The sequence below is a fragment of the Coleofasciculus sp. B1-GNL1-01 genome, assembly GCF_040220235.1.
Taxonomy (GTDB): Bacteria; Cyanobacteriota; Cyanobacteriia; order Cyanobacteriales; family Coleofasciculaceae; genus Coleofasciculus.
In genome coordinates this window covers 57,672-153,438 of the sequence record NZ_JAVJTO010000063.1, presented here as the reverse complement: position 1 = coordinate 153,438, position 95,767 = coordinate 57,672, and the positions used below count along the sequence as shown (strand labels likewise).

General features: G+C 46.1%; 67 protein-coding genes and 1 pseudogene (1 of these 68 running past the window's edge). 46 read left to right on the top strand and 22 right to left on the bottom strand.

Features of this window, described 5'->3' with window-relative positions:
* Window positions 1-25 precede the first annotated feature (25 nt).
* Window positions 26-544 (top strand): Uma2 family endonuclease, encoded by a 519-nt coding sequence (locus tag RID53_RS16035; RefSeq protein WP_446389050.1) that lies wholly within the window; start codon window positions 26-28, stop codon window positions 542-544.
* 228 nt (window positions 545-772) lie between these two features.
* Window positions 773-2,911, top strand: a complete 2,139-nt coding sequence (locus RID53_RS16030; RefSeq protein ID WP_446389049.1) for an EF-hand domain-containing protein — start codon at window positions 773-775, stop codon at window positions 2,909-2,911.
* Between the two features lie 390 nt (window positions 2,912-3,301).
* Here RID53_RS16030 and RID53_RS16025 read toward each other — a convergent pair whose 3' ends face one another.
* Window positions 3,302-7,849 (bottom strand): NACHT and WD40 repeat domain-containing protein, encoded by a 4,548-nt coding sequence (locus tag RID53_RS16025; RefSeq protein ID WP_446389048.1) that lies wholly within the window; start codon window positions 7,847-7,849, stop codon window positions 3,302-3,304.
* A 188-nt stretch (window positions 7,850-8,037) separates the two neighbouring features.
* On the opposite strand from RID53_RS16025, the gene ndhO reads away from it, so the two are divergent.
* The 5 genes from ndhO (at window position 8,038) to RID53_RS16000 (ending at window position 11,812) form a co-directional block, all read left to right on the top strand.
* A complete protein-coding gene (gene ndhO / locus RID53_RS16020) occupies window positions 8,038-8,256 on the top strand; it encodes an NAD(P)H-quinone oxidoreductase subunit O (RefSeq protein ID WP_446389047.1) in 219 nt (72 codons plus the stop codon).
* 141 nt (window positions 8,257-8,397) lie between these two features.
* Entirely contained in the window at window positions 8,398-9,366 is a 969-nt protein-coding gene (gene mdh, locus RID53_RS16015; protein WP_446389046.1) for a malate dehydrogenase, read from the top strand.
* A 213-nt stretch (window positions 9,367-9,579) separates the two neighbouring features.
* On the top strand, window positions 9,580-10,140 hold the full coding sequence (locus tag RID53_RS16010; protein WP_446389045.1) for a Uma2 family endonuclease: 561 nt from the start codon (window positions 9,580-9,582) through the stop codon (window positions 10,138-10,140).
* 251 nt (window positions 10,141-10,391) lie between these two features.
* Window positions 10,392-11,168, top strand: a complete 777-nt coding sequence (locus RID53_RS16005; protein ID WP_446389044.1) for a hypothetical protein — start codon at window positions 10,392-10,394, stop codon at window positions 11,166-11,168.
* A complete protein-coding gene (locus RID53_RS16000) occupies window positions 11,165-11,812 on the top strand; it encodes a hypothetical protein (protein ID WP_446389043.1) in 648 nt (215 codons plus the stop codon). Before RID53_RS16005 ends, RID53_RS16000 begins: the two co-directional genes overlap by 4 nt.
* A 244-nt stretch (window positions 11,813-12,056) precedes the next feature.
* On the opposite strand, the gene xseB is transcribed toward RID53_RS16000, so the two are convergent.
* Window positions 12,057-12,320: an exodeoxyribonuclease VII small subunit gene (xseB, locus tag RID53_RS15995; protein WP_446389042.1), complete on the bottom strand. Its 264-nt coding sequence runs from the start codon at window positions 12,318-12,320 to the stop codon at window positions 12,057-12,059.
* Window positions 12,321-12,452: 132 nt separating this feature from the next.
* Here xseB and RID53_RS15990 point away from each other — a divergent pair, with 132 nt between their 5' ends.
* From RID53_RS15990 to RID53_RS15965, 6 genes are all read left to right on the top strand, one after another.
* The gene (locus tag RID53_RS15990; RefSeq protein ID WP_446389041.1) at window positions 12,453-12,773 is read left to right on the top strand and encodes a 2Fe-2S iron-sulfur cluster-binding protein; all 321 of its coding nucleotides are present in this window, start codon (window positions 12,453-12,455) and stop codon (window positions 12,771-12,773) included.
* Window positions 12,774-12,803: 30 nt separating this feature from the next.
* Window positions 12,804-12,998 (top strand): hypothetical protein, encoded by a 195-nt coding sequence (locus tag RID53_RS15985; protein WP_446336492.1) that lies wholly within the window; start codon window positions 12,804-12,806, stop codon window positions 12,996-12,998.
* Window positions 12,998-14,056 carry a DUF3326 domain-containing protein gene (locus tag RID53_RS15980; protein WP_446389054.1) on the top strand — a complete coding sequence of 353 codons (1,059 nt, stop codon included), beginning with the start codon at window positions 12,998-13,000 and terminating at the stop codon, window positions 14,054-14,056. The genes RID53_RS15985 and RID53_RS15980 overlap by 1 nt, the downstream gene beginning before the upstream one ends.
* Window positions 14,056-14,649 (top strand): CPBP family intramembrane glutamic endopeptidase, encoded by a 594-nt coding sequence (locus tag RID53_RS15975; protein ID WP_446389040.1) that lies wholly within the window; start codon window positions 14,056-14,058, stop codon window positions 14,647-14,649. The genes RID53_RS15980 and RID53_RS15975 overlap by 1 nt, the downstream gene beginning before the upstream one ends.
* 165 nt (window positions 14,650-14,814) lie before the next feature.
* Window positions 14,815-15,081 (top strand): ribbon-helix-helix domain-containing protein, encoded by a 267-nt coding sequence (locus RID53_RS15970; RefSeq protein WP_446389039.1) that lies wholly within the window; start codon window positions 14,815-14,817, stop codon window positions 15,079-15,081.
* A complete protein-coding gene (locus tag RID53_RS15965; protein ID WP_006100885.1) occupies window positions 15,078-15,365 on the top strand; it encodes a type II toxin-antitoxin system RelE/ParE family toxin in 288 nt (95 codons plus the stop codon). The genes RID53_RS15970 and RID53_RS15965 overlap by 4 nt, the downstream gene beginning before the upstream one ends.
* A gap of 178 nt (window positions 15,366-15,543) precedes the next feature.
* Here the strand turns inward: RID53_RS15965 and purN are convergent, their stop codons facing one another.
* On the bottom strand, window positions 15,544-16,203 hold the full coding sequence (gene purN / locus RID53_RS15960; RefSeq protein WP_446389038.1) for a phosphoribosylglycinamide formyltransferase: 660 nt from the start codon (window positions 16,201-16,203) through the stop codon (window positions 15,544-15,546).
* A 127-nt stretch (window positions 16,204-16,330) separates the two neighbouring features.
* Here purN and RID53_RS15955 point away from each other — a divergent pair, with 127 nt between their 5' ends.
* Window positions 16,331-19,735, top strand: a complete 3,405-nt coding sequence (locus tag RID53_RS15955; protein WP_446389037.1) for a UvrD-helicase domain-containing protein — start codon at window positions 16,331-16,333, stop codon at window positions 19,733-19,735.
* A gap of 307 nt (window positions 19,736-20,042) precedes the next feature.
* On the opposite strand, the gene RID53_RS15950 is transcribed toward RID53_RS15955, so the two are convergent.
* A complete protein-coding gene (locus RID53_RS15950; protein ID WP_446389036.1) occupies window positions 20,043-20,687 on the bottom strand; it encodes a TetR/AcrR family transcriptional regulator in 645 nt (214 codons plus the stop codon).
* Window positions 20,688-21,156: 469 nt separating this feature from the next.
* Between RID53_RS15950 and RID53_RS15945 the strand changes: the two genes are divergently transcribed.
* The 5 genes from RID53_RS15945 (at window position 21,157) to RID53_RS15925 (ending at window position 30,159) form a co-directional block, all read left to right on the top strand.
* Window positions 21,157-22,530: an efflux RND transporter periplasmic adaptor subunit gene (locus RID53_RS15945; RefSeq protein WP_446389035.1), complete on the top strand. Its 1,374-nt coding sequence runs from the start codon at window positions 21,157-21,159 to the stop codon at window positions 22,528-22,530.
* 53 nt (window positions 22,531-22,583) lie between these two features.
* On the top strand, window positions 22,584-25,751 hold the full coding sequence (locus RID53_RS15940) for an efflux RND transporter permease subunit (RefSeq protein WP_446389034.1): 3,168 nt from the start codon (window positions 22,584-22,586) through the stop codon (window positions 25,749-25,751).
* Between the two features lie 38 nt (window positions 25,752-25,789).
* Window positions 25,790-27,775: an FAD-dependent oxidoreductase gene (locus RID53_RS15935; RefSeq protein ID WP_446389033.1), complete on the top strand. Its 1,986-nt coding sequence runs from the start codon at window positions 25,790-25,792 to the stop codon at window positions 27,773-27,775.
* 168 nt (window positions 27,776-27,943) lie between these two features.
* Complete coding sequence (locus tag RID53_RS15930) at window positions 27,944-29,575, top strand: glutaredoxin domain-containing protein (protein ID WP_446389032.1); 1,632 nt, start codon at window positions 27,944-27,946, stop codon at window positions 29,573-29,575.
* A 410-nt stretch (window positions 29,576-29,985) separates the two neighbouring features.
* Complete coding sequence (locus tag RID53_RS15925; RefSeq protein WP_446389031.1) at window positions 29,986-30,159, top strand: hypothetical protein; 174 nt, start codon at window positions 29,986-29,988, stop codon at window positions 30,157-30,159.
* 85 nt (window positions 30,160-30,244) lie between these two features.
* Here the strand turns inward: RID53_RS15925 and RID53_RS15920 are convergent, their stop codons facing one another.
* Window positions 30,245-31,171: a DMT family transporter gene (locus RID53_RS15920; protein WP_446389030.1), complete on the bottom strand. Its 927-nt coding sequence runs from the start codon at window positions 31,169-31,171 to the stop codon at window positions 30,245-30,247.
* A 414-nt stretch (window positions 31,172-31,585) separates the two neighbouring features.
* Here RID53_RS15920 and RID53_RS15915 point away from each other — a divergent pair, with 414 nt between their 5' ends.
* Window positions 31,586-35,335 carry an nSTAND1 domain-containing NTPase gene (locus RID53_RS15915; RefSeq protein WP_446389029.1) on the top strand — a complete coding sequence of 1,250 codons (3,750 nt, stop codon included), beginning with the start codon at window positions 31,586-31,588 and terminating at the stop codon, window positions 35,333-35,335.
* A 238-nt stretch (window positions 35,336-35,573) separates the two neighbouring features.
* Here RID53_RS15915 and RID53_RS15910 read toward each other — a convergent pair whose 3' ends face one another.
* Window positions 35,574-36,782 (bottom strand): LL-diaminopimelate aminotransferase, encoded by a 1,209-nt coding sequence (locus RID53_RS15910; protein ID WP_446389028.1) that lies wholly within the window; start codon window positions 36,780-36,782, stop codon window positions 35,574-35,576.
* 175 nt (window positions 36,783-36,957) lie between these two features.
* Here RID53_RS15910 and RID53_RS15905 point away from each other — a divergent pair, with 175 nt between their 5' ends.
* On the top strand, window positions 36,958-37,107 hold the full coding sequence (locus RID53_RS15905) for a hypothetical protein (RefSeq protein WP_446389027.1): 150 nt from the start codon (window positions 36,958-36,960) through the stop codon (window positions 37,105-37,107).
* Complete coding sequence (locus RID53_RS15900; protein WP_446389026.1) at window positions 37,100-37,225, top strand: hypothetical protein; 126 nt, start codon at window positions 37,100-37,102, stop codon at window positions 37,223-37,225. Before RID53_RS15905 ends, RID53_RS15900 begins: the two co-directional genes overlap by 8 nt.
* Here the strand turns inward: RID53_RS15900 and RID53_RS15895 are convergent.
* Together RID53_RS15895 and smc are read right to left on the bottom strand one after the other, a co-directional pair.
* The gene (locus RID53_RS15895; RefSeq protein WP_446389025.1) at window positions 37,222-38,217 is read right to left on the bottom strand and encodes a PRC-barrel domain-containing protein; all 996 of its coding nucleotides are present in this window, start codon (window positions 38,215-38,217) and stop codon (window positions 37,222-37,224) included. The two genes, RID53_RS15900 and RID53_RS15895, sit on opposite strands and share 4 nt — an antisense overlap.
* A gap of 81 nt (window positions 38,218-38,298) precedes the next feature.
* Window positions 38,299-42,150: a chromosome segregation protein SMC gene (gene smc / locus RID53_RS15890; RefSeq protein WP_446389024.1), complete on the bottom strand. Its 3,852-nt coding sequence runs from the start codon at window positions 42,148-42,150 to the stop codon at window positions 38,299-38,301.
* A 555-nt stretch (window positions 42,151-42,705) separates the two neighbouring features.
* On the opposite strand from smc, the gene RID53_RS15885 reads away from it, so the two are divergent.
* The 8 genes from RID53_RS15885 to gatB all read left to right on the top strand — a co-directional run bounded on the left by RID53_RS15885 (window position 42,706) and on the right by gatB (window position 52,084).
* Window positions 42,706-43,878 carry a HetZ-related protein 2 gene (locus RID53_RS15885; RefSeq protein WP_446389023.1) on the top strand — a complete coding sequence of 391 codons (1,173 nt, stop codon included), beginning with the start codon at window positions 42,706-42,708 and terminating at the stop codon, window positions 43,876-43,878.
* 166 nt (window positions 43,879-44,044) lie between these two features.
* A complete protein-coding gene (locus RID53_RS15880; RefSeq protein WP_446389022.1) occupies window positions 44,045-45,613 on the top strand; it encodes a hypothetical protein in 1,569 nt (522 codons plus the stop codon).
* A gap of 202 nt (window positions 45,614-45,815) precedes the next feature.
* Window positions 45,816-46,439, top strand: a complete 624-nt coding sequence (locus RID53_RS15875) for a (2Fe-2S) ferredoxin domain-containing protein (protein ID WP_446389021.1) — start codon at window positions 45,816-45,818, stop codon at window positions 46,437-46,439.
* Between the two features lie 95 nt (window positions 46,440-46,534).
* Window positions 46,535-47,587, top strand: a complete 1,053-nt coding sequence (locus tag RID53_RS15870) for an S-layer homology domain-containing protein (RefSeq protein ID WP_446389020.1) — start codon at window positions 46,535-46,537, stop codon at window positions 47,585-47,587.
* Between the two features lie 277 nt (window positions 47,588-47,864).
* On the top strand, window positions 47,865-48,725 hold the full coding sequence (locus RID53_RS15865; protein ID WP_446389019.1) for a tryptophan 2,3-dioxygenase family protein: 861 nt from the start codon (window positions 47,865-47,867) through the stop codon (window positions 48,723-48,725).
* 259 nt (window positions 48,726-48,984) lie between these two features.
* Window positions 48,985-49,323: a hydrogenase maturation nickel metallochaperone HypA/HybF gene (locus RID53_RS15860; RefSeq protein WP_446389018.1), complete on the top strand. Its 339-nt coding sequence runs from the start codon at window positions 48,985-48,987 to the stop codon at window positions 49,321-49,323.
* The gene (hypB, locus tag RID53_RS15855; RefSeq protein WP_446389017.1) at window positions 49,314-50,252 is read left to right on the top strand and encodes a hydrogenase nickel incorporation protein HypB; all 939 of its coding nucleotides are present in this window, start codon (window positions 49,314-49,316) and stop codon (window positions 50,250-50,252) included. Before RID53_RS15860 ends, hypB begins: the two co-directional genes overlap by 10 nt.
* Window positions 50,253-50,599: 347 nt before the next feature.
* Entirely contained in the window at window positions 50,600-52,084 is a 1,485-nt protein-coding gene (gene gatB / locus RID53_RS15850; protein WP_446389016.1) for an Asp-tRNA(Asn)/Glu-tRNA(Gln) amidotransferase subunit GatB, read from the top strand.
* 480 nt (window positions 52,085-52,564) lie between these two features.
* Here gatB and RID53_RS15845 read toward each other — a convergent pair whose 3' ends face one another.
* Window positions 52,565-53,212, bottom strand: coding sequence for a M23 family metallopeptidase (locus tag RID53_RS15845; protein ID WP_446389015.1), 648 nt, complete (start codon window positions 53,210-53,212; stop codon window positions 52,565-52,567).
* 373 nt (window positions 53,213-53,585) lie between these two features.
* On the opposite strand from RID53_RS15845, the gene RID53_RS15840 reads away from it, so the two are divergent.
* From RID53_RS15840 to RID53_RS15810, 7 genes are all read left to right on the top strand, one after another.
* On the top strand, window positions 53,586-54,059 hold the full coding sequence (locus RID53_RS15840; protein ID WP_446389014.1) for a hypothetical protein: 474 nt from the start codon (window positions 53,586-53,588) through the stop codon (window positions 54,057-54,059).
* Between the two features lie 42 nt (window positions 54,060-54,101).
* On the top strand, window positions 54,102-55,214 hold the full coding sequence (gene cbiD, locus RID53_RS15835) for a cobalt-precorrin-5B (C(1))-methyltransferase CbiD (RefSeq protein WP_446389013.1): 1,113 nt from the start codon (window positions 54,102-54,104) through the stop codon (window positions 55,212-55,214).
* A gap of 126 nt (window positions 55,215-55,340) precedes the next feature.
* The gene (gene guaA / locus RID53_RS15830) at window positions 55,341-56,969 is read left to right on the top strand and encodes a glutamine-hydrolyzing GMP synthase (RefSeq protein WP_446389012.1); all 1,629 of its coding nucleotides are present in this window, start codon (window positions 55,341-55,343) and stop codon (window positions 56,967-56,969) included.
* Between the two features lie 613 nt (window positions 56,970-57,582).
* Complete coding sequence (locus RID53_RS15825) at window positions 57,583-58,104, top strand: TM2 domain-containing protein (protein ID WP_446389011.1); 522 nt, start codon at window positions 57,583-57,585, stop codon at window positions 58,102-58,104.
* A 22-nt stretch (window positions 58,105-58,126) separates the two neighbouring features.
* A complete protein-coding gene (locus tag RID53_RS15820) occupies window positions 58,127-58,531 on the top strand; it encodes a ribosomal maturation YjgA family protein (RefSeq protein ID WP_446389010.1) in 405 nt (134 codons plus the stop codon).
* Between the two features lie 82 nt (window positions 58,532-58,613).
* Window positions 58,614-58,985, top strand: a complete 372-nt coding sequence (locus tag RID53_RS15815; protein WP_071777275.1) for a hypothetical protein — start codon at window positions 58,614-58,616, stop codon at window positions 58,983-58,985.
* A gap of 907 nt (window positions 58,986-59,892) precedes the next feature.
* Window positions 59,893-63,255 carry a tetratricopeptide repeat protein gene (locus RID53_RS15810; RefSeq protein ID WP_446389009.1) on the top strand — a complete coding sequence of 1,121 codons (3,363 nt, stop codon included), beginning with the start codon at window positions 59,893-59,895 and terminating at the stop codon, window positions 63,253-63,255.
* Window positions 63,256-63,593: 338 nt separating this feature from the next.
* Here the strand turns inward: RID53_RS15810 and RID53_RS15805 are convergent, their stop codons facing one another.
* The 3 genes from RID53_RS15805 to RID53_RS15795 all read right to left on the bottom strand — a co-directional run bounded on the left by RID53_RS15805 (window position 63,594) and on the right by RID53_RS15795 (window position 71,221).
* Window positions 63,594-69,380, bottom strand: coding sequence for an AAA family ATPase (locus tag RID53_RS15805; RefSeq protein WP_446389008.1), 5,787 nt, complete (start codon window positions 69,378-69,380; stop codon window positions 63,594-63,596).
* A gap of 122 nt (window positions 69,381-69,502) precedes the next feature.
* Window positions 69,503-70,915, bottom strand: a complete 1,413-nt coding sequence (locus RID53_RS15800; RefSeq protein WP_446389007.1) for an adenylate/guanylate cyclase domain-containing protein — start codon at window positions 70,913-70,915, stop codon at window positions 69,503-69,505.
* Window positions 70,916-71,035: 120 nt separating this feature from the next.
* On the bottom strand, window positions 71,036-71,221 hold the full coding sequence (locus tag RID53_RS15795) for a hypothetical protein (protein WP_446389006.1): 186 nt from the start codon (window positions 71,219-71,221) through the stop codon (window positions 71,036-71,038).
* 213 nt (window positions 71,222-71,434) lie between these two features.
* On the opposite strand from RID53_RS15795, the gene RID53_RS15790 reads away from it, so the two are divergent.
* Window positions 71,435-72,724, top strand: coding sequence for a DUF389 domain-containing protein (locus RID53_RS15790; RefSeq protein WP_446389005.1), 1,290 nt, complete (start codon window positions 71,435-71,437; stop codon window positions 72,722-72,724).
* Window positions 72,708-73,511, top strand: coding sequence for a hypothetical protein (locus RID53_RS15785; RefSeq protein WP_446389004.1), 804 nt, complete (start codon window positions 72,708-72,710; stop codon window positions 73,509-73,511). The genes RID53_RS15790 and RID53_RS15785 overlap by 17 nt, the downstream gene beginning before the upstream one ends.
* Before the next feature lie 340 nt (window positions 73,512-73,851).
* Here RID53_RS15785 and RID53_RS15780 read toward each other — a convergent pair whose 3' ends face one another.
* Both RID53_RS15780 and RID53_RS15775 read right to left on the bottom strand, forming a co-directional pair.
* Entirely contained in the window at window positions 73,852-75,141 is a 1,290-nt protein-coding gene (locus RID53_RS15780) for a serine/threonine protein kinase (RefSeq protein WP_446389003.1), read from the bottom strand.
* A gap of 104 nt (window positions 75,142-75,245) precedes the next feature.
* Window positions 75,246-77,702 carry an ankyrin repeat domain-containing protein gene (locus RID53_RS15775; protein ID WP_446389002.1) on the bottom strand — a complete coding sequence of 819 codons (2,457 nt, stop codon included), beginning with the start codon at window positions 77,700-77,702 and terminating at the stop codon, window positions 75,246-75,248.
* 219 nt (window positions 77,703-77,921) lie between these two features.
* Between RID53_RS15775 and RID53_RS15770 the strand changes: the two genes are divergently transcribed.
* Entirely contained in the window at window positions 77,922-78,092 is a 171-nt protein-coding gene (locus RID53_RS15770) for a hypothetical protein (protein WP_446389001.1), read from the top strand.
* Between the two features lie 17 nt (window positions 78,093-78,109).
* Here the strand turns inward: RID53_RS15770 and RID53_RS15765 are convergent, their stop codons facing one another.
* Entirely contained in the window at window positions 78,110-80,671 is a 2,562-nt protein-coding gene (locus RID53_RS15765) for a trypsin-like peptidase domain-containing protein (protein WP_446389000.1), read from the bottom strand.
* A 3-nt stretch (window positions 80,672-80,674) separates the two neighbouring features.
* Entirely contained in the window at window positions 80,675-80,995 is a 321-nt protein-coding gene (locus RID53_RS15760) for a CU044_2847 family protein (protein WP_446388999.1), read from the bottom strand.
* Between the two features lie 363 nt (window positions 80,996-81,358).
* On the opposite strand from RID53_RS15760, the gene RID53_RS15755 reads away from it, so the two are divergent.
* Window positions 81,359-83,692, top strand: coding sequence for an ATP-dependent helicase (locus RID53_RS15755; RefSeq protein WP_446388998.1), 2,334 nt, complete (start codon window positions 81,359-81,361; stop codon window positions 83,690-83,692).
* Window positions 83,693-84,165: 473 nt separating this feature from the next.
* Here RID53_RS15755 and ftsH read toward each other — a convergent pair whose 3' ends face one another.
* Window positions 84,166-86,193, bottom strand: a complete 2,028-nt coding sequence (gene ftsH / locus RID53_RS15750) for an ATP-dependent zinc metalloprotease FtsH (protein ID WP_446388997.1) — start codon at window positions 86,191-86,193, stop codon at window positions 84,166-84,168.
* A 247-nt stretch (window positions 86,194-86,440) separates the two neighbouring features.
* Here ftsH and RID53_RS15745 point away from each other — a divergent pair, with 247 nt between their 5' ends.
* The 3 genes from RID53_RS15745 to ureC all read left to right on the top strand — a co-directional run bounded on the left by RID53_RS15745 (window position 86,441) and on the right by ureC (window position 89,587).
* Window positions 86,441-86,986: an NADPH-dependent FMN reductase gene (locus RID53_RS15745; protein ID WP_446388996.1), complete on the top strand. Its 546-nt coding sequence runs from the start codon at window positions 86,441-86,443 to the stop codon at window positions 86,984-86,986.
* 399 nt (window positions 86,987-87,385) lie between these two features.
* Complete coding sequence (locus RID53_RS15740) at window positions 87,386-87,667, top strand: DUF1830 domain-containing protein (protein ID WP_446388995.1); 282 nt, start codon at window positions 87,386-87,388, stop codon at window positions 87,665-87,667.
* Between the two features lie 201 nt (window positions 87,668-87,868).
* The gene (ureC, locus tag RID53_RS15735; RefSeq protein WP_446388994.1) at window positions 87,869-89,587 is read left to right on the top strand and encodes an urease subunit alpha; all 1,719 of its coding nucleotides are present in this window, start codon (window positions 87,869-87,871) and stop codon (window positions 89,585-89,587) included.
* 265 nt (window positions 89,588-89,852) lie between these two features.
* On the opposite strand, the gene RID53_RS15730 is transcribed toward ureC, so the two are convergent.
* From RID53_RS15730 to RID53_RS15715, 4 genes are all read right to left on the bottom strand, one after another.
* The gene (locus tag RID53_RS15730) at window positions 89,853-90,413 is read right to left on the bottom strand and encodes a hypothetical protein (RefSeq protein ID WP_446388993.1); all 561 of its coding nucleotides are present in this window, start codon (window positions 90,411-90,413) and stop codon (window positions 89,853-89,855) included.
* Complete coding sequence (locus tag RID53_RS15725) at window positions 90,403-91,767, bottom strand: AAA family ATPase (RefSeq protein ID WP_446388992.1); 1,365 nt, start codon at window positions 91,765-91,767, stop codon at window positions 90,403-90,405. Before RID53_RS15725 ends, RID53_RS15730 begins: the two co-directional genes overlap by 11 nt.
* Before the next feature lie 26 nt (window positions 91,768-91,793).
* Window positions 91,794-92,777 carry a glycosyltransferase family 2 protein gene (locus RID53_RS15720; protein WP_446388991.1) on the bottom strand — a complete coding sequence of 328 codons (984 nt, stop codon included), beginning with the start codon at window positions 92,775-92,777 and terminating at the stop codon, window positions 91,794-91,796.
* 99 nt (window positions 92,778-92,876) lie between these two features.
* Window positions 92,877-93,848, bottom strand: a complete 972-nt coding sequence (locus tag RID53_RS15715; RefSeq protein ID WP_446388990.1) for an aromatic ring-hydroxylating dioxygenase subunit alpha — start codon at window positions 93,846-93,848, stop codon at window positions 92,877-92,879.
* Window positions 93,849-93,891: 43 nt separating this feature from the next.
* Between RID53_RS15715 and RID53_RS15710 the strand changes: the two are divergent.
* Together RID53_RS15710 and menB are read left to right on the top strand one after the other, a co-directional pair.
* A pseudogene (locus tag RID53_RS15710) lies at window positions 93,892-94,410 on the top strand (aldo/keto reductase); the annotation flags it as partial.
* A gap of 9 nt (window positions 94,411-94,419) precedes the next feature.
* On the top strand, window positions 94,420-95,253 hold the full coding sequence (gene menB, locus RID53_RS15705; protein WP_446389053.1) for a 1,4-dihydroxy-2-naphthoyl-CoA synthase: 834 nt from the start codon (window positions 94,420-94,422) through the stop codon (window positions 95,251-95,253).
* A 273-nt stretch (window positions 95,254-95,526) separates the two neighbouring features.
* On the opposite strand, the gene RID53_RS15700 is transcribed toward menB, so the two are convergent.
* Window positions 95,527-95,767 carry the 3' portion of a hypothetical protein gene (locus RID53_RS15700; RefSeq protein ID WP_446388989.1) on the bottom strand. 68 nt of this gene lie beyond the right edge of the window, so 241 of the gene's 309 nt are visible here — the last part of the coding sequence; its start codon lies off the right edge, out of view; it ends in the stop codon at window positions 95,527-95,529.

Genomic DNA, 95,767 nt, shown 5'->3' with positions numbered 1-95,767 from the left:
ACATCCCATGTGATGGCGTACATCAATGACCCACACCATACAAGGCACTAAAAAAAAAGAGTACGGCGGCTTAAGCCGCAATGTCGCTTTTCCGCCCCGGCTTGAAAGACCGGGGCGGAAAAGCTCCTGTAGTTTACGTGTGGTTAAACCTGCACGCGAATCGAGTTATGAACCGGATGTCGTCGTTTTAGATAAAGTGGGTGTGGCGAATGACGAACCTCGCTGGGACAATGAATCTATCATTATATTGGGAACTTCTATCCGTTTGGTTATAGAAGTGGTTTCCACGAATTGGAGTGATGATTATGCCCTGAAGTTGGAAGATTATGAGGCGATGGGTATTCCTGAGTATTGGATTGTAGATTATCTGGGATTAGGGGGTAGGCGTTATATTGGTAATCCCAAGCAACCGACGTTTTCGATGTATCAACTTGTTGATGGTGTGTACCAGGTGACGCAGTTTCGGGGAAATGAGCGGATTGTGTCAGCAAGTTTTCCAGAGTTAAATTTGACAGCTAATCAAATCTTTAATGCTGGGGTGTGAGCGTGTTTAAGTTTCAACCCAACCTACTGGCTGCGTCACACCACTACAATTTGGCTACACCTTCTAAAGTCGGGTAGGCATTGACCGAAATACGTTAGAGTAGCTAACAATTTTATTGGATTTGACGCTCTTTTTTAACATTCGCCAGCAAAGCCCCCTATTTACAGGCTGATTATGGTACTATACTCTTTGTCTAGCTAAGTATAAGTCAGGTCGTCAGCAAATAGTATGCAAATATCGGAACGCCAAATGCACCGATTTCGATGGCTGCTGACCATTGGTTGGTTGTTACTAATTCTTTCGTTGTTCTATGACCCTTTCTCTCCTGGATTAACCACTCCTGACAATACAATTAGTCCTTTAAGAATTGACCCCGCTATTTGTGTAAATGTTCAGGGAACTTGTATAGAAGAGAGTCCTTATGCCTTGGGAGCGCCTATTTTCTGGGGCATTATCGTCCCCACCAGTATTTTCATTTTGTTAGTATTTGGACATGAATTATGGCGTCGGATATGTCCCTTGTCATTCCTGTCCCAAATTCCTCGCGCTTTGGGATGGCAACGGAAACAACGACGAGTTCACCCTCAAACTGGGAAAGTACGCTATCAGGGAGTAAAAGTGACTCAAAATTCCTGGTTAGGTCGGAATCATTTGCATCTCCAATTTGGACTGTTTTATCTAGGATTATGTAGCAGAATTTTGTTCGTCAATTCCGATCGCACAGCCTTGGCAATTTTTTTATTAACAACCATTATCGGGGCAATTGTAGTGGGCTACCTCTATGAGGGTAAATCCTGGTGTCAGTATTTCTGTCCCATGGCTCCGGTGCAAAAAATTTATGCTGAACCTAGAGGATTGTTGACGAGAACAGCTCATGAGGAAGATCGCCAAAAGATTACGCAATCGATGTGTCGCACCCTAAACAAAAAAGGCGAAGAACAGAGTGCTTGTGTGGCTTGTCAGAGTCCCTGTATTGATATTGATGCGGAGCGTTCCTACTGGGAAACGATTATGCAGCCGCAACAGCAGTGGCTCTACTATGGTTATGTCGGATTGGTCTTGGGTTACTTCATTTATTATTATCTTTATGCCGGGAATTGGGACTACTATTTCTCTGGCGTTTGGGCGCATCAAGAAAATCAGCTAGCTACATTAATGAGTCCAGGATTTTATCTGGGAAATCAGCCCATTCCCCTGCCTAAGTTAGTCGCTGTTCCGCTGACATTAGCCGCATTTGCATTTGCCGGATCTAGCATAGGAATTAGTATAGAAAAACGCTATAATGCGGTTCAGCGACGCCAGCAGCAACCCCTAAGTCAAGAACTAATCCGTCACCGGATGTTTACCCTTTGCACGTTCTTTGTCTTTAACCTATTCTTTGTCTTTGCCGGACGAAATTTTATCCGGTTGTTACCTGCACCGATACAGTATTTATTTCCACTACTTATTGCTATCTGTAGTACGCTATGGCTCTACCGAACATGGCAACGCAATCCCCACCGCTACCGCCAAGAAAGTCTAGCCAGCCGACTGCGGCGACAGCTCAGTAAATTAAACTTAGATATATCACGTTTTTTAGAAGGGCGATCGCTTGATTCTCTGAATGCCGATGAAGTGTATGTTTTAGCTAAGGTTTTGCCAAATTTTACCAAAGAAAAACGGCTTCAGGCTTATAAAGGAATTTTGACAGAAGCTCTTAATGAAGGGTATGCTAACGTTTCCAGCAGTTTGAATAGTCTTCAACCAATGCGGCGGGAACTCGATATTTCTGAGGCGGAACATCAGGAGATTTTAACAGAGCTTGGAGTTGAAGATCCTAATCTGCTTGATCCGCAAAACCCTAGGAGTCGTGAAGATTGGTGGCGTCAAGAAAGTTATCGTGAAGCCATCTTGACGCTCATTCTGGAGTTTTCCCAGCATCATCCAGAGCAACACTTAGTCACCGAGTTAGCTGAAGTGATTAATGGCAAAAAGCCGATGACTGATTTGGAGACGTTACTCAAGCAATTATCGAAACGTGAATCAAAAAGCATTGAGCAGGCTCGCCAAGATTACGGGGTTACCACAACGGAGGAAGCCGAGATTATTAAACAAACTGATCCGCATCAGTTGTGGCGGATGATGAGCCATAGCTTTGATTCATTCAAACATTTAGACGAAGACGATCGCCTAATGGCATATTTTCGGCTTTTGGACAAGGATGAGTCAGGTTACATTAGTGGCGAAGAATTAGAAGTTTGTTTGCGAGAGATTAATTCCCAAGTTACTCACGCTGAAATTGAGGCAATGCTGAAGCTAGCCGACACCAACCGCGATCGCCAAATTAGTTATGAGGAGTTTAGGGAAGTTTTGCATCTTCTAGACTAGCTATGATAAATTACTAGAAAGTAATCTCTATTTAGTCTTTAGTCGCAACAGGTTAACTATAGCGTTGGGTTACTCTTTGAGAAGGATTTACTGACGTTTAAAGAACTCAAGCTACTGGACTGGACTGACATAGCTAAAATTGTGGTATGGATTTGATGGTTAAATCGGGCGCACGTCAGTGCGCCCCTACGGTTTCTGGATGTAATTTAAATTCATTAAATTAGGTTGATCACGCCATTACATATAGCAGTAGACACATCGATTAGGACTTTCGGCACCATTGTAGAGACGTTCCGGCGGAACGTCTGGAACCAAATGATCTGTCCTAACCGCTATGGCGGTTGCTATTCTCTCATCGCTGTGATTATGGGGAAGGAATTTAATGTTTTTCTATGATGCTCTATGTTCTACTGCGCCTAAAGTTTTAAGTGCGGTTTTCTCAGCTTCGGTTAAACCTGTAACACCCGTGATATTCATGTTCACATAGGGCTTGTTTACTAAAGTTTTTATACACTTGCCCGATTTCACATCCCAAACTTTAATTGTTTCGTCATAACTACCACTGGCTAAGATTTCACCGTCAGGACTCAGTGCTACCGACTGTACGCGATTTGTATGACCCTGTAAGGTTCTGAGACATTCTCCACTGTGAATATTCCATAGTTTTATGGTTTGATCGCTACTTCCACTAGCTAGTATTGTACTGTCAACATTAATGGCTACTGAAGACACCTTATCAGTATGCCCTTGGAGCGTTTTGAGACATTTTCCTGTCGTGGTATCCCATAGCTTTATTGTCTGGTCGCTACTTGCACTGGCAAGAATTTTACCGTTAGAACAAATAGCCAATGACCATACGGCATGATTATGCCCTTGAAAGGTATTTATGCATTTACCTGTTTTTATATCCCATGATTTAATTATACCATCAATATCGCAGCTAAATACAGTTGTATCGTCACGACTAATTAACACTGACCTAACTCCATTTGTATGCTCCTGTAAGATGTTCACACAATCTCCTGTAAGAATATTCCATAACTTAATTCTTTTGTCATTACCCCCAGTTACCAAAATCTTACTATTACGACTAATTGCGATTGAAAACACTGGGCTATTATCTGTTTGCAATGTTTTTAAGCACTTCCCCATAGAAACATCCCAAATTTTTGCTGTTTTATCCCCACTACCACTCGCTAAAATTTTACCGTCAGTGGTAAGAGTGACTGAATCAATCCAATCTGTATGATCAGATAAAGTTTGCAAACATTCTCCAGTGCGAAGATTCCAGAGCTTCACTGTTGAATCTTCATTACCACTAACAAGAGTTGTATTATCAGAACTGATGGCTACAGAATTTATCCAATGCTTATGTCCCTGTAATGTCTTCAGACATTTCTCCGTGTGAATATCCCAAATTTTTAATGTCTGGTCATGGCTACTACTAATTACACTTTTGCTATCAGGACTGAACGCTAATGAAAGTATTTCGCGGGTATGCCCGGGCAAATTTTTTGTGCATTGTCCAGTTTCGATATTCCAGATTTTAACTAGGGTATCGCCTCCACCACTTGCTAATGTTTTACCATCTGGACTAATGGCAACTGACCGAACTCGACTTGTATGTTGTTGCAAAGTTTTAAAACATTTACCTGTATTTATATTCCATAGCTTGACAGTTTCGTCATCATTTCCACTCGCTAAAATTGCACCGTCTAAACTAATAGCTATGGACTGTACATGGCTAGTATGTCCCTGCAAATTTTTCAAGCATTTACCCGTGGTAATGTCCCATAATTTAACCGTATGATCAGAACCGCCGCTAGCTAAAATTTTACTGTCACAATTTATAGCTATTGACCATATTCTACCAAGGTGTCCTTTTAAAGTGTTTAAGCATTCTCCAGTTGATGCATTCCATAATTTTACTGTCTGATCATCACCTCCACTGGCAAGGATCATCCCATCTAAACTTATAGCTACTGTTCTTATCCGATTTGAATGTCCATGTAAAGTTTTCAAGCATTTTCCACTGTTTGTATCCCATAGCTTTACTGTCATATCATGACTAGCACTAGCTAGGATTTTCCCATCAGGGCTAAAAGCAACTGAACTTACCCAATCAGTATGTCCTTGAAAAATTAATATTTGTTGACCATTAGCAACTTGCCACAAGCGAATTTTTCCATTAGCCTCGCCTGTCGCAAAAACTTGACCGTTAGGGCTATATGCTACTGATAAGACAAAACCAAATACTTTTGTAAAAACAGAATTAGCCAGATTTGCATTAGTACAATTAACATGGCGTAGGCTGGCATTGCTAAAGTCAGCGCCTTTAATAACTGCGCGACTGAGATCTTTACCTTCTAACCCCGCCTGATCAACCTTCACCATTAGGGTCGCTGCGTTCCCCCCAACATATCCCACTTCATCTTCACTTTTACCCCGTGTTGCTTCCAGAATTTCCAGAAGCGACGATTTTTTTGACCTCTCCCCCAGCCCCTCTCCTGCAAGGAGAGGGGAGCAAGATTCCTCGGTTACTTTACTCTTAACCGCAGTTGGAGAAGCTAAATCAAGCATCGGTATCATTAAATCCATTACCGCTTTTGTCAACGGTGCTTGTCCTAATGTCTGGCGTAATTGCGCTAGTGACTCACTCTTAAATCCTTTTGACGGCGCAATTTGCATGATTTTTCCTGCCTTATCTATCTGGCAATTAAAATAGGATGACCAGGTATAATTCTCAGGTGTAGCACTGTCATCAATATAAGATTGTGCTTGAGCCAATTTGGTAAAATCAGCCGCCAATACCCCCAACTCGGCGGCAAATTTATAGGCGACAAAAAACTCCAATAGCGAACGATGCGCTGGAGTATAATCGCCATCCGCATTCCGAACCAGCATCGATTGCCCCATCATGTCATAATGCCAATGGTCTAAATCCTTTTCCTCCCGAACTACTGAACCAAATAACCGACGAATGCGATCGGGAAATTGCCGATAATTGAGACTCATCTGATCTGTTGATAACATCTCCCACGCCAACTCACACAGAAAATAAAGCTTATCAGCTAACGATGTAAACGTGCGTTCAGCTTTAATATCCCGTTCCATCTTGCGCTTTACCGCATACAGATAAATCCTGGACATATCCACAGGTTTACCTGCTTCAATATCTGGCAATGCTTCTAAGATCAAATCCGTCATAACTGGACGACGGGCTAAATCCAATAACTGAGGATTTTCCATCACCTTTTCAACTGTGGCAGGTTGAGCTTGAAACGATAAAACCTGACGGATTTGGTCATCCTCAAACTTCTCCAATTCCAACACCTCAAACTGAGGCGTTTCCCCGGTCAAATTCGCAGTCGAGGCTTGCAATTCCGCATTCAGCAACGCTCGTCCTTCTTTTGCTTCGGGAAAATGTTCAGTGCGACAGGTTAAAATAACTTTGCTTCCGGGTACAACTACTTTCGCCAATTCCCAGAAGTTGTTAATCATTTGCTGGCGATCAACCTTGGCTGCCATTTCGTCAAAGCCATCGAAAATTAGCAGCAATTTCCCCATGCGATTGAGTTGATCAAAGACTTTGCTATTCAGGCGAATATTATGCTGACTAAAAAAGAAACCCGCGAGAACATTCTCCACATCAACAGCTTTGGCATAGTCGCGCAGGGTAATCACTAAGGGTAAGCGAGGACGAGAAACACCGCGTTTTTTTGCTTCCTGATACCGTTGCAATGCTATCCAAGCATAGTGGAAGGCAAACCAGGTTTTGCCTGTACCAAATTCTCCTAAAATTGAAATATGCTCTTTTGTTGGGTCATCTAACCAAAGGTCAATATACCCATCAATCCAGCCATCGCGTTCATCGTAACGACTCACGGCAATCTGACGCTGAGTCATCGGATCAATCTCTGCTTTGCTGCAAGCTAACGGCACATACTTTTGATCAATCCCGCGCCATTTTACCTCTGTTTCTAACCAGTCCAAATAGTCCCGGAAATCTGCGTATTCATCTAATAATTCATCAAAGGTATAACAAAATAAATCACGATTTTCCCGCGTTTCTACCGCATCACGGGCGGCGCGACTGATGCGACGTTGGGTGACTAACCAACCTTCATCGGTTCGTTGAGTATCCACTGATTCTCGCAAGGCGGTGACATCCCGAATTCCCGCTTCTCCCTCAATTCCCCTGACCAAAATCCGGTCATATCCGCGTCGGGCGGGAATGTTGACAATCCATTCAAAATGTGTATCATCCCAGATTTGATAGGGTTCAAAGTCATAACCCAGGGTTTCAAACCAACCCTTCATCTGCTGGGCTAAACCAAACGCCCGACAGGAGATTTCGGTGGATGATTCCTCGGCTGATAATAGAGATTCCTGTGCCGCCAACCGCGCTATCTCGGTACGAATTCCGGTTAAGGTGGGGAGTCTATCCAACCGTTCATGCAGGGTTCTCATCGATTTGTGTAATGAGTCGATTTTCTGGTTGGTGAGAACGTCTGCTGGAGTGCGCGATCGCTTGGCGACTTGAATGAATACGGTAGCAAAGGCGGCAAATTCGCGCTTGGGGTCAATTCTTAATTCTCGGATTTCATCCCCTAAGGCGTATCCGTCGAGAAAGGCTTCCCCTTGTTGCAGGAGAATGGAGGGGTCATTGCGATCGAAGGCTTGGCGAAAAGCCTGTTGAATCTCTTTTTGGCGGAACAGTTCGAGAATTGGCTGGGGTTTACTGATACCATATTCGACAAAGGCGTATTGATAAATGCTGGTAAAGTCAGGATGGGGATGTTCGGGATCGAGATTAAATTTTTTCAGGAGTTTGATGACGGTTTCGTCCCGTTCCAGCTTATTTTTGAGTAGGGGGGCGGCTGGACGTGCGATCGCGCTGATTGCAGCGATGATTGGGTCGAGGTTGATGGGGTTCACGGCGCTGGATTTTTATGGGGGGGTGCGGGTTTAACTATTATTTTAAATAGGGTTAATGGTGGCTGTGTTCAGTTTATGGCGCTAAAGCGCAACTACAAGCGCAACTACAAGCGCAACTACACTCAGAGGTTAATTATGAGGGATAATGGCTGGAAAGCGTTTACTCATATCGATATTAGGGATAAGTAATGGCAGGCAAACTCAAAAAAGGCGCATTAGTGCGCGTAAATCGCGAAACGTTGGATAATAGTGTGGAAGCTACAGCCAGTGATACTCGCTTTCCTCCTTATATTTTTGAAAGTGATGGGGAAGTGGTCGATATCCGGGGTGACTATGCCTTTGTCAAGTTTTATGTACCCACCCCGAACATTTGGTTTCGTCTCGACCAACTCGAAGTCACTAGCTAAAGTAGTAGCGTGACACGCCTAATTTGATCCATTAGCCTGGTCAAAAATCCAGGCTTGCGCCCAAAAAAAGCTGTAAAATTGCGCCATGTTAGCTGTGCCACGTTAGTTGTATCGTCGCGATCGCAGAATCGATCTATAGCCATGGCATCTTCCTCGAATTTACCTATCGCTTGCAATGATCACCGCGTCACCGTGATTGGCGCGGGTCACGTCGGTAGCACCTTGGCGCACCGGATTGCCCAACGCAATTTGGCAAATGTGGTACTTTTAGATATTGTTCCCGGTATTCCCCAAGGCATTGCCCTGGATTTAATGCAGGCACAGGGGATGGATTGTCACAACCGCGAGATTCTTGGCACCAATGACTATATGGATACCACCGGATCGGATGTGGTGATCATCACGGCGGGTTTACCCCGTAAACCGGGGATGAGTCGAGATGATTTACTTAAAATTAATGCCAAGATTGCGGTTGAGGTGGCGGAAAAAGCGATCGCGCGATCGCCGGATGCCTTGTATATTATTGTCACAAATCCTCTGGATGTGATGACCTACTTGGTCTGGCAAATATTAGGATTACCCGCGTCACGGGTGATGGGAATGGCGGGAATGCTGGATTCTGCCCGTTTCCAAACCTTTATTGCGATGGAATTAGGGGTATCGATTGCGGATGTCAGTGGGTTAGTCTTAGGGGGTCATGGCGATTTAATGGTACCCTTACCCCGCTACTCCACAGTGCGAGGGATTCCGATTACTGAACTGATGGATGAGGAAACAGTTGATCGTTTAGTGGATCGAACTCGTCATGGTGGCGCAGAAATTGTGAATCTGATGAAAACTGGGGGGGCGTATTCCGCGCCTGCATCCTCGACTTGCGCGATGGTGGAAGCCATTTTACATAATCAGTCGCGACTTTTGCCCGTGTCATCCTACCTAGATGGGGAGTATGGTTTAAAAGATATTTTCATTGGTGTCCCAACGCGGTTAGGATGTCGAGGTGTGGAAAAAGTTGTGGAACTTAACCTCACGGATACCGAACTCGCCGCCCTGCATACGTCAGCCGAATCGGTTCGTAAAAATATTAAGCGGGCGCAGGAAATGTTGGCTTAATTGTCATTTGTCATTTGTCATTCGTCATTTGTCATTCGTCAAAACACTGATTTCACGGATTTATTGGAGAGATGGGAGTAGGGGGATGAAGGATTAGTCACACGGATTACACTGACAGGTTAGTTATCTATTAACAAAGGATGAAGATGTATACGGAATTAATATCATTTGTCCTTTGTTAAGGATGACTGAAAATACGGATGATTGATAACTATGGCATACGCGATCGCGAATTCCCAGGATTCTCAGGTTGAGTCTCCAATTTTCTCTGTCCAAGACTATTTGCTGAATCCCCCTGACCATACAGAATGGGTAGATGGTCAGTTGGTGGAGAAGCAAGGGATGACAGCCAAACATGGTCGAATTCAAGCACGATTAGCTCGATATTGGGGAAATTATAAAGAGGAGCAGAGTCTAGGCGGAGATGTTTACACGGAAACGCCATGTTGGACAGGAGAACGAGGGCGTCGCCCTGATGTATCTTACCTCACTCCGGAACTGGTGGAACAATTTGGGGAATTTACAGTTTTATCCCAAAGTTTTCCCTTAATTGCTGAGATTATTTCACCGACAGATGGGGCGGAAGAGGTTTTTAGTAAGGTCAAAGAGTATCTGCGATCGGGGTGTCAGGAACTTTGGTTAGTGTTTCCTGAGAGTCAATGGGTTTTGGTGATTACACAACAGCAACAAGTTTTATTTAATCAGGGTGATATTGTCAGGACACAGCAGGTGTTAGATGGGTTTGGTGTGGCGATTGATGATTTGTTGGCGTGAGTAGCGATTGTTCAAATTAGCACTAGACCTGTTCATCAAATAGAGAGAATTCCTATATGTAGTAGGTGGGATCGCTAATTGAGGACATAAACCCCTAGATAGAGTATTGTCAGCTAATTAGCAGATAAGTCTAATTCGTCACGCTTATTGATCAGGATATACCAATCTTGCTATGCTTAACTTATGAGAAAAATAACTAAACCTATGATTTAGTTATTATTTAAGTTTTTAATTTAAGGTATTATGATATTATGCAAGATGGATCAATTCAACTTATTGTTGAAAATAAAAATCACATTCAGATTATATCTTGGATTCTAGAAGCGGCTAATTATCCTCTAGATAAGATTAAAATAAATGCAGTTGCTAAAAGTAACCTCAAAACTTTCTTGCAAGGATTACCTCCCGGTATTACAAGAAGTTGTGCTGTTTTAGTTAACTGTGATGCAGCAAGTATTCCAGAGGCTTTAGACAAGGCTCACAGACGGTTAGGATATCCTTCTGTACGAGTCTTTTGTGCTATTCCAGAAGTTGAGGCTTGGCTGTTCGCCGATGAGATTACAGCTATAGAAAACGCCAAAACTCAATGGGGAATTGAAGTCTCACCTGCACTGCCGTTACCCGAAGACATTAAAAGTCCAAAAAGTCATGCAGAACTAGCTTTTGGCAAGACTATTAGTTCTTGGCAATTTGTGAAAAATATCAATATTGATAGAGCGGAGGCAAGATCACCTTCACTGCGGAACTTTTTACAAGGTCTTGATCGCTTATTAGCTGCACAACCAACACCTCATTTTGAAAGTGTTTCCCGTAATATTAGTCGGGATGTTTTTGCTGGGCTTATTCGTGAAATCATTCCGGCAACTACGGTCATTTGGAAAACGGCAACAGGAGAGATGTTTACAGCAGAAGAACTCCGAAAGCAAATTGAAGAAGGTACAGAAATTGGGCAGCAATATGCATCGGATGTACTTAGAGTAGCACGAGATTTTATGAAGCGAAAAGCGAATCGGAGAGAATCTGAATGATCGTATTTGTCCCCGCTTATGACGCATCGACTCAAGCAAATATCGCTATTGCCAAGCTAATTATAACAGAGGATTGTGTCACACTTTTTGAAAAGAAAGCAACACGTAAAGAACTTATCGCCGTATTGTCTAAAGCTGATGTTTTGCCTGTCTTTGCCATGTGTCATGGTGTTCGTAATGCCTTGAAAGGTCACAATGGTGATGTGGCTTTGTCCTGTGGTGATGTACAACTGCTAAGTCAACGTACCGTTTATGCTTTTGCTTGTCATACGGCAAATGAACTCGGTAGATCAGCGGCAGACATAGGAGCTATTTGGTGGGGATATTCGGACACAATTTCATGTGCTATTGATTCATCGTCCGTGATTCCAATTTTTACTGAAATTTTTATCTTCATTCGAGATAATTTTCAGGGAGCAAGATCTTCACAAGATAGGCAGAGGGTTATTGAGCAGCTTAAGCAGATGTGTGAGCAAGCAGAAGCTCAGGTAGATAAAATTGATGCTCAAACTGAGATTACTGATATTACAGAAGTGTATATGACACTGCGTCATATATGGGACAGATTACGAATTTGGGTTCCTGGAATTCAAGTTCCAGAACAACATCCTGATGCATCAAGCCCTTCTCTCCCTTGGGGGTGATTAGACATTTTTTTGCATCAACTAATCATAAATAAACCTTAATAATTAATACAATTAAAAGCGATAATTTCTAATCACCATCTGCAAGATATAACAAATTTCAAGGATTATCAATCTTGCCCACCCTACATGAAATCTGTAGGGGCGCAAGGCTTGCGCCCTTGATAATGTACATCACCCAACTGTAAAACGCTAGATTGAACAAGGTAATTTGTTATCGAACAGATGGGTAAAAAGTTAGAGATCAAGTCGGGGAATCTGACTCATCTGTTAATGTCTCAATCAACAAATCCATTTGCTGTTGTCGCTGTTGCAAAAACGCTTCACATTGACGCAAATACTCGACAGCCGAGGCAAATTGGTCAAATACCTCGGCTAATTCCAGTTCCCCTCGCTCGATTTGCTCGATAATCGTTTCCACCTGAGCCACTGTCGCCTCATAGTTCCAGGAAGGCGGGAGGGAGGGGTCAGCCGGGTGGGTACGAGAGGATGCGATCGGATCAACCATGAAAATCTAGAGTGTCGGTCTCGTAATAAACTTTAGGATAGCCTGGAATCCGACAACAAACGTTAAAATAATCCCGGTCAATATTTTTTCCCGAACCGGGAAAGTTAACCTGGAAAGCCGCTAAGAGGTACAATGTCCAAGACTTACACCGTCGAAATCAATCACCAAGGTACAACCCACACGATAGAAGTCCCAGAGGACAAAAAAATTCTTCAGGCTGCGGAGGAACAAGGGATAGATTTACCCAATTCCTGCAATGCTGGCGTTTGTACAACCTGTGCCGCTAAAATCATTGAGGGTTCTGTTGATCAAAGCGAAGGGATGGGACTTGGACCGGAATTGCAAGAGGAAGGGTATGTCTTGCTTTGTATCGCCTTACCGCGCTCTAACCTGAAAGTTGAATCCGGTAAGGAAGACGAGGTGTATGATCGGCAATTCGGTCAACCGTCTTAATCATTCATTGTAATTTACCCCACAAAGAAAATGACAACTCACTTCATTACTGCTGAAATTGACCTCCAGGAGTCACCCAAACAACTCCATCAAGCCATTGAGACAGAACTGCAAAAACAGGGAGAACCCCTGCGTTGGGCGGTTACATCTGTGGATACTCAGGAGCAAAAGGCTCAGGTTGAAGCAATTGTCACCAAGACTAATTCTCAACCGTCCACCCCTTAATTATTGTGCGTCCATACACCGTTGTTTTAATCATTCCCACAGGAATTGGCGCATCCATTGGTGGCTATGCGGGAGACGCTTTACCCGTCGCCAGAGCGATCGCTCAAGTCTGCGATCGCCTAATTACTCACCCCAATGTCCTCAATGGCGCTCAACTCTATTGGAATTTACCCAACGCCCTCTATGTCGAAGGCTATGGGCTTGACAAATTTGCCGCTGGATGCTGGGGATTACAACCTGTGCATCAAAATCGGGTGGGATTAATTCTCGACCAGGGGATTGAACCGGATCTGCGTTTGCGCCATCTGCAAGCGGCTGATGCCACCAGAGCCACCCTGGGACTGAATCTGACCGACTACGTAATCACCGACGCACCCCTGAATGTGGAACTGCGGACAGCGCCATCGGGGGCGAGTTGGGGTACGATTGGCAATCCCGATAGTTTGTTGCGATCGGCTGAAGTGCTGATTCAACAGGCAAAGGCTGACGCGATCGCAGTAGTGGCTCGTTTTCCCGATGATCTCGGAAGCGAAGCCCTAGAAGCATACCGACAGGGACAAGGAGTCGATCCTTTGGCAGGTGCAGAAGCCGTGATTAGTCACCTGATTGTGCGAACCTTCCAAATCCCCTGCGCCCACGCCCCAGCTTTAATGCCTCTTCCCCTAGAACCCACCTTGTCGCCGCGATCGGCAGCCGAGGAATTAGGCTATACATTTCTACCCTGTGTGCTGGTGGGATTAAGTCGCGCTCCGCAATTTCAGGTGACACCGCGTCAACCGGGAGCAATTTGGGCAGAGGATGTGGATGCGGTAGTGATTCCTGCTAGTGCCTGTGGTGGTAGTGCCTTGTTAAGCTTAAGTCAGTTACGGACTCAAATTATTGCCGTTGAGGATAACCAAACCTCAATGCAAGTGCCTCCAGAACCTTTGGCAATCAAAGCGGTGCGAGTACACTCGTATTTAGAGGCACTGGGTAGGTTAGTGATCCATCGCGCTGGAATTAGTGCCGATGCTCTGAGTCCCTCCCTGTCGTCTATGCATAACTTATCTATATATTAGTGACTAAACAGCTTCCCGATAACCCTGACTTTGACTCCCTCACCCGCACCCAAGTATTAGTTGCCATGGGGATAACGGCGGTTGTTTTACTCGTCGTGGCTAAACTCTGGCTGAGATTTGGGTCGGTGACACTGTTATCCCTAGACTTTACTGTAGAAGGATTACTCATCGGATTAGGTATAGGCGTGGGAATTACCGCGATGAGCAGCGTAGTCTATCGCCTCTGGTCAGGCTACCGTAAAAGTGCTGACGTTTACCTCAACTTGGTTTTAAAGCCGTTGGTATTACCGGATTTGATTTGGTTGGGGTTACTTCCAGGTATGAGTGAAGAGTTGTTATTTCGGGGAGTGATGTTACCCGCCATTGGTTTGAATGCCGTGGGTGTGATTATTTCTAGCTTGGTATTTGGCGTTTTACATTTGAGTGGTTCCCAACAGTGGCCCTATGTGGTTTGGGCAACGATTGTGGGAGTGTTACTGGGGATTAGTGCTGTCGGTACAGGGAATTTGCTGGTTCCGATTGTGGCTCATGTGGCGACCAATTGGCTGTCTAGTTTCCTCTGGAAGTTAGGACATCGAGAGGTTGAAGCGTAGATCCTTGGATAGATCCCCGACTTTTTGAAGCCATTTTAATTTTTCGATTAGCTTTGATAAGAGAGCGCGGGAGTTGGAGGAGAGAATTGCTGAGAATTTAGCACAAATTTTGAATTTTTGAGCAGTTAGTACAATAAAGTTAATGATTTTAGGGGGTTGGAGAGGATGAATATTACATTTAAACCAGAAGAGGAGCAGTTGATTCAAGAAAGGCTCAAAAGTGGCAAGTATGGAAGCGCTTATGAGGTGATTGTTGAGGCGTTGCGATTACTTGAAGAACGCGATAATCAGTATCAAAAATGGCTGCAAGAAACGCGGGGGAAAGTAGCGGTTGGTATTGCACAACTTGATAGAGGAGAAGGAATTGATGGGGAGGTGGTGATTGCTAGGTTGCGGGAGAAGCTTCACAAAGCGGGTGAAAATCAAGAATGAGCCGTTACATTATTTCTCCAGAAGCGAGTCAGGATTTAGATGAGATTTCTGATTATTTTTTGAGTCGGAGTCTAGCGGCTGGTGAACGGTTTGTAAATGGGTTTGAGCAGAAATGTAAGAACTTGGTGAAGTTTCCTAATATAGGGCGTTCTTATGCTGACATTGAACCGTCGTTACGGGGTGTTCCTCTCTTAGGTTACATCATTCTTTATCGAGTGATTGAGGATGGCGTGGAAATTGTGCGGGTGGTGAGTGGGTATCGGGATTTAGAATCGTTGTTTTAAGTGTACCCAAGTTCACTCTCAGGACTTACGCAATTGTCACAGGTAATCGTTTTCCCCTTCCTTTTAGTCTAAACTCCAGTTAGCTGGTAGGGGCGGGTTTCCCAATAATCGGGTTTTGCTAATACGATGGCAATAAACCCGCTCCGATCAAGGTTTATAGTAGGCGATGCTAGGATTTTTAGCGCTGAAGCGCAACTACGAGCTGGGCGATCGCTTGGGGTAAAATACGATGTTCCTGGACTTGAATTCGGGCGTGTAGCGTCTCTGGTGTGTCGTCAGGAAGCACGGGAACGGCGGCTTGAATTAAAATGGGTCCACTATCGACTTCTGGGCTAACTAAGTGAACGGTACATCCGGTAATTTTCACCCCAGCGGCTAAGGCTTCTTCTTCGGCGTGAATGCCTTTGAAACTGGGTAGTAGACTAGGATGAAGGTTGAGGATGCGATCGCGAAATGCATCAATCAAGACTGGCGTGACAATTCTCATCCAACCTGCCATAACCACGAGTTCAACTTGATACTGTCTCAATGTCTCAACAATTTGAGCATCGAGGGCTTCCCGTTTTTTGTAATCCCGGTGATTATGGAGAACGGTGGGAATACCGAATTTTTCGGCTCTGGCGAGGGCTTTGATCCCAGGATTATTGTAGATCATCACTTGAATTTGAGCATGGAGTTGCCCATCTGCGATCGCTTGGGCGATGGCTTCAAAGTTGCTACCACTTCCCGATACCATAATTCCTAGTTTGACAGGAGGCGTTTCTGGGGCAGGTTTGGGAGTAACTGCTGGGGAAATGAGACTAGGGGTTGTATTCGGCGCTGGGGTATGGCTGGTCATAGAGAACTACAGGAATTACCAACAGTATCATAATTGTCGGGTGGCTTCTCCCCGATACAGTCTTGCCTCAAGATAAGATACCCTGTACTAACATAGCCAAACTCTTACCCTTCTGCCTCAGCTAGCCATGACTCAATCAACTGACTTTCTGACGCACCTCAATCCCTCTCAACGTCGCGCCGTCGAACATTTCTGCGGTCCCTTGCTGGTTGTGGCGGGGGCGGGTTCGGGTAAGACGAGGGCGTTAACCTACCGCATCGCCAATCTGATTCTCACCCATAAAGTCGATCCCGAAAACATTTTAGCGGTTACCTTTACCAATAAAGCCGCACGGGAGATGAAATCCCGGATTGAAACCCTATTCGCCCAGCAACTCGCCGCCCAAACACGGGGTCAGCGTTTGGAGTTACTTCCAGAACTTGAACAAACCCAATTGCGATCGCGTGTCTATAAAAAATACATTAAACCCTTGTGGATTGGTACGTTTCATAGCCTGTTTGCCCGGATTCTCCGCTATGACATCAATAAATATACCGATGAAAAAGGACGCCAATGGAAGCGTAATTTTTCCATCTTTGACGAATCCGATGCCCAAACGCTGGTTAAAACCATCGTCACCAAACAATTAAACCTAGACGATAAAAAATTTAACCCCCGAACCATTCGCTACGCGATTAGCAATGCCAAAAACTTAGGCTTATCGCCCCAAGCCTTTGAAAAAGAACAATCGAATTATAGAGGTCGAGTTACGGCTGAAGTTTATCATCATTATCAAGACCAGTTAGCGGCGAATAACGCTCTGGACTTCGATGATCTAATTTTAGTCCCCGTAAAACTCTTCCAACAAAACGAATCCGTCCTGGGATATTGGCACAATCAATTTCGCCATATTCTCGTGGATGAGTATCAAGATACCAACCGGATTCAGTACGAACTGGTACACCTATTAACCACAAACGGCGAACCAGAAAAAACCCAATGGGATTGGCGCGATCGCTCCGTATTCGTCGTCGGTGATGCCGATCAGTGTTTTCCACCCGGAACTAAGGTTTTGACCCCCGCCGGAGAGAAACCCATTGAAACCTTGAACGTGGGAGACCAAGTTCTATCACCAACCGGACAAAAACAACTTTACCCGCATCAAATCACTCATATCCAAAAAGGATACTTTTGTGGAACTCTCTGGTCAATTCGGGCAGGTGAACAGGTATTACGGGGAACACCTCATCATATTGTTCTTGCCAGAATGACACCCATTGAAGGACATTATTATGTATATCTGATGTACCGAGCCGATCGCGGCTATCGCATCGGCATCACTAAAAGTTCACGTCACAATGATTATCGATGCGATGAACTCGGCTTTAAAGTTCGTATTGCCCAAGAAAATGGGGATAAGCTTTGGGTACTGAAAACCACGACGTCTTATGAAGAAGCGGCTTACTATGAAGCCTATTATGCGGCTAAATATGGGTTGCCAACGCTAGTATTTCATGGTAAAGGTCGGCGCATGCGCCTGAATGATGAGTGGATTTTTCGCCTATACCAAGAAATTGATACCATCACCAACGCTCACCGATTAATGCAGGATCTCTGGCTGCATCCCGACTTTCCCCACTACCGTCCTCAGAATGGTTTGCGCCGACAGACATTGAATCTGGTTATGTTTGGTACACCTCGATTAGACAATAAAAAATCGGCGAGTTATCACCGCATTCAATGGTGTTCTAATCGTCGTGATATTGCAACCAACTTAGAAGCGGCTGGCTTTTCCATTCGTTCTGGGAAAAATAGCCGGGGGTATCGAGTTGAAACCGCGAGAGTTTCCTACAAAGAAGCGGTAACTATGGCGCATTCTATTGCAGATGCAGGTCAACTGGAAATTCAACGCAAAGCCTTAATTAGTGGCACAAGTTATTATTTTATGCCTTTATCTCATCTCCACCCCGGAATGAAAGTGCTAGTCGAGGTGGATGATACCTTAACAGAGGTGGAAATTGAGCAAGTTTGGCAAGATGAGTATGAGGGAGACGTGTATGACCTAGAAGTCGATGTGGCTCATACTTATATAGCGAATCGTATGCTAGTCCATAACTCAATTTATTCCTTTAGGATGGCAGATTTCACCATCTTATTGGGATTTCAGCAAGACTTTGGTGATGGGTTGCCTGATGAAACGACCCGCACCATGGTTAAATTAGAGGAAAACTATCGCTCGCGCGAAAATATTCTCCAAGCCGCTAACTATTTAATTGAACAAAATACCCAGAGAATTGACAAAATCCTAAAGCCCACACGCGGTTTTGGGGAAGCCATTTACTGTCATCACGCCGAGGATGAGTTAGAAGAGGCTCATTTTGTTGTTCAACAAATTCTGAAACTGAATCAACAAAACCCAGAACTAGGCTGGGGCAGTTTTGCTATTCTTTATCGGACGAATGCCCAATCTCGTCCGTTAGAAGATGCGCTGCGCGGTCGAGTGCGTTATGTGATTATCGGGGGATTGAAGTTCTACGATCGCAAAGAGGTTAAAGATGCCTTAGCCTATCTAAGAACGATTGCCAATCCCAGTGATACTGTCAGTTTATTGCGAATTATCAATACACCACGACGGGGTATTGGTAAAGCCACAATTGATAATTTAGTGCTGGCGGCTCAAGAATTGGGAACTCCCCTCTGGGAAATTATCCGGGATGAAACCTCGGTCAATACAATTGCGGGACGTTCGGCTAAAGCGGTTAATCGGTTTGCCCAATTGATTAAGCAGTGCCAAGAGAATACAGAAAACTTAGAAGCCGCAGAAATTATTAAGTTTATCATGGAGGAATCGGGATATATTGATGACCTAAAAAACCAAGGCACAGACGAAGCGGAAAACCGATTGGAAAATATCAATGAACTCTATAATGCTGTCGTTCAATTTCAGGAAGAAAATGATGATACCAGCCTAGAAGGATTTCTGGCAAATGCGTCTCTGGCGTCTGATTTAGATAATTTGGAAGATGGACAACAAGCGGTATCGTTAATGACGCTGCACTCGGCTAAAGGATTAGAATTTCCGGTTGTGTTTCTGGTGGGTTTAGAACAGGGACTTTTCCCTCATAACCGGACGATAGATGACCCGGTTGCTTTAGAAGAAGAACGCCGTCTCTGTTATGTAGGAATTACTCGCGCCCAAGAACAACTCTTTCTTGCCCACGCCCGGGAACGTCGCCTCTATGGGTATCGTGAACCAGCGGTTCGGTCTCAGTTTTTAGATGAGTTACCTGAAGACTTAATTAGCAGTACCTTGGTGAAAGTGAAACAGCAAACGCCTTCTGCCTCAACTGTAAATCCGTCAAAATCCTCGAGTTCAACGGCAAACTCGAAAGAGTGGAAAAAAGGTGATTTACTGCGTCATGACACCTTTGGCGTCGGAGAAGTGACCCATGTTTTTGGTTCGGGAAATAAAGTGAGTATTGCGGTTAAATTCCCCAGTTTAGGGCAGAAAATTCTTGACCCGAAGCGAACCAATATACAACGGGTGAATTAGTGCTTTATTTCTCGTTGGGTTAGAGTAGGGTTACAGCATTGCCGTAAGCTATTTGGCATTTAAACCTTAATGTCAGTCAAGAATTGCGTAATCCTTGTAGTGCGTTTAGCGAAGCCATGCCGCAGGCTTTGCATCTTGCTCGCTACTAATACCAAGCTGCGTTCAAAGATAGCAGATAGAGTAGATGGGGTGAGAGGGTGAGGGGGTGAGAGGGAGATGGGGAGATTGGTGAAAAAGAAAGTTCTACATTAGACTGCAACTGGGTCTTCAAGAAGAATCCTATACCTCAGCTTCTAATTTTTTGAATTTAGATCCTCCTATGAGTAGAATCAGCGCGTATTCCTGGCGTCAAAAAATGAACCAACCGTGAAACAGTCAGGTGAATATGTTTAGGTGAATCACCTTGGAGAAGAGCATTGGGTTTTCCCGCCTCAGTCGCCACTCGAATTAATGCGGCGATCGCCAGATCGAATTTCCAGGAGAGTTCGGTTCGAGACTGATCAGGTAGCGATCGCTGGAGTGTGTCGAGAAAAACTTGATGACTTGCTTGAAATTCCTGCCGTGCGATCGTTTGAATGGGTTCAGGTTCAGTGCGACAACGCCCCATAAACTGAGCGCGGTTCATGCCGTGTTCTTTGCAACTTAGCACAATTTGCAGGGGAGGCGTGAGTAAGGCTTCCAGAATCGCTTCAACGCTGGGTGGATCATTCTGGGCTTGGCAATGGGCAAGTCGTTCGAGTTGAGCCGCGACAACGGGTTTGGCTATTCGAGATACAACAGCACGAAATAATTCTTCTTTCGAGCCAAAGTGATAGTGAACCGCCGCCAAGTTGACTCCTGCTTCACGAATGACACAGCGAAGCGAAGTCCCCGCAAAGCCCTGATTGGCGAATAACCGTTCTGCCACATTGAGAATCTGTTCTTTTGTATCGGTCTGAATGGGGGGATTCATAGTCTGTCCGGTTAAATATTGACTCGGTGAAAACAAGGCAGAAGGCAGAGGGCAGAGGACAGAAGGGAAAGAGCCAGGTAGAAGCCAATGACGGACATGATATCATATTCGACTAAACCTATGACTCGATCTAGCCTAAAGGACTATTTTTCCTAGAAGTCCCGTTCAATAAGGGCTAGAGCAGATTTTTTATCCTTACTCTTGCAATTGTTTCAAACATACGTTTTAATATTATCAAACGAACGTTTGAATCAAAGGTACTGGCTTGTTCCCTCTCAAGGTTAGCCCCCTATGTTGAACCCTAAGTCAGTGTGGGCTGATAAGAAACCCTGAAGGCATTCTAGTTGAGCCAATCATCAGCCATTTACAAGTCTTAGTGGAGACAGCCACGGCTAGCAACGGTTATTTAGATATATTGGGCTTAATTAAAACAAACGTTTGAATGATTTATAGACCTATGTTAGATACTATGACTTCACACTTCCTATCGCCTGACCCATCTGCGGCTGACTCTTCTGGCTCATTTAATACCTGGAGACGGTTTCGCCGTCAGCATCCCCGTTTGCTCGTCATATTAGGAGCGACAGGCGTGTTATTGCTGGCTGGGATATCAATTGCCACTTGGCGTCTAACGAATCAAGCACCGCAAACCGTGGAATCTAGGGCGTCGCAGATTTTACCCGTAGAAACACTCACGGTTCAACCTGTCGATAGCTATCAGGTATCCCGCACCTATACCGGGGAAATTGCGGCACTACGAGCCAGCGATTTGGGCTTTGAGCGTAGTGGGGAACTCGTCCAAGTCTTAGTCAAAGAAGGCGATCGCGTGGCAACCGGACAACCCCTGGCTCGCCTTGATACCCGTAATCTACAAACCCAGCGTCAACAGCTTAACGCCGAAAAAGCCCGCGCTCAAGCTCAACTGGTGGAACTCAAAGCCGGTCCTCGCCCAGAAGATATTAATGCCGCCCGCGCCGCCGTGCGCGATTTAGAAGAGCAACTCAAACTGCAACAAGTGCAGCGCCAGCGGCGGGAGTTTTTGTATCGTGAGGGGGCAATCTCGAAAGAAGAACTCGATGAATATACCTATGGCGCCCAAGCATTAGAGGCGCGGTTAGAACAAGCCCGCAGTAACCTCGAAGAATTGCTCAATGGCACCCGTTGGGAACAAATTGCCGCTCAACAAGCCGCCGTGCATCAGCTTGATGCCAGAATTGCCGATTTAGACATAACCATCGCCAAAAGTACCCTTAAAGCACCGTTTGCCGGAATTGTGGCAACCCGCCACGTTGATGAAGGGACAGTGGTGAGAGCGGGACAGTCGGTGATTAATTTGGTCGAAAATGCCGCTCCCGAAGCTCGTATCGGTATGCCCAAAGGGATGGCGAACTCGTTACCAATCGGGAGTTCTCAAACCGTACAGATTGGTTCTGAGAGGTACACGGCGACGGTTTCCTCCATCTTGCCAAAAGTCAACCCAGACACTCGCACTCAAGTCGTCGTGTTGGATTTAGAGCGTTCGGCGATTTCTCAGATTAATCCGGGACAAACCGTGCGGGTGGATTTAATTGAAACCATTCCCACACAGGGATATTGGCTACCCACAGAAGCGCTCAGTCAAGGAATTCGGGGACTATGGATCTGTTATGTATTAACTCAATCTGAGAATACAGAGCCAGGACTCTACGAAATCCAACAGCAATCCGTCGAGATTCTGCATCAACAGAGCGATCGCGTGTTAGTCCGAGGCACATTGCAAGCTGGCGATCGCATTGTGGCTAATGGGACTCATCGACTCGTACCTGGGCAAAAGGTTCGTCCCATCGGTGTTATCCAGGGTTGAGGAGAAAATTTCCCTATTCCCTATTCCCTGTTCCCTGTTCCCTAATTACCAACATGGTTCGCCCATTTTATCGCAATATTCGCTTACTCATTCTCACGATTATCATGATTATTGCCTGGGGCATCTCGTCCTTTCAATCCCTACCCCGGCAAGAAGATCCAGAACTCATTTCGCGCACCGCCGTGGTTAAAACTGCCTATCCTGGTGCCAATGCTCAACGGGTTGAAGCCTTGGTTACGGAAGTCTTAGAAACGGAACTGTCGGAAATTGAAGAAATTAAAACCCTAGAATCCAACTCTCGGGTCGGATTTTCCACGGTATCCGTTGAGCTAGTCGATCAAGTCACCAATACCCAGCCAATTTGGTCGAAGGTGCGAGACGAACTCGATGATGCCTCTGCCCAGTTTCCTGCGGGGGCGGGAGTTCCAGAGTTAGATGAGGCGAAAATCAAAGCTTACACGATTATCGCCTCTATCACCTGGAACCAATCTGATGAACCCAACTATGCTGTCTTGCGCCGCTATGCCGAAGCATTAGCCGTACTTATGCGGGGCGTTGAAGGGACTCAAGAGGTGGAACTCTTCGGTGATCCGAATGAAGAAATTGTTGTGGAAGTCAATGCACCTGATTTGGTAGCAGTGGGACTTTCGCCTCAGCAGTTGGCAAATCAGGTTAATTTAAGTGACGCCAAAGTAACTGCTGGTCAACTTCGTAGCCCTGAACAAAATCTGACGATTGAGGTGGAAAGTGAGTTAGAGACGCTGGAGCAAATCCGTCAAATTCCGATTCAAACCAGCACTAATGGTCAGTTTACCCGTCTGAGTGATATCGCCCAAGTCAATCGCGGTATTCGGCAACCCCCCACTGACTTAGCCTTGGTTAGTGGCAAGCCAGCCGTTGTGCTGGGTATCCTGATGAAGTCTGGATTACGAATTGACCACTGGGCAACGGATGTTCGCCAGCAACTGGACGCATTTAGCGATCGCTTACCTCAAGGAATTCGTCTAGACCTAATTTTTGACCAAAGTGAATATGTGGAGCAGCGAATTGGCAGCCTGCTGTCTAACCTGATATTTGGTGCCCTGCTGGTTGTCGCCGTGGCGCTGGTGGGTATGGGTTGGCGCTCAGCCCTCGTTGTCGGAGCAGCGCTACCGCTTACTGTGTTTGCCGTGTTTGGCTGGATGACTGTCGTTGGGGTTCCGATTCAGCAGATGTCGGTGACGGGGCTGATCATTGCCTTGGGATTGCTGATTGATAATGCTGTAGTGGTTGTCGATGAAATTCAGGTTGAGATGCAAGCCGGGGAAAACCCCCTCTCAGCCGTCACCAAAGCCGTTAACTACTTGAAGGTGCCTTTGCTGGCGTCCACCGTAACCACCGTACTCACGTTTCTACCGATTTACCTATTACCGGGTCCAGCCGGGGAATTTGTGGGTTCGATTGCCCTGAGTGTAATTCTATCCTTGATTTCCTCACTGGCGCTCTCGCTGACGATCATTGCTGCTTTAGCTGGGCGCATGTTAGCTCACAGTCGGGCAAAAGCCGCCCAATTTGAACACCAACGTCAGTCTCAACGAAATGTATTCCAATCGATGCTACTGGTTCTGATGCAGCCGGGAGCCTGGTGGAATGAAGGACTTTCCTCACCACGATTGGGGCGTGTCTATCGCTGGACATTAAATCGGATCACGGCTAAACCGTTACTGGGGATTGCGCTGACGATGCTGGTGCCTCTGATCGGATTGATCACGGCTAGAACGCTGGATGAGCAGTTTTTCCCCCTCGTTGATCGCGATCAATTTCAAATTGAAGTCGAATTTGCTCCCCAAACCGCGATCGCTCACACCCAAACCCAGATGCTCCAAGCCAGGGAGATTATCCTGGCACATACCAATGTAGAAGACGTTCACTGGTTTATTGGCGAAAGTGCGCCTAAATTCTATTACAACTTTACCGGATCACGGCAGAATCAGTCCCATTATGCTCAGGCGATGGTGCAACTGAATTCAGCCCAAGGAGCGCAATCGTTAATTCACCAACTGCAACAGGAATTAGATCGAGAATTTCCTTCAGCTCGTATCCTCGTCCAACAGCTTCAACAGGGACCTCCCTACAATGCTCCGGTTGAGATGCGAATCTATGGAGCCTCTTTGCAGGAGTTGAGGCGGTTGGGGATGGAAGTGCGGCGAATTTTAGCGGAAGTCCCGGATGTGATTCATGTCCGCGATGATTTGAGTGAAGCCCTGCCTAAACTAGGTCTTTATGTGGATGACGAACAGGCAAAACAGGCGGGTTTAAATAATACCGCGATCGCGCAACAACTGGAAGCGTATTTGGAGGGCGCGGTTGGGGGTTCGATTCTGGAGGCGACGGAAAGTCTACCTGTGCGGGTACGGTTAACGAATACCGATCGCGCTGATTTAAGTCAAATTGCCTCGTTGGATTTGCGTCCAGAACAGGCAAATGACCGGGATTTTCGTCCCACCTCTGCTCTAGGTGAGTTTAACCTGCTGCCGGAGTTGGCAAACATTGCCCGTCGGGAGGAACAGCGAGTGAACACGGTGCAAGCGTTTATCACGGCGGGTGTCTTACCAGCAACTGTCCTGAGTGACTTGCAACACCAATTAAAAGCTAGGAACGTTGAACTACCACCAGGATACCGATACGAGTTTGGCGGTGAATATGCCGAACGCAACCAGGCGGTTGGGAATTTGCTGTTGTATGTTCCCTTATTGGTACTGGTAATGATGACAGCGCTGGTGTTGTCCCTAGGTTCATTTCGACAGGCTGGAATTATCGCGGTTGTAGCGATGGGTTCCATCGGCATGGCGCAGTTTTCCCTCTGGGCATTCGGTTCGCTGATGGGCTTCATGGCGATTGTCGGCACGATGGGTTTGGTCGGAATTGCGATTAATGGGGCGATTATCGTGCTGTCTGCCTTTAATGAAGATGAACGGGCGAGTCAGGGCGATCGCCAAGCGGTTGTAGAGGTGGTGATTAAAGCCACGCGCCACGTCCTAACGACCACAATTACCACAATGGTTGGATTTATTCCCTTACTGATTAGTGGCGGTTCCTTCTGGCAACCCTTAGCCATTGCGATCGCGGGGGGGATCGGGGGTTCACCCATCCTAGCATTGTACTTCACTCCGGCGGCTTATTTGTTGCTACATCGACGTGAACACCAATCAAAGCCAAGGACTCTATCTCTACAAAATTAATCAATACGAATGACAAATAACAAATCAGGAGATTTCTCATGTCACAAACTATAGATGTTCTAGTTGTAGGCGCTGGTCCAACGGGAATGACTGTCGCCATTGAACTTGCCCGACGCAACATCAGGGTGCGAATCATTGAACGTCGCACTGAGCCATCCACGCGCAGTAAGGCACTGGTCGTTCATGCCCGCACATTGGAGTTCATGGATATTCTCGGTGTTGCTGACGAGATGGTTCGTCGCGGCTATACCTCACCCGGCATTGACTTCAGCGCCAACGCCAAAACTCCACTGCGAGCCAATATGTACGGGCTGGACACGCGGTTTCCCTATATCCTGATTCTGCCCCAAGCTGATACAGAAGCGATTATGGAACGCCGCCTGAATGAACTGGGTGTGGAAATTGAGCGTGGGCGTACACTGACCAACTTTACCGAAACGGAGGATGGCGTGCGCGGTACGGTTGAATGTGCCGAGGGAGGAACCGTCGAAATTGAAACCCACTACCTCGTTGGTGCGGATGGAGCGCATAGCACCGTGCGAAAAACGCTTAATCTGCCCTTTGAAGGATCGTCCTATGACTGGACTGCCTTTCTCGGTGATGTTCACCTGGACGGACATGCTGCTGAAGGAGGAACCGAGCAACATTCCAACGATCGCGGGCTTGCCTTTATCGTCCCCTTTAAAGACGGTTCCCACCGAATTGTCACCATTGATAGTAAGTATCAGAGCGATCGCAAAACACGAGAGTTGAAGCTCGAAGAGTTACAAGAGTCGATTAGCGCGATTCTGGAAAAACCTGTGCAGTTGAGTGAACCCAAATGGCTGACGCGCTGGGGTTCTTCGTTGCGCCTTGCCTCTTGTTATCATGTTGGTCGTGTCTTCCTCGGCGGTGACGCGACCCATACCCACAGTCCGGCTGGCGGTCAGGGGATGAATACGGGCATTCAAGATGCCTTTAATCTCGGTTGGAAGTTGGCGTTCTTTGTCAAGGGCGTAGCACCGCAGGCACTACTAGAAACCTACAATCAGGAGCGGCACACAGTTGGCAAGCGTGTGTTATGGACGAGCGATATTCTGTTGCGTAGTCTACTGTTGCGCCAACCCTTGTGGCGATATCTGCGTAAAGCGCTGTTTCGCATATTCATTCCCCTGCCGCCGATACAGCGAAACCTTGCCCTGAATCTGTCGGGCTTGGGCATTCGCTATGAGTCGGGAAACGGGGAAATGACTGGCGCACGGATACCGGATATGGAACTGATGAGTGCTGAAAATGAACGAGTGCGCCTTTATGAACTCCTAAGCTTTCCTGGCTACACGCTTCTCCTGTTCATCGATCCCAACCAAGCACAAGAGGCACGAGAGGCGATCGCCCAGATTGTGGAACAGGCTGACGAGATGCTGAAGCCTCATGTCATTCTCAACAACGGTTTGCCAGAGTTTCATGATTTTAACGCCAACATGCTGGTTGATTATCGCGGTGATTTCGAGACGAAGCTTGGTTCGCAAACGGGTCGCGTGATTCTGGTGCGTCCAGATGCTTATGTTGCCTGCGATCTTACCACTCTCAATGCTGATGCCTTTAAACAGCAATTGCCGCAGTGGAAAACGACGACAATCGAAAAAAGCGATCTCAGGACTGAGAAACAAAATCAGGACACAAGCACAACCCAACCGACTCGATGGAAACAAATTTTAGTTTGGGTATTACAAATTGCCGCTGCGATCGCCTTCTTTCTGGCAGGTGGTTCAAAGTTTGCAGGAGTCGAAAAGATGGTGTCCCTATTTGCTGACATTGGTTGGGGTCAATGGTTCCGCTACTTAACGGGCGTATTGGAAGTGATCGGTGCCGGGCTGATTTTGCTGCCACGCACGGCATTTTTAGGTGGCTTGCTGCTGGCTTGCATTATGCTCGGTGGCGTCTTTACCCATCTGTTCCTGGTTGGCGGTAGCCCAGTACCCGCCATTGTTCTGTTCTGCATTACTGCTGGCGTAGCTTGGCTACGGCGACCCCAAATCCAGTAAATCATGCATTGTGTCTGTGCGATCGCCTGAGCATCGTCTGTCGATCACCTAGAACACTGACCAACTGATGAATATCACCATGCTGGCAGCACGCCCTCCCCCATGCGCCGCTGCTCCGATCTGCTCTGAAAAAAAGACTACCACAATTCAAATTACTGGAGAATTATCATGAGCAATGCTCAAATTACCCTATTCACTAAGCCAAATTGCAACTATTGCGCCAGGGCAAAAGCCGTCCTGAAACAAAGGGGCATTCATGACTATCAAGAGTACGACATTAAAGCCAACTCACGCCATGCGGATGCCGCCGTTTACTTCAGTGGTAGCGCCACCGTGCCGCAAATTTTTATTGGTGACTACCATATTAACGGTGCAGAGGACTTAGAGCGTTTACAGGCTAGCGGACAACTAGACGATCTGCTCAATGCCGCAGGTTCCACCCTGCCCTTGGACTCAATTTCCGATGAAACCCTGCACCAAGGGGCAGAAGATTGGGTGCTGCGTGACGTCATTCCTCAAAGTGATGGTTTTCGGAGCGATGATCCAGAAACGTGGCCAATTCTGCACTTTTATAAGCAATTCTTTGGCTTTTGGCCCAATACGTTTGCTTATCTATACCATTGGACTCAAGCTTACAAGCTGTTTGTCTATTGCCATAATTTTTCGGCTGTAGGCTACGGCAAACAGGGACTCGGACCGATTAATATGTTCTCGGTTGGTTATGCAACATCCAATGCCCACGGTTGCTCTTACTGCCAAGTTCATAGTGCGGCAACAGGCGGTGAAAATTCGCTCAAAATTGTACAGCAATTTAAGCAAGCCCGGGATGGAGAAAAGACTGAAAATAATCCCTTTGGATCATTAGAATTAGCGATCGCGGATCTGGCAGCCGAGGCGACGCGCAACCAAGTCACGGATTCTCAGATCAGCCAGCTCCAAACCCTAGCAGGCGATCCGAAAACCACCCAGACTTATATAGAAGGTGTAGAAATGATGGTATCCGCCTTCGGGTTTCTCAATGTTTTCAATGATCTCACAGGGCTAGAGCTAGAAGGGCAATGGGCAGAGCAGGCTAGCACTCAAAGCGGTATTGAGGCAGGGCGACACACCGCTCAGTTGGCAAACCCTTCTAATCTGGATTATCAGCTACCCAGCGGAGGACCCTCAATCGAGCAGATGCTCGCTAAATACGATGGGGAAATTGAGGATTTGACCGCCTATACTGAGCGTGAATTTGGGGTGTTTCCCAATTGGATGCAACGTTGGCCCCAACCCCTACGAAAACGCCATGCCTATTTGTATGGGGAGTTAATGGGCGATCGCGATCATACGCTCCTGAGTGCAGAACTCAAGCACCTCATGGCAAGGGTATCTGCTATTGCCAAAGATCATGCTTATCTAGCCGCCATTGAAGGCTTTATGGCTCACCATCAGACAACAAACAAAGCCCAATCAGTGGAGCGAATTCGCCATTGTTTTGCCGTAGCCACAGGGCAGGAAACTCGCCCAGACTTATTTGATCAGCGGGAGCAAGCAGCGTTGCAACTCGCCTGGATTTCAGCACAGACGCCACTAACAACGCCTCGGCGGTTTGTGCAATCGGCAGTAGAGCTTTATTCAGCCGAGGAATTAGTTCATCTGATTGTCGTTTGCGCGGTTGCCTCAATGGTGCAGCGTTTTGTGGCGGTGGCGCAACCCGATCTGGAGACAGAGGTGACTCAGTTTATCCAGGAGCATGAGCTTGCCTCTGACACGCTAATTCTGCGCTATCCGTTGCTGAACTCAAAGGTGGCGATGTAGGTAGGGTTTACTGAATAACGTTTTGTGGTGAGGGGGTGAGGGGGTGATGGGGTGATGGGGAGATAGGGAAGATGGGGAAGCTGGGGAAGATGGGAGACAAAATTTCTATAGCCCATTACCCTATTGCCTATTGCCTATTCCCTGTTCCCTGTTCCCTGTTCCCTAATCTCAACCGTTCACTTTAATTGTGTCCACCTACTTAGAGACTAAGCAAAATATCTACACAAGCGCCCAGAGAAACGGTCAATCCAGTTATGGCAAGTGGGAAAAGAGTTGAATTAATAGAGGGGCGGTGCAAAGCAAAGCCACATCAATGACGGTAATGGTTGCGGTGCGAATCCAAGAGGTGTTCATAATGCCCCTTCCTTTAAACCACGATAGGTTTGAGATGAACTATTGCATCCTAAGCGATGACGCCCGTAATGATCCAGAGATTTCCGTCACAGGATAATTGTGATATTGAACATCAAATCGTGCGATCGCGTCCGGTTAAAGTTTTCTCTGAAAACCAGTCCTGGCGTAGGATGAAGCAGTTGATGAGCCTGATTTATCACCCAGAAGTTACCGTAATGAAACTTAATTAAGCCAAGGGCGACCCAAGCCAATTATCCGGACTGGCGTTGTGAATGAATGCAAGCGGGTTGCCCCTACAGGAAGACCAACGGTGTTTCAAGGTAATCGACGCCCTAATGCGATCGCAATTGAACCTGACACGACTAACATTGCTCCCAATAACCCTAAACCTGTCCACTGTTCTGGTGCAACCCATCTAGGGATAAAGCGTGAAGCAATCCAAACTGAACTTAATGTCACCAACGGCGTCAGCGCCAAGACCGCACTCACCCGCGAGGCTTGCCAATGTTCCAAGGCTTCTGCAAACGCCCCATACGCAATCAGGGTATTTAACCCACAAAAGAGGAGTAAACTCAGGTGTAACGGACTCAAACTGAGAAGGGATTGCGGTGTGGTTAGCGGCGTGAATAATACAGCACAGCCGCCATAAATCACCAGCATTATCGTCGTCGAGGGTAATTTATGCAAAAGCTGTTTCTGTGCCAAAGCGTAAATCGCCCAAGTTACAGCAGCTAAGACAATAATCATATTACCCAATAGATAGGTCGAGCGTGAGGTGAGGACGACTTGAAATCGATCATGGAAAAATAGAGTAAATCCTAACACCAGAATACCCACACCAATCCATTGACGCAGAGTATAGCGTTCTTTAAACACAACTAAAGCACCCAAACCTAAAAACATGGGGGCTAACTGAATCAGCACTTGGGCATTTGTGGGAGACGTTTGCCCTAACCCTTGCAAAAATAGCAGGTAATTACCTCCTAAAAAAAGAGTCGCGATCGCTAATAGTCCCAGAGACGCTGACCGCAGTTGCTGTAATGACGGAAACTCTTGTCTTGTTGCTAAAAAAAGCGCCAGCAATCCAAAAGCCATAAGAAAACGAAACCAGGTGATTGTATAAACATCCAACACCTGAAGAGTTATGGTTAGCGCTAGGGGGAGAATCCCCCACATCAATACAGTAATTAAAGATAGCACTAATCCCAAGCGCCAGCGACCCGAAGTTTGATGGAGTGACATGAATAACGTAAAAAAAGTAAAATAACTCAGCACCTCATACAGAACAGCAACTCTTGTTTACCTATCTTTACATAGTTGAGTGTTTTCAGCCCGACCTACTTAGAGCTTGCTGCACAAAGCCAAAATCCTTAGATATCAATACTTTGAGCTTTATTTACAGAGGGTTTTCTTCAAGGAAATGGGGTAGCATCCTTCATAAGTATGGCATCACCTTGCTCAGGGAAAATGTACCATAGCTCCTCTAGCTCCCCTAGCTTCCCCAGCTTCCCCCGCTCCCCCGCTCCCCCTCACCACAACACTTATTCAGCAGCCCCTAAGTAACTCCCCTAATTGTCCTGACTAGGAGCAAAATCTCTGAATCAGTTAAATACGCCCGGAAAACGGGATGCTGCTGACAGGGATTGACGACTCCTTATGAATCGACAGGCTTTGATCGTTGGGATTAATACTTACGATACTCAGCACCTGAAAAACTTGACATCACCAGCAAAAGATGCTGAGGCGATCGCGCAACTCCTGATTGATCGTGGTAATGTCCAAGTCAGGCGGATTCCGGCTTTTAACACTCCTGTTGATTCAACCACCCCGATTCGAGTTACCCTGACTCAACTTGAAGCCGCACTCGTCCAACTCTTGTTACCAGAAGGAAACACAATTCCCGATACGGTTCTGCTGTATTTCTCTGGCTATGGACTCTGCAAACACCAAGATAGACCAACCAGTTTTTTAGCCACCAGCGATATTAACCCTAATCGCGGTAACTGGGGATTATCTCTGTCATGGCTGCGTGATTTGTTGCAACAAAGTCCAGTTCGAGAGCAAATTATTTGGTTAGATTGCTATTGTAACGATGAAGGAGTTGACCTCACCCAAGCTGATCCGGGATATCGGGGTCAGGGATACAGTCGTTGTTTTATCGCCACCTGTCAGTCACAAAGGGATGGGGAGAGGGGAAAATGGGGAGACAAGGATAACCTGCAAACACGACAACTGAATCCGACTGAATCGGATAAATATAGTCAGTTGGCGTCCATTCTATTATTAGGACTCGATTCCAGAAACCATCTCCCTGGCTGGGTGACGAACTATACCCTGACCGATTTGATTCATCAATTGTCCCCACCCCTAATTTTTGCTAACGCCGGAAATCCGATTTTGTTAATCCGTAACCGTGAAACTAATCCAGAATCATTACCCGCTTTACCCCCCAGCGCACCTGAACGATTTTGTCCTTATAAAGGTTTAGCCTATTTTGACTACAAAAATGAAGACCCCCAGTATTTTTATGGGCGAGAGACGTTAACAGATGAACTCCTCGAACATATCCGCACCAACAATTTTTTGGCGGTAATTGGAACCTGTGGTAGTGGCAAATCTTCGCTAATTCGCGCCGGACTTTTGCATCAACTTCAACGGGGTCAACGCTTATCAGGAACTCAGGAATGGCTAACTTTAATTTTTCAACCCGGTGAACATCCTCTCCAGAATTTAGCCCGATCCTTTATCAATCCCCATAACCCAGAACGCGACTATCAGTTTGCCCAAACCATGAAACTGCTCCAAATGGGGGCGGTAGGATTAGGAATTGTGGTGCGGACAATGGCTGAAGAGCAGCGGTTAGTGCTGGTAGTCGATCAATTTGAACAGGTGTTTACTTGTTGTCAGGATGAAACCGAACGACAACAGTTTTTTGATTGTTTGTTGGGTGGACTAGAACGTACCAATAATCAACTTTGTCTGGTTATCGGGATGCGAACGGATTTTTTAAGTCATTGTGCAAATTATCCAGAATTGGTACAAAAGATTCAGGCGCTGATGGTGACAGTAACGCCAATGACCAGGGAAGGATTGAAAACCGCTATTATTAAACCCGCCCAGCAAGTGGGTGTAGAGATTGAGTCAGATTTAGTTACTCAACTACTCTTAGATGTAGAGGATGCTGCCAGTTTGCCGTTACTCCAGTTTATGTTAACTCAACTGTGGCAACGACGTCCAGTGGATCGGTTAATGGTAGCCGAATATTATCGTTGGGGTAAGCTGCAAGGAGCGATCGAAAAACACGCCAACCGCGTTTATCAATCGTTGTCGGCTAATGAGAAACAAATTGCCAAAGGCATTTTTTTTGCGTTAATCCAATTAAATGAAAACGGTCAAGTTACGGCGCGACAAGTAGACCCGTCTGAGTTGATCCTGAGTTTTCAAGTAAAATCTAGAAACCGATTCAAATCTGTAGAGACGTGCCATGGCACGTCTCCTACTAGGTCTGGGAACACAGAATCAGGGAAACAAGAGGAAAAGGTTAGCACAGCGGGACACAGTTCAGTCGTTAACTCAAAACCATCCCCTCGAAAGTCGCGAAGGGGCAACACTCAACCCTCAGTTAGGGTTGGTTTTGCACCGACGTTACTATCAATAGCGAAACGAAAGTTACTAAACCCGTTCCTACACAATCAAAACTATGCCCTCGAAGGTCGTGAAGGGTCAACACTCAACACTTCTTCACCAACAAATGCGGTAAACAATTTCATTGGCGATCGCCATTCCACGAAAGCGGTAACAGCCGTAATGCAAAAATTAATCGATGCTGGCTTAATCGTTACTCACTCCGGAAAATGGAACCAAACCTTGGTAACGATTGCTCACGAAGCCCTAATTCAGCATTGGTCAAAACTCCAGCAATGGGTCGAAGAAAAACGCCACGGGATGAGACTCCAGCGCCAAATTGAAGCGGCGGCGATTGAGTGGCAAACTCAAGGAAAACCGAACCGAATTTTATCGGACTTAACCCTAACTGAGGCAGAGTATTATCGAGATCATCTCCATTTATCTACATTAGGACAAGACCTAATTCAGCAGAGTCTCCAGCACAAACGAAGGCGACGGGGATTGGCTGGGGGAGGATTAATTTTCGCGATCGCGCTATTGAGTCTGACCACAGGGATGGGAATGAGCCGATGGTATAAAACGGCACAGATGGCTCAACGGGAACACTTGTATAAAAATGCCGCTACTGTCCAAAATTTGCTCCCGGTGGAACCAATTAAGGGATTATTACTAGCAATTGAAACAACGGGTCAAAGTTATGCTAAATTTCAGCACGTCGATCAGCGGATTGCGTCTAGTCTTTGGCAGGCAATTGAGGTAGCTAGAGAACGCGATCGCTTAGACCACGAATCAGCGGTTAATGCGGTCGCTTTTCATCCTGATAATCAAATCTTGGTCAGTGGAACGGAGGATGGTTTAGTTCATCTGTGGACGCGACAGGATAATTTAATTCGTCAATCCTTACCCGGACATAAAGATGAGGTGACAGGAGTCGCTTTTAGTCCCCAGGGACAGGTGATTGCTAGTAGTAGCCAGGATGGTAAAATTCGCTTGTGGACGGTTCCAGGTCAACCTCTGGGTCAGCCGTTTTTTGGACAAGATTGGATCACCTCAATAGCTTGGAGTCCAGACGGTCAATTTCTGGTTAGTGGCGGTAAAGATGGAACCGTTCAGGTGTGGAATCGCCAAGGTAATCCCATCAGTCAACCGTTCATGGGACATCAGGGAGTCGTTTTTACAGTGGCGTTTAGTCCGGATGGAGAAACCATTGCTAGTGGTAGTGGGGATGGTACAATTCGCGTATGGAATCGTCAGGGTCAACCCTTGGGTCAACCGTTTCGGGGACATGAGGGTGTGGTTTTTGACCTGGCGTTTAGTCCCAATGGTGAGAGGATTGTCAGTGGGGGACGAGATGGGACAGTACGCTTATGGAATCGTCAAGGTGAGTTGATCGGTGAACCTTGGCGAGGACATCAGGGAGTCGTTTTTGCGGTGGCGTTTAGTCCGGATGGGAAAACGATCGCCAGTGGTAGTGGGAATGGTACAATTCGCTTATGGAATTCTCAGGGTCAGTTACGGGGTAAACCGTTACGGGGACATCAAGGTGCGGTGCGATCGTTGGCGTTTAGTCCGGATGGTGAGAGACTTGCCAGTGGTAGCCAGGATAAAACAGTACGCTTGTGGGATGTGCGGATTTTACCAGAACCGCAAGATTGGCAAACTGGGCTGCGGGTGGCGTGCGATCGCCTCGAAAATCATCCCGTTTTTGAACGTCCGCATCCGGGAACTACCCTATCTCGTGATATTTGTCAAGCTAAAGGCTCAAGAACTCGCCGTTAAGCAGAGAGTAGCTCCACCGTTACTTATGGCTGGCTGCAAAAATCCGAAACCCATATCAAGCAATGCTTTGAGCCATATTGACAGTGGATAAAGTGCAAGGAAATGGGGTAGCATCCTTCATAAGTATGGCATCACCTGGCTCAGGGCAAATGTACCCTTGCTCCCCCAGCTCCCCCAGCTTCCCCAGCTCCCCCAGCTCCCCCAGCTCCCCCTCACCACAACACTTATTCAGCAAACCCTACTTATGCTTATGCGATCGCAAAAATCCCGCTATTCGCTGCACGGCTGTTTCTAACACCTCAGGTTCATGCACCAAAGCAAAGCGGACATATCCTTCCCCAGCTTTGCCAAACCCTGCCCCTGGTGATGCCGCCACTCCGGTTTCCTCAACTAACTGGGTGCAAAATTGAATCGAATTGTGATCCCAAGGTTGGGGTAATTTTGCCCAGACATACATCGTCGCTTGGGGAAGTGACACCTGCCAACCGATACGATTTAACGCCTGCACAAACGCATCCCGCCGTTTCTGAAACGTAGTCACCATCGCTTGCACACCATCTTGATTTCCCTGTAGTGCCGCGATCGCACCATTTAAAATTCCGCGATACTGGTTAAAATCCACCACCGCCTTGATTTGGCGCAGTGCCTTAATCAGTTGAGCATTTCCAATCGCATACCCAATGCGAAAGCCGCCCATATTATAGGATTTAGAAAAGGTAAAAAATTCAATCGAGATGTCTTTATCGGGATCAGCTTGTAAAACTGAGGGCGCTAGGGCTTTAAGATTGGCGGGTGCTGTACCATCTGGGGAAAATACCAAATCAGCATAGGGGAAATCGTGAACCAGAACCACGTCATGCTGACGACAAAAAGCCACCGCTTTCTGGAAAAACGATAACGGTGCGATCGCGCTGGTGGGATTATGAGGATAGTTCAGCACCATCATCCTAGCTTGGGCAAGCACAGAGGCAGGAATCTCTTCAAAAACAGGTAAAAACTGATTTTCTGCCAACAGCGGCATGGCATAGATTTGACCCCCTGCCAAATACACCCCACCGACATGAGACGGATACCCTGGATCAAGCAACAAGGCAAAATCACCAGGGTTGAGAATCGCTAAGGGTAAATGTGCCGTTCCCTCTTGAGAACCAATCAGAGGCAGAACCTCCGTTTCTGGGTCAACCGGAACACCAAATCGTTGAGTATACACCTTAGCTACAGCCTGACGAAACCCTTGCGTCCCATGAAACAGCAAGTAACCATGAGTGCTAGGGTCATGCAGCGAGGTTTCAATCGCAGCAACGACGTGATCAGATGCTGATAAATCAGAGGAACCTAATGACAGGTCAATAATATCTTGACCCAAGGCTTTAGCTTTTGCCTTCGCCTGATCCATATCAGCAAACACATTGGCTTGCAGGGGTTGTAAACGTTGAGCAAACTGCATGATTTAGTTAGTTGACTTCGGGAAGCCGAGGTGTAGGGGCGGGTTTGACAGCATTGGTGTCAACTTAAGCTTAAAACGAAAGTAATACCTTGACTCTACCCCACCCTAACCCTCCCCTTATCAAGGGGAGGGAACCGGGAGGAAACAGGGGGTAAGGAGGGAACGAAGAACTCAAATGGCTTTAATTTCCCCCCTTAGCCAGCTATGCATTACTCACATCGAGTCTGAAAATGCTGTAGCAGCCATCGCCAGCATCAATGGGACTTCAGCAACTTGGCTTAACCGATGTAACTTGTTCCCAGGAGAGTTTTTAGCGGTTGGTTAAAGGCGGTGCGATCGCCACAAATCTAGTTGAGCTATGGCACTCTCCCCCAGACAAGTTTTGGGTAGTTCGACTGAGTGTTCACGCCGAAGTCCGAACCGATGAATTGCCGATAAGCTAATAACCCGCCTCTTCCTCATATTCTGGGGTTTTCGTCTTTTCGGGAATATTAAGGGGCGGCGCTTGATAGGGTTCAGGCTCTACTTTATCCTCCCAAGCATCCCCTTCTACCTCATAATCCGCGTACTCATCTTTGTGCGGCGGCTCATAAGGTTCAGGTTCTGCATAAAGGGGTTCTTCATACCGACGCGCTGATTGCGAGGAATCTTCCCATTCATCCCCCCAATTATCCTCTTCCAGTTGGGCTTCGGCATAAATTGGCTCTGCCCGTTGTTGGCGTATCGGCTCCGGTTCTGGTTCTTGCCAATCCTCATCCCACCGTTCCTCGACGGGTGTCGCCGTCTGGATGGGTTGAGAAATGGGAGTGCGAACGGGTATTCCTGTCCCCAATTGATTTTCTGGTCGGGTGGTGGGGGCGTAGTAGCCTTCCTCTTCTTCCCGTTCCCAAGGCGGATTACCAATCCCCATCCGCTCTAGAATACCCACGGTTAGCTGAATCAGCCGTTCTTGAGCACCTTCAAAGACAATGAGGCGGTCTGGACCACTGCTGACAATTTCCTCAATCGGTAATTCATAAGTACTAATCACCTGATCCGGGATTTGGGGTAATCCCAAGGAGGCAATAATCAAAGACGCCACCTTGCCATCTTCTACGCTAAACTTGAACCCTCGAACCCGACCTAAGAGTTCCCCGGTTTCGGTAATCACTTCGCTATTGATCAGCGTACTGTAGGCATCAACGTCAACATCCTCAACCACATCCTCATCCTCAACCAGGATGACATCACCCACTTGTTGAATGCTACTGAGGAGCATATACTGTGGCATTCCAGCCAGCGAGAGCAGGTTGTCTCGTAACCCTAATGCCACAACTTCGCGCCGATCAATATCTACGAGCAGCTCCTTGACGACTCCGAGGCGCTTACCGTTATTGCGAGTAATCACCTGAGTATTTAAAAAATCGGAGCGCTGACGAATTAGTTCAGTTGTCATTATGTCTTGCAATCCTGAATCTCGACTCCTGCTGGAATAGTTATCAATAGTATCAAGGCTAATAATCACATATAATCTACATCAGTCCCGTTTGGCAGACCCTAATTTCAATCCTAGGACTTGAGTATACGCTCCTCTCGCTTGGGTAACACCAATGGTGCGCTCGGCAGATTCAATCATAGGTCGGCGCAAACTAACAACGATAAATTGGGCAAGTTTAGCCTGTTGTTTGATCATTCTAGCTAATCGCTCGACATTTGCCCCATCGAGAAACATGTCAACTTCGTCAAAGGCATAGAATGGTGACGGTCGATACCGTTGTAGGGCGAAAATAAAACTCAGGGCGGTGAGAGATTTTTCGCCGCCGGACATTGATGCCAATCGTTGGACTGGCTTGCCCTTGGGGTGAGCCACCAAGTTCAGTCCGCCGTTAAAGGGATCATCGGCGTCATCCAGTTGCAGATGCCCGTCGCCCTCAGAGAGTTCGGCAAAAATGGCTTGGAAGTTTTGATTAATCGCGTCAAAGGATTCTTTGAATGCTCTCAATCGTAGGGTGGTAAAGTTTTCAATTCGCAGCAATAGCTCCGTTCGCTCTGCTTCTAGGGTTGCCAGTTTTTCTGACAGTTCCTGTAGGCGGGCTTGGGTGTGATCGTATTCTTCCAAGGCTAACATATTCACGGGTTCCATTGCCTCAAGTCGTTTTTGACCATTGCGGATATCCCGTTGCAGCTTCTCCAATTGAACGGTGATTTGGGCAATTGTGTAGGGGCGGGTTTCACCACTATCGTTTTCTTGGCTCCCAGATGGAACTAAACCCGCCTCGCTATCCTGTTGATTAACTCCCTCATCTTCCAGAGGTTCCGCCGGAGTCAGACGTTCCACCGGAACGTCTCTACTATCTTCCTTATCTTCCTTATCTTCCTTATCTCCTGTCTTTACCATCAGGGGAACCTCTGGCAACGGCTCAGGTAATTCAGCCTGTTGAATGTCCAGTTGAGTTTTTAGGGTAGCCAGTTTTTCCTGCCTTGTCACCTGGGTTTCCTGGAGTTTTTGCCGTTGCCAAGACAGCTTTTGCTGGTTTAGGTGCTGGTTTCGCAGGATAGCCTCGACGCGATCGCGTTCTTGTTTGGCTTCCCCTAACCGTTCCTCTAGCTGGGTTAATCGGGCTTGGGTTTGTCCAATTTGAATATCTATTGCCTGAAGCTGACGATTAATCTCGGTTTGCTGGTCTTGGATCGATTGCTGTTGGGTTTGATATTCGGCAATCCGTTGATAACTTGTCGCCAGCTTCTCATTCGTTCGCTGCTGCTGATTCTCTAAGGCTTGCAGTTGTCTTTCCGCCTCTCGCAATGCCTGTTCGCGATCGCCTAATACGGCTTCCTGGGTTTTAATTTGACTCTGAATCTGTTGCCATTCCTGGGGGGTTTGCTCGGCTTCCAGTTGCGCCAGTTGTTCACGTAAGGCTTGAAGTTGGTGTTCTTGGGCGGGAAGATCCTGATTTAATTGCTGCAACCGTTCCGCCGCCGTCTGGACTTCCTGGGTATTTTTAGCTAGGAGCGATCGCACTTGAGTTTGTTGTTCCGTTAGCCCTTGGATGTCTTTGCGGGATTGCTCTAGGCGTAATTGGGTTTGGGAGCGGGTTTCCCTGGCATCTGTGAGGGTTTGCGTCAATTGTTTAGCCGTCACTGATTCCCGTTCCAGCCATTCGTCACAGCGCTTTAACATGGCTTCAATATCTTGGAGACGAGATCTCAACGCCATCATCTCTGCTGATTCACTGGTATCACTGATCCCAAAATGTAATCCAGACCGATAACTACTACTTCCTCCGGTCATCGCCCCACTACTTTCTAAAAGTTCCCCGTCCAATGTGACAATTCGGCATTGACCTAAATAGGGACGCGCCGTACTCAGGGTTTCAAACACTACGGTTGAGCCAAACACATAGGCAAAAATGGTTTGGTATCGAGGCTCACAATCGATTAAATGTACGGCGTAGTCAATAAACCCTTGAGCATGGCGCAGTGCCACAATCGGGGAAAATCGAGGCGGCTTAATTTTATTTAAGGGTAAAAATGTCGCTCTCCCTGCACGTTTTTGTTTGAGCAGTTCGATCCCCACCGCCGCTACTGCATCATCTTCGACCACGACATGCCCCAAACGCCCACCTGCGGCGGTTTCCAGGGCAAGTTGGTAGTGGGGTTCGACGCGACCGAGTTGGGCGACTAAACCATGAACGCCGGGGATATCCGCCTGAAGAACAATTTTAGTCGCATAAGTGCCTTGGGCTTCTTGCTGTGCCTGTGCTTGGGCTTCTAACTTATCCAGTTGACGCTGTTTATCCCGTTGTTCGGACAGGAGGCGGGTTTGGGTTTGCCGTTGGGTTTGTAACTCTTGTTCCGTAGCGGCTAAGGTTTGGGCAAGGGTTTGAATCTGTTGCGAGACGGCGTTTAATTGCCCCTCTAATTCTGCCGCTTGGGTCTGTTTGCTGGCAAGTTCGGGGGCGATGCGTTCTAAAAGCTGGGTTTGTTCGTCAATTTGGCGGCTAAGTTGGTTATGCCGTTCTTGGAGTTGGGCTTGTTCAGTGCGCTGGGGATTCAGGGTTTGCAGCCGAGTTTCAATTTGGCGGGTGAGGGTGTTTTGGTGCTGCACCCAAGCCTCTGAAGCTGAGGCGATCGCATCCGCTTGTTCTCGGCTGGCGTTCAGGGCGGTTTGAGCCGCATCCCGTTCTTGGCGGCGTGAGGCGATAATTTGGGTGTCGAGATGGTGGCGTTCAGCCTGAAGCTGTTGCAGGCGTTGTTCCTGTTGCTGAATCTCGTTTTGGGTGTTTTGTTGGTTCGCCTCGGTATCCGCTAGGTTTTGGATCAGTTCCTGTTGGCGGCGTTGTAACTGGCGGCGTTCGGCGTCTTGGCTGGCTAGGGTGGCGGATACGGCGACTTGTTCTTCTTCACCCAAGGCTTTGACACGGGCGTTGAGGGTTTCGAGTTGTTTTGTCCCTTGACGAATATCTGATTCTATGGTATGCAATTGCTGGGTTAATTGGCGTTCATCCTGTTCTCCTTTCTCCATCAGAGAGGTAAGATGCGCCACCTGTTGTTGAAGCGATCGCCATTTGAGGACGAGTTCCCATTGTTGTTTTTCCTGGAGTTCCGCCCGCAGCTTTTTGTATTTCTCTGCTTTAATCCGATCCGCCGCCAAGCGATCGCGTTGCGTGATCAGTTCTTTTTCAATAATCCGACAGCGATCTTCCCGTTCTTTCACCTCATTCAGGGTATCTTTCGTCTGGGTAATTTTGCGGTCAAAGGCGGCGACTCCGGCTAATTCATCAATAATCTCCCGCCGTTCTCGCGAGTTCATGGAGATGATGCTGGTAACATCCCCTTGTAACACCACATTATAGCCTTCGGGATAGACTCGCAGGCGGTTGAGCTGTTCGTGCAGTTGAGTCAGCGTGCAGGATTCACCGTTAATATAGTAGGTCGAGGTGTAGGTGTTTTGCTTAGTCACCCGCAGCCGCCTTGTCACAGTCCATTCTGTTGATTGGGGAGTTGAGGGTTGGGAGTTGGGATTGTCTTCCTCTGATTCCTCTGTTTCCTCTGCCTCGGCTTCCTCATCTGCATCTGATTCCGAGTTTTCCGGTATCTCTTCTACCACTAGAATATCGGGTGCGTCAGATAGGTCAAATGTCACCGTAACCCTAGCTTCAACCGTACTCCGTCGTTCTTTATTATGATTAACCAGATCAGGTAGACGTTCAGCCCGCATTCCCTTGGAACTGGATAGCCCTAGACAAAAGAGGAGAGCATCGAGGATATTGGATTTTCCTGACCCATTAGGTCCGGAAACCACAGTAAATCCGGGCAACATCGGAATTTGAGTCGTGCCGCCGAAGGATTTAAAATTAGTGAGTTCCAGGCGCTTAACATGCACCATAGGTGTAGGTCAGTTCAGGTTCGTTGTGTGGTACGAGTGTATCAAAATAATAATGTTGATCAGGTTAACAGATATTATCCTGTTCCAGAGATCGCGATAGGATGAAACAAGATCAACCCCATGAGGGTGGAATGAACAGGGTGATTGTGTCCACAGGGCTTTAAAGCTGTTGTTTTTCTGGTCATTGTTGTAGGGGTTGTGCCATCTGCTGCTTCCTTCGGTTTGATTGAGTGGCGCGTGAGGGTCACTGATCGATAAATGCTAGCCTGATCTGGAGAGTTTTAACCTATACCTGATCGATACCAACGGTTGCCCCGCATTGAGTTCACAAAATGCAATCGTTAAGCCGGGAGAACACATTTTTAGGGGCTTGTGATCCAAAACACGTTCAAGGTAGATCCGAGTCTCATCGAGGGCGTACTCTGGGTCAAAATACTGATGTGACTGTCTTGTAAGCAACACAGGAGGGCGATCACTTCTATTTCAGGATAGAAATGATGAAATTAGAACAGCAGAGTCTATCAAAACAGTCAGTGCAACGAAAGGGGAGTTGTTATGCAAACATTAAAACAGGGGTTAGAGGAGTGCCATCTGATGGAAAGGTTGGCAGATCAACTCGAACAAGAGTGGCAACAGCGTTTAGCCAATGACTATCCAGGCTATTGCCCAGCGATCAGAACCAGCATTGTCCACTGGTTACTGGGAGAAAACAGGGAACGGTTAAACCACTTACTACCCGACAAACTCAAGATTGTCTGCCAAGCGATGGACTATCGCTATCGGATTTTACGCCAGCGCTATTTGGGGGTTACTCCAGAGCAAGCCTATCGCAATTTGACCAGTCGGTTAGCGAGTTTAATGACGTTACGGAATAAAATCCGGACGTGGGTGTCTCTGAGTCGCGATCGCCAACGCGCTGTGGTGGATGTCTTACAAGAAGTGATTCAGGAATTATTAAACAGCGATCGCTATATCCAAGGGCAGATTGGTTGGATTGCTCAATGTAGTGAAGATATTCATTTACGTGACGCCCTCTTACTCACCACCCTTGAAGAATATTGTATGCGTCCGATCCGCAATCAGCCGTTGGTTGTCTATCGATTTGTCAATTTTCTCAAGCGATCGGGACGCGGTGGAATGACGCATCTACCTGGCGGGGAAAATGTGCGATTTGTCTCTGAGTCGATTACCTCCGATGATACTGATGCTCCGGTGAGTTTATTAGATAATCAAGCGATCGCGGATTATCAAGAGACTCAAGTCTGGCAAGAGCAACAAGCGCTGCGTCTATCAGTACGCCAAGAATTTGAAACCTACCTCGACCAAAACGTTGGTGCCCAAGCCGCCCAATGGTTACGGCTGTATCTGCAAGGGAAATCTCAAGAGGAGATCGCTAAGACGTTAGGCTTGCCGATCCAAAAGGTTTATCGCTTGCGAGAAAAAATCAGTTACCATGCCATTCGCGTCTTTTCCCTGAAAGTTAAGCCGGAATTAGTTGCCAGTTGGCTAGAGGTATCCTTAAAAGAGCATAACTTAGGGTTAACCCCCATACAGTGGCAAGATTATTGGCAAAGTCTCACCGACCAACAGCGCCAGCTACTCCAACAATTGAGAACTGGTAAAACGCTAGATGTCATTGCCAAGGATCTAAATTGGAAGTATAACCAGGCACTGGGCGAATGGAGTAAGCTCTACTTAGCCGCTCAAGACATCCGTAGCTCTTCCTAGAACATTGATCGTTTGCCAATTCCGTGTCTTCCCTAACCAAAGTTGTTAAAAATTGAAGTAGGGTTAACAGCTAACCTTTTTGCCAATCCCAAACCGGAAAGTCTATATCTTATGACTCCTGGGGCATCTGAACCGATTGATACTCAGGCTGGAGAAATTAATTATTATGTTACCCTCACCACAGGACCCAGAACGAGCGGACACTCCTGTTCAGTCTAAATCATCCTCTCAAGCGTCAGAACTCTCTGGCGTGGATACTGAGCAAATGTTTCGGCTGATTGATAGTATTCTGCCTTTTGAAGCCTGTCTATTTCATCAATTCTTGCCCCTGTCTCTGGAAGGCAAGTACCTTAAGCTGGGTATAGTGGATACCCACGACTCCACGGCTCTTGATTATGTCCGTCGCATTCTGGCGTTTATGAACTGTTCCCTCAAAGTCGAACAGATTAGCGCCAACACTCATACAGCGATGTTGTCTGCTTATTTAAATCAAGGTCATCGTGAAACAGCACCGAAAAGGCAACGCTCTGAGCGCCAACAGTCCATTCCTCGGTCGGAACAAGCAACGCTAATTATTGATGATGCCAGTTTAGCTGAAGATGAGGCGAATCCGCCTGAGCCACCAACCCCTTCTCCTCAAGCGGCGGCACAGAAACACAACTTTACCCCAGGAGGGTCTCAACCGCAACCAAGTGATGCTGACCATTTAACGGAGGATGAAACAACTGAACCCCAGCCATCAACCTCTAATGCAGCGACAACTGATAATCCTCCACCGACAGCCTCTCAATTTCCAACCAGCCATGAGGTGAGCCACACTGAAAATGAGGCGGTGCAGCCTGAGGAATCAGAAGCGGCGGCGAAAACCAATAATAATTCTCCTGCTAGCGAATCTCAACCAACACTGATTATCGATGATATCCGTCAACTCCAGGACGAATTAAACCAATCCTCTGATGTGCCTAACCCAGAGGATAGCCAGCCATCGGCGGCAACGCCTCAACCGATGCCACAATCGTCTAATCATTCCCCAGCCCAACCACCGCATCCTTCTGGCAAAACGGTATCGGCTCAGACGGCGCTGACGCCAGTTTTCCAAAGGTCACTCCCGACTAAGGCTCTTCTACCTTTGGATGTAAACCCTCTCTATTTATCTCGTCCGATCGCATTTTTGGCAACCTTAGCCCCCCATCAAATTGTAGAAGAGTTGTTAGGGCGTCTGTTGCAGGGGGGAATTGGTCGGCTGTATTTTCAGCGACAATCTGAGCGGGGTCGCGTTGTTTTGCGCCAGGATAGCTCTTCCCAGTCTGTCTTGGATAAATTAAGCGTATCTGTTTTTGAAGATATCATTATTGAGCTTAAGCGCTTAGTTGACCTGCCGTTGCAGCCCATTACCCAGCCCAAACAGATCGAAAGTGAGCGACTTTACCAGCAAGAATCCCTCCTATTGTGTTTGCGGCTAGTACCCGGTATTCATGGGGAAGAGGCAACGCTACAACTCTTGCGAGGAGCGCCTTTAAACTTCTATCAACAACAAAAGGTGGAACGATTGGGTCAGGATGCGATTAAACTCGCTGGACAACTCCAACACAAGCTCAATGAAATCCGCGATCGCTCTTATCGCTATTCCCTTCCTCCGGTGGAAACCCTACCAACCCTGAACCAACTCTTACACCATCTCGACAGACAACTCGAAACCCTGATGCACAATCCCATGGATCAGCAGGAAAATTGACGTGTTGAGTCTGTAGGGGCGGATTTCGGGACTTTTGTTTTGCGATTGATAGTAAGCTCCTCCTGCTCCCTCTGCTTCCCCTGCTCCCTCTGCTCCCTCTGCTCCCCCAATTTGTAACGGCGTATGAAGAACTCTTACGAAAAATAGATGACATGTTTTATCAATTAGCGCTACGGTTAGGGGGAGACATTGGAGTACTTTCATGGGTAAATCAGATAAAAAGAAACAAGTCAGCCCCTTCAAGCTAGAGGGACAGTTTGTCAAATTTCTGGGTAAAGCTGGCAAAAAACCCAAGCTGCTGTGGATCAATACAGAAGCAGGTGAACGGTATATCAAGCTGGCTAAACCCTTACGGGAATCTCTACCTGAAATCCTCAAACCCGGAGATCCGATAGAAGTCTGTGGCAAACAGAAGTACAAACCCAAACGTGGGGAATTGAAACTCAAAGCCGAGCGGGTGACATTGAAAACCCCGTCAGCATCCCAGCAATATGAGAAACTTTTGCAACCGTCTCCCAAGAAAACCAAAGCCAGCGTCATGATGTGTAAAAAGTCATCCTGTCGCAAGCGCGGTGCGGCAAAAGTCCATCAAGCCATGAATGACACCTTGCGCGATCGCAATCTTGATGACCAAGTAGCGATTAAAGACACAGGCTGTATGAAGCAGTGTAAAAAAGGTCCCTGCATGGTAGTGATGCCAGACAAAGCCCGGTACAATAAGGTGGCTCCCGAAGACGTACCGACGCTAGTGGATAAGCACTTTGGCAGTAAACTAAAGCCAGAGGCATGTTTATCCCAACGCTCTACCGTCAATTGTGGAGGCTAACACTGGGGATTGGGGGGTCAAACATTGAAAAAACTGACCAAAATTCTCCGATTTCCCTTGCCGATTAGTGTTGTCGCGAATAAGCCAGGTGCATAATGAGAAATCTACCGCCACCCGATTCGGATTCCTCTCGACTAGGTTTGGAGGAATGGATTGGTATAATTATCGCCATTGCCACTATCGGTGGGATTTTGATTGGAGTTTTGGGTCAACGGCAAAAGGGATTTAACCTGAAGCAGTGGGTTGGCTCACTCACCTCTGAACCAACAACGGAAGCACCAGAAGAGGCAAAAGTGACTTCTCCGATAGCTGAGGAGATTCCCACTCGCGAAAGCGTCAGCAGCGCTCCTTTGGCAACAGATTCCCCTTCACCCTCTCCAGCCGAAGCTACTGTACCCGAATCCCCAGAGGAAGAGGAGGCGTTTCCGGAAATAGCGAGAGCCGTTCCTCTTGCTCCGATTGTCTCAGCTTCCAGAACAGAAACAGAAGCAGAAACACCCACGGAAACCCCGGAAGCAACACCAACACCAACCCCAACGGAAACGCCTGATGTAGCCGTGAAGTTTGCCGATGTTCCAGATGACTATTGGGCAAGTCCTTATATTACCGCTCTAGTGCAGCGAGATATTATGAGCGGCTTTCCAGAAGATAATACGTTTAAACCGAATAGTTCGATCACTCGGGCAGAATTTGCGGCGTTGCTAAGAAGCGCTTTTGAGCAACAACCCACCTTAGAGACACCCAACTTTAAGGATGTATCCTCAGACTTTTGGGCATGGTCGGCGATTCAGGAAACCAGCAAAACCAATTTTTTGCGTGGCTATCCTAATAATACCTTTCAACCCAAGCAACCGATTCCTAAAGTACAAGTTTTAGTGGCACTAGCGAGTGGCTTGGGGTTAGAAGCAAATCAATCTCCTCAGGAGGTGTTACAAACCTATCAGGATTCAAATCAGATTCCAGAGTATGCGCGTGAAAAAGTCAGTGCGGCGACAGAAGCGGGTATTGTGGTGAATTATCCGAATACTGAGTCTCTAAATCCGACTCAAGATGCAACTCGCGCTGAGGTAGCGGCGATGGTTTATCAGGCGTTAGTTGAAGCTGGGAAAGCAGATGCCGTAACCTCTGAGTATGTGGTTAATCCTTGATAGAGAATGGCAGATAGGAAAATGAAAAAAGACTGATTTCTTGACACCCAGCTTATTATTTGTCTGGAAAGGCATTTATGTTAGGATTTTGTTTGGAAAGACTAATTGTTAGGACTTACGCAAAAGCTCTATATGTAGGGTGTGTTAGCGAAGCGTAACGCACCTTAATCAGTACTATCAGAGCCTGTTTTTCAGAGTGACAATTGTCCTAAGGGCAAGGCAGTGCCGTGTCCTTACAGGTGTTCTAGCTCTAGCGCGATCGCACTCTATCTCGACTATGCCTGAATCTGATCATACTCAACCCTTACCTCCCCTTGATCCCAGTTTAGATGTTACTCAAAATCACTATTGGACGTATCATAATCTAGAGGCGCTACTCAGTTGCAAGCATCCGCTCACCGCGTCCCAAGACGAAGACTTATTTATTGCCGTTCATCAAATTTGTGAACTCGCGTTCCATCAAATGATTCTGGATATGGAGCGAGTTTTAGCGGCATTAGCGCAAGCCATTACTGATAATACTGATCCGATTATCGGAGATACTAGCGAAGCCTGTTACTTTTTCCCCCGAATTCTGCGCCTTTATGACGTTGTATTGACAACCATGCCCATTCTCAAGACAATGCGGGCATTTGCCGAGTTTCGGACAACTATTGGTCCAACCAGTGGGTTTCAGTCGTTCCAGTTTCGCCATTTAGAAATTATGAGCGGGGTGCGAAACTATTGGCAAGGAGGAACTAAAGACACCCAGGGCAATCCTCACATTGCAGAAACCGAGTTTGACCGCCGCTATGGGAGTGATATCGCCCAATGGTTTGAGCGCTATCATAATCATAATCTCGCCTATTATTACGACACCCTACTACAACGAAGTCCTGGAAACACGACAGCGGAACAGATTTCCTATCTCTTTAATCACCCTCATGCCAATCCAATTTTAAAGAATATGCGAACTTACGATAATTTACAAATCCGCTTTCATCAATTCCATCTATCACTGGCGGTACAACAACTTAAACTTGTGGGTGTAGAGGTCGGAACTGGGGGAACATCATTCCGGGATTATTTGGCAAAATACCATAAACAGCAAGCGCCACTATTTCCTGGATTAACTCAATTTGAACCGGAAACACTGTAAATAGGGTTTGTTGAATAAGGGTTGTAGTGAGGATAGGAAACAGGGAACAGGGAACAGGAAATGGTTGTAGAAAGCCTTTATTACCCCCCTTTTGACGAGGCGATTGAAATCGCTGCTACACAAACAAAGTCCGCCTGCGCGGACTGGCTTATAACGGGGGTAGCTAACCCAGATTTGGTATGACAAATGACATACGCTCTTACCTAAAAACGAGATAAAATTAAATCGGATATCCTCTGTAATGTAACGGAATAGACCATTGCACGAACTGGGAATCACACAAAATATCGTTGATATCGTTGCCGAACACGCTAAAGGGGCAAAAGTGCGACGAGTCTGCCTAGAAATTGGTCAGTTAGCGGCGATAATGCCCGATGCGGTACTATTTTGTTTTGATGTTTGCAGCAAAGACACTCCCTTAGAAGGGGCAACCCTGGATATTATTGAAATTCCGGGTATTGGTCGCTGTCGTCACTGTGATGCCCAAATTCCCCTCGATCAACCTTTTGGTCTCTGTGAATGCGGTAGTGTAGAACTGGATATAATATCGGGTCAAGAACTGAAAATTAAGGAAATGGAGGTCGAACCATGTGTGTAACCTGCGGCTGTTCTGATGGCGCTGACATGACTTTTACCAACCCGGAAACGGGGGAGGTTGTTGCCATGGCTAACTCCAATCATGACCAGAGTCATACCCATACTCTACCCGATGGGACTGCGATCGCGCACTCCTCCTCATCTAGCCACTCCCATACTCACACCTTACCCGATGGTCGAGTCATCACCCACACTCACACTCACGACTCGTCGGAAAATCACCATGATCAAGCCTCTCAAGTTCACGCCCAGGTTCACGGTACAAAAATCTCTCTGGAAGAGAATATCCTGGCAAAAAATAACCTAATTGCTGCCCAAAATCGGGGATGGTTTAGAGGGCGTAATATTTTGGCGCTAAATCTCGTGAGTTCTCCGGGGGCGGGTAAAACAACGTTATTGACTCGCACGATTCAGGATTTACAGGCACAATTACCGATTAATGTAATTGAAGGGGATCAAGCGACGGCGAATGATGCCCAGAAAATTCAAGCAACCGGGTGTAAGGTTGTCCAAATTAATACTGGAACCGGGTGTCATCTAGAAGCAGCGATGGTGGAACGGGGTTGTACTCAACTGAATCCTCCCCTCAATTCTGTGGTGATGATTGAGAATGTGGGAAATCTGGTTTGTCCCGCTTTATTTGATTTGGGGGAACAGGCAAAGGTGGCGATTTTATCGGTAACTGAGGGCGATGATAAGCCGATTAAATATCCTCATATCTTCCGTGCTAGCCAAGTGATGATTCTGACGAAAATTGACCTGTTGCCTTATGTAGACTTTGATGTGGAACGCTGTATTGAGTATGCACGAACCGTGAATCCTCAGATGCAGGTATTTCAGGTTTCGGCAAAAACAGGCGTTGGGCTAGAGAGTTGGTATGAATGGTTAACCTCTCAGTTTCAACCCGTGCAACCTATGGAGTCAATGTAATTGAACAAGGAGGCGGGTGGGCAATGCCCACCCAAGCCATCTGCCACCGTTAACTTTAATTGTCCCCACCTACTTACAAGCCGAATCTAATTCATCAAATAAGGTGTGTCAGTCCACTACACAAAATGGAAAACCTGCCCGGAGTTCAAACTCTTCTTGATTTAGGTCAACTTTATTAACAATGGTCTAAAACTTTTATTCAGTCAGCTAAAGCTGACTTTCGCTTTTAGTCTTGGGTTTGAACCCGAGGCGGTTGGTGAGATTGGCACGCTTCGTGCCTACTACGAACGACCAACCCCCACGCTAAAATAGACCAAAACTCTTACAACGACAGCAACGAAACACCTATGACCACCGCAGCACCTGCAAAAACGAAGTACGAAGCCATAATCGGTCTAGAAACCCACTGTCAACTCAACACCGCCACCAAAATATTCTCCTACTCCTCCACAGAATTTGGTACTCCCCCCAACACCAACATTGACCCGATATGCATGGGACTCCCCGGCGTGCTACCGGTTCTCAACCAAAAAGTCCTGGAATCCGCCGTCAAAGCCGGATTAGCCCTCAACTGCCAAATCGCCCCCTATAGTAAATTTGACCGCAAACAGTACTTTTATCCCGACCTCCCCAAAAATTATCAAATCTCTCAATATGACCTCCCCATCGCCGAACATGGCTGGTTAGAAATCGAACTCATCGATGACGATGGAAACCCCATCGATAAAAAAATCGGCATCACCCGCCTGCACATGGAAGAAGACGCTGGAAAGCTCGTCCATGCGGGAAGTGATAGACTTTCCGGTTCCACCTACTCCCTCGTCGATTTCAACCGTGCAGGTGTCCCCCTCCTGGAAATTGTCTCAGAACCCGACTTGCGTTCTGGCAAAGAAGCCGCAGAATATGCCCAAGAATTGCGCCGGATTATGCGTTACCTGGGTATCAGCGATGGCAATATGCAGGAAGGTTCCTTGCGCTGTGATGTGAATATCTCCGTGCGTCCTGTCGGTCAAAAAGAGTTTGGTGTGAAAGTTGAGATCAAAAACATGAACTCCTTTAGCGCCATTCAAAAAGCCATTGACTACGAAATCGAACGACAAATTGAAGCTATTGAAACTGGGGAACCGATTGTCCAAGAAACCCGCCTCTGGGAAGAAGGAAGTCAACGCACGATTAGTATGCGCGTCAAAGAAGGGTCTAGCGATTACCGCTACTTCCCCGAACCCGACTTACCCCCAATTGAAGTTTCTAAAGAACAATTAGAACAATGGCGCAGTGAGCTTCCCGAACTTCCCGCCCAGAAACGGCATCATTATGAAGAGAAATTCGGGCTTTCGGCTTATGATACCCGTGTCTTAACTGAAGATAAACTGGTGGCGGAATACTTTGAAGCTGCCGTATCTGCAAATGCCAATCCCAAACAAGTGGCAAACTGGGTAATGGGAGATATTGCTGCTTATCTGAATACTGAGAAACTCGCGATTACAGAAATTGCGCTGAAACCGTTAGTGTTGGCAGAACTAATTCAGTTGATTGAAGATGATACGATTAGCGGCAAAATCGCTAAAGAAATCCTCCCGGAACTGCTATCGAAAGGCGGTTCAGCCAAGGAAATAGCTGAAAGTCGCGGACTGATTCAAATCTCGGATGTCAGCCAACTCGAAGCCATCATTGATGAAGTGATTGCTGCGAATCCCAAGAAATTGGAACAGTATCGCAATGGTAAAACCAAGCTGCAAGGTTTTTTTGTCGGACAGGTGATGAAGGAAACCAATGGACGGGCAAATCCAAAATTAACGAATCAGCTTTTAGGTAAAAAGTTGAAGGGGTAAATTTTGGGTCAGGGCGGGTTTTGTTGCTAGGTTATTGGTGAGTATCTACATTGATAGGCTAAACCCGCCCCTACAGCAATTTCTGTTACACACAGTCTAGAATCTATCGTCGGGGCGATTCATGAATCGTCTCTACTGGTATTACCCAGACTTCGCACTTCAACTTGAAGCACAAAAAACTACATACCTGTATAAAGGCAAAAAATCCGAAAAATTAAACTCTTGAATATCTTTTAAAGAAACAGTAATTGAGGAGTATATACTCTCCTTGCGAAGATTTACAGCAGTTTGCTCTGCTAGGCGGTACATTGTCGATCCCCCTAAATCCCCCTTAAAAAGGGGGACTTTGATCTACTGTACTTTATATGCGAGCTAAAGATGAAATAGTTACGAGTGGGTTACATTAGGGAATTCAGCTTTTGAAGGCAGATATCAGCGAATTGCCCGAACAGTTAAAGTCCACTACAGCAATAACGCTCCTTATTTTGATGCTGTTTGCCGTCGGTACATTTCCCGGAGAACTAAGGCGGGGTCGATATAGTTGTCGGCGTACTTTAATCCCCAATGCAAATGAGGACCCGTGGTGCGCCCGGTCATTCCTACACGACCAATTCGGGCGCCAGTGGGTATCTGTTGACCTTTCCAGATTTGAATCCCGCCACTGCGATCGCTCAAATACATACCTTGGTTATCTGTTTCCACATGACCTTTGAGGTGACAGTAGATATGCTTCCACTCACCGGATTGGATGGTGATAGAGGTGCCACAGGCGGTATTATCGGACAGGGATACCACCTGACCTGCCCACCAGTTGCGAATGTAACTGCCTTCGGGTGCGGCGATGTCTAAGCCGCGATGAAATTCTGTACCTGATCCACGGGGAGAACGACGGTAGCCGTAGGGAGAGGTATAAGCCTGAAAATTCTCAACGGGAAACGAACCTCCTTGCCAATAGGTGTTGGTGTTGGTCGTTATCTGAGTAGGAATAACCTCTGAGGCGGTAACTCGGTGTTGGGTGATGACTCCCCAGAGGATAAAACTGATTAAACTTAGTCCAGCGAACAGGAGAAACCGTTTTACGGTTGTCTTGTGTTTATTGTGTCCTCGGCGTGGAAATACTCCTGACATTTCCTCACTCCTCGATGGGATGAATTTTCCAAGTGGTTAGCTTCGCTACCTTAACATGAATGGTACTGACTGGCATGGTGGTGGGTTGAGCGAAGTCGAAACCCACCCTAGGGTATATCAATGGTTTCGGCGATCTTAAAAGGCTTCAGTTAGCTGCCATTCACCTTAACATTTCCCAGCCTGAGATAGGTAGATCAGCATCGACTTTTTTCGTAGAACATGGGACTATTTGCTGAGGCAGATGCCTCATGGAAAAAGCTATGATGGATTTTGGCGTGGTAACGATTCCGACATCCAGTGAGACGCCTGAAAATTTTGATGGTGATTTCTACCTTCTCTCGATGTCTTTCATCCTTTATATTTCATACTTCAGATGACAGCGACGGTCAAAATTCAGCCTTCTGGCTTCTGCGTTCGGTATCCTAAAACCTCCTGGCGAGTCACATTCGTTGAGGAAGCGTCCGGGAAGTTCCGGTTTTCACTGATTGGATCTGATTTTAAGTTTGAACCCAGAGATCGCTACCGCTACCCTTCTCATGATGATGCTAAACGCGCTGCTGTTTGCTTTCTAGAGTTGATGAAACGGTTAGCTCGTTCCCGGATGCGCTTAAGCGTGCTAGCTGAGATTGGTCTTTTGAAATTCCCCCAACAACAGCATCGGGGTTATAAAGTGTGGTTGGTAGTAGACCGCGCCCGTTATTCCTGGGAAGCCACTCGACGAGATGGTCTTTGTATTCGATCGCAACGCTGGTACAAGCGACCGGAAACCGCGTTATCTAAAGCACAGCAGCATATTGACTGCGAGTATGCCAAGTCTCAGATTCGGGATGTTATTGGCTGGGTTTAGCGTCTTATTTAAGGCTCCAAGTGCAGAATCTAATGATCTACCATGTCAATAAGATCTGGATATACTCTACCCGTCTTTGCTTGTGCTTCCGCTATTGCGGCGTTGCAGTGGTTGCGCCAAGCTAAACCCCTAGATACCGTATCTGTAGATTTAATTGAACCTCAAGAAACGGCAGAAATTCCGATTGAGCAAGTCGCCGGAATTCACCCAGGAATGGCGTTGGCAATTACCCGCAGTGATCCGGGGGATAACATTGATCTAACCCGAAATACTCCGATTTGGGCAGTTGTGGAATGGGGACAATCTGAGCAAAGCGAACGGGTACAGATAGTCGGCGGTGAAGGAATTGGGCGACAATTAAATGCCGCAGGAAAAGCGGCAATTTATGGCTATGCTGAGACGTTATTAGAAAAGAATCTCAGTCGCTTACTTGCTCCCGATGAGAAAATTCAGGTGACAATTATTTTACCCGAAGGACGCAAACTGGCAGAACGGACATCGAATGCTGCATTTGGTGTGCTAGAAGGATTATCATTGTTGGGAACGACAGGTATTTCTCAACCGTTAAGCGCTCCTGATCAACTGCAAGCTTATCGCGAACAACTGCAAATTAAAGCCCTCTGTTTTGATTGTTTAGTCTTCTGTGTGGGAGAAAATGGGTTAAGTTTGGCGCGACAGATGGGAATTAATCCCGAACAATTAGTTAAAACGGCAAATTGGCTCGGTCCCTTATTAGTGGCGGCGGGATTGCAGGAAATCCCCGGACTTTTATTATTCGGGTATCATGGTAAGCTGATTAAGTTAGCGGGAGGCATTTTTCACACCCATCATCACTTAGCCGATGGACGCTTAGAAATTCTCACCGCTCATGGCGCTCAAGTGGGATTACCCACGCCGATTTTACAGGCAGTTTTTACCAGTCCCACCACCGAAGCCGCGCTAACCTATTTGCGGCAATTGGATGCTAAGGAGGGGAGTGATTGGGTGAATCAGATTTATAGGGCGATCGCGTCTACGATAGATAAACGTAGCCAAGACTATATTTATAAGCATAGCCAGCAAGAAGTACGAGTCGGTTCCCTGTTATTTGATCGCAACCGCCAAGTCATCGTCACTAGCCCCACGGGAGCCACATTACTGTCGCAATTATGTTAAGTTGGTAAGAATATCTATAAAGCTTGGCTCCATCGGTTAAACCAATAGATTCTCGCTGATCAGTAGCAGACTTGCTCAGCGAGATATATCCTTATCTTACTCAAATTGCGCTTACAGGACAAAGCAGTGACTAGACCAACAGGAAACGCATCTCAACCAGTAGAGATATTACCCACAACCACTCTACAAAACCAGTTACATCGCCAGATGATTGTGATTCTGGATTTTGGCTCTCAATATTCAGAACTCATCGCTCGTCGTATCCGCGAAACTCAGGTTTATTCGGAAGTTATCTCCTATCGCACCAGCGCTGAAAAACTCCGACAACTGAGTCCCAAAGGAATTATTCTATCGGGAGGTCCGAATTCCGTCTACGATGAGGCGGCGCCTCAGTGTGATCCCGAAATTTTGCATCTAGGTATCCCTATCTTGGGGGTTTGCTATGGGATGCAGTTAATGGTACAGCAACTAGGTGGGAAAGTAACTCGCTCTCAACGGGGAGAGTATGGCAAAGCCTCGCTGCATATCGATGATCCCACGGACTTGTTGACGAACGTGGAAGAAAACTCAACTATGTGGATGAGTCATGCAGATTCCTGTCAGGAATTGCCAGACGGCTTTGAAGTCCTAGCCCATACCGATAATACTCCTTGCGCCGCGATCGCGGATCACCAGAAGCAGCTCTATGGGGTGCAGTTTCACCCGGAAGTCGTGCATTCGGTTGGGGGTATCGCGTTAATTCGCAATTTTGTTTATCACATCTGCGACTGCGAACCCACTTGGACGACGGAAGCCTTTGTCGAGGAAGCCATTCGCGAAATTCGCGCCAAGGTGGGAGATAAACGAGTATTGCTGGCTCTGTCTGGAGGTGTGGATTCCTCAACCCTAGCCTTCTTATTACATAAGGCGATTGGCGACCAATTGACCTGTATGTTTATTGACCAAGGCTTCATGCGAAAACTGGAGCCAGAACGGTTGCTGAAGCTGTTTCAGGATGAATTTCATATTCCTGTAGAATATGTTAACGCCCGCGATCGCTTCCTAGCTCGTCTGGAAGGGGTGACTGATCCCGAAGAAAAGCGTCGCCGGATTGGTCATGAGTTTATTCGTGTCTTTGAAGAACAATCCAAAATCCTGGGTCCTTTTGACTATTTGGCTCAGGGTACGCTTTACCCCGATGTGATTGAGTCGGCGGATACTAATGTTGATCCCAAAACCGGGGAACGGGTGGCGGTGAAAATTAAGAGTCATCATAATGTCGGGGGTTTACCTAAAGACTTGCGTTTTAAGCTGGTTGAACCCTTACGGAAACTCTTCAAAGATGAAGTTCGCAAAGTGGGACGTTCCATTGGTTTACCCGAAGAAATTGTTCGACGTCATCCCTTCCCCGGACCCGGATTAGCGATTCGGATTATTGGCGAAGTCACCGCAGAACGACTGAATATTCTGCGCGATGCGGATTTGATTGTTCGCCAGGAAATTAATCGCCACGGACTTTATAAAGAACTTTGGCAAGCGTTTGCTGTTTTACTCCCGATTCGCAGTGTTGGGGTAATGGGGGATCAGCGCACGTATGCCTATCCGATTGTACTGCGTTTGGTCAGTAGTGAAGATGGGATGACGGCGGATTGGTCGCGAGTTCCTTACGATTTACTCGAACTCATTTCTAATCGGATTGTGAATGAAGTTAAGGGCGTGAATCGGGTGGCTTACGATATTACCTCTAAGCCACCGGGAACCATTGAGTGGGAATAGGGATTTAGGGAAGCTGGGGGAGTTAATCAGTTATCAGTGAGCAGTTAAGTAGGTGGGGACAATTAAAGTTAACGGTGGAGATCGTCATTCGTCATTCGTCATTCGTCGTTTAAACTTTAATATCAATAACGGCGAAAACCTTGTAGTGCGAGCATCTTGCTCGCTACTAATACCCAATTTAAATGCATGACAGCTTATCTGTTATCAGGAGATGGGGGAGATGAGGGAGATGGGTAAGTGAACTGAAAACTCTACCTTAACTGTTCCCTGTTCCCTGTGACACACCGAGCGTGTTACCGAGCGTGTTACTGAGCGAAGCGTTCGACTGAGCGCTCACGCCGAAGTCCGAAGTAAGTCGAGGTAAGTCGAGGTGTTCCCTCTCCTCACCACAACACTTGTTCAGCAACCCCGATATAGTGAAACCCGTCCCTACATTTGTCAATACTTAAAACGTTTCGCTCAAAGTTTGGCGATAATGAAAGAAAGCGTGTAAAGAACCACAGGACAACTTACAGTGGCTGGCTTTACGTTAATCACGCTGGAGTTTAAGCCGATGCAGCCTGTGACCGGGAAAGAGCGCTTTAGCTAAACCAAACCAAGAGGAGGATTGGCAATGGAGATAAATAGACGTGAGGGGAGTTATTTGTTGTGGTTCGGCTTTCTGTTTGGATTTGCCGGATTGCACCGTTTCTACAATGGTAAGATTGGCACAGGTTTGTTGTGGTTTTGTACGGGGGGATTATTTGGGGTTGGTCAATTCATTGACCTGTTTCTAATTCCCGGCATGGTAGAAGAACATTATCTCAAATATGGGAAGCGCGATCGCATCGCTGGAGAAGCAACGGTTTCTGGTTCACCCACATTAGTCCAGCCTTATCATGCTCCTGCTACTTTAAACCATGACTCCTTTGTTGTTCAATTAGTGAAAGCGGCTGAAGCGAGAGGCGGTAAATTGTCCGTGACTCAGGGGGTTGTCGATACGGGACGAGGGTTTGCGGAAGTAGAAGCGACGTTGAACGATTTGGTCAAGTCCGGGTATGTGAATATTGACAATGACCCCGATACAGGCGTTGTCGTTTATGCGTTTCCAGAATTAGAGTTGAGTGCTAATCCTGAGTTAAAGCCATGGGTGTAGAGAGGTTGACCACTATCCTATTTTGAAATATCGCATTATCCTGCTCATCAGCATTATCCTCATTGCTCCTTTGGGGTATGCGGTGCGGTTTTACGCACCTGCACCGGAATGGCTGAATGACCGACTGGGTAGCTTTGCTTATGAGATTTTCTGGATTCTCTTGGTTGGACTTTTCTTTCCCCAAGCGTCTCCCCTGTGGACAGCGGTAGGCGTCTGTATAGTTACTTGTCTGCTGGAGGTTCTGCAACTATGGCAACCTCCATTTTTGCAAGCCATTCGAGCCACGTTACTGGGTCGGGTTATCTTGGGGAATACCTTTACCTGGTCAGATTTCCCCGCTTATTTTATCGGCAGTTTCCTGGGTTGGACCTGGATGCGATCGGCTTGGGTCTACTCACGTCGGTCACATCGCCAAAGTAAATCATAACTCAATAACTCAATACGTCACCGCTTCAAGGCTGGACAGTGTACAATCTGGCTGTATCGGACTTATATGCTGGGAGTGCTTTGTGTATTATCTTCACGAACCGCCTTATTTATTGTTAGTGATGGGTTTATTGGCTGGGATTACCTGTGGTGCGGCGTTTGAAGCCACACTGAAACAAAAGGTACAGGAATGGTCAAAAAACCGTTCCTCTCGCAGTCTGGCTCAAATGCAAGGATTGCCATTATTCATCCCATTCCTAGGAATTTCCGCCGGAATTTGTGTATTTCTGGCGGCTGGGCTAGAAATTTTTAGCTTTCCCACATTCCTGGCTTACACCATTTCCCTACCCCTAACTCTATTCATTGGCTGGTTAGTGTGGTATCAGTTGGGTAAACTTTTAGGACAGCTAGAACGAGGTGGCTCAAAAGCCATAGACCTCGACGCCTGGGAATAGTCCGGCTCTCGTTCCCAGACGCGCCATGGCGCGTCTCTACACCCCCACCATTGGTGTCAACTTAAGCTCTTGCCAGAACGCAATACCTTGAGTTTTCTTTACGTTGACACCAATGCACGTCTGCACGGGCAAATTGAGTTCAAAAGCGCCATTAAATCAAGGGCGGGTTTTGTTGTTCAGTTATTGTTAAGCCACCCAATTTAGTCTCTAAACCCGCCCCTACAATAGATGGATATTTTTTACATTAGTGCCGTAGGGTGGGTTAGGCGGCATTTAATAGAAGCGAATAACCATTCAATTAAGTGTCCAACCTAACCCACCGATGTTCAGGTGAGGAATTTTTAAAAGTTTGTAGTTTGTCGTAAGGGATGCGAGCCTATCTTTGCTTAAATTACAGATTCCTTGAACAAATTGAGTTCAAAAGCGCCATTAAATAAAGGGCGGGTTTTGTTGTTCAGTTATCGTTAAGCCACCCAATTTAGTCCCTAAACCCGCCCCTACATTCTTGCTCCCCTCTCCCCAGAGTGGGAGAGGGGTTGGGGGTGAGGGGTTTCTTTAACTGAAAACGCATAACCTCAGTGCGCCCTTTATTTAATGATGTGCGCCCTTTATTTAATGACGTGCGCCCTTTTTTAAGCCATTTTTTGCCGGATGATTAGTTATTCGCCTCAGAACATCGGTGGGTTACGGCGGACAGATGATTAAATGGTTTCTGTTTCAGTTTGAAAGCCCGCCTAACCCACCCTACGCGGTTGATAATTGTTTCCAGGATAAACATCAGGACACACGTTGGCAATTAGGGCGCACGTCGGTGCGCCCCTACGTGGATTTTGTTTTATCATTTCTAGAGATAAACTGAATGAATCATCTCGACTTTGTACTGGATTGAACAAGGGAGACGACTAGGATGCTAAACCGGGATACTCGACCTACTCTACTCTTCATGGTAGAACTATCTCTAGACCAGCGCAGCGGAAGTAACTCTCCAGTTAAAAAAGGTGCAAAATCTTACGGTATAAGCTTTCTGCCCTCCTGCCTTCTGCCTTCTGCCTCCTGCCTTCTTGCACTAGCTACCTTATCCCTATCTATCCCTACAATCGCCCTGAGTCAATCACCGCCTCCGTCTCCTATCCCTCATCCTCCATCCCTTATCGCCAATGAAGCCGATGACTTAGCCGAAGCCGAACGACTCAAGCAACAGGTTGAACAACTTTACCATCAAGGTCAATATAGTGAAGCGATTCCCTTAGCCGAACGGATGCTAACCCTTTATCAGAACCTCTATGGAGAGGAACATCCTGATATTGCTGATAGTTTAACGTATTTAGGAATTCTGTATCGAAGTCAAGGACGCTACTCGGAAGCTGAACCCTTGTTTCGCCAAGTCTTAGTGATGATAAAACGTCTCTATGGAGAGGAACATCCTGATATCGCCACTAGCTTAAATAATCTGGCATTACTCTACCAAAATCAAGGACGCTACTCGGAAGCTGAACCCTTGTTTCGCCAAGCTTTAGCAATGAGAAAAAGACTCTTAGGAGAGGAACATCCTCAGATTGCCACTAGCTTGAATCATCTAGCATTACTCTACCAAAATCAAGGACGCTACTCGGAAGCCGAACCCCTCTTTCGCCAAGCTTTAGAGATGAGAAAACGCCTCCTGGGACAGAATCATCCTGATGTGGCAACCTCCCTAAATAATCTGGCATTATTGTACCAAAATCAAGGACGCTACAGTGAAGCCGAACCTCTCTATCGCCAAGCCTTAGAGATGAGAAAACGCCTCCTGGGACAGAATCATCCTGATGTGGCAACTTCCCTGAATAATCTGGCATTATTGTACCAAAATCAAGGACGCTACAGTGAAGCTGAACCCCTCTTTCGTCAAGCTTTAGAGATGAAAAAACGCCTCCTAGGAGAGGATCATCCTTGGGTGGCAACCTCCCTGAATAATCTGGCATTATTGTACCAAAATCAAGGACGCTACTCGGAAGCTGAACCTTTGTTTCGCCAAGCTTTAGCGATGAGAAAACGCCTCTTGGGACAGAATCATCCTGATGTAGCAACTTCCCTGAATAATCTGGCAGCATTGTACCGAAATCAAGGACGCTACAGTGAAGCCGAACCTCTCTATCGCCAAGCCTTAGAGATGAGAAAACGTCTCCTGGGACAAGAACATCCTGATGTAGCACAATCCCTACATAATCTGGCAGTATTGTACGATACTCAAGGACGCTACAGTGAAGCCGAATCTCTCTATCGCCAAGCCTTAGAGATGTTTAAACGTCTCCTGGGACAGGATCATCCTGATGTGGCAACTTCCCTGGCTAGTCTAGCAGCATTGTACCGAAATCAAGGACGCTACTCTGAAGCTGAATCTCTCTATCGCCAAGCCTTAGAGATGTTTAAACGTCTCCTGGGACAGGATCATCCTGATGTGGCAACTTCCCTGAATAATCTGGCATTATTGTACCGAAATCAAGGACGCTACACAGAAGCCGAACCCCTATTTCGCCAATCTTTAGAGATAATAAAACGCCTCATGGGGGAGGATCATCCTCGTGTCGCCATGAGCTTATATAATCTAGCTGTTCTCTACTCTCAACTCGGTGACATTGATAATACCCTCACTGTCCTCCAAGAAGGATTAAATATCGAAGAATATAACCTCACTGCTAATCTCGCCGCTGGTTCTAATCGCCAGAAACGAGATTACTTACAAACGCTTTCTGGAAGCACCAATTTTGCTCCTTCCTTTCATCTCAATTCTGCCCCGAATAATCCCCAAGCCGCTAACTTAGCCCTAACGACGATCTTCCGACGCAAAGGACGCATCTTAGATGTATCAACGAATACCCTGCAACGCCTACGTCAAAACCTGACCCCAGAAAATCAGGCGTTATTAGCTGAACTTGCGGATACCTATCGACAACTGACGAACCTAATTTATAAAACATCAGAAAACGATATAACTTTACCTCCAGAAGACTACCGCATTCAACTCGCCTCCCTAGAACAACAAGCGCAACAATTGGAAAATCAACTCTCTCGTCAAAGTGAACAATTCCGGATTGAATCCCAACCCGTCACCATCGAAACTATTCAACAATTAATCCCTGAAGATACCGTATTAGTGGAACTGGTACGCTATTATCATCAAGGTGAACCCCGCTATGCAGCTTACATTCTATCCTCCCAAGGAACCCCTGAAGCCATTGACTTAGGCGCAGCGGCGATAATTGATCAAAAAGTTGCAGATTTTCGCCAACTTTTCCAAAATGGTAACCAAATTCCGATTCCCCTAATTAAACAATCTGCCCGTGCATTGGATACTGTTCTCATGGAACCCGTGCGAGAACGAATGGGTAACAATCGCCATATCCTCATTGCTCCCGATGGGACGCTTAATTTAATTCCGTTTGAAGTTCTCGTTGATGAAAATAACCGCTATTTAATTGAAACCTATTCATTCTCTTATTTAACCTCTGGACGAGATTTACTCCGACTACAAACCTCCTTTCCCAGTCAACAGCCACCTGTGTTAATTGCTGACCCCTATTTTCAGCGTCCCGGTGAAGTGATTCAGCCTCGCGGTAAAGCAATGACGCCGCTATCTGAGATGATTCCCTTAATTGACTTATCCCAAAAAACCTTTACTCCCCTCCCTGGAACCGCCGAGGAAGTTGAGGCAATTGGTCAATTATTAGAGGTTACTCCACTCACAGGTTCTCTGGCAACAGAAAACGTTGTAAAACAGGTAAATCGTCCCTCTATTTTACATATTGCCACTCATGGTTTCTTGGAAACAAATCCTGAAAGTGAAACCGTACAAACTCTCCGAGAAAATTATCCCTTACTGCTATCGGGATTAGTGCTTGCTGGCTTCCGCGTGGGTGGGAGTGGCGACGAAGATGGGATTCTCACCGCCCAGGAAATGTCACTATTAAATTTGATGGGGACAAAACTGGTCGTTTTATCGGCTGTCGATACCGGATTAGGACATATCGAAACCGGAGAAGGAATCTATGGATTTCGGCGGGCGTTAGTTTTAGCAGGTTCAGAAAGTCAAGTCACCAGTTTATGGAAAATATCGGATGCGGCGACCGTCGATTTAATGGTGAAGTATTATCAGAAATTGCAGGACAATCAGGGACGGACTGAGGCGTTGCGTCAGTCACAATTAGAGATGTTAAACTCTGAAGCGTATCAACATCCTTATTATTGGGCGGCGTTTATTTTATCGGGAGATTGGACACCGATGGAGCGGTGATTTTAATAATGTATTTTACCGTAGGGGCGCACCGACGTGCGCCCTTTATTCAATGATGTGCGCCCTTTATGTAAAACCCGCCCTTTATTTAGGGTCTGCTGAATAAGTATTTGAGTAGGAGTTCAGGAGTTCAGGAGTTCAGGAGTTCAGGAGTTCAGGAGGAAAGAACAAAACGGTAGTGCGTTAAGCGAAGCCATGCCGCAGGCTTTGCGTCTCGCTCGCTATGATGCTAGGTTTTTCACAAATCTTATCTTATTTTCTTGCACTCCCTCAGCCGGAAAACTCCTGAGAGTCCTTTATTAAATATAAGGGTTTTCGACTTGTGCAGCAAGCCCTATTTAAACCCCACACCCCCGAATCCGATTCAGATAAAGTTGAGCCACTCTATCCCTAGGACTCAACCGTAAAACCTCTTCAAACCCTTGTGCGGCTTGCTCAAAAACCTGGAGATGATAGAACGATAACGCCTCAGTAAACAGTTGCAATGTTGCCAACTTCCCCGCTTTTATCTCCGGAGAATCCGCATCAAAGACTTCATAAACTGTGACTAATTCCGCTTTTCCCTTAACCTGTACCTGACCAATTAAACGAATCGCATAGTCAGTGGGATGCTGTAATCCTAAGAACGTATGATGGGAAATTAACAACGACACGCCATACTCTTTCGTCAATCCTTCCACACGAGACGCCAAATTCACCGCATCACTGATTACCGTCGTATCCATGCGATTGCATCCGCCAACTGTCCCCAACATCAAGGAACCCGTATTAATCCCTATGCCGATTCTCAGGGGACTATCACCCTGATTTTGGCGTTCTTGATTATACTCTCTCAGTCGATGCAACATGGCAATTCCGGCGTTCACCGCATCATTAACCTCACCGCCAAAGAGTGCCATAATCCCATCGCCAATATACTTATCGATAAACCCTTGATTATCCACAATCGTCGGTTCCATACATTGTAAATAAGAATTAATCAATTTGAAATTATCATCCGGTGTGATTGTTTCCGAGAGTTGGGTAAAATCCCGAATATCAGAAAATAACACTGACATTTCCTTCTGCACCTGATCCCCAACTTGTACCTCCACAATACTGTCCTTATCCAAAAACTGGAGAAATTGACGCGGCACAAACCGGGAAAATGCCAGATTCAGTTGAGAGAGTTTTTGGGTAAATCGTTCGTGTTCAGCCTCAGCTTGGCGACGTTCGGTAATATCTTGAAAGGCGACAATTGCATAGATAACATTCCCCTGTTCATCAAAAATAGGTGTTCCCCACGCTTCGATGGGAACAATTTTATCGCCCTGGTGAATTTCAATATCATCCGCTGTCGTATATTCACCACGCAATGCTCTGACTACAGGCAATTTATGATTAGGATAAGGTTGATCAGTCCCAGCGATATAGCTTTGATACATCTCAGAAATTTCATCGGGGTTGAGATCGGATATAATTCCTTGCCCCAGTAAGTCTTTCGCTCGTTGGTTCAGGTAGTAGGTTTTGCCACTTTGATCGATAACGGCTAACCCCACAGGGATAGCTTCTAAAAATTGAGTTAGTCTACTTTCATTGCTGCGAATTTTGGCGTAGAGTTTAGCATTTTCAATTGATATTGTGGCTTGAGAGGATAAGAGTTTCAGCAGTTCTAGTCGGTCTGAGGTAAAAGCCCCCGTGGTTAAATGATTTTCCAAATAAATCAGTCCCGATAGTTTCCCTTGATTGATCAATGGACTACACAAAATCGACTTAGACTGATTTTGGATCACATAGAGATCCTGGGTAAATTTACCCTGATTCATGGCATCATGTAAGACAACGGTTTCTTGGGTACGCGCTACATAATTAATAATACTTGTTGCCACAGCGGGACTATTTTCTACTGGAATAGACTGTAACACCTTAACCGTCTCCTGATTCACCGCCGCCTCCGCTTCAATCAGTAGTTGTCCCTGAGTAGACAGAATCAAATAGCCTTGAGTTGCACCTGCATTTTCAATCAGAATTTGCATGAACTTTGCCAGCAATTGATCCAAAAGGATTTCTCCTGATAACGCTTGGGAGGCTTTCAGAACACTGGTCAAATCTAAGCGAGACGAATCACTCCCATTAGAGGTTTGAATAAAGGGATTGACGCCGGAGGTGTCCCTGTCGGCTGAACGGAAATTTGACCGCCGTTCAATTAACTGAGAATGGCGTTCTTCTAAGTCCCTAACTTTAGCGTTTGCGCCCCAGCGACTATAGCAATAATGCGCTTTAGTCATATACGTTTGAGCAATTTCTACTCGATTGAGACTGAGATAAAATTCGGCGGCGCGTTCATAAGCTAAGGCTTCTTCTTGGATATACCCATGTTCTCTTGCGCCCTGAATCGCGTGATCATAATCGTCCATTGCCTTGAGGAAGTCTCCTAAAATTCGCGCTTTCTCTGCTGCCACTAAATCATACTTATGCTGATAGTTCATCGGGGCATAATTCGCCCAATGTTGCATCTTTTCTTGATTGGCAATGACTTGATTTAAATACTGTTCTTGTTCAGAGGGTTCTACCGTTGGATACTGTGCCAAAAGGATGAGTGAATTGTAGAACAGATGAATCGCATAAACGATTAATCCCTGGGCTGATCCGGCAAATGCCTCAGTCTGATGGGTTGCGGAAATCGCTAAATTCACCTCTTTAAATAAATAACTGAGGATTTCTTTGGCTAAATAGGCAAAAAAGAGTAAGGTATGATTATTAGTTTGGTGTAAGTAGGGCAGAGTTTCCTGTTCATCAAAGCTATCCCCCTGCAATTGCACCACTGACTCGACTTCTCCAATTAAGTTCAAGCAGAGTTGTCGCCAGAGTTGGGTTAAATAAAGGGAAAATGTATGGTTTATTTGAGAGAGTGATTTAATATAGTGTTTATGTTTTTTTTCGACAACATCCAGGGGAGTACCAATAAAAAACGAATAGGTACAATCATTGGTCATGCAATACCCCGCATATTCTAAATCCCCGGTTTCCAATCCAGATTGAATTGCCGATCGCAAGGGAATTAAGGTATCCTTAGCATGGGCTTTCCAGTGGTGGATATAGACGTTAAACAGGTGCAGCACTTTACACTTAAGTGCCTTTGCCTCTAATTGATCTAAAAGTCTCAGCGCCAACTCCCCGGCGTAATAGCCTTCCTCTATTTTCCCCAACATTCCACACAGAAGTAATCCATACACTGAATAGGCGTAAGTAGACTCTGGTAAAAGTCCATAGGTTTGACAAAGATTGACCATGGTTAAGATTACCTGAAACAAGAGTTCTGGCTTGGCTAAATAGGTCGCTGATGCCACGGTAACCAGTATTCTCATTGCCGCTTTTTTCTGCGGATCAGTCATTTTGGGAAAGTCGTCCAAGTCGGTGAGCGAGGGTAACTCAACTTGTCTGTTTTCCGCGTTAGACTCGACTAAAAAAACATCCAGCATTTCCAGAGTTTCTAAGCCAATATCAATCGCCTGAAGTAGCTGATTTTCGGCGATACTAATCTGCATCATCAGCTCATAGACTTTGACGCGATCGCTCAATGTATTAGCTTGGTCTAAAATAACCGTTCCTAACTGTTTTGCCTCGGCAAACTCTCCTCGTAAATAAGCAGTTTCTGCGGCTTTATAATAGAGTTTTACTGTTAAATCATGCTGAAGCTGCCAGCTATCGGTGGCTAACAAATTCAATCCTGTATTTAAATAATTAGCCGCCGATTCATAAGCAGTGGCGGCTTTGGCTTTTTGTCCAGCTAAGAGATTCAATTGAGCCAGTTCATCTCGCTCAGACTGATGCGTAATTAATGGGATACCCACATTTAACTGATTAACAATATCAAAGAGTTTCTCGTCCTGCTTTTCTGGGGGAGTTGTTTTCAGCATAAACTGACCAATTTGCAGGTGAATAGCAGGTTGATCAGGTTCAGAAATTAACGAATAGGCAGCTTGTTGAATTCGGTCATGAATAAATCGGTATGAAGGATTAATCGTGACACTGATTGGTGACGTTAAAGAAGAGGAATTGTCATTCGGATCATTGTCAGTGAAATAACTAGACGTAGTAAATACAGCGGCTTGAATAAATTTGTAATCTTCACCCAGAGGAATAATCAGTCCTGCTTGAACCGCCTCCCATAAGTCAATGGCAGTTTCTAATCGTGATTTATCATAAATAGCGGCTAACATGGTTAAATCAAAGACATTACCAATCCCAGCCGCAAGCTGTAAACTTGTTTGGGTATTTTCCGATAACCTTTGCAGTTTTTGGGCGATAAATTCAACAACGTTATCAGATACCGTTTGCGCTGCAATATCTTGAATATCCCACTGCCACGAACCCGAATCAAAATCAAACTTAAGTAACCCTTGGTTATAAATAGAGGTTAAGAACTGGCTAGCAAAAAAAGGATTGCCTTGAGTTTTGTTCCAAACCAATTCTGCCAGGGATTTTACCGCCTCTAAAGAACAATCCAGCGCATCGGCAATTAGCTGATTGAGGTGGATTAACGCTAAAGGGCTGAGATTAATTTGATTAACTGCCACACCCAGATTAGGACTCTTATCCAGCAACCTATTTAACGGATGAAGCGGGTTAATTTCGTTATCCCGATAGGCAGCAATAATTAAAAGATAACGACTATCTATATCAGTCAGTAACCGTTCCAATAAATCTACAGACGCAGAATCTGCCCATTGCAAATCATCCAAGAAAATAACTAGAGGATGTTCTGCTTGAGCAAACACCTGGATAAACTGAGCAAACAATCGATTAAAGCGATTTTGTGCTTCTGTCGCCGGAAGTTCCGCTACAGGAGGCTGTTGACCGATAATCAGCTCAAGTTTAGGAATAACGTCAATAATAACTTGACCATTAATACCAAATGCCTCTAAAATTTGAGAACGCCAATCAGCAATTTTGGCTTCACTTTCGGTTAAAAATTGTCCGATTAAGTCAGAGAAGGCTTGCACCAAAGACGCGAAGGGGCGATTCTGTTTAAATTGGTCAAATTTACCAACGATAAAATAGCCCCGTTCTTGGACAATGGGTTGATGAAGTTCCTGAACTAATACCGATTTGCCAATCCCGGCGAAACCAGATACGAGCATTAATTCTTTGCCCCCCTTAGCCACACGGTTAAAGGCAGCGAATAAGATGGCTAATTCAGCATCTCTACCATAGATTTTTTGAGGAACTTGGAATTTTTCACTGACATCATTTTCGCCAAGGGGAAAGGGTTCGATAAAGCCATTTGCCTCTAATTGCATCAGACAAATCACTAAATCTGCTTGAATTCCCAAGGCACTTTTATAGCGTTCGTCTGCTGTTTTCGCGAGGAGTTTAAGCACAATGTCTGAAACCGCCTGGGGTATCTCCCCCACTCCCTTACCTTCCTGCATCTGTTTACTCCCGCCTAAAAGATGGGGAGGTGTGGGATATTTTGCCAGATGGCAATGCACTAACTCCATCGCATCTTGAGCCTCAAAGGGGAGGTTTCCGGTCAACAATTCATAAAAGGTGACACCCAGCGAGTAAAAATCTGTGCGATAATCCACATATCGGTTCATTCTGCCCGTTTGTTCCGGGGAGATATAGGCTAAAGTCCCTTCGATAACATTGGGGTTTTTCAGAGTCGGATTTTCCCGACTCAAAACACTGGCAATGCCAAAATCAATGAGTTTAATTTTTCCGGTTTGGGGATGGTAAACAATATTGCTAGGGTTAATATCTTTATGGATAATATTAGCGGCGTGGATTTGATTTAAACTCTCAGTTATTTTAATCGCGATATCTAGAAACTCAGCCAAAGTCAGTGGATGGTGATTAAGCAATAGCTGTAAAGAATCGCCACCAAAATCCTCGAATATAATAACTACGTTGTTTTGATACTGTTCTAAGCGATAGGCTTTGACGACGCCTGCCAAATTGAGACGGCGGGTAATCTGATATTCCTGCTTATATTGGCGAATCTCTTCCGGTGTAGGATAATGAGTATTCAGGCGTTTGAGGATAACCGCTTGCTGATCCGCTTGGCGAATTCCTCGATAGACAATCGATTGAGTGCTTTCATAAATTTGGCATAAAATCTGATAACCGCGAATATTAAACATAGATGTGATTTAAGGGAACAGGGAATAGGGAAGCACAATCAGGCATATAAACTGTTAAAATCAATCATTTTATAGGAATTAAAAATCCTCGATACTTATTTTTCATCCATTTGCCTTGCTTTCTACCTGCTTAAACAGCGTAACTGATAAATTCGAGCCACGCTATCCCTGGGGTTTTGCTGCAAGCACTGTTCAAACAGACTGGCGGCTACGTCAAGCTTACCCAGATTGTAAAATAACAGGGCTTGTTCAAAAGTAGTTTTAGTGACTAACTTAGCCTGTCGCATTTCCGGTTCATCGGCATCAAAGACTTCATAAACACTCACCGCCTCAGATTTCCCCTTAACCTTAACTCTATCAATCACGCGAAAATTATAATCATTGGCATTATTGAGCTGGCAAAAGGTGTGGTGAGAAATCAACAACGGTACACCATAAGCTTTAGTTAATCCTTCCATCCGAGACGCTAAATTCACGGTATCACTAATCACTGTACTATCCATGCGCGATGCACCACCGACTGTCCCCAACATCAACAAGCCAGTGTTAATCCCAATCCCAATTTTAATCGGCGTATAGCCAAAATTGGCACGATGACTATTATAATCAGCCAGCCGATGCAACATGGTAATTCCTGCCTTGAGAGCATCATCGGCACTACCGCTAAAGAGTGCCATCATGGCATCACCAATGTATTTATCAATAAACCCCTGGTTATCAATAATTGCCGATTCCATACGACTAAAATAGGAATTAATAAATTTAAAATTATCGTCCGGGTTCATTTGTTCCGAAAGGGTGGTAAAATTGCGAATGTCCGAAAATAACACCGACATTTCTTTCTGAACCTGATCGCCCAATTGCACATCAACAATACTGTCTTTCTCCAACAACTGGAGAAATTGGCGGGGGACAAAGCGGGATAGGGCTTGATTGAGGGCAAACAGATCCGTGGTAAACTGAAGGCGTTCTGCTTCAGCTTTTTTACGTTCGGTGATGTCTTGAAACGCCGCGATCGCAAAAATAATAGTCCCGTCTTGATCAAATATCGGTGTTCCCCAAACTTCTAAGGGAATCACCTGATCTCCGTGGCGGATTTCTAAGTCATCAGCCGTGGCAGTTTCACCCTGAAGCGCTCGCACAATCGGCAACTGATTAAAGGGATAAAGTTGGTTGGTTCCGGCGCGATAAATGTGATAAACGTTAGCTAATTTTTCCGCCTTGACTCCCAGAGGGATGCTATGTCGGGTTAACTGTTTTCCCTTGCGATTAATATAGTACAGACAGCCTTGATAATCCAGTACCGCCACACCCACGGGCATGGCTTCCAGAAATTGTAAGAGTCGTTTTTCACTATCGCGTACTGCTTGAATTGCCTGATTATGCAACTGGGCGGTAACGGTATCCGAATGTTCCGTTGTCATCTCCAGCAGAATTTGCAAATCCGCATTTTCCTGCTTCAGGGCGGCGATTTCCTGACGCAGACTAGCATTCTCCAAAATGAGCTGCTCTAGGGAGGGGTGTTCAGGTTGCATAGGTGCGATCGGTTGTTTAAGGGCAAGCTATAGTTTTCATATCAATGCCTTTAGCCTTATTTCGGAAAAAATGTCATTTGTCATTTGTCATTCGTCCTTTGTCATTGGTAAAGGGCGGGTTTAGTTACATCTGGGTATAACCGAAAAGATAGTAGTGAAACCCGCCCCTACATAATTTTCTCCATCTCCCTCATCTCCCTCATCTTCCCCATCTCCCCCATCTTCCCCATCTCCCCCATCTCCCCTCCACACCTCCGCCCTAACATCTTTCCGATGAGGGAAGTCAAAATGTATTGGGCGTATCACGCTTAAATGGAATGGCACTGACTTAAAATTCAGCCCTGAACTAAAGTTCGGGCTAAAAGCTCAAACCCGTTAAAACGGGTTAAATACTTACCTAGTAGGCTTTAGCTCACTTGAGCTTTGACAAGGAAATTCATGTCTTGGCTATACAAGTCAGCAATATTCCTCTTAAGCGTGCCATTCCTCTTAAATGACAGGTAACTATGGGAGGATGAGGTGCGCCAACTGTTAATTCAAGTGCCACGAGGACAAGGGGATAAGGTTCTCGATATGGCTAAAGCTCATCAGGGGACGAATCTGGCGCGGTTTGAGGCGTCTGATACTGAGGAACCAATAGATTTTGTAATTACTTATGTTCCCAATCGTCAGGTTGAGCAGTTGCTAGAAGCCTTAGATACTCTGCCTGACTTGCATGTGACAATAGTGCCTCGAGGGATGATGCCCCTCAAACCGCCCCCGTCAGAAGCCCCGCAACAAGTGAAAGAGGTGGAGTTACGCAGCCCCCTAGAGATATTTTTAGCTGGGTTGCAGAGTGTTGGGTCTTGGACAGGATTTCTGGGGTATGCGGCTTGTGCAGGTGTGGTGGTTTGGATTGGGTTGTTTACCAATACCATTTATCTACTCACCGCCGCGATGCTGATTGCACCCTTTGCAGGACCAGCGATGAATACCGCGATCGCAACGGCACGAGGCGATTTATACTTACTTAAGCGTAGTGTCATCCGCTATGGTGCAGGGATTGCCGTGACTGTGCTGGTGGCAGGGATTTTGAGTGTGATTATGCAACAACAAGCCCCAACCAGTCTGATGATGGCGAGTTTTAAGGTATCATCAGTTACGATTCTCCTCCCCCTCATTGCCGGAACAGCAGGCGCGTTGAATCTCATCCAATCGGAACGCAGTAGTCTGGTGTCCGGAGCCGCCGTTGGTGTGTTAGTCGCCGCATCCTTAGCCCCAGCCGCCGGATTAGTGGGAATGGCAGCCGCGATCGCACGCTGGGATATGGTGGTGAATAGTCTGTTTCTCCTCGTGCTTCAGTTAGCCGGGATTAATTTTTCTGGCGCGATTGTCTTCCGTCTGGTGGGGCTTTCCGCCACGGGCGCTCGCTATAACCGGGGCAAGCGGTGGTTGTTTCCTGTGGGGTTGGGGATTGGGGCGGTGATCATGGCAGGGTTGTTAACCGCCCAACTTTGGCAGGAACCCACTTTACAGCGAACCTCACTTGAACAGCGTACCTCAACGGAGATTCAGCAGGTGGTGCAGGAGAGTGATTTGGCAAAACTGGTGCAGTCGAATGTGCAGTTTACGCGGACGAAAATTGAGGGGCAAAATACACTACTGACGATAGTTTATGTGCAGCGTAATCCGGAGGTAACGGCTTCTACGGAAACGATTCAGACACAGTTAACTGAAGCGATTCAAACTCATTTATTAGAACAGGATTTTAATGTTACCCCCTTAGTCCAGGTGACTGTGTTGGAATTGCCAGATGTTTCAAGAAAATAGGAGAATGGGTGTACAACGATTATTCGCGATCGCAGACGCTTCAGTATTGAACGAATCATCAACCACACTGCTAGCATTAATCTTCGCCATACTCCTGGCGATTGTCCATCTATTCGGGGGAAAAATGCGCTTTCTCGATGTGATTCCTCGCAGTCAGTGGTTATCATTCGCTGGGGGAGCATCGGTGGCGTATGTTTTTGTGCATTTATTGCCAGAACTCAATCAGGGACAGCGAACTATTGAACAGACAGAAGGATTGGCGATCGCGTTTTTGGAAAGCCACGTTTATTTAGTCGCACTTCTGGGATTAACGGTATTCTATGGCTTAGAACATCTGGTTACAGTATACCGACAAAATCAGCACAAACTTAGCGGTATCCTCTCTCAAGGAATCTTTTGGTTACATATTGGCTCATTTTCCCTTTATAACCTGTTAATTGGTTATCTACTGATTCATCGGGAGGAACCGGGATTAGAGGGTCTCTTATTCTTTTTTATCGCCATGGCGTTGCACTTTTTTGTCAATGACTATGGATTGCGGGATCATCACAAAGACGCCTATCATCGGGTAGGGCGCTGGGTTTTAGCGGGTGCGATTTTATGTGGTTGGGCGATTGGACAAGCTACGGAAATCTCTCCAGCCGCTTTAGCGGTGCTGTTTGCGTTTCTGGGTGGGGGAATTATCCTGAATGTGATTAAAGAAGAATTACCCGAAGAACGGCAAAGTCGCTTTTGGGCATTTGCTTTGGGTGCAACTGTCTACGCTGGATTGCTTATTTTGGGTTAGATCTTTTAGCCAGAACTTTAGTTCTTGGCTTTTAAAAATTGGGAGCATCCCATTTTGGCACGTTGACTCTTGTAAGGAGGCTGAACCCCTGGTAAATTCGTTACTTTGGGTAATGCTTTATCCCCAACTGAATGCTCCCTAAAAATTAAGATAAAATCCCCAAAAACTCAGTTATTTCTCTCACCAGCCACTTTTGCTCTGAGCGACTGAGTGCTATACCTAGCCAATGCTTGCGTCGATGCGACTGTAGCGAACACACGGTTATCGTTTTTCTGAGTAACGGTAACTTTATTTTGTCTAAGTTTATGGGATTGATATCACTGATACTTCCCCGAAAATTTCAGTAGCATAAACCTAGCATCCATCGTTTTATTTGAAAGCGGTTTGGCGTTAGTTCAATCCAAGTGCGAGATGTCGCTTTAATTAAAAAGCTGGCTATACTAAATAGCCCGATTAAACCATAGATAATTAAAAATAAAATCCCCAAAATCAGAAACACAACACATCCTGTTAACACCCAGTTGTAAAGAGTTGTTAGAAATATCACATCCGGATGATTGTTGAGTCGAATCGTTTTATAAAGCTCACCATAAAAAGATGGCACAGCGATAGAGTTAACCAGAAGCAAACCAATCATATCCCATAGAAGCAACGGTAAAATGGGTTTAATTATCCGAGTCAATCGCCTGAGTAAACGAAAGCGATCGCGCTGTCGCCCTATGGGTTTAATTTCTAGAATTAATCTGTGCGGCGTCTTGAGTAATGCTATCCGCTGTTGCGGCGATTGGTAAAAAAGTTGTCCTATATTTTGCCTTAGTTTCTGTTTCCCTTGCAAGACAGATAAGGCATCTTTCGCATTAGCAAAACGATAGGCGATCGCCGGATCGAGGATTCGCTCTAACCAATCAGCAAAATCGGGTGAAATTTGCACATTAGAACGGAACTTAATCTTTAGCTGATGCTGAGGAAAATCGGCGGGAGATTGTCCGGTTAATAAAAATAGTAATGTTGCCCCTAATCCATACAAATCCGTGGATAATACAGCTTGACCTCGATATTGTTCGGGAGCCATATAGCCGAATGTTCCCACTATCGTACTACCTCCGGTTACGGTGTGACGATAGGTATCGGAAACAGTCCCAAAATCTACGAGAAAGACTTCTCCGTTTTTACTCAGAATGATATTTTGTGGCTTAATATCACGATGAATAATCGCTGGGGTAAATTGTTGTAAGTAAACCAGTATCTTTAAGACTTCGATGGCTAAACGTTTAACAGTAGCCTCCTTCGGTTTCCAGCCCATTTCCACTAATTCAGCTAACGACTTTCCTGGAGCGAGTTGCTGAACTAAATAGAAATCACGAGTTTCAACTGTATCCACCTGAAAATAGGCTAAATACTTGGGAATTGCGGGATGATTGAGTTGCGCGATAGTTTGGGCTTCTCGCTTAAACAAGTCTAAGGTTTTCCAGTCGCTTATTTGATACAGAGATAGGGATTTTATTGCAACGATTTGACCCGTTTTTAAGTCTTCAGCTTTATAGGTTCTTCCCATACCGCCTTGTCCTAAAACATTGAGGATGCGATATCGTTGAGCTATGATGTTTTGACGAGAATAGAGTTGTTGCATTTTCATTAACGGTATCTATAAAACCTCTCTCCAAACCTCTCTCCTGCAAGGAGAGAGGCTTTGAATTCTCTCCCATGGAACCAAAAGCGAAGCATCCTTTAAGTCTAGGGAATCGCACCATAATCTTCGAGTAATTGTTTGATATACTTTTCTTTAGCCAGTTGTAGAGGAGTTTCACCGTAAAAATTCATCACATTAACCTCTGCGCCTCTAGCAAGTAACTGCACGACTAATTTCGACCAGTTATTTCTGACGGCTTTATGCAGCGGAGTGTCACCATTAATATCTGTCGCATTAATATCAGCACCTGAATTAACTAAAAATAAGGCAATATCCTGTAATCCTGTACGATGCAGGGGTGTTTTGCCCTCTCCATCAGGAACATTGATTTCTGCTCCTTTTTGAATCAGAAGTTTAACAGCGTCTAAGTTATTCCAAGCGGCGACATGAAGGGGACTAGAGAATTGATTATTTGGCATATTCACGTATGCACCGTTAGCAATCAATAGTTTGATTACATCCAGATCATTATTTCCTTTAAAATCGTCATGAGTTTGATTTGCGATCGCGACATGTAGCGGGGTGTTTCCTTGATTATTCCTGATGTTAACATTTGCTCCCTTAGAAATCAGTAACGCCACCCAATCTGGCTTAAGCAAAGAAGCCGCGTTATGAAGCGGTGTATTCCCCCAATTATCTTGGGCATTACTATCAGCATTATTATTGAGTAATAACTCGATAATCGTAGTATTGTCTGCTTGATGTAATGGCGTTTCTCCTTGGTTATCCTGGGCATTACTATTTGCACCTTTAGCCAGCAAAAACTCAACTAGCTCGGTTTTGTCATTCTGTACTGCTTGATGAAGTGGTGTTTCCCCATCACGATTTCTGGCATTAATATCAGCAATTAGAAGTGCTGCAATTTCAGGAGAAGGGGCAAAATGCAACGGCGTATTATCCTGAGAATCTTTAGCGACAATATTGGCTCCCCTTTGCAGCAAAAACTCGATCATCTGCTGAGAACCGATTTTACTTGCCTGATGCAGAAGAGTCCCAGTGGAATGATAGTCTGTATTAATCTCATCTGCCTCAATTTTTGCACCATTTTCAATTAAAACAGCGGCAATTTCAGGAGAATGTGCTAGATGCAATGGCGTGCGATTCGTTCGGTCATCTTTGGCATTCACATCAGCGCCGTTATCAATTAATAATTGGGCAATTTCAGCAGAACGGGCAACGTGTAAAGGAGTCAGTTCAGTAAGCCAAATTTTCATTAAGCTGTTCCAGGAATTAATTGAAAACGATTGTGTAGGAGGATTCAGTAATCGATCTCGGTACAATTGACTTTTGGCATGAATATCAGCACCGTTAGCAATAAGTAACGCCGCAATGTCACGCGATCGCGCATAATGGAGAGGAGTCCAACCATACTGATCTGTGGCATTCACATCCGCACCAGCATTAATCAATATCTGTGCCACTTCTGGTGAACCTACCCAGTGTAAGGGGGTTGTATAGTCTCCATTTCTGGCATTTACCTCTAACCCGTTTTTGAGATACTGCTGAATCGTGGTACTATCTCCCTGTTCGGCGGCTTTATAAACCTGGGGCGGTGTTAGTCTAAGCGTGCTAAGGATTGGATATTTAAACGTATTAATTCCTAAAATAATACTAGCTAAAAGTCCCACCGATACCAGAGGTTTCCAGAATACTGGCTTCGGCTTAACGGGTTTAAGTTTAACAACAACTCGCTGATTTTGTAACTCAGCCAGGGCGGTTTCAGCACAAGCGAAGCGGTAATTTAAATCCGGTTCCAGCATTGTCTCCAACCAATCAGCAAAGGCTTCCGATAGTTGCATCCGAAAACACCGGGAATCTGTCGTCAGATGATTGACAGGTAAATCAGCGGGAGAACAATGAGTGAGTAAAAATAACAACGTTGCGCCTAACCCATACAAATCGGTAGCTGGAACCGCTTGTCCCAGGAATTGTTCGGGTGCCATATAGCCAAAGGTTCCTACCACAGTATGACTTCTAGCTAAGGTACTGTAATAGGTAGTTTGCACCGCACCAAAATCCACAAGCATTATCCGCCCATCATCGCCTCGGATGATATTATCGGGTTTAATATCTCGGTGAATTACAGGGGGTGTTTGCTGATGTAAATAAACCAGAATGTTTAAGACTTGAATAGCAATTTGGCGAATTTCTGTTTCCTTCCCCCGCCACCCGTTTTGTACCGATTCGGCTAGTGAGCGTCCGGGGGCAAATTGTTGGATAATATAGAACGTGCGATCGCTTGATGTATCTTGATAGAAATAATCCAGATATCGAGGAATCCCCGGATGATTCAGTTGAGCCAACACCTGCGCTTCTCGTTCAAACTGTTCAATGGCTTTCCAATCAGTAATCTGGCGCAGTGACAAGGCTTTCAGGACAACTCGTTTTCCAGTTTCCCCATCTTCGCCCAGATAGGTGATACCGCTTCCACTCTCTGCCAAGGGTGCTAAAATACGATAACGTTGAGCGATCGTCTCCTCTGGCGCTTGTAGTTGTTCCATAGCCGTGTAATCTGTAACCGGATTGCTGGTGTCGTTGCCTTTGTTGCTATATGACTCACTCTATTCAGAGTATGCCCAAATTTGTTGCCAATTCTGTCACCCTCAGCAAATTTTATAGCCGTAGACACATCGATTAGGACTTTCCGAACTGTTGTAGAGACGTTCCGCCGGAACGTCTCTACTAAATGATGTTTCCAACCGCTATGGCGATTGCTATCAGTGAAGTGGATTACTATTTTTATCGTTAAACCGAACTTTATTAGCCATGTCGTACAGCGACTTTACCCTCTTGCGATAACACCAAACTTTACTGTATTTTTAATGACAGTAGGGAGTGCGATCGCACTTTTCCATTCATCCGCCAGAATGCTTTCTACTGTGGGTGTGTAGCGTTTCGGAGTATGTGTTTAACGAGAGCGATCGCATTCCATCTGGGCAAAGTGTTCCATTAACATCCGGTGGATGAAGATGTAACCACCGCCAACTTTTTGGAGGAAGATGCGATCGGTGGCGTAGTCGAGAAAACGGGCATAATTCCAGGGGATGTAACCATCACGATAAAGGATGAGGCGTAAAGTGAAGTGTTGGATGCAAGCTTTACCACCTCCAGCAATCAGCGCAATCAGCCCAACAATCAGCCCAACAATCAGCTCAGAAATCCGCCCAACAATCAGCGCAATTAGCCCAACAATCAGCCCAACAATCAGCCAACTGATTAATCCAATAATCCCAGCATTCTTGGCTGTTTCATAAATACCTTGGTTGGGAATTGTTTTTGTCGCTATTGCCGAACCTTTTATTCCACTAATCAGCCCATAAATTACTCCCAAAATCAGCCCACAAATTACTCCCAAAATCAGCCCATAAATTACTCCCAAAATCAGCCCATAAATCAGCACATAAATCAGCATTACAATTACCTCAAAAATGCCCCCAAAAATTAAACTTTCAGTCAGACAATAAATCAGCGTTACAATCATCCCCAAAAGCCCCCCCACACTTAACCCATTTTTCAGTCCATTTTTCAGTCCATTTTTCAGCGATTTTTTTACGCCTTTTGTATAAAAAATTAATGTTTCTACTGTTTGTATTTTTGTTTTATTCCACATAGATATAAGTCCATTAATTGAACTGAATAATAGCTCATAAATTAGCCCTACGAACAGCCCGTAACTTAGTCCATCAAACAGAAAAAACAGTCCAAAAAATAGCCGAAAAATCAGGAAGCTAATCAGCCAAGCAATTAAGAAGATTCCAATCTCATAAAGTATTTTATTGCCTTTAGTTGTTAACCCTATTGGTTGTATTTTTTCAATTAAAAATACGGTCTGTGACTCCTGAACTAATATTTGGGCTAGCCAAGTAAGCCAACGTATGGATTGATCTGGCGAGTATCGTTGCTCAACCTTAACGCGAGTAGGACGATGAAACATTTGCTCAATGTAGGCATCAAATAGCTGATTACGCCGTTCTTCCACAACTTCAGTTTTCGGCAAATCTTCAACAGCTACTCCCTTGTAAGCTAGAACCATAATATTGAGCATTAATGGTGACTTCGCCAGCTCCTGCAACGCCCTATCCTCTTCAATTAATGCTCTTAACCCAGTCAAATCAACCTTTATACTGTCTAAGTAGTGAACCGCTTGTTCTTTCTTGAGTGACTTTAAATAAATTGCACTTTGAAAGTTGAGACGGTTAGAGAGGGCTGAGTAGTCTTTAATCCGACTACAAACGACCATCTCTGGAGCATAATCTTGATGAAAATCATTCAAAGCCGCAACACAACTATCCCGCTGTTCTGCGTCCACTTCATCCAAACCATCCAGCAGCAGCAGAAGTTCCTGTTTTTTTACCCAGTCCTGCCCAATTGACTTAGGTATTTGATACTTGCTGTTGAGTTCCCCCACGAGCCAATCCGCAATCGTCTGCTTTTTACCCGCCCAAGAGGATAAGTTAAATACGACAGGAATGCGGTAATCTAGACCCTGTTCGGAGCGGTTAACTAAATCACGGGTTAGTTCCAGTAAGCTGGTAGTTTTCCCCGCTCCAGGTTCTCCTAGAATCAACAGTGTTCGTCCCTCACCCAACTGGTCAAAGATAGAAATAACTTTAGTTCCTTTGGGTAAAGGTTTTTGTGTCGCCTCAGTTGTTTCTAATTCCATGTTCCAGGAAGAAACGACAGCATTAGCGTGTTCCTCCAACCCCAACTCAATTATCACCTGATTATAGAGAGATTTTTCCAGAACACCTTTGACCCAAAAGTTGTTTACTTTTGTCAGTAATGCCTGACGATTGCGGTATTCTTGGCGAGTTAGGGGCGGTTTTTGTTCTGGATTTATCGGGCGGCGATCGCGTTCTAAATCCCGCCAGCGGCGATCGCGTTGATGAAACTGCTCCTGAAACTCTCGCAATTGGGGAAACTTTTCCAGAATCGTGGCAGTTGGCACGGCTCCACCCCCCAAATCGAAAGAGCGATCGCGGGTAAACTTAACCATCCCACAAACCTTACCCGTTCGCTGATTCAGCAACGGTGCGCCACTCATCCCTGGTCGCACCTGTCCCAAAGCCAACTTAATTAACTCTGGTTCATCCCCGGTTAACCCTTCACAGTTCAATGTCACCGGACAGCCATTGTCAAAATCTTGATCAGGATAGCCAAATAGATAGAGCGGATCGCGGGATTGAATCGCCTCATCCAAATACACACAAGGCGGATTGGCATCAGTAGGAAGCGTCACCCGCAACAGCGCTAAATCATAAGGGTTAGGGAACAAGTCCTCTACCACCGCCTCTGACCAATTCTCCTGCTTTTGCCACCAGACTTGAACAGGTTCACCCTTCGCTCTTACCACATGAGCGCAAGTGAGAATCCATTCTGGAGCCACAAAAAAGCCTGTACCCCAACCCATTTGACCAGGAAGGGAAAGCTTCACCGTACATTGTTCCAGCAGATCCTCGACGCGACTCATTATTTAAGCTTTAGATTGAGCTTCCCATTCCAACGTAATTTCCAGATTCGCTTTACCCGATCCTTTGACAATTACCGCTGTCAATTGTCCAGACTCGATTGCCATTTCCATGCCAAATTTTACCGTCGCCTTCTTGGGTTTGACTTTTTTCAGGGGTGTAGCTATCATCTGAACCACACCTTCAATTGCATCAGCGACAGGCTGAAACTGCTTTGAGTCAAAGCTGACATCCTCTCGCCCCGTGGTTGTCACCTCAAAGAAAGCGATCGCCCCATTGGGAAGCTCAACTGGAACCGTGTCACTGCGGGATTCGGCAAAGGTCATTTCATCTGTCTCCTCGGAATTACTAGACTGTTACTGACTAAAGCCTGTAGACTAACGCTCTTATTCAGAACTTACGCAGCTACGCCAACTATAATGGCAATGGTGCGTTACGCTACGCTAACACACCCTACATATAGAGCCTTTGCGTAAGTCCTATTATTGTCACTTTCGGAAGAGCCAAGCATAATACCCTTACTATGATAGAGTTTGGCAATTCTCCCCTAAAACATGAATTTCTATCAGTTTCTCAACGTCCCAATGCCTAGTAATCATGGCTTTCAGCAATCAGCTTTGACGGTTCTTTTCCCAGAGTGACAAGAAAGCGATAAAAATATTCAATCCTGATCACGTTTCCCCGAAACAATGCCAGATCATTCCAACACCAGTCAAAATACTGTACAACTGTCCCTCACTGCTTTCAGGGAACAGGAATTGCAACGCCTGCGGAATAGCTTACGTCAGGGACAACAACCGATGGCAGATTGGCAGGGGGGTTCTCTGGCGGTGTCAGCGGTACCGGGTGCGGGGAAGTCTACGGGAATGGCTGTTGCGGCGGCTATTGCGATCGCACGATATCAACTTCATGGTAAACGACAATTAGTCGTGGTTACGTTTACGCGATCGGCGGCGGCTTCAATTAAGGGCAAAATTCGCGAGTACCTCAAACCGCTACGCTTACCCCAAAATAGTTTTGTCGTCTATACGCTGCATGGATTAGCCCTCAATATTGCCAACCGCCATCCGGATTTATCGGGGATTAATTTAGATACACTAACCGTTGTCACCCCGAATCAAAGCCACCGCCTAATTCGCGCTTGTGTAGAACAGTGGATTGCCTCGAATCCGCGCCGCTATTCTACTTTATTGGAAGGAGTTAGTTTTGATGGGGAAGAAACGGAACGATTGCGGCGACAATCGGTATTGCGAACCGAAGTGTTACCGTCTTTAGCCTATACCGTGATTCACGAAGCCAAAAGTTCGGGATTATTACCGGAAGACTTATGGGTAATCAGTCAACAAACCAATGACCCTTATGACATATTAGCGATCGCAGCCGGATTATACGAACAGTATCAACGAGTGACGCGATCGCGAGACTTTATTGATTATGATGATATGATTCTGGCAGCGTTGCGAGTGCTAGACGATAACACCGTGCGTCAACTGTGGCAGAGGCAATTCTTTGCCGTCTTTGAAGACGAGGCACAGGATTCGAGTCCCCTCCAATATCGCTTATTACAAACCCTAGCCGCTGATCCCAGTAATCCTTACAGTCCCCTCAATTTAATCCGGGTGGGTGACCCAAATCAAGCGATTAACTCCACCTTTACTCCCGCTGACCCCATTTATTTTAATCGCTTTTGTACCCAATGCCAGGAACAACAGCGCCTAGCTACCATGGATCAAGCGGGTCGTAGTACACCGATTATTATTAATGCGGCTAATTTTATCCTCAATTGGGTGAATCAAACCTATACGCAAAACCAGGATGAATCCACTCGTCCCTTTCGTCCCCAAACCATCCACCCCGTACCCCCCGATGACCCCCAAACTGACGCCAATCCCCAGCCAGAGGGGAGAGGGTTAGAAATCTATCAACCCAGTGATATTTATCAAACGGTAGAATTGTTGGGACAACGAGTAATAGACCTATTTACCCGCAACCCAGACCATAACGCCGCCGTCTTAGTCCGGGAAAATCGCCAAGGTAATTTTATCGCCCAGAAACTCGACTATCTCAAACGCCAGCATGGGATTGACGTGTATGATGTGCAAGGGAGCGATCGCCATTCCCACATTCCCATTGAAATACTGGCATTATTGCAATTTATCGACCGTCCCCATTCTCCCGACTACCTAAAAGCCGCATTAGACGTTCTGGTTAAACGCCAACTGATTCCCACCCAAGACTTAAACGCCCTCGCCACCTATCCCGAACAATTCCTCTATCCTGGACCCCTTGACCCCACTCAATCCCCTGGAGTCAGTCAAGCCGCCAGATATTGTCGTAGTCTCTTACGGGCGCGTCTAGAATTACCCCATTATCAGCTTATTTCCTTCTTAGCCCTCACCTTAAAATACGACCAATCAGAACTCGCCACAGCCGATAAATTAGCGGAACGAGTGGTCAAACAAACCTATAGTAGCAGCGCCATGCCTGCTACCTTAGCCGCCTTAAGTGAAATTGTCTCCTCGGAACGATTTGAACCCGTCGAAACCGACAACGCAGACTCTCGCTATCTACGTCACCGTCAACTCACCATCATCACCATGCACAAAGCCAAAGGCTTAGATTGGGACTACGTATTTCTCCCCTTTCTCCACGAAGACACCATTCCCGGTAATCCTTGGGTACCCACCGCCGCCCAATTCTTAGGCGATTTCACCTTAGCTGAAGTCGCCCGGGCGCAAATTCGCGCCAGTTTGCACGAACACCCCCTACCCACAGCCTTAGAAGCCTGGGAGAAAGCGGGACAACTCAAAACCGCCGAAGAATATCGGTTATTATATGTTGCCATGACCCGCGCTAAACGACTTTTATGGATGTCGGCGGCACAAAAAGGACCCTTTCGCTGGAATACCTTCAGTGGACAAGCTTCAGATAATTTGCAGATAAAAAAGCCTTGTCCTGTGTTACCCGTATTAAGTCGTCGCTTCCCGGATTCAGTGGTTTCCCTAGCGACGTGTCAGCACTAACCGAATTTCCCAACCGAGTCAGCAAAAATTGAACCAGGCGGGTATTTCTTTTGCTGAAGATATACCTCAATCTGTAAACTGTCATGCATTTACAGCAGTTTTCAAGTTAGTAGACTACAGACGATCATTGCGCTGAAAAGCAAGCCGATACAATTTTGTATTCCATACAGCATTTCTCAGTCTAGTGAGGTACAGTAACAAGACGAGGTTAGCCTCTGTGAGTGCAAAAGTCTTATTCTCAATGTACCTCACCAGCATGGAAAACGCTGTAAACGTGAAAAGCGCTGTAAATTGGGAATTAGTAGCGAGCAAGATGCTCGCACTACAAGGATTTTGCCATGCTTGACATTAAGGTTTAAACGCCGAACAGCTTATTTAATCTAGTTAAGTTTATTTCCACCAACCTACTTAGACGAAAAAGCATAAGACATCAACCTTACAGCCTTCTGCCTTCTGCTTTCCTTTTTGCCTTCCTAATGTATCACCGCCATTTGTTTTTCTGGCAGTTGGGTGTGTTCGGCAACAATTTGTCGGAATTGCTCCCCTTCAATGGTTTCCTGTTCCAACAAAATGTCCACTAAGCGATCAATCAACGGTCGATTGTCGCGAATTAGCTGACGCGCTTGTTCATAGCATTGCATCGCGATCGCTTGAACTCGATGATCGATTTTAGCGGCAACTTCTTCGGAATAGTCCGATCGCTGTGTCCAACCACCGCCGAGAAACACTTCGCTATCCGGGCGTTCCAGAGCAACCGGACCTAAATCAGACATTCCGTAGCGAGTCACCATCTCACGCGCCAGTTCTGCCACTTTCTTAATATCACTGGCGGCACCAATAGTCACTTCACTATGACCAAAGACTTCTTCTTCCGACGCCCGCCCCCCTAAAGCGATGGTAATCTGATCAATCAGCCACGTCCGGGGCAAGTACAAATCACCCAGATCCGTAGAGCGACTGATATCCATAAATTCCTCATTGGGTAAGGGTTGGGCAAACCCACCCACACCACCGGAACGGGGCAAAATTGTCACCTTATTTAAGGGATCAGAATTTTTCAGGATGGTCATCAGCAAAGCATGTCCAACCTCATGGTAAGCAATTAATCGCTTCTTCTTACTATCCAGAAGCGGCGTCATTTGCAGACCAATGCTCACCCGATCAATGGCATCATCAATTTCTAGAGGTGTGATTGCCTCTTTACGCCGTCGGGCGGTGAGGATCGCCGCCTCGTTAAGTAGGTTCGCCAAATCCGCGCCCGAAAATCCCGGAGTGCGTCGGGCGATCGCTTCTAAGGATATCTCTGGTGCTAATTTCTTATTCCGACTATGGACATCCAAGATCCCCAGCCGTCCGTTATAGGTGGGTAGATCGACCATAACATGGCGATCAAATCGCCCCGGTCTAAGCAGGGCGGAATCTAAGACATCGGGACGGTTGGTCGCCGCAATAATGATAATCCCCGTATTTCCCTCAAATCCATCCATTTCTGTGAGCAACTGATTGAGGGTTTGCTCTCGCTCATCGTTACCCCCACCGATACCCGCACCCCGTTGTCTGCCCACGGCATCAATTTCGTCGATGAAGATTAAGCAGGGAGCATTTTCTTTGGCTTTTTTGAATAAATCCCGCACTCGCGAGGCACCTACCCCGACGAACATCTCCACAAACTCACTGCCCGAAATGCTAAAGAACGGAACTCCCGCTTCTCCCGCGATCGCTTTTGCCAGCAGCGTTTTCCCTGTACCCGGAGGACCGACTAACAGCACCCCTTTGGGAATACGCGCACCGATGGCGGTAAACCGTTCCGGTTGTTTGAGAAATGTGACAACTTCTTGCAATTCTTCTTTCGCTTCTTCAATCCCCGCCACATCCCCAAACTGTATCCCTGTTTTCGCTTCCATCTGAAAGCGAGCGCGAGATTTGCCAAAGTTTAACGCTTGACCGGAACTACTCGCCGAACGGCGCAGAATCATCATCAGTCCGGCGAGCAAGAGTAAGAGCAAAAATAACTGCATCACCAACCCTACAGCGGCGGAATTATTCGTGGTTGGTGTCACATCCAAGGGAATATTGGTGTTCCGCAATTTGCCAATCAGTTCGCCATTTTGCTCCAGTAGCATGATCTCTTGAGGAGGTTCGGCGTCTTCCTGTCCGACTAAGTAGACTCTGGCAACATCACGGGCGGGGTCTAGTTCAACTTTTTCGATATCACAATCCGTTTTCGATGTCTGACTCGGTGGGTTCTCTTCGTCTGGGGATGAGGGTGGCGGCGTGCAGGCATCAATTTGCCGCAAAAGCTGCCCATAGCTTAACGATGGCTTTTGCTCCGTTTGTTGCGCTTGGGCAGGGACACCCAGCATCACACCTTGAACGATCACTAAACTGGTTACCATACGCCACCAATACCGGAGTTTATTCTGTGGCGGTTTTGGCTTCCTTGTTGAACCTCTACGCGGTTCTTGTCCCATCCATGATCTCATCCAGGAACTGTTGTTCATCCAAAATTTCCCTTGTTGGTCCTGTCTATTAACTCGCAGCATTATGCTGCCAAGGCGTGACGCGGCACGTTCAACTGCTTTACCAACCTCTAGTTTAGCGTTCCTCCAATCTAGCCGTGGCTAGGAGAGGATGCAATCGTGTTTTCGGAAAAGTGAAGGAGTAGGCAGGGTGTGGCGTGTGGGGTGTGGGATGTCAGGAACCAGGGAACTAAGGTATTTTGTATTAGAAAGTATTCATCGGCAAGACATGGTAAAAATTGTTGGCATTAATGGTAGCCTGCGAGCTAAATCCTATAGTTATCAAGCTTTAACCTTAGCCATTCAGCGTGTACAAGCCTTGGGCGCATCCACAGAAATTCTTGACCTGCGACAGATGCAGTTACCCTTTTGTATCGGTAGCGATGACTATCCCGGTTATCCTGATGTGATCCGATTACGGGAAACGGTACAGGACGCTGATGGCTTAATTTTGGTTACACCGGAATATCATGGGGGCGTGAGTGGGGTACTCAAAAATGCCCTAGATTTGATGACATTTGACCATTTATCGGGTAAGGTAACAGGGCTGCTCAGTGTTTTAGGCGGTCAAGCCAATAGTAATGCCCTCAATGAACTCCGGCTGATTATCCGTTGGGTTCATGGTTGGGTGATTCCAGAGCAAATTGCTTTTGGTCGAGCTTGGCAAGCCTTTGGCGAGGATGGCAAGCTTTTAGATGAGAAACTCTCAAAGCGTTTAGATCAGTTTGCGGAGAGTTTAGTGGATCATTCTCGTAAACTGCGGGGCGTATCATAACATTTTTAAGTGATATCAGTCTGAATCGTTCTCATCTCAGAGTCGCCGGAGATAAATCCCCTCTGATTTTGCCGACAAATTGTATAAGTATGTTACTAAAAAATGACTGAACGAAGATTCGTTTAAATTAAATAGCCTGTTGGCTGTTTCCCGTTCTCGCTTTCCGGTTGCCAAAATTCCACTAAGGTGGTTTAATGATAAACCGCTTATCCTTCGTCGCTTCTGAGGGTTTGACAGGTTAAATGTCAATACCCTTTGTATTTAATTTTGTCAACAAATATAAAATTTAGTGTAAATTTAACAATTGTTTTTAGTAAACTTAAACTCTAATTTGTAAAAATTAAAATAGAGGGAGTCAATCACCTTCGCTTTGTTACTCAAGAACACCTAAGACCCATCATGATGATATCAGCCATTCCTTCACAACCGACGAGTGCTTCTGCTCAACGTCTTTGTAGCTATGCCAACACAACTAGCTCACTGCAAGTGATTCGGATTGGTAACCCTAGCGCTTACAGTTTTGAGCGTGTTGTGTTTCCCGGCGATCGCCTGTTGTTTGAAGCGGCATCGGATGCTCAACTCGAAGTTTTATCAACTTATCTGGGTCAAGCGATCAAGATTGAAAAAATCCCCTGTCGCCAGTTACAGGTTGACGTTGATCAGCCTCGGCTATCAGCTTAAGAAAGAAATAGCATAAAGAAGGCACATTGGTATAGGTTCTCAAACAAAACTTAACATTGTTTGAAACTCATGTTGCCACAATAGATAAGGACTGGGGAGGACATCGGTTTCCTCCTCTTTTTTTGCTCGTTTTAGGGCGTGCGATCGCGCAGAAATGCCGTATAATTGACCCGCCCCATAGCATCTGCCAGAGAAACCGCGATGAGTTACCGAATGGATCGCCGCGCTTACGCTGAAACCTATGGTCCGACTGTAGGCGATCGCATCCGTCTTGCTGATACCGAATTGTTCATTGAAGTGGAACGGGATTTCACCACGTATGGGGATGAAGTCAAGTTTGGTGGCGGGAAAGTCATTCGCGATGGGATGGGACAATCTCCTATATCAAATGCAGATGGGGCGGTGGATCTGGTGATTACCAATGCCCTGATTTTGGATTGGTGGGGAATCGTTAAAGCCGATATTGGGATTAAAGAGGGCAAAATTTTCCAGATTGGCAAAGCCGGAAATCCCAATATTCAAGATAACGTCGATATTATTATCGGTCCGGGGACGGAAGCTGTGGCGGGGGAAGGGATGATTCTCACGGCTGGGGGAATTGATTCCCATATTCACTTTATCTGTCCCCAACAAATCGAAGTCGCGATCGCATCCGGGATTACCACGATGTTAGGCGGCGGTACAGGACCGGCGACAGGTACCAACGCCACGACTTGCACACCGGGTCCGTGGAATATGTACCGGATGCTACAAGCCGCCGATGCGTTTCCGGTAAACTTGGGATTTCTAGGCAAAGGCAATAGTAGTCAACCCCAAGGACTTGTAGAACAAGTGTTAGCGGGGGCAATGGGGTTAAAGTTACACGAAGATTGGGGAACCACACCAGCCACAATAGACACCTGTCTCAGCGTCGCCGATGAGTATGATGTGCAAGTCGCCATCCATACCGACACCCTCAACGAAGCCGGATTTGTGGAAAACACGATCGCGGCATTCAAAAACCGCGCCATCCATACCTACCATACCGAAGGCGCAGGTGGGGGTCATGCCCCCGATATTATCAAGGTTTGTGGGCAAGCTAATGTTTTGCCCTCTTCCACGAATCCCACTCGCCCCTACACGATGAATACCTTGGAAGAACATCTGGATATGTTGATGGTATGCCATCACTTAGATCGGGGGATTCCAGAAGATGTCGCCTTTGCCGAGTCCCGGATTCGCCGGGAAACGATCGCGGCTGAGGATATTTTGCATGATTTAGGCGCATTTAGTATGATTGCCTCCGATTCTCAGGCGATGGGGCGAGTCGGGGAAGTGATTATTCGCACCTGGCAAACGGCGCACAAAATGAAAGTGCAACGGGGTGTTTTATCTCCTCCCTCTGGGGAAGCGGTGGAACATGATAACGTTCGGGCAAAGCGGTATGTGGCAAAGTACACAATTAACCCGGCGATTACCCATGGCATTGCTGACTATGTAGGTTCCGTGGAGAAAGGGAAACTGGCTGATTTATGTCTGTGGAAACCCGCCTTTTTTGGCGTCAAACCGGAGATTGTGATCAAAGGCGGTGCGATCGCTTGGTCTCAAATGGGGGATGCCAATGCCAGTATACCCACACCCCAACCGATTCACAGCCGTCCCATGTTTGGCAGTTTTGGTGGTGCGATCGCGGCTACGTCGTTAACCTTTGTCTCTCAGGCGGCATTAGACCGAGATATTGCGACACAATTGAAACTACAAAAACCTACGGTTGCGGTGTCCAATACCCGGCAAGTAAGTAAGCGAGATATGAAATTAAATGAGGCATTACCGGAGATGGAGGTTGACCCAGAAACCTATGAAGTTAGGGCAGATGGAGAATTGTTAATTTGCGAACCAGCTAAGAGTTTACCGATGGCACAGCGTTACTTTTTATTTTAAGAGAACAGTGCGATCATGCTTTCTGCTGTCTTTGTCTGAAAGGCTTGGTTTAGATACTTCCAACGCGGTGATTAAACTAAGCTAGAACTTGGACTGTCATCTATAAAAAAGATTATATAGATTATATAGCAGTAGACACATCGATTAGGACTTTCGGCACCATTGTAGAGACGCGCCATGGCGCGTCTCTACTTTAGCCGGAAATTTATTTCCCGGCTATAGGCTATATGGTGACTCTATTTAGCTAATCGGTGTAATCTTAGATCTATGGTACGCGATCGCACCAGGTTGCCAGTAATCGCTTAGACTCCGGTTTTGCACCACTTTTTAGCCACTCAATCGGTGTCTCTTCTTCTACTTTATCGGGATTTACCCACACAATGTCTTTGAGTGCGTTAATTTCACTAGCCGCCTGACTAAAAAATGTTCTGGCTGTATTATCATCCAACGATATCACAGTTTTATCCGTCGCGATCGCGGCTTCCAGTAATCGTACATCTTTGAACATTTCTGCACGTTGTTTGTCCGTAGCAGCAATCAGATCAATTTTATCCCATAACTCCTTATCGCCTGAAACCTCTTTTAAAAAGACAAACTTTCCTTTAGCCACCATTCGACGACGCCATCTCAGCGCAAATATTGATTGATGCTTATCCCACTCTTCTTTAATATCTGATGTCATTACAATTTTGTGGCAGATATCCAAAACAGCTTGTAAGAAATCCCGACAATGTACTGAAGTTGGATAAGTCGCATCCTCTCCGCCAGATGAACGGGCAACTGACGCATCAATTACCAGTCGCTTGGAAACCCCTTTAGCTACCACTGGAACCTTCCGATAAACGAGATTCAGCCGCATTTAAATAGCGGCTTTCTAGTTTTAGAGATACATCGCTAAAATCTTCAGGAAAATCTCCAAACGCACCCGCTTCATCTAAATCAGCACTACTAACCTTCGTCATCCCATCATCTCCCCGTGTAAACCAGTGCAATTTTACCAAATCTGGCGATAATTGGCGTTCTGCGACTAAAGATTGAACCGCTAAAAGTAGCAATTCACTGTGAGTTTCTATAACAACACGCACACCTCGTTTAGCTGCATCTGCTAGTATATTCGCTAAAGCAGCTTGGGCGCGAGGATGTAAGTGAAGTTCGGGTTGTTCTATGTACACTAACTGTCCTGGTTCTGCTACCAGAAGCGCTACTAAAACTGGTAAAACTTGAGAGACACCGATACCAACATCAGCAATGCTAAAACGACCTATCCGTAATTCAACCTGTACATCATTAACCTGCACAGCTTCAATTTTAGGTAATCCAATTATCTCAAGGGTTTTATTTAAATGCTTAATATGTTTATCATTTGATTCCTGCCATTCATTAATTATACTGGCAACGTAATTCTCAAAAGTACCGGAAAATTCGCTGCCAATAGCTGTGGTAGGATAAGTCCGTTCGGGATTACCTCTTAGCCCTGGCAGATGAATCATTTTGCGAATATTGGTTTTAAATAAATTTGTATGAGAATGGCTATCATATAAATTGGCATCCAGCAATGTACTTTTGTCGGTATTTATACTCACAAAAATTTTAGATTTACAGGTTAAATCAAGGAAACAACGTTCAAGATTAATGCTATATTCTAAGTGGTCAACCATTTCTCCTGTGTTTTGTATAATCCATCCAATAGACTCATTTTTATTTTGATAATACTCTGTCAAAAAATACAATATTTCTTGACGAGCCATTCCTTTCCAAAATCTGTTTTCTTTTTCTCCTTCTTTATGTTTAATTTCAAAATTTGTTAATTTACCCCGATTTGCGGCTTTAAATTTTTGAAGTAAACTTTTTGATTGATCTATTTCTATATTTGTCGAAAATACGCAAATATTTTTCTTTGATTTGAATTGAGAAAATATTTGTTCATTAGCAGTAAATCGCACATTCGGACCATTCAGTAACAATGCACCAGGGTCATAGGGTGCTTCCAGAGTTTGCTTCATCAGCAATAATGGCTGCATGATGCTGGATTTACCGGAACTATTCGCACCTGCCAAAATGGTTAAGGGACGGATTTCAATACTGCACTCGTCATAAAGAGACTTAAACCCCTGTACAGAAATCCTAGTAATTCCCTGAACTTCCTTGTCGTTGCTTTCAGGTGATGTAGATTGACTCATAAGTTAAATACACTCTTTCTTTTGTTTTACCGCTTTTGTTCCATATCCGCATAAGCCGCATAAACTCCCTGCACGTTATACCAATTCAGGAAAATTCGGGCAACTTCCAAGGCTAACTGCGGCTTCCCACGATTAATCAACCATTGCAAAAAGGATGCCATAGTTCGTTCATTGAGTCTCCCACCGATAGAAAGAACCCCCCACAATATCCGGTGCAGCCATGTCATCTGAATCATCATTCGCACATCCCAAGTCGGATGTTTTTGATAAAATAAGACCCCCATGCGTCCCCGTTGAATTTCTCGGTCAATCATGCGGGGAATTTGGTCTAAATTAAACGGAGGATGCCAATGATAGCCAACAGCCGCCGGACATTTAATCAGTTTTAAGCCTAATTGTTTGAGGCGAACACCCAGTTCTAAGTCTTCCCAACCATAGAGTTGAAAACGAGTGTCAAAGAGTCCTGCTTCCTCCAACCACTTCCGCGCGATCGCCACATTTCCAGTAGCAAAATAGGCGGCGGAAAAATCCGTTATCTTGTAGGGTTCCGAACTGGGATTATCGAAATTGTTGGTATTAATTACCCAGCCGTAAGTAAAGACGCGATCGCTCCCTAATTGCTGTTGTCCCTGTATCAATGCATCCGCATGGGCTTGGAGGAAATTCTCGGTGACGACTAAATCGCTATCAATAAAGATAATTGTATCGCCTTTAGCCTGCTCAACGCCTAGATTTCGGGCGGCGGCTGGACCCAGGTGATCTTGAGAGAGCGATCGCACTTTGGACAGTTCCTGACGATGAGAGTCCAGCCACTCTAGGGTACCATCTGTTGAGCCATCATCTACAACGACGACTTCATAGCCAGCGACAACAGTATTGTCCCTGAGATGTTGGTGTTCTAAAGCTTTTAGGCACTTTTGTAGAATGGGTAGACGATTATACGTTGGAATAACAATGCTGAAAAATAAGGATGAGGGATGGGGTATTACAGATGAATTTTTGTTCTTCATTCAGGGGTAAGCGATTGGAGGACTTATGTATTATGAATCAGGGCGGGTTTTGTTGTTCCGTTAGTGGTGAATATCGGAATTTAGTCCCTAAACCCGCCCCTACGGTATCGTGCCAAATGTCACCCCCTTTTGTTTCAGCCAGCGACGGTAAGCTAGGGAGGCTTGATCACTGGGAAAATGACATTCCTTTTGTAAATCTAACGGTAATAATCGAGGACGTTGTGACTCAACAATGGGAATATCTTGAGCCACAACTTTATCTTGAAACGCTTTTAATTCAGCTTCAGGAACATCAAACCCATAATTCATCGCTAACCCCATCCAGCCCAGACATTCGGTTTCCGTGACGGGCGTGACGGTAAAAAAAATAGCCAAGTTCCCTTGAGTTGATGCTTTGATAAAATGAGCCGTTAGTGGACGCAAAATTCGATAACTATAGGTGACATAACTACCTTTACCTGTACCATCAGGATCAGGTTGCCAGATTTTGATATTGTCAATCATAATTTCATCTGGGGTAGAGTGGACATGATAGTCCGCGATCGCACTTTGACACTCGTCTCCCAGCACTCCCTGATGAACAAAGGGAAAATGAGCCAAATCCAGAAAATTTTCCAAGGCGCGAAAACCGCTAGCGCGATAATAATATGCACCGCAGAGAATTTTCCGATAACTGGGGTCATCCCACTCCGGGAAATAAGGAAGTGTATCCTTGGGTTGACCCAGAGATGTCCAAATTAAGCCGTAGCGTTTAATAATAGGATAAGTCGTCAAACTAGCACTTGCTGGTGGTGTCAGGTGAGGATGAGCAGGAATGCGAATGCAGTTTCCCTTTCGGTCATACGCCAAGCCGTGATAAGGACAGATCAAATTGCCTGAGCGAACAACTCCTCGTGATAAAGCCGCCCCTCGGTGCGGACATTGATCTTGCCCAACCGAGAAGTCTTCGCCATCATGCCACATCACTAAATCATGTTCCAGCAACCGTATAGACTGCACCGTACCCGCAGTAAAGTTATCAGCCGCCGCAATAACGTGCCAGTCGTTGAGCAAAACTGAGTCTTTGAACATACTTTTTGAACATACTTAAAGTATGGTAAACGGATAAAAGTTGATGACCGATAACGACAAAGCCGTTAGTGATCACTCTCCACTCAACCCCCAGCGCAGACAGTTTCTCAAACGATGCGGTGTCCTTGGTGCAGGAATTGCTCTCTCTGACTTAATTTTGCAATCAGTCAACCAACCTGTTGCAGCCGCACCGCTCCCAAAAACGCTCCTTGCAGGAGATATAAATAGTATGACAAGCCTCAACCCTGGAGAAATCCCCCGTCGTCCCCTGGGGCGCACTGGTGTAGATGTCTCCGCCATTGGCTTAGGCGGCGCTCATTTGGGTCATGCGTCGAGTCAGGAGGAAGCAATCCGCATTGTCCAAGAAGCCGTTGACGCGGGAATCACGTTTATGGATAATGCCTGGGAATATAATAACCATCGCAGTGAAGAATTGATGGGCAAAGCCCTGGCTGGGCGGCGTGATCAAGTTTTTCTGATGACCAAAGTCTGCACCCATGGACGCGATGCGAGTGTGGCGATGCAACAATTGGAAGAATCACTGCGGCGACTGAAAACGGAAAATACTGATATGTCAATTGACTGGCAAACCGCCAAAACCTACGAGGATATTCTTTATCACAAAGCCGACGGTATCGCCAAAATCACCATTAATCGCCCCCACAAGCGCAACGCCTTCCGCCCTAAAACTGTTTTTGAACTCTACGACGCCTTTTGTAACGCCCGCGAAGACCAGAGAATTGGCGTTGTCCTATTAACCGGGGCGGGTCCTCACACCGATGGTAAATATGCCTTCTGTTCTGGAGGGGATCAAAGTGTCCGGGATAAGGCAGGATACGTTGGCGATGATGGCGTTCCTCGCTTAAATGTCTTAGACTTACAACGCCTGATTCGTTCGATGCCCAAAGTCGTGATTGCCTTAGTTGCCGGGTATGCCATTGGCGGCGGTCATGTCTTGCACGTTATCTGTGACCTAACCATTGCCGCAGATAATGCCATCTTTGGGCAAACTGGTCCAAAAGTTGGCAGTTTTGATGGCGGGTTTGGCGCTAGCTATCTCGCCCGAATCGTGGGTCAGAAGAAAGCCCGGGAGATTTGGTTCCTCTGCCGCCAGTATACGGCACAAGAGGCGCTGGATATGGGTTTGGTGAATACTGTTGTCCCTGTAGACCAGTTGGAAGCGGAGGGGATTCAATGGGCAAGGGAAATTTTACAAAAAAGTCCCATCGCTATCCGTTGCTTAAAAGCGGCGTTTAACGCTGACTGTGATGGTCAAGCAGGTTTGCAAGAATTGGCGGGAAATGCCACATTACTGTACTACATGACGGAGGAGGGGTCAGAAGGGAAACAAGCCTTCCTGGAAAAGCGCCCTCCTGATTTCCGTCAATATCCTTGGTTACCGTAGTTTGACACTGTTCGTTAGGTCTTTCACTCGGTCGGGGCGGGTTTAGTCACATCTAGGTAAGGTCAGAAACGATAACGGTGAAACCCGCCCCTACATCAATTTTCTCAAAGATTAAGATTTGGTTATCAAAGATTAATTAAAAGGAAATCCACTAAAACGATAAAACTTAAGGGTAAGCTTTATGCCTTTACTGATCTGAATGTGTTCAATTGATGAAGGCTGTAAGTAACCTCTAATCAACCGATACTCTAGCCGAGCCTTATAAAAGGGAAATCACACAAGAGCAACTTTAGTTGCCTCGTTTTCAGGGTTTGATGTCTGAACTTTTGTCGAGCGTGTCGGCTGGGAATGGCTATGTGAGCAGGTTGTAGCTAAATCTTCTCTCAACATGCGTTGATCATCAAGCCATATTTGCTCAAAACTTTCCCACGAGGGCGCAAAGGGTGGTAGGGCTAAAGAACAAGCTTTCCAATTGGCTTTAACGGGTACGCCAAGTTGCTGACACATACCGCCG

Coding starts and splice junctions, on each gene's coding strand:
- RID53_RS16005 (WP_446389044.1), top strand. CDS start 10,392: ATGCAAGATGGATCAATTCAACTTATTGTTGAAAATAAAAATCACATT.
- RID53_RS15880 (WP_446389022.1), top strand. CDS start 44,045: ATGTTACCCTCACCACAGGACCCAGAACGAGCGGACACTCCTGTTCAG.
- menB (WP_446389053.1), top strand. CDS start 94,420: ATGTCAATTGACTGGCAAACCGCCAAAACCTACGAGGATATTCTTTAT.
- ureC (WP_446388994.1), top strand. CDS start 87,869: ATGAGTTACCGAATGGATCGCCGCGCTTACGCTGAAACCTATGGTCCG.
- RID53_RS15945 (WP_446389035.1), top strand. CDS start 21,157: ATGACTTCACACTTCCTATCGCCTGACCCATCTGCGGCTGACTCTTCT.
- ftsH (WP_446388997.1), bottom strand. CDS start 86,193: ATGAACAACAGTTCCTGGATGAGATCATGGATGGGACAAGAACCGCGT.
- RID53_RS15885 (WP_446389023.1), top strand. CDS start 42,706: ATGCAAACATTAAAACAGGGGTTAGAGGAGTGCCATCTGATGGAAAGG.
- cbiD (WP_446389013.1), top strand. CDS start 54,102: ATGTCAATAAGATCTGGATATACTCTACCCGTCTTTGCTTGTGCTTCC.
- RID53_RS15870 (WP_446389020.1), top strand. CDS start 46,535: ATGAGAAATCTACCGCCACCCGATTCGGATTCCTCTCGACTAGGTTTG.
- RID53_RS15875 (WP_446389021.1), top strand. CDS start 45,816: ATGGGTAAATCAGATAAAAAGAAACAAGTCAGCCCCTTCAAGCTAGAG.
- gatB (WP_446389016.1), top strand. CDS start 50,600: ATGACCACCGCAGCACCTGCAAAAACGAAGTACGAAGCCATAATCGGT.
- mdh (WP_446389046.1), top strand. CDS start 8,398: ATGGCATCTTCCTCGAATTTACCTATCGCTTGCAATGATCACCGCGTC.
- RID53_RS15825 (WP_446389011.1), top strand. CDS start 57,583: ATGGAGATAAATAGACGTGAGGGGAGTTATTTGTTGTGGTTCGGCTTT.
- ndhO (WP_446389047.1), top strand. CDS start 8,038: ATGGCAGGCAAACTCAAAAAAGGCGCATTAGTGCGCGTAAATCGCGAA.
- purN (WP_446389038.1), bottom strand. CDS start 16,203: ATGACCAGCCATACCCCAGCGCCGAATACAACCCCTAGTCTCATTTCC.
- RID53_RS15845 (WP_446389015.1), bottom strand. CDS start 53,212: ATGTCAGGAGTATTTCCACGCCGAGGACACAATAAACACAAGACAACC.
- RID53_RS16000 (WP_446389043.1), top strand. CDS start 11,165: ATGATCGTATTTGTCCCCGCTTATGACGCATCGACTCAAGCAAATATC.
- RID53_RS15805 (WP_446389008.1), bottom strand. CDS start 69,380: ATGTTTAATATTCGCGGTTATCAGATTTTATGCCAAATTTATGAAAGC.
- hypB (WP_446389017.1), top strand. CDS start 49,314: ATGTGTGTAACCTGCGGCTGTTCTGATGGCGCTGACATGACTTTTACC.
- RID53_RS15985 (WP_446336492.1), top strand. CDS start 12,804: ATGACAACTCACTTCATTACTGCTGAAATTGACCTCCAGGAGTCACCC.
- RID53_RS15760 (WP_446388999.1), bottom strand. CDS start 80,995: ATGACCTTTGCCGAATCCCGCAGTGACACGGTTCCAGTTGAGCTTCCC.
- RID53_RS16030 (WP_446389049.1), top strand. CDS start 773: ATGCAAATATCGGAACGCCAAATGCACCGATTTCGATGGCTGCTGACC.
- RID53_RS15940 (WP_446389034.1), top strand. CDS start 22,584: ATGGTTCGCCCATTTTATCGCAATATTCGCTTACTCATTCTCACGATT.
- RID53_RS15725 (WP_446388992.1), bottom strand. CDS start 91,767: ATGAGTCAATCTACATCACCTGAAAGCAACGACAAGGAAGTTCAGGGA.
- RID53_RS15755 (WP_446388998.1), top strand. CDS start 81,359: ATGCCAGATCATTCCAACACCAGTCAAAATACTGTACAACTGTCCCTC.
- xseB (WP_446389042.1), bottom strand. CDS start 12,320: ATGGTTGATCCGATCGCATCCTCTCGTACCCACCCGGCTGACCCCTCC.
- RID53_RS15765 (WP_446389000.1), bottom strand. CDS start 80,671: ATGAGTCGCGTCGAGGATCTGCTGGAACAATGTACGGTGAAGCTTTCC.
- RID53_RS16010 (WP_446389045.1), top strand. CDS start 9,580: ATGGCATACGCGATCGCGAATTCCCAGGATTCTCAGGTTGAGTCTCCA.
- RID53_RS15965 (WP_006100885.1), top strand. CDS start 15,078: ATGAGCCGTTACATTATTTCTCCAGAAGCGAGTCAGGATTTAGATGAG.
- RID53_RS15775 (WP_446389002.1), bottom strand. CDS start 77,702: ATGGAACAACTACAAGCGCCAGAGGAGACGATCGCTCAACGTTATCGT.
- RID53_RS15865 (WP_446389019.1), top strand. CDS start 47,865: ATGCCTGAATCTGATCATACTCAACCCTTACCTCCCCTTGATCCCAGT.
- RID53_RS15955 (WP_446389037.1), top strand. CDS start 16,331: ATGACTCAATCAACTGACTTTCTGACGCACCTCAATCCCTCTCAACGT.
- RID53_RS15785 (WP_446389004.1), top strand. CDS start 72,708: ATGTTTCAAGAAAATAGGAGAATGGGTGTACAACGATTATTCGCGATC.
- RID53_RS15950 (WP_446389036.1), bottom strand. CDS start 20,687: ATGAATCCCCCCATTCAGACCGATACAAAAGAACAGATTCTCAATGTG.
- RID53_RS16035 (WP_446389050.1), top strand. CDS start 26: ATGACCCACACCATACAAGGCACTAAAAAAAAAGAGTACGGCGGCTTA.
- RID53_RS15925 (WP_446389031.1), top strand. CDS start 29,986: ATGACGCCCGTAATGATCCAGAGATTTCCGTCACAGGATAATTGTGAT.
- RID53_RS15895 (WP_446389025.1), bottom strand. CDS start 38,217: ATGACAACTGAACTAATTCGTCAGCGCTCCGATTTTTTAAATACTCAG.
- RID53_RS15745 (WP_446388996.1), top strand. CDS start 86,441: ATGGTAAAAATTGTTGGCATTAATGGTAGCCTGCGAGCTAAATCCTAT.
- RID53_RS15935 (WP_446389033.1), top strand. CDS start 25,790: ATGTCACAAACTATAGATGTTCTAGTTGTAGGCGCTGGTCCAACGGGA.
- RID53_RS15715 (WP_446388990.1), bottom strand. CDS start 93,848: ATGTTCAAAGACTCAGTTTTGCTCAACGACTGGCACGTTATTGCGGCG.
- RID53_RS15780 (WP_446389003.1), bottom strand. CDS start 75,141: ATGCAACAACTCTATTCTCGTCAAAACATCATAGCTCAACGATATCGC.
- RID53_RS15990 (WP_446389041.1), top strand. CDS start 12,453: ATGTCCAAGACTTACACCGTCGAAATCAATCACCAAGGTACAACCCAC.
- RID53_RS15740 (WP_446388995.1), top strand. CDS start 87,386: ATGATGATATCAGCCATTCCTTCACAACCGACGAGTGCTTCTGCTCAA.
- RID53_RS15920 (WP_446389030.1), bottom strand. CDS start 31,171: ATGTCACTCCATCAAACTTCGGGTCGCTGGCGCTTGGGATTAGTGCTA.
- RID53_RS15840 (WP_446389014.1), top strand. CDS start 53,586: ATGACAGCGACGGTCAAAATTCAGCCTTCTGGCTTCTGCGTTCGGTAT.
- RID53_RS15915 (WP_446389029.1), top strand. CDS start 31,586: ATGAATCGACAGGCTTTGATCGTTGGGATTAATACTTACGATACTCAG.
- RID53_RS15800 (WP_446389007.1), bottom strand. CDS start 70,915: ATGCAACCTGAACACCCCTCCCTAGAGCAGCTCATTTTGGAGAATGCT.
- RID53_RS15810 (WP_446389009.1), top strand. CDS start 59,893: ATGCTAAACCGGGATACTCGACCTACTCTACTCTTCATGGTAGAACTA.
- RID53_RS15905 (WP_446389027.1), top strand. CDS start 36,958: ATGGCTTTAATTTCCCCCCTTAGCCAGCTATGCATTACTCACATCGAG.
- smc (WP_446389024.1), bottom strand. CDS start 42,150: ATGGTGCATGTTAAGCGCCTGGAACTCACTAATTTTAAATCCTTCGGC.
- RID53_RS15720 (WP_446388991.1), bottom strand. CDS start 92,777: ATGAAGAACAAAAATTCATCTGTAATACCCCATCCCTCATCCTTATTT.
- RID53_RS15970 (WP_446389039.1), top strand. CDS start 14,815: ATGAATATTACATTTAAACCAGAAGAGGAGCAGTTGATTCAAGAAAGG.
- RID53_RS15910 (WP_446389028.1), bottom strand. CDS start 36,782: ATGCAGTTTGCTCAACGTTTACAACCCCTGCAAGCCAATGTGTTTGCT.
- RID53_RS15930 (WP_446389032.1), top strand. CDS start 27,944: ATGAGCAATGCTCAAATTACCCTATTCACTAAGCCAAATTGCAACTAT.